Below are 114,053 nucleotides of genomic sequence, written 5' to 3'. Positions count from 1 at the left end.
TGAGCGGCATGCAGACGGCCCTGCTGGTCTTCGCCGGCATCGCCCTGTTCGTCGGCACCTTCATCATCGCCAACACCTTCACCATGCTGGTCGCCCAGCGCACCAAGGAGCTGGCGCTGATGCGGGCGGTCGGTGCCTCGCGCCGGCAGGTGACGCGGTCGGTGCTGATCGAGGCGTTCGTGGTCGGGGCGGTCGCCGCCGTGACCGGTCTGGTCGCGGGCATCGGCATCGGGGCCGGAATGCGCTCCCTGATGGGCTCGTTCGGCGCGACCGTGCCCGACGGCCCGCTGGTCATCGAGCCGGCCACGATCGCCGTCGCGTTCGCCGTCGGCATCCTGGTGACCATGCTGGCGGCATGGCTGCCGGGCCGCCGGGCCGCGAAGATCCCGCCGGTCGCGGCCATGAGCAGCGTCCACGCCACGGCCACGACCAAGTCGCTGGTGCTGCGCAACACCCTGGGCACCCTGTTCTCGGCCGCGGGCGTCGCGGTGGTCCTGATGGCCACGACCATGGACGGCTCGGACGGCCAGATGCCCATGGGCTTCGGCGCGGTGCTGCTGATCATCGGCGTGTTCATCCTGACCCCGCTGCTGTCCCGGCCGCTGATCGCCGCGGCGGCGCCGGTGCTGCGCGCCTTCGGTGTCTCCGGCAAGCTGGCCCGGCAGAACTCGGTGCGCAACCCGCGCCGTACGGCGGCCACCGCCTCGGCGCTGATGATCGGCCTGACCCTGATCACCGGTATGACGGTGACGGCGGGCAGCCTCCAGCAGGCCATCGACAAGATGGCGGCGTCCGCGATCAAGGCGGACTACGTGGTGTCCATGGCGAACGGCAACCCGCTCTCCCCGGACGTCGAGAAGAAGCTGCGGCAGACCGACGGCGTCACCGCCACGAGCGCGCTGACCAACGCGGTCGCCCGTGTCGACGGCAAGACCGACGAGTATCTGACCGGCGTCAACGGCGCCGCGATCGGCGAGCTGGCGGGCCCGAAGGTCGACGACGGTTCGTTCAAGGTGGGCGGTTCCCAGGTCGTCGTGGACACCACGACCGCCGAGGCGAACCACTGGAAGGCCGGTTCGAGCTTCAGCGTCGCCTTCGAGGACGGCAAGAAGCAGCGGTTCACCGTCGCCGGTACCTACGAGGGCAACGAGTACCTCAGCGGCATCCTGCTCGACCAGTCGGCGCTCGCGCCGCACACGTCCGACCCGTACGTCATGAAGGTCATGGCGAAGACCTCCGGCGGCCCGTCCGGCGCGGCGCAGGACAAGCTGGAGAAGGCCCTCGACAACAACCCGGCGATCAAGGTCCAGGACAAGCAGGACATCTCCAACGAGATCGCGAAGATGTTCACGCTGATGCTGAACATGCTCTACGGACTGCTCGCCATGGCCGTGATCGTGGCGGTCCTCGGGGTCATCAACACCCTGGCCATGTCGGTCTTCGAACGCTCCCAGGAGATCGGCATGCTCCGGGCGATCGGCCTGGACCGCAAGGGCATCAAGCGGATGGTCCGCATGGAGTCCCTGGTGATCTCGCTGTTCGGCGGGGTGCTGGGCATCGGCCTGGGCGTGTTCTTCGGCTGGGCGGCCGGTGAGCTGCTGGCCTCCAAGATGCCGACCTACGCGCTGGTCCTGCCCTGGGCGCGGATGGGTGTCTTCCTGCTGCTGGCCGCGACGGTGGGTGTCCTCGCGGCGCTGTGGCCGGCCCGGCGGGCGGCCCGGCTGAACATGCTGGAAGCGATCAAGGCGGAGTAGCGGGCACGGCGAAGGCCCGAAGGCCCCCTTTCCCACCGGTGGGAGAGGGGGCCTTCGCCGTGTCAGTTCCAGGTGCGGGCGCGCAGGGGCATGCCCGACTCCCCTGATGCGGGGGCCCGCACGGCCAGGACCTGGTTGACGCCGATGCGGTTGCGCTCGAAGGCGACCGCGCAGGCGGCCATGTACAGGCGCCAGACGCGGGCGCGGCCGGGCCCGGTGAGCCGGACGGCACGCGTCCAGTCGGCCTCCAGGCGGGTGACCCACCGGCGCAGCGTGAGGGCGTAGTGCTCGCGGATCGACTCGACGTCGCGCACCTCGAACCCGGCGCGCTCCAGCTGGGTGACGGTGACGCCGACGGGCTGGAGTTCACCGCCGGGGAAGACGTAGGAGTCGATGAACGCGTCGACCTCGTACGTCGTCTCGTCCCGCTGCGGGCGGCGGGCGATCTGGTGGTTCAGGAGCCGTCCGCCGGGCTTGAGCAGGTCGTACAGGCCGTCGGCGTACTCCAGGTACCGTTCGGCGCCGACGTGTTCGGCCATGCCGATGGAGGAGATCGCGTCGTACGGCCCGTCGCGGACGTCGCGGTAGTCCTGGACGCGGATCTCGATCCGGTCGGTGAGGCCCTCTTCCGCGACGCGCTTGCGGGCGTAGGCGGCCTGCTCCTGCGAGAGCGTGACGCCGACGACGCTCACGCCGTGCTCGCGGGCGGCGTGGATGGCCATGGAGCCCCAGCCGCAGCCGACGTCGAGCAGCCGCTGACCGGGTCTCAGGCCGAGCTTGCGGCAGACGAGTTCGAGCTTGTCCCGCTGGGCCTGTTCGAGGGTGGCGTCCGGGCTGTCGGGGCTGTCCCAGTAGGCGCAGGAGTACACCATGGACGGGCCGAGGACGATCTCGTAGAAGTCGTTGCCGACGTCGTAGTGGTGGCTGATGGCGCGTCTGTCGCTGCGCTTGGTGTGCAGGTGGCGGCGGGGGGCCCGGGCCTCCTCGGGAGGCGGGGCGGGCGGCAGCGGGGACCCGGCGAGCCTGACGAGGCCCCGGACCGCGGAGCGGACCTCGGGGTCGCGCAGGGCCTGGGTGAGGGTGCGGGCGTCCTCGCCGCGCTCCCAGATGTCACCGGCGAGCAGGTCGAGGGCGGTGTAGAGGTCGCCCTCGATGTCCAGGTCACCCGCCACCCAGGCGCGGGCCAGACCCAGTTCGCCCGGCTTCCACAGCAGGCGGCGCAGGGCGCGGCGGTGGTGTACGACCAGGGTGGGCGCGCCCGGCGGGCCCGCCTGCGAACCGTCCCAGGCGCGGATGCGCACCGGGGGCGGTGCTCCCAGCAACTGTGCGAAGAGGCCCTGCAGCCGCAGCGCGGCGTCTGCCATGGTGTACACCTCCGTGACGGGGAATCCCGGAATGTCCGACACCACGTAAACACCTGCGGGGCCCCACCGCAGTCCCCGGCACGCGTCATCTCTGAGCAAAGCCGCCACTTCGCCCACCCGGCGGGTGGGCTGCCGTACAACGCCGAAGGACCTCCCGCACCACGGATGGCGGGAGGTCCTTCGTCAGGCGGGTGACCGGGGGAGGGTCAGGAGGCCTTGGCCTTCTCCTCGGTCTTCTCCTTCGGCGCGGCGGCGACCGGGGCCGGCTTGGCGGCCTCGTAGAACTCCTCGCGCGGCGTCTCCATCGCACCGAGGGAGACGACCTCGCGCTTGAGGAACATCGCCAGGGTCCAGTCGGCGAAGACGCGGATCTTGCGGTTCCAGGTCGGCATCGCCAGACCGTGGTAGCCGCGGTGCATGTACCAGGCGAGACGGCCCTTGAGCTTGATCTTCATCTTGCCCATGACGATCATCGCGACGCCCTTGTGGAGGCCGAGACCGGCCACCGCGCCCTTGTTGGCGTGGGCGTAGTCCTTCTGCGGGAAGCCCCGCATGCCGGAGACCACGTTGTCGCCGAGGACCCGGGCCTGGCGCAGCGCGTGCTGGGCGTTCGGCGGGCACCAGGCGTTCTCGTTGCCCGCCTTGCGGCCGACGAGGTCCGGGACCTGGGCGTTGTCGCCGGCGGCCCAGATGTAGTCGGTGCCCTTGACCTGGAGCGTCGGCTCGCAGTCGACGTGACCGCGGGGGCCGAGCGGCAGGCCGTAGCGGGACAGGGCCGGGTTGGGCTTGACGCCGGCGGTCCAGACGATGGTGCTGGAGTCGACCTCGAGGCCGTTCTTCAGCACGACGTGGCCGTCGACGCAGGAGTCCATGGAGGTGGACAGGTAGACCTCGACGCCGCGGCCCTCGAGGTGCTCCTTGCCGTACTTGCCGAGCTTGGGACCGACCTCGGGGAGGATCTTGTCGGCGGCGTCGACCAGGATGAAGCGCATGTCCTCACGGGACACGTTCTTGTAGTACTTCGCGGCGTCGCGGGCCATGTCCTCGACCTCGCCGATGGTCTCCGCACCGGCGAAACCGCCGCCCACGAAGACGAAGGTGAGCGCCTTGCGGCGGATCTCCTCGTCGGTGGTGGAGTCGGCCTTGTCGAGCTGCTCGAGGACGTGGTTGCGCAGACCGATGGCCTCCTCGACGCCCTTCATGCCGATGCCCTGCTCGGCGAGGCCGGGGATCGGGAAGGTGCGGGAGACCGCGCCGAGCGCGATCACCAGGTAGTCGAAGGGCAGCTCGTAGGCCTCGCCGACCAGCGGGGAGACCGTGGCGACCTTGCGGTCCTGGTCGATGGTGGTGACCCGGCCGGTGAGAACCTCCGCCTTGGGCAGCACGCGTCGCAGCGGGACGACGACGTGGCGCGGGGAGATGTTGCCGGCGGCGGCTTCGGGGAGGAAGGGCTGGTAGGTCATGTACGACCGGGGGTCGACGACCGTGACGGTCGCCTCTCCGTAGCGCATCTTCTTCTGGATGCGCCGAGCTGCGTACAGGCCTACGTACCCACCGCCTACTACGAGGATCCTGGGACGCTCCGTGGTGCTCATGCCATCGAGTATCCACCCGCCTCAGGGGGGTGGCTCGTGCGCCCCTTCACAAGCTCTGGCAGGGGGGTGTGTTATCCTCCGCGGCTCGCGTGATCCATGTCATGGTGACAACCGGGATCCTTTGTGCACCCCGGACCGTTGTCAATGCCGCGTGAGCTGCCTCTCTGGGCGGAAAGGGCCTCCGTGAGGCCACCCCGGAGTCCCGCTCCGGGCTCCTTCCCCGGCATCTCCATACCATGCTTCTGAACACGTTCAAAGGCACCTGAGGGCCCCGGATGGGTCAACGGGGCCCTTCTTGTCGCCCTCGCGGGCCGAATTCCTTGTGAAGAACTTCACGAACTTTTCCGACGAGCCGTCGCCGGGGGGTTCACCAGAGCCCCCCGGACACGCTCAAACGTGATCCATGCCTGCTCAGAAGCGGCCTACGCGACCGACCACGCGATGCCGTCGAGGATGTCGTGCTCGCTCACGACGACCTCCTCGGCGCCGATCCGCTCCATGATCGACAGCAGTACGAGGGCCCCCGCCGCGATCACGTCGACCCGGCCCGGGTGCATGGACGGCACGGCCGCGCGCTCGGTGTGCGTGGAGCGCAGCAGCCACTCGGTGATCTCACGGACCCGGTCGTGGGAGACACGGGAGTGGTGGATGGCGGCCGGGTCGTACTCGGGCAGCTCCTGCGCGATCGCCGACACGGTCGTCACGGACCCGGCGAGGCCCACCAGCGTGCGGGCCTCGCGCAGCGGGACCGTCTCCTCGGCGAGGTCGAGGGCGGCCTCGATGTCCGCCCGCATCGCCGTGATCTGCTCCTCGGACGGCGGGTCGCTCACCACGCCGCCCCGGACCAGGTGACGCTCGGTCATCCGGACGCAGCCGATGTCCACCGAGCGCGCCGCCCGGACATGGTCGTCGCCGACGACGAACTCGGTCGAGCCGCCGCCGATGTCCACGACGAGGTAGGGCTCGGGCAGGTGGTCTCCCCCGGCGAGCTCCTTGGTGGCGCCGGTGAAGGAGAACTCGGCCTCCTGGTCCCCGGAGATCACCTCGGGCTCGACGCCCAGGATGTCCAGCACGCCGCGCACGAACTCGTCGCGGTTCTCGGCGTCCCGGGAGGCGGAGGTCGCCACGAACCGCAGCCGCTCCGCCCCGTGCTCCTTGATGATCCCGGCGTACTCGCGGCACGCCGCGAAGGTCCGCTGGAGCGCCTCGGGGGCGAGCCGGCCGGTGCGGTCGACGCCCTGCCCGAGCCGCACGATCGTCATCCGGCGGTCCAGGTCGACCAGCTCACCGGTGGCAGGGTCGGCGTCCGCGACCAGGAGCCGGATGGAGTTCGTACCGCAGTCCACGGCGGCGACACGGGTCACTGCGTGGCCTCCTCGGCGTTCGTCACGCACGGGCCCTTGCGCCACCACTCCGGCAGCATCTCGATGGCCTCGTCCCCGAGCGGGTTCACCCCGGGCCCGGCGGCCAGCGAGTGGCCCACGAGCACGTGCAGGCACTTCACCCGGTCCGGCATGCCGCCCGCGCTCGGGAAGTTCTTCAGCTCCTCGATCTCGTCGCGCCGCCGGATGTAGTCCTCGTGCGCCGCCCGGTACGCCGCCGCCAGCTCGGGGTCCGAGGCCAGCCGCTCGGTCATCTCCTTCATCACGCCGTTCGCCTCCAGCGTGCCGATGGCCGAGGCGGCGCGCGGGCACGTCAGGTAGTACAGCGTCGGGAACGGCGTCCCGTCCGGCAGCCGAGGTGCCGTCTCGACGACGTCGGGCTGCCCGCACGGGCACCGGTGCGCGATCGCGCGCAGACCGCGCGGGGGCCGACCGAGCTGCTGCTTGAAGGCCTCGACGTCCGCGTCGGTGGGCTCGGTGCGCGGGGTGGTCGGCGGGGGCGTTTCCATGACTGTCTTCAGGCTGTCTTTCTTTGAGTCAGATATCTGGCTGGGATCCGGGTTCACCGGTCGGAGGCGTCGGACTTGTCGACGCCGTCCCACACATTGGCGTACCAGGGGCGGTCGGCCGTCCCGAGCACGGCGTGCGACTGCCGCGCCACGTGCGGGTCGACGACGATGAATCCCGTCTCCCCCGGCATGACGTAGTGCAACCGCTGCCGGATCTGCTGTTCCGCGTACGCGTCGTCCTGCCAGCGCGCCTTCTGGTCGCGCAGCCGTTCGACGCGCTGCCGGGCCTGCTGCTGTTCGCGCTGGAGGTCGTCGATCTCGGCGCGCTGGGAGACGTACTCCCGCATCGGGTAGGCGAGCGCCACGATCAGCGTGCACATCACCAGGGCGAGCAGCGCGGCCCGGCCGGTCAGCCGGGAGCGGCGGGCCTGGCGCCGGGTCTGGGAACGGTAGACCCGGGCCGCGGTCTGCTCGCCGAGCAGCCGGATCCTGGTCGCGGTGGAGAAACGGTCCCGGTCCTTCACGGCCATGGTCTCCCCGCTCTCCCGCTCCACCGTCCGACGCGCGTACGTCCCCGGACACGGTACGGGACCGAGTACGGGGACGTACGTACGACTGGCTCAGGGTTGACCCTTAACGGGTCAGCCCGGTCAGCCCTTGAAGCGCGGGAAGGCGCTGCGGCCGGCGTAGACCGCCGCGTCGTCGAGGATCTCCTCGATGCGCAGGAGCTGGTTGTACTTGGCGACGCGCTCGGAGCGGGCCGGGGCGCCGGTCTTGATCTGGCCGCAGTTGGTGGCGACGGCCAGGTCGGCGATGGTGACGTCCTCGGTCTCGCCGGAGCGGTGGGACATCATGCACTTGAAGCCGTTGCGCTGGGCCAGCTCGACGGCGTCCAGGGTCTCGGTCAGCGAGCCGATCTGGTTGACCTTGACCAGCAGGGCGTTGGCGGCGTTCTCGTCGATGCCGCGGGCCAGGCGCTCGGGGTTGGTGACGAACAGGTCGTCGCCGACGAGCTGGACCTTGTCACCGAGCTTCTCGGTGATGGTCTTCCAGCCCTCCCAGTCGTCCTCGAACAGCGGGTCCTCGATGGAGACGAGCGGGTACGCGTCGACGAGCTCGGCGTAGTACTCGGTCATCTCGGCGGCGGAGCGGGTCTTGCCCTCGAAGGTGTAGGCGCCGTCCTTGTAGAACTCGGACGCGGCCACGTCGAGGGCGAGGGCGATCTGCTCGCCGGGGGTGTAGCCGGCCTCCTTGATCGCCTCGAGGATGAGGTCGAGGGCCTCGCGGTTGGAGCCGAGGTTCGGGGCGAAGCCGCCCTCGTCGCCGAGGCCGGTGGCCAGGCCCTTGCTCTTCAGGACCTTCTTCAGCGTGTGGTAGACCTCGGCGCCCCAGCGCAGGGCCTCGGAGAAGGACTCCGCGCCGATCGGGGCGATCATGAACTCCTGGATGTCCACGTTGGAGTCGGCGTGCGAGCCGCCGTTCAGGATGTTCATCATCGGAACGGGCAGCAGGTGCGCGTTCGGGCCGCCCAGGTAGCGGAACAGCGGCAGGTCGCTGGCCTCGGAGGCGGCGTGGGCGACGGCGAGGGAGACGCCGAGGATGGCGTTGGCGCCGAGGGAGCCCTTGTTGTCGGTGGCGTCCAGGTCGAACATGGCCTGGTCGATCAGGCGCTGCTCGGTGGCGTCGTAGCCGACGAGCTCCGGGCCGATCTGCTCGATGACCGCGAGGACGGCCTTCTCCACACCCTTGCCGAGGTAGCGGTTCGAGTCGCCGTCACGCAGCTCGATGGCCTCGAAGGCGCCCGTGGAGGCGCCGGACGGGACGGCGGCACGACCGGTGCTGCCGTCGTCGAGGCCGACCTCGACCTCGACCGTGGGGTTGCCTCGGGAGTCCAGGATTTCCCGGGCTACGACGACGTCGATGGACGGCACGAGCATCTCCTTCTTATGTGACGCGGGTACGCGGGTCACGTGGACCCGGCGAGGTGCGGGCCGTGGTGGCTCGCGACATGAGCCTAACCGGCTCGGGCCGATCGGCCACCGGGTCGCCCACCCCATGGACAGAACCGAGAGTAAATTGTTTCCGAACGGAACAAAGACGATCGTGGAAAAGACCGGCAGTGACGCCCGGCGGAAATGACCCCGCCCCGGCGCGTACGGGGGAACACGCGCCGGGGCGGGGAGCCCGTGGGGACGGGGAGGGCCGCTGCTTACTTCAGGTGCAGCTGCTGGCCCGGGTAGATGAGGTTGGCGTCCTCGACGATGTCCTTGTTCAGCTGGAACAGCTTCTCCCAGCCGCCCTCGACCTTCTTGTCGGCCGCGATCGAGCTCAGGGTGTCGCCCTTGACGACCTTGTACTCGCCGTCGCCCTTCTTGACCTTCTTGCCGGTCGGGGTGGTGACGGTCTTCTTCGCGGCCGGGCGCTCGTCGGAGCGGGAGGCCGGCTGCTGGGTGTCGCGGGACTCGGTGCTCTGCTGGCTCTGCTCGCTCTGCTGCGAGGAGCTGCCGGAGTCGTCCGAGGAGGAGGAGCCACCGCCACTGGCGTTCGACAGGCCCTTGCCGCAGACCGGCCAGGCACCCTTGCCCTGACCCGCGAGGACCTTCTCGCCGATCTCGATCTGCTGCTCCTTGGTGGCCTGGTCGGCGGTGGCGGCGTACTTGGTGCCGCCGTAGCCGGACCAGGTGGAGGCGGAGAACTGCAGACCGCCGTAGTAGCCGTTGCCGGTGTTGATGGACCAGTTGCCGCCGGCCTCGCACTGGGCGACGGCGTCCCACTCGGAGGCGGTGGCGGCGGAAGCGCCGCCGGCGGCCATCAGCGGGGCGGCGACAGCGGCGCCGGTGACACCGGCGACGGCGATGGCACGGCTGGCCTTGGACGGACGACGGTGCTTGCCCTTGCTGGAAAACAGCATGGAAGGATCCCCTCACCGACGCCTGCGAGGTGAGCTGTCGGGTTCGGGCCGGTTGAGTTGCCCGGCCGCGCCCCTCCCGGGACACGGCTTCACCCCAAGCCCTTCCGGCACAACCGGCCGGTCGGGCACCTACCTTGGGTCCCCCGCTCCTGCCTACGGCGCTTGACGCGACGACTGTTCCCGTACGGCCGCTGGCAGGATTCGGCGTTGCGGCAGCCGGGGCTCGTGGTGACGAGCGGTCCCGACCGTAGCCACGCGATCCGCCGAATTTCAAAGACGATCAGGGCTTCTGAGATCTATCTCTCACGGGCATCAAACGGGACATTAGCCGCGAAACATGACGCGAACTCGCGCTGTTTCGGGGCGACTTCCGCCCCCGTTTCCGCACTGCCCGAACCGCTACTTCTCGTCCGCTTCGCCCTCGACCGTGAGCTTCTGACCGGGGCGGATGAGGTCCGGGTCGGTACCGACGGCCTTCTTGTTGCCGTCGTAGAGCTCGTGCCATCCGCCGCTGATGTCAAGGGAGTCGGCGATGGACCAGAGGCTGTCGCCGATCCCCACGATGTAGGCACCCTCGGACGAGTCGCCGGAGCCCTCCTCGCCGCGGTCGTCGCGCGAGGCGTGACGCCCCGTGGAGTCGTCCGTACGACCCTCGGGCGCCTGGGTCTCGTCGGCACTGGGGCCGCGGTGGCGGCCGGAGCCGCTGTCGGTCGGCGCCGAGGAATCGTCGCTCTGCCGCGAGTTGTCGGACTTGTCACTCTCGCGCGTGGCGGACGGGGAGCTCTCGGGCTCCTGGTCCTGCGAGTCGGAGTCCTTGGAGTCGGGCGACTTGTCGGACTTGGAGGATTCGTCCTTCGAGTCCGACGACTCGTCAGAAGACGGCGAGCCGGACGGGGACGACGAAGGCGAGGACCCGAGGGAGTCGAGCAATCCGGATGAATCCGACGAACCGGATGAGTCGGATGAGCCGTCCGAGTCGGAGGACTTCTTGTCCTGCTCCAGACCGGACAGCAGCCCGCAGGTGCGCCAGGCACCGGCCCCCTGCTCGGCCAGGATTCTCTCGGCCACGGCTATCTGCTGGGAACGGCTGGCCAGGTCGGCGCTCGGGGCGTAGTCGAGGCCGCCGTGACCCTCCCAGTCCTCCTGCGACAACTGCAGGCCGCCGAAGTATCCGTTGCCGCTGTTCTGGCTCCAGGCGCCGCCGGTCTCGCAGTCCGCGACCCGGTCCCAGGTCGTGGCGTCGGCCGCGCTGGCGCCGGAGGCTCCGAGGAGCGGGATCGCGATGGCGGAGCCGGTCACTCCGGCCGCGAGGAGGAGAGCCGGAGCCTGGCGGGGGCGACGGTGCCGACCGTTCCCGGAGAGCATACGGAGACCTTTCGCGAAGACAGCAGTGACCGGCGCGAAGCCGGTTTTCCCGGGCCGCGCTGATGATGGGTGAACGTATAGGCAGACGATCACTTGTCACAAGTTAATGCCGCGTAGATCACGTGAAGATCACAGGACTGACGGCGTGTCACCTTTGCGCGGGCGTGGACCCCACCGGTGCGGGCGTGAACTCAACCGGCAGCGTCCGCAGCCCCCGCATGATCAGGCCGCCGCGCCACCTCAGCTCGGCCGGTTCGGCCGCGAGCCTCAGGTCCGGGAGGCGGGTGAGGAGCGTGGCGAGGGCGGTCTGGCCCTCCAGACGGGCGAGCGGGGCGCCGAGGCAGTAGTGGATGCCGTGGCCGTATCCGAGGTGCTGGTTGTCGCGGCGGGAGAGGTCGAGCACGTCCGGATCGGCGAACCGCTCCGGGTCCCGGTCCGCGGCGGCCAGGACGACGAGGACCGGGTCGCCGGCCTCGATGCGCTGCCCGCCGATGGTGAGCGGCTGCGTGGCGAAGCGCCAGGTGGCGAGCTCGACGGGGCCGTCGAAACGCAGGAGTTCCTCGACGCCCGTCTCCAGGAGGCCGGTCTCCCCCGCGGCGAGGGAGGCCTGGAGCCGGGTGCGCTGCTCGGGGTGGGTGAGCAGGGCGTAGGTGCCGTTTCCGATCAGGTTCACGGTTGTCTCGAAACCGGCGAACAGCAGGATGAAGGCCATGGCGGCGGCCTCGTTCTCGGTGAGGTGCTCGCCGTGGTCGGAGGCCCGGATGAGACCGGAGATGAGATCCTCGCCGGGGGCGGGTTCGGCGGGGAGCGCCTCCCGCTTACGGTGGATCAGGTCGGCGAGGTAGCCCCGCATCTTCTTCACCGACCGCGCCACGCCGCCCCGGGGGCCGCCCTGGTGACGGATCATCATGCCCGCCCAGTCCCGGAAGTCGTCCTGGTCCTCGCGGGGGACGCCGAGCAGGTCGCAGATGGCGTAGATGGGGAGCGGGAAGGCGAACTCGTGGATCAGGTCGGCGGACCCCTGCTGCGCGAACCCGTCGATGAGACCGTCGGTCAGCTCCTGCACCCGCTGCTCGAACTCGGCGACCCGGCGGGGTGTGAACGCCTTGGACACCAGCCGCCGCAGCCGGGTGTGGTCCGGCGGATCGATGTTGAGCAGATGCGTCATCAACTCGGCCTTGCGCTCACCCGGGATACCCGTCTTGCCCTTGGCGTGCGCGGGTTCGCGGTGATGCGCCGGGTTCTTGGAGAGCCGGTTGTCGGCGAGGGTCTGCTTGGCATCGGCGTACCGCGTGACCAGCCAGGCCTCGACGCCGCTGGGGAGCTTGGTCCGGTGCACGGGGGCGTGCTCACGGAGCCAGGCGTAGGCGGGGTAGGGGTCGGTGGCGAACTCCCACGAGAACAGTTCCGGCACCCCGGGCACTTCATGTCGCATGCCATGACCCTACGCAGCGATCGGAGCGCCTCACGGCCGCTGCCCTCAGCCCTCGCTCTCCCTGATCGCGTCCCGGTAGGCGCGGGCCGCCGCTCTCAGGGCCGCTTCCGGGTCCACGCCCTCCGACTCGGCGCGGACCGCCAGGGCGAGGAGGTCGTAGCCGATGCCTTCGACGGGTGGGAGGGGTATGTCCAGGTTCGCTGTGCGGGCCCGGGAGGCCAGCTTGGCGGCGAGGGCCAGGCCGGGCTGGCCGAGGGGGATGCCCTCGGTGACGGAGGTGCGCTGCTTCTCGACCGCCTTGGTGCGCAGCCAGTGCGCCTTGACCTCCTCGGGGGTGGTGGCCGTCTCGTCGCCGAAGACATGCGGGTGGCGGTGGATCAGCTTGGCGACGATGCCGCCGGCGACGTCGTCGATGGAGAAGGGGGACTCCAGGTCCTCTTCCGCGATGCGGGCGTGGAAGACCACCTGGAGGAGGACGTCGCCGAGCTCCTCGCGCAGTTCGTCGCGGTCGCCCTCCTCGATCGCCTCGACGAGTTCGTACGCCTCCTCGATGCCGTACTTGGCCAGGCCCTTGTGGGTCTGGCGGGACGACCAGGGGCACTCGGCGCGGATGCGGTCCATGACCTGGACGAGGTCGAGGAGGCGGGCGCCCGGCAGGTCGTAGGAGGCGGGGAGCAGCTCCAGCTCGGGCATGTCGACGCGGCCGGTGCCGGCCAGACGCGCCAGGCCGTCCGTGAGGACCGGCTCGCCCTCGCCGGTCGCCACGACGACCACCGTGCGGCCCCCGGCGCAGGCGTCGACCAGCTCCTGCGCGGCCGGGGACGCCTCGTCGACGGCTATCCCCGCCTCGCGCAGATAGGGCAGCTGCGGGTGGGCGCCGTCCGCGCACAGCACCTGGTCGGCCGCGTGCAGGGCCTGCCAGGCGGGCCAGGAGAGCAGGCCGGGGGCGACGCGGTGGCTGGTGGTGAGCAGGACGATGCGGCCGGTGGCGGCGTGCGCGGCGGGGGCGGCCTGCTCGGGTCGCGGGGTGGCTTCGGGGCTGTTGGCGTTCACGATTCGAAGCTATCCCACGTCGCCGACAGCCCCCGAAGTTATCCACAGGCCTCGCGGGCCCCGAGATTTCCACAGGCTCCGCGCCGCCGGAGTTGTCCACAGGCCCCGGCGGATGGGCGGGCCTACATGCTTTGCTGTGTCTGCGCCGCCGTCACGTCCCGCACCCACGGCGTCTTGGCGTCGGCGCGGCTGCTCTTCTGGACGTCCCAGGTGCCGTAGCGCGGGTTGAGGTCGACGTCCAGGTCCTTGGAGGCCTCGGACAGGGCCTTCCAGAACTCGGGGCGGCTGGTGTCGGTGTTGAGTTTCTCGGCGAGCTTCTGGGCCTCCAGCTGGAGGCGGAGGTTGTCGTCGAGGCGCTCCGGCGGGATGCCGTACTGCTGGAGCCAGGTCGTCTCCAGCGCCTGGGCTCCGCCGGCCTGCTCCTCCAGGCCGGACCGCATCTCCTGGACCTCCCTGCGGGTGACTCTCACCCCGGCGTCCTCGGCGGCGCGGTGCAGCACCCGGTCGAGGATCATGGTGTGCAGGGTGTCGCGAGTGAGGGTGCCGGTCCGGGCGATGGCCTGCTGGTACTGGGCGTCGTCGCGCACGGTCTCCCGCTGGGCCTCGCGGACCTCGCCGACCCGTTCCTCGAGCTGGGAGACGGTGATCCGCTGCCCGCCGACCACGGCCGCGGCGCCGGCATGCGCCTCGTTCCCGCAGGCGGTGAGGAGGGGCGCCGCGGCGGCGATCGCGGCGGTGAGGACGAGCGCGGTGCGACGGCGGCGGTGCAAGGGAACCTCCCGAGGAGATTGTGCGACGGTGCACAAGGTCTTGCGTTGATCGATGTTAGGCAGTGGGCGAGCTCTGGCCAACCCATTCGACCAACGATTCACCAGGACTTCCGGCACCGCCGCGCCGCCCCGAGCCGGGGTGAAGCGCGGGTCCTACCCGCGGACCTGCCCCAGCCACTGCAGCGTCCGGCGGATCTCCGTGCCCAGCGGGTGGCCGGGGCCGTGCGTGCGCTCCACGTCGTGCAGCAGCCGGGCGAGGGTGTCGTGGGCGGCGCCGCGGTCGCCGAGGGCGAGCAGGAGATGGCCGATGCGGCGGCGGACGTCGTGCGCGAGTTCGGGGCCGCCTGCGGCGACGTACTGGTTCTCGTAGTAGGGCAGCACCGCCCGGTACTCGGCGAGCGCGGCGGCCGGTTCGCCGAGCTGTTCGAGGCACTGGGCGGCCTCGTAGCGGAAGCGCAGGGACTGCGGGTCGGCCTGGCCGGCCTCGGCGGCGCGTTCGTCGGCGAGGCGGCGCAGCTCGGGCAGGGCGCGCCGGTACTGCCCGTCGTCCAGGAGCGTGGCCGCGTACTGCTTGCGCAGGGTGCGCACGACCGGGGAGTGCTCGCCGTGCTGTTCGGCGGCGGCGGGCAGGGTCGCGCCGAGGATGTCGACGGCCTGGGTGATGCGGCCCTCGCCGAGGAGCCGTTTGACCTCGTCGACGGCGCGGGCGATGTCCGTCTTCCCGGGCGTCTCGGTGACGGGCGTGGCGGGCGCGGGCTGGGGAGCGGGGGTACGCGCGCGGTCGGGCCAGGGGGCGTGCGGGCGCAGGAAAGGCCGGGTGGGGTCGAGGGGCGCTCCGGTGGGCGTCCCGCGCGCGGGCAGGAGCAGCTCCAGATGCTCGTAGACCTCCTGCGCGGAGGCGGGCCGGTGCTGCGGGTCCTTGGCGAGGAGGCGCAGGACGAGGGCCTCCAGGGCCTCGGGGACCTCGGGGCGGAGGCGGCGCACGGGCTGCGGGGGCTCGTAGAGGTGCCGGTGCAGTACGCCGAGGGCGGTGGAGCCGGAGAAGGGGACGTCGCCGCTGAGCAGTTCGTGCAGGACGACGCCGAGTGCGTAGAGGTCGGTGTAGGGGCCGACCGCGCCGCCCATGGCCTGCTCGGGGGCCATGTAGGCGGGCGAGCCTATGGGGGTGCCGGTGTGGGTGAGGCGGGTGGTGTCGGTGTCCATGACGGAGGCGATGCCGAGGTCGAGGACGGTGACCGTGCCGTCCTGCTTCACCATCACGTTGCGCGGCTTGAGGTCGCGGTGGACGATCGGCACAGCGTGCACGGCGCTGAGCACGGCGCACAGTTGCGCGGCGACGGCGACCGCCCACTGCCAGGGGTACGGGTCGTGCTCGGCGAGATGGCCGGCGAGGTCGGCGCCGTCGATGTACTGCATGACGAGGAACAGCTCCTCGCCCTCGCTGCCCGCGTCGTGCACCGTGACCAGGCCCGGGTGGTCGACCTGCGCGGTCACCCGGCACTCGCGCACGAAGCGGCGGCGCAGTTCCTCCGCGTCCTGCCCGGCCACCTTGTCGGGGTGCAGCAGCTTCACCGCCACGCGCCGGTCGAGCCGCTGGTCGTAGCCCGTCCAGACCTGGCCCATGCCGCCCTGGCCGAGGAGCGTGGACAGCTCGTAGCGGCCGGCGACGACACGTCCCGCCGCCGCGCTCATCTGCCGCCCTCGGAGGTGCCGTCCCGGTGGCCTTCGCCCTCGTGGCGGCGCAGGTAGTCGCTGAGTTCGTCGAGTTCGGCGCGTACCTGGTCGATCCGGGCGGGGGCGGGGCGCTGCGGCGACGGCGGCACCGGGCCGGGGGGCGGGGTGTCGCCGGCGACAGGGGTGTGCGGCGGCTGCTGCGGGACGGGCGTGGACGTGGGGGCGTAGGGCGGCGCGGGGTGCGGATAGCCGTACGGGGTGTGCGTCGCCGTCTGGGCGTGGGGCGACGGGTAGCCGGTGAACTGCTGTGGCCGGCTGTGGTGGCCGATGTCCACGATCAGGAACCAGATGGAGGCGCCCAGGCCGATCAGCAGCATCACGGCCAGCGCGATGTCGCTGCGGTAGTCGCCCTCCGGCAGGGTGCCGACCACCGCGAAGCACGCGATGGACAGCGGCAGACTCACCCAGGCCAGCGCCCAGTACAGGCCCCGTCCGCGCAGGACGGCCACCCGGAACAGCGGTACGCAGGCCAGCACGCCGCAGGTGAGGAAACCGGCGGCGGCGAACAGCACGCGCAGGGAGATGACCGTTGCCGCGCTGCGGGGAGGCGGCGCCGCGCCGTGGCCGTACATGACTGCTCCTGGACCGGTGAGCCGATGGGGACGGATGTGCGAGTGACAGAGCCCGGATGGGAGTCCGAGCGTATAGCCCGACAAGGACAACCCGTCACGGGTTGTACCGAACCGTTGTCGTGCTGATCACTTCGCGTCGCTCACCGCCGCTGCCGGACCCTCACAGGGGGTGCCGCATCCACACGTTGGGCTCGACGTACACCGCGTACCCGCGCGCGGGCTCGCAGCGCACCGGCACCAGGGCGCCGGGCACCTCGATGTCGCCCTCGGTGTCGAAGGGCAGTCCCGTCCAGCGGCGCCAGTGCGCCAGGGCGGCGGACACCGTCATGGACGCGGGTGCCACGGAGTCGATGGTGGCGCCGGCCCGGGCGTGGACGCGCAGCCAGGGGTCCTCGGGCAGGCCGTCGGGGCGGACGCGGTGGGCGTACTCCTCGATGGGGGTGTGCGGTTCCAGGTGCTTGGCGCTCGGGCGGACCGGGGCGACGACCTCGCGGAAGCCGCGGGCCCGGGCGTTGTCGCGCATGGCCGAGAGCATCACGGCGGACAGGCCCCGGCCCTGGGCGTGCGGGGCGACGGAGATCGAGATCGCGCTGACGGTGTCGGGGCGGACACCGCGGCGCAGGTCGGAGAAGGCCCAGACGAGGACGGTGTCCCAGCCGCGGGCGGGCAGTTCGCCGCGGCCCTCGGCGCCGAGGGCGAAGGGCACGCTGTAGCCGTTCGCCACGACCTCGCCCCGCTCGTCCTCGGCGAACAGGACGTACTCGGGGAGTTCGGCGGCGATCCGCGGGAAGTGCGCGGCGCCCACGAGGTCCTGGATCACGAACTCCGGCCAGCTGTCCGCCATTCCGACGACCCGCTCCAGCATGTCGGGGCGGTCGGCGAGGGTCGATATCTTCGGCTGCATGCGGTCACGCTAGGCGAGCGGGGGTCCACCCGGAATCGAATTACCAGGCGGGGCCCGGTCCGACGGCTGGGACTCCCCCCCTGCCGTGTTCGCGCTATCGCGTGCGGACGAACCGCGCCCGCTCGTCCGCCGGGAGCAGCTCGGTCGCACAGCGCACGGTGACGCGCGGCAGTTCGGTCTGGTGGCGTTCGAGGAATGCCACCAGCAGGGGCGCGTCGCGGCGGCCGATCTCGCGCAGCATCCAGCCGAGCGCCTTGTGGATCAGCGGTTCCGGATCCCGGCACAGCGCGCGCACCAGGTGGAGCGTCGGCTCGAAGCGGCCCTCGCGGATGAGCGCCAGCGTGGCGACCACGGCGATCCTGCGGTCCCACAGCCATGCCGAGGCGGCCAGCCGGTCCAGGATCTCCGGGGCGTTCGCCGGTCCGTCCACCAGCCAGGGCCCGAGCACGGTGTGCGCGGAGGCGTCCACGAGGTCCCAGTTGTCCACGGAGTCGGTGTGCGCCAGATAGAAGTCGACCAGCGTCGCGCGCTCCGCCCCGCGCGCCCTGCGCATCCGCTCGGCCAGGACGAGGAGCCCGGCGAGCCGTTCCTCGTGGACGCGGCCGCGCAGCAGCACCTCCACGTCCTCCAGGGCCAGGTCCCGGTGGGCCCGGGCCAGCCGGCGCAGCGCGGGGACGCGCACGCCGAGCAGTTCGTCGTCCTCCGGGGGACGGAGCACCCGCAGTTGCTGCACTCTGATCCCCGGCTCCGCCAGGCCCCGGAGTTCGGTCCGCATGGCGTCGAGCGAATCGGCCGTCATGACGAAGGACGCTAGCCCCTTCAGCCCCCGCACTGCCGCAGCATCATCTCCTTGTCGGGCGCCGTCACGGGCAGGTCGTACTTGAGGGACACCTGGGCGAAGCGCACCGAGTACGAGCAGCGGATCTTCTTGTTCGGCGGCAGCCAGGACGCCGGGCCCGAGTCGCCCTTGGAGCTGTTGGTCGGGCCGTCGACCGGGACGAGATTGAGCGGGTCGTTGGCGATGGACTCCCGCTTGTCCTTCGTCCAGCGCGAAGCGCCCATCTGCCAGTCGTACGACAGCGGCATGACGTGGTCGATCTGGACCGCGATCGCACGGGACTTGGTCCACTCGATGACCTTGCCGGTGTACGGGTCGTGCAGCGTCAGCGCCATGACGACGCAGTCCGAGCCCGAGCGGAAACGGAGGTCCTGCCCGTCGCGCTTCAAGAGGTCGTTCCGCGAGTCGCAGCCGTTGTGCGAGAAGGGGACGTCGCGGGGCGCCGAGTCCTTCCAGGCGTAGCCGAACTCGTCCCGTTCGTATCCCGTCCTGGGGCCGCGCCCCTTCGTCACCACCTTCTCGATCACGTCGCGGGCCCTCGCCCGGTCCTCGGTGGAGGTGATCGCCGCGAGCCCCGGCTTCGTGCCGTCCGGGTTGTCCAGCGGGTTCACCGCCCGGCCGTCGCCTCCCCCGTCGCCGTCGGCCGGGACACCGGAACCGGAGGGTCCGCCGCCGTCCGCGGGCGGGGCCAGTCCCTCACAGCCGACCAGCGTCGAACCGGCGAACACCATCGCGACAGCCAGTGCCGCCCCGCCCCTCAGACGCGTCACCGTGCGCCCCTCCCCTGTGCTTGTCCGTGCCTGGTCCCACGGTAGCGAGGGAGAGGTCCAGACCACATCGGACCTAAAGGGGCATTCCTAGCATGTCGCGCGTATCGTCGGTTCTGAGTCACCTCCTGAAGGAGTTCTGCATGGGCATCTTCGACAAGTTCAAGAGCCAGGCGCGGCACAAGGGCAAGCAAGGCTCGGACACCGCGGAACAGAAGGCCAACGAGAGGACCGGCGGCAAGTACGAGGACCAGGTCGAATCCGGGCAGCAGCGGATGGAGGGCTCGCTCGGCATGGACCAGGACCGCGACCGGCCCGACCAGAAGTAAGGCCTCTCAGCAGTAAGGCCTCTCCTCCCCCAGAGGCCGTCCGGGGAGACGTGTACGCACCTCCCACGGGCGGCTTCGGACGTTCCGTGCCGTGCGGACCGCCGCCGAGCGGCTCGCCGTGCTGGACGCGCGGATCGCCGCGCAGACGGCGGTGCGCGACCGGCTGGCGGCGGTCCTTCGCACGCGGGGTGTGGCGGCGGTCCTTCGCACGTGGGGCGTCAGGACCCCAGCACCGACGTCAGGAACTCCCCGACCCAGCCCAGCAACTCCCGCCCGACCAGCGGCTTTCCGCCGACCTTCGCGGTCTTCGGGCGCGGCACCAGCACCTGGTGCACCGCCGGCTTGATGACCGTCCCGGGATAGAGCCGCTTGAGCCGCAGTTCCTGCGACTCGCGCAACTCCACGGGGGCGAAGCGGATGTTGGTGCCCTGGAGCACGATCTCGCCGACCCCGCAGGCCCGCGCGAGCATCCGCAGACCGGAGACGAGCAGCAGGTTCTCCACCGGCTCGGGCAGCTTGCCGTAGCGGTCGACGAGTTCCTCGCGGACGGCCTTGACGTCCTCCTCCGTGTTGGCGGAGGCGATGGCGCGGTACGCCTGGAGACGGAGCCGCTCGCCCGGCGCGTAGTCGTGCGGGACGTGCGCGTCGACGGGCAGCTCGATCTTGACCTCGAGCGGCGGCTCCTCCTCGATCCCGCCGGTCTCCAGCTGACGCCGGTAGTCGGCGACGGCCTCGCCCACCATCCGCACGTACAGGTCGAAGCCGACGCCCGCGATGTGGCCGGACTGCTCGCCGCCGAGGAGGTTGCCCGCGCCGCGGATCTCCAGGTCCTTCATCGCCACGTACATACCGGCGCCCATCTCGGTGTGCTGCGCGATGGTCGCGAGCCGCTCGTGCGCGGTCTCGGTCAGCGGCTTCTCCGGCGGGTAGAGGAAGTAGGCGTACCCGCGCTCGCGGCCACGCCCCACCCGGCCGCGCAGCTGGTGCAGTTGGGACAGGCCGAAGTTGTCGCCGCGCTCCACGATCAGCGTGTTGGCGTTGGAGATGTCGATGCCGGACTCGACGATCGTCGTGGAGACGAGCACGTCGAACTTCTTCTCCCAGAAGTCGACGACGACCTGCTCCAGCGACTGCTCCGACATCTGGCCGTGGGCGGTGGCGATGCGCGCCTCGGGGACGATCTCGCGCAGCCGGGCCGCCGCCCGGTCGATCGACTCGACCCGGTTGTGGATGTAGAAGACCTGGCCCTCGCGCAGCAGTTCACGGCGGATGGCGGCGCCGATCTGCTTCTCCTCGTAGGGGCCCACGAAGGTCAGCACCGGGTGCCGCTCCTCGGGCGGGGTGGTGATCGTCGACATCTCCCGGATGCCGGTGACCGCCATCTCCAGGGTCCTGGGGATGGGGGTCGCGGACATCGTCAGGACGTCGACGTTCGCCCGGAGCTTCTTCAGCTGCTCCTTGTGCTCGACGCCGAAGCGCTGCTCCTCGTCGACGATGACCAGGCCGAGGTCCTTGAACTTCGTCTCCGACGAGAACAGCCGGTGCGTGCCGATGACGATGTCCACCGAGCCCTCGCGCAGGCCCTCCAGGACCGCCTTGGCCTCGGTGTCGGTCTGGAAGCGGGAGAGCGCCTTCACGCTGACCGGGAACTGCGCGTAGCGCTCGCTGAACGTCCCGAAGTGCTGCTGCACCAGCAGGGTCGTGGGCACCAGGACGGCCACCTGCTTGCCGTCCTGGACGGCCTTGAAGGCGGCCCGGACCGCGATCTCGGTCTTGCCGTAGCCGACGTCGCCGCAGATCAGCCGGTCCATCGGGACCGTCTTCTCCATGTCGTCCTTGACCTCGGCGATGGTGGTGAGCTGGTCGGGCGTCTCCGCGTAGGGGAAGGCGTCCTCCAGCTCGCGCTGCCAGGGGGTGTCGGCCCCGAAGGCATGCCCGGGGGCCGCCATGCGCGCGCTGTACAGCTTGATCAGGTCGGCCGCGATCTCCTTGACGGCCTTCTTCGCGCGGGCCTTGGTCTTCGTCCAGTCGGCGCCGCCCAGCCGGTGCAGCGTGGGGGCCTCGCCGCCGACGTACTTGGTGATCTGCTCCAGCTGGTCGGTGGGGATGTAGAGACGGTCGCCGGGCTGGCCGCGCTTGGCGGGCGCGTACTCCACGACCAGGTACTCACGGGTCGCGCCCTGCACGGTGCGCTGCACCATCTCGATGTAGCGGCCCACGCCGTGCTGCTCGTGGACGATGTAGTCGCCCGGCTCCAGGGTGAGCGGGTCGATGGTCTTGCGGCGGCGGGCCGGCATCCGGGCGCCCTCGCGGCCCGCGGCCCTCTGGCCGGTCAGGTCGGTCTCGGTGAGCACCGCGAGGCCGAGGGCCGTGTCGACGAAGCCGTGCTCGATCGAGCCGCACGCCACATGCACCAGGGACGGGGAGATCTCGGCGAGGTCGGCGTCGAGACGGGCCGCGATGCCCTCGCCGCCCAGCACCTCGACCGTACGGGCGGCCGGGCCGTGCCCCTCGGTCACGAACACCGTGCGCCAGCCGTCGGCGAGCCAGCCCTTGGTGTCGGCGAGGGCCTTGGCGGTGTCGCCCCGGTAGGTCTCCGGGGCGTGCATGCCGAGCTTGAGAGTGTCGGCGTCCAGCTCCTCGTCGGCGGCGAACGGCGACACCGACCACCACATCATGTCCAGCTCGCGGGCCCGCTCCCGGACGTCCGCGATGGACCACAGGGAGGCCGCGCCGACGTCGATGGGCGCCTCGCCGCCGCCGGCGGTGGCCGCCCAGGAGGCCTGGAGGAACTCCTGCGAGGTGGCCACCAGGTCCGACGCGCGCGTACGGACCCGCTCCGGGTCGCAGACGACGGCCATGGCGCCCTTGGGCAGTACGTCGAGCAGCAGCTCCATGTCGTCGACCAGGACCGGGGCGAGGGACTCCATGCCCTCGACCGCGATGCCCTCGGCGATCTTGCCGAGCAGCTCGCCCAGCTCGGGGTGCTGTTCGGCGAGGGCCCGCGCACGCTCGCGTACGTCCTCGGTGAGCAGCAGTTCACGGCACGGCGGCGCCCACAGGCCGTGCTCGGCGACTTCGAGGGAGCGCTGGTCGGCGACCTTGAAGTAGCGAATCTCCTCTACGTCGTCGCCCCAGAACTCGATGCGCAGGGGGTGTTCCTCGGTGGGCGGGAACACGTCGAGGATGCCGCCGCGCACGGCGAACTCGCCGCGCTTCTCCACCAGCTCCACGCGCGCGTACGCCGCGGCCCCGAGGGCGTCGACGATCTCCTCGAGGTCGACGCTCTGCCCCGGTCTCAGGGAGACCGGCTCCAGGTCGCCGAGGCCCTTGACCTGCGGCTGGAGCACGGACCTGACGGGCGCGACGACGACGGAGACCGGGCCGGTCTCGGGGTCGTCGGGGCGGGGGTGGGCCAGGCGGCGCAGCACGGCCAGACGGCGGCCGACGGTGTCGCTGCGGGGGCTGAGCCGCTCGTGCGGGAGGGTCTCCCAGGAGGGGTACTCCACCACTCCCTCCGGCGGGAGGAGGGAGCGCAGGGCCGCGGCCAGGTCCTCGGCCTCGCGGCCCGTCGCCGTCACGGCCAGCACCGGGCGGCCCGTGTCCCGGGCCAGGGCGGCGACCGCGAAGGGGCGGGCGGCCGGGGGGCCGACCAGGTCGACGTGCATGCGGTTGCCGTCTGCGGCCGCGCTGATCGCTTCCGCGAGGGCGGGGTCTCTGACTACGGCGTCGAGCAGACCGTGCAGGCTCATACGGGTCTTTTCCGTCCAGGGGTGGGCAACACGACTGGCCCGACGCGCGCCGCGGGCCGGGGGTCTCCAGCGTACGTCGCTGCGCGGCCGGGCGGCGGGGCCTGTGGACAACGCCCCGTGTCAGGTGCTCGGCATCGGTGTCCTGGCCTGCCAGGGGGCTCCGCCCCCTGGACCCCCGGGACCTGTGCCCACCCGCCGCCCGAAGCGGTCGGACAGGAAGCCGGGCTCGCGGGTCCGCAACAGCACCCGGCGCCGAGGAGTCCTGGACTCCTCGGCGCCGGGTCCCCCGCAACCCCCGTGTGCGGTGGTTCTCGGTGACGACTGCCGCGCTACTCCGTCGCGATCGCGTTCAGCACGTTCATCCGCCCCGCCCGGAACGCCGGGATCAGTGCCGCGAACAGGCCCACGAACGCCGAGCTGACGAAGACGCCGATGATCGTCGGCCAGGGGATCTCCAGGACCATCAGGCCCTCCAGCGCGAGGAGCTGCTGCGCGGTGGCGCCCCAGCCCATGCCCAGGCCGAGGCCGAGGAGGGCGCCGAAGAGGGCGATGACGACCGACTCCATGCGGATCATGCGGCGGAGCTGGCGGCGGGAGAGGCCGATCGCCCGCATCAGGCCGATCTCCCGGGTGCGCTCCACCACGGACAGGGCCAGGGTGTTCACCACGCCCAGGATGGCGACGATGATCGCCAGGGCCAGCAGGCCGTAGATCATCTTGAGCAGCTGGCCGATCTGGTCCTTCAGGGCTTCCTTGTAGTCGGTCTGGTCGCGCACGACGTACTGCGGGTAGTCGTGCATGACCGACTTCAGGGACTTGTACGCGGCCTCCTCCTGCCCCTCCTCGGCGCTGGCGAAGAGCAGCGTGTCCAGCGGCATCTTGTCGGCCGGGACGTACTTGGCCATCGTCGAGATGGACGTGTACATCGCGCCCGCGTCGATCACGGCGTCACTGCTGGTGATCGCCCGGACCGTCAGGTCGGCCGTGCGGCCGTCCTTGAAGGCGACGGAGATCTTGGAGCCGAGGCTGATGCCGTGGTCCTCGGCGAACTTCTCGTGCACGGACATCGAGTCGGGCTTGTAGGCGTCGGGGAGCTTGCCGGCGACCGTCTCGGTGCGCAGGTCGGTGGCGTACGTGGGGTCGGCGGCGGTGATCGCCGTGTCCTTGAGCGTCTTGCCGTCGGGGGTGGTGAAGTCGGCCTCGGTCCACTTGTACTCGGTGAACCGCTCCATGTCCGACGCGGACTTCGCGGCCTGCACCGCCTGCGGGGTGAGGAGCTGGCCCCTGTCGGACTGGATGATGAAGTCCGTGCCGACGGTCTTGTCGAGCTGGTCGGTGGCGGAGGCCACCATGGAGGAACCGACCACGGACAGGCACGCCACCAGGGCGAGGCCGATCATCAGGGCGGCGCCCGTCGCGCCGGTGCGGCGCGGGTTGCGCAGGGCGTTGCGCTCGGCCATGCGGCCCACGGGGCCGAACATGCGCAGCAGGACGGCGCCGAGGACCCGGACCACACCGCCGGCGAGCAGCGGGCCGATGACGACGAAGCCGATCAGCGACAGGACCACGCCGAGGCCGAGCCAGAGCGAGCCCTCCTTGGCCTGGTCGGCCGTCGCCGCCAGATACAGGCCGAGGGCGCCGACGCCGGTGAGGACGGTGCCGATCGCGGCGCGGATCCAGCCGGCCTTGGCGTCCGCGGGGGCACCCGCGTCGCGCAGCGCGGCCATCGGGGAGATCTTGCCGGCGCGCCGGGCGGGCAGGTAGGCGGCCAGGACGGTGACGATCACGCCGAGGAGCAGGCCGGCCACCGGGGTCGTCCAGGCCACCGTCAGGTCGTCGGTGGACAGCTCCATGCCCATCTGGCCCATGAGCTTCATCAGGCCGATCGCGAGGCCGACGCCCGCGGCCACACCGAGCACCGAGCCGACGACGCCGAGCAGCAGCGCCTCGATCAGCACCGAGCGGTTGACCTGCTTGCGGGAGGAGCCGATCGCCCGCATCAGGCCGATCTCCCGGGTGCGCTGGGCGACCAGCATGGAGAAGGTGTTGATGATCAGGAAGATGCCGACGAGGAAGGCGATCCCGGCGAAGCCGAGCATCGCGTACTTCATGACGTTCATGAAGCCCGCGACGTCCTTCTGGTTGGCGTCGGCGGTCTCCTTGGCGGTCTTCACCTGGAGGTCGCCGCCGAGCGCGGCCGTCACGTTCTTCTTCAGCTGCGCGTCGCTGACGCCGGCGGCCGCGGTGACGTTGACGTTGGTGTAGACGCCGCTCTCGCCGACCAGGGCCTGCTGGGCGGTCTTGGTGTCGAGGTAGAAGATCGCGGCACCGGGGTTGGTGACGGTGAAGTCGGCGATGCCGGAGATCTTCGCGGTGTGGGTGCCCATCGCGCTGATCACGCCGATCGGGTCGCCGAGCTTGAGGCCGTGCTTGTCGGCGGTGTCGGCGTCGACCATGATCTGGTCGGCGCTTTTGGGCGCCGCACCGGAGGTGACCTTCATGGTGCGGGCTTCGTTGCCGTTCCAGCCGCCGACGATGGTCGGGGCGCCGCTGGAGGGCGACAGGTTGTCCTTGTCGCCGTCGACGACGGTCACCGAGGTGGAGAACACCGCGCCCTCGGCGGACTTCACACCGTCGGCGCCCCGGACCTCGGCGAGCACGGAGGCCGGCATGACCGGCGGCTTGCCGTTGTCGGAGGTCGTCTCCCCGCTGTCGGAGGCGCCCTTGGGGCTCACCGTCACATCGGAGGAGGTGGCCGCGAAGAGCTTGTCGAACGTGGTCGACATGGTGTCCGTGAAGACGAGCGTCCCGCAGACGAAGGCCACCGACAGCAGGACGGCGATCGCCGACAGCGCCATACGGCCCTTGTGCGCGAGGAAGTTGCGCATCGAGGTCTTCATGACGGTCATGACGTACGCCCCCGGGCGTCGAAGTCCTTCATGCGGTCCAGGACGGCGTCCGCGGTCGGCTTGAACATCTCGTCGACGATCCGGCCGTCGGCGAGGTACAGGACCCGGTCCGCGTAACTGGCGGCGACGGGGTCGTGGGTGACCATCACGATGGTCTGGCCCAGCTCGTCGACGGAGCGGCGCAGGAAGCCCAGCACCTCGGCGCCGGCGCGCGAGTCGAGGTTTCCGGTCGGCTCGTCCCCGAAGATGATCTCGGGCCGGGCCGCCAAGGCCCGTGCCACGGCGACGCGCTGCTGCTGGCCGCCGGAGAGCTGGGTGGGCCGGTGCTTGAGACGGTCGGAGAGCCCGACGGTCTCCACGACCCGCCCGAGCCACTCCTTGTCCGGCTTGCGGCCGGCGATGTCCATGGGCAGCGTGATGTTCTCGATCGCGTTCAGCGTCGGCAGCAGGTTGAACGCCTGGAAGATGAACCCGATCCGGTCCCGGCGCAGTTGTGTGAGCTTCTTGTCCTTCAGACCGGTGATCTCGGTCTCGTCGAGGTGGATCTGCCCGCCGGTGACGGTGTCGAGCCCGGCGAGGCAGTGCATGAGCGTGGACTTGCCGGACCCCGAGGGGCCCATGATCGCGGTGAACTGGCCGCGTGCGATGTCCACGTCGACATGGTCGAGGGCGACGACCCGGGTCTCCCCGGATCCGTACGCCTTCACGACCTGCCGTGCCCGTGCGGCAACGGCCGTACGCCCGCCAGTACCCCCGTGCCTGGGAATGGTTACAGCCGATGTCACGGTATGTCTCCTATGTCGGTCAGTAGTGTCGATCAGCAGAAGGTGATGTGTCTCAAGTCTTTCGGTGGGGAGGGGTCACGCGCCCTGGTGTTGGGCGCCGTCTTCTTCCTGTGGAAAACCCCACCCCGCCGGTGTGGAACACCGCCCCCCGACGGCGTAAAGCCAGGTTAAGGACGGACCCCTCCGCGTCTCGTCCTCCGCCGGTACGAACCCTCCCCAGGTCGTAGTACGGAGGTACCCCTAGGGGCAGTCCACCGAAGGGTGGAGTCCTTCTCAGGGTCGGCTCCACCTCACGGCCCAGTCAGGCTCCACCCTCCCGTGACGTCAGGGTCAAGTGGGAAGCTGTCCTTCGGGTAAATAGGTGCAAGGGGCAGGCAGGCGCGAGGGGAAGGCACCCGGGGTGGGAAGCACCAGTTCCGCGGCACGTGAGGCGGCTCGTCCCGCGACGACCGGCCGGCGCGGGGCCGTCGTCGCCGCGCTGATGCTCTCGATGGCGCTGGCGGCGCTCGACTCCACCATCGTCTCGACGGCCGTGCCGCAGATCGTCGGGGACCTCGGCGGATTCTCCGTCTTCTCCTGGCTGTTCTCCGGCTATCTGCTGGCCGTGACCGTCACCCTGCCCGTCTACGGCAAGCTCTCCGACACCTTCGGCCGCAAACCGGTCCTCGTCGTGGGCTCGGTCGTCTTCCTCCTCGGCTCCCTGCTGTGCGCGCTGGCCTGGAACATGGAGGCGCTCATCGCCTTCCGCGTCGTGCAGGGCCTCGGCGGCGGCGCGCTCCAGGGCACGGTGCAGACGCTCGCCGCCGACCTGTACCCGCTGAAGGACCGCCCCAAGATCCAGTCGAAGCTCTCCACGGTGTGGGCGGTGTCCGCGGTCGCCGGCCCTGGTCTCGGCGGGGTGCTCGCCGCGTACGCGGACTGGCGGTGGATCTTCCTGGTCAACCTGCCGATCGGCGCGGTCGCGTTGTGGCTGATCGTGCGTCATCTGCACGAGCCGGAGCGGGAGACCGTCGCCCACGCGCGCGTGGACTGGGCCGGCGCGCTCGCGGTGTTCGCCTGCGGCGGCGTCCTGCTCGCGGCCCTGGTGCAGGGCGGAGTGGCCTGGCCGTGGCTGTCGGCGCCCTCGCTCGCCCTGTTCGGTACGGGACTCGCCCTGGTCGCGGTGGTGGTGCTGGTGGAGCGGCGGGCCGCGGAGCCGATCATCCCCGGCTGGGTGTGGCGGCGCCGCACGATCGCCGCGGTCAATCTCGCCCTGGGCGCGCTGGGCCTGCTGATGGTGGCGCCGACGGTGTTCCTGCCCACCTACGCCCAGGGCGTGCTGGGCCTGGCGCCGGTCGCCGCCGGATTCGTGCTCTCCGTATGGACGTTGAGCTGGCCCATATCGGCGGCCCTGAGCCAGCACGTGTACCGCAGGATCGGCTTCCGCAACACCGCGATGCTGGGCATCGGCGCCGCCGCCCTGATCCTGTTCGCGTTCCCCTTCCTCCCCTACCCGGGGCAGGCCTGGCAGCCGACGCTGCTGATGCTGCTGCTCGGCGCCGCGCTGGGCCTGTTCCAGTTGCCGCTCATCGTCGGGGTGCAGTCGACGGTGGGCTGGGCCGAGCGCGGTACGACGACCGCGTCGGTGCTGTTCTGCCGCCAGACCGGCCAGACGATCGGAGCGGCCCTCTTCGGCGCCGTCGCCAACGGGGTGCTGGCCGCGCGGCTCGGCGGGGCGAGCGACCTCGACTCGGTGACCCGGGCCCTGGACTCGGGCAGCGCGCCCGAGGCGACCCGGCGGGCGATCGCCGACGCGGTGCACGCCGTCTACCTGGGCGCCTCGTGCGCGGCGGCCCTGGCGTTCCTGGTGCTGCTGTTCCTCGCGCCCCGGAAATTCCCGGTGCTGGGGGACTGAGCGTCCGTATCCTCCCGCCCATGCCGACCCTGGAACCACTCCGAGCCGATCACGCGGACGCCCTGCTGGCCTTCGAGCAGGAGAACCGGGCGTACTTCGCCCGCACGGTCCCGGACCGCGGGGACGTCTTCTTCACACCGGCGGGCTTCGCCGAACGCCTCCGGTCGCTCCTGGCGGAACAGCACGCGCGCGCGTGCCGCTTCCATGTCGTCCTCGGGGAGGAGGGGAACCTGATCGGCCGGGTGAACCTGATCGACGTGGCGGACGGCAGCGCCGAACTCGGCTACCGCATCGGCGAACAGGCGGCGGGCCGGGGCGTGGCGACGGCGGCCGTCGCACAGGTGTGCCACCTGGCCGCCACCGACTACGGCCTGACGTCCCTCACCGCGGCCACGACCCTGGACAACCCGGCCTCCATGAGAGTCCTGGCCCGCAACGGTTTCACGCGGGTGGAGGAGGCGATCGTGGGCGGCCGCCCGGGAGTCCGCTTCCTACGCCGACCACTCCGTCAACGGGGGTAACACCCAAGGTCAAAAAGGCAAGCGCATACCGACCAATCAGTTTGGCGAAACCCTCGCGCTGCCCCGGTACTCCGAAGTAACGTGCGTGGCCGCCCGCCCCCCACCTCCCTGCGGCCCGCCGCACCGGATCCAACCCTCGCAAGGAGCACCGGGATGTCTTTCGACCCGCCGCCGTCCTACCCCTATCCCCCACCCGATTCCTCGCCCTCCTACGACACCTACCCCTGGCAGCCGCAGCAGCAGCCCGAACCGCCGGAGCGGCGCCCCCAACGCCACACCGCGCTCGGGCACCACAGCGACCTGCGGGTCCTGCGCAGCGCCTACCGCTGGCAGCGGCGCGTGGCCACGCTCACGGCGCTCGGCTACTTCACCCTGTTCCTGATCCTGTCGGCGTTCGCCCCGTCGTTCATGACGAGCACCGTCACCGACGGCCTGCCCACCGGCCTGCTCCTCGCGCTCATCCAGGTCCCCGTGACCTGGCTGGCCATCGCCCTGTACGAGCAGACGGCCCGGCGCCGCGTCGACCCGATCGCGGACCGGATACGCAAGCAGGCCGAACTGGACGCCAAGCGGGAGAGTGCACGGTGATCAGCGAGTTCAGCGGCAACGCCCAGGCGATGTCCCTGGTGGGCTTCACCTCGGTGGCCACCATCACCCTGCTGCTGTGTGTGATGACGGGCCCGGACCGGGACGACCTCGACGAGTTCTACACCGGGTACAGCTCCCTGTCCCCCATGCGCAACGGCCTGGCGATCGCCGGCGACTACATCTCCGCCGCGACCGTCCTCGGCACCGGCGGCGTGATCGCCCTCTTCGGCTACGACGGCACCGTACTGGCCCTGAGCACGGCCCTGTCGCTGATGCTGCTGATGTTCCTGCTGGCGGAACCGCTGCGCAACGCGGGCCGGTTCACCATGGGCGACGCGCTGACCCGCCGGATGCCGGGACGCGGTGTGCGGATCGCGGCCTGCGCGGTGACGCTGGCGGCGCTGCTGCCGCTGATGCTGGTGCAGTTGGCGGGCACCGGGCAGCTGATGGCGTTCATCCTCGGCTTCTCCGGCGAGTCGATGCAGACGGGCTGCATCATCGGCGTCGGCGCGCTGATGATCAGCTACGCGGCGATCGGCGGCATGAAGGGCACCGCCCTCATCCAGATCCTGAAGATCGTGATGCTGCTCGGTTCGGGCATGGTGGTCGCGCTGCTGATCCTGAACCGCTTCGACTGGGACCCGGGAGCCCTGTTCGGCGCGGCCGCCGCCAACAGCGGCGTCGGCTCGGCGTTCCTCTCGTCCGGCCTGCAGTTCGCGGGCGGCCCCAGCCCCGGCCTGGACATGATCACCGCGCATCTGACGGTGGTCCTCGGCGGCGGCGTCCTGCCGCACGTCACCATGCGCATGTACACCGCCTCCAGCGCCCGGCAGGTGCGGCGTTCGATGTCCTGGGCGGTGTCGGGCGTGGCCCTGTTCGTGCTAGTCATCACGGTCATCGGCTTCGGCGCGACCGCGCTGGTCGGCCGGGCGGCGATCGCGCAGGTCGACCCGCAGGGCAACACCGCGTATCTACTGGGTTCGCAGGCGGCGTTCGGCGCGGAGGTGTCGACGGCGGAGACGTTCCTGTTCACGACCGTCACCACGGCCGTCTTCCTCACGCTGCTCGCGTCCGTCGCCGGCATGATCCTCGCCTGCGCCAACTCCCTCGCGCACGACGTGTTCGCGGCCCGGGTGCAGGAGATGTCACCGCGCCGCGAGATGACACTGGCCCGGCTCTCGGCGCTGGGCGTGGGCATCCCGGCGATCCTGCTGGCCACGCTCGTCCAGCACCGCAGCCTGCAGCCCCTGGTGACGCTGTCGTTCTGCCTGGGCGCCTCGGCCATCGCGCCCGCGCTGGTCTACAGCCTCTTCTGGCGCCGCTACACCCGGACGGGCCTGCTCAGCACCCTCATCGGCGGCTCGCTGGCCGTCCTGCTGCTGATGCCGGGCACCAACCTGGTCTCCGGCTCGCCCGTGTCGGCCTTCCCCGACGCCGACTTCAACTGGTTGCCGTTCACCACGACGGGCCTGTTCTCCATACCCCTGGGCTTCGCCTGCGGCTGGCTGGGCACGGTGGCCTCCGGCCGCAGGAAGTCGGAGGAACAACGCCACCAGTACGAGGCGGTGGAGGGCTGGATCCTCGCCGGCGCGGTACGAAGGAGCCGCTGACCGGAACGGCACGGGTACGACGCCCCGGCCTCGCGAACGAGCGGCGGCCGGGGCGTCACCCACCCGCGACCGTGCCTCATGCAGGCCGGTGTCACTCCCCCGCGGGCCCCGGCGGCCCCGCCGGTCCCGCCCACGCCGCCAGGCTGGCGTGCACGCGGTCGATATGGGCCCGTACGTCCTCTCCCTGTTGCTCGTGCGCGCGCAGCAGCCGCTCCGTCTCCTCCTCGACGCGGTCCGCGTGCTCCCGGGCCTGGGCGACCAGCTCGGCGGCACGCTCCTGCGCCTCCTCCTGCCGGCTTCGGGCCGACTCCTCGGCGTCGGCGAGGGCCTGCTCCGCCTCGGACAGGGCCCGCTCGGCACGCTCCACCGCCTCGGTGTGCCGCGCGTCCAGCTCCTCCGCCCGGGCGGCCTCCTCGCGCTCCACCTCCGCCCACCGCTCGGCACGCTCCTTGTCCCGCTCGGCGAGCATCCCGGAGGAACGCTGCCGCATCTCCCGCAGCGCGGCCAGCGCCTCACCCCGCTGCTCCTTCGCCCCGCACCGGACCGAGACACGGATCTCGTCGGCCTCCGCACCCGCCACGAGCAGCCGCTGCCGGGCCCGTTCATCGGCGTCGGCCCGTACGGCGTCGGCATCCGCCTGAGCGGACTCGCCCACCTCGGCCGCGGAGGCCCGCGCCTCCTCCACGAGCCGACGCGCCTCCTCCCGCGCCCTGTCCCGGACGGCCGCGGCCTCCTCCTGGCCGAGCGCGAAGAGCCGCCGCGCCCCCGCCCCGAGGGACTCGTAGTCCTGCGGAGCCAGCCCCGCCACGGTCTCCCGCAGCAGCTCCAGCTCCGCCTCCATCTGCCGGGCGAGCACCGTCAGCCGGGCAGCCCGCTCCCAGGCCGCGTCACGATTCTGGGAGACGGCCTCGGCGTACCTGTCCACCTGCTCGGGACGGTAGCCACGCCCCCGCCCGGCCACGAAGCCGTGCGGCGACACCGACGCGCTGCTCATCCTGGAACCCCTCTCCACCTCACCGACGCGAAGCCACACAAGAAACGGGATGATTTCGCGCACATCTTGGTGGATCAGGCAGAAGGGTTCATAACGCGACACTCCGCACAGAGGTCACGGGCCCACGACCGGACCGTACGGCCGTCAGCCCCACGTGGTGCCGACGGGCTCCTGGATGGTCGTGTTGATGCGGTTGAACATGTTCGTGAGCGAGACGGTGAGGATCAGCCCGGAGAGCTCCTTCTCGTCGAAGTGATCGGCCACCTCGTCCCACAGCGCGTCGGGAACCGACTCCTCCGAGAGGTCCGCGAGCCGTGTCATGGCCTCCGTCAGCTTCAGCGCCGCCCGCTCGGCGTCCGAGAACAACGGGGCGTGACGCCAGGCCGCGACGGCACTGATCCGCTCCTCGCTCACCCCGGCCTTGCGGAGGTTGACGGTGTGCCCGTGCACACAGGCGCCACAGCCGTTGATCTGACTGGCGCGCAGCCCGACGATCTCCGCCAGCTCCTGCCCCAGACCGCCCTCCCCGATCGCCTGGAACAGGGTGCCGATGCCCTTCATCGCGCCGGGAAGGACATACGCCGGGTTCGTCATCCGTGCCTGCATGATCTCTGCCTCCTGGGTCGGCGGTGCGTGCGCTGCTGTCACTGCTCTGACGAAGCGGCACGAGGAGATGTGACAGCCGGCCCGGCACGAACGCGGCACGAGAAAGCCGGGCCCGGTCTCACGACCGGGCCCGGCTTGTCTCACCGCTGGTCAGCGGCGAGGAGGTGTCACAGCAGTCCGTCCCACATCTGCTCCAGCAGCACCGACCACCAGCTCTCCGGCGACCCCAGCGCCGCCGGGTCGAGCGCGGCGAGCTGCGCCTGGAAGTCGACGGTCCAGCGGCCCGCCTGCTCCTGGTTCAGCCCGAACCGCAGCCGCCACATCCGCCCGAGCAGCGCGAGGCAGCGCGCGAACTCCGGCAGCCCGGTGTTCACGAACTGCGGCGGTACGGGCGCCCCGCCCGGCCCCGCCTCCACCGGCACGGCGACGATGTTGGCCGTGCCGTACTGCACGCAGATCGCCTTGCCGAAGTCGCTGCCCATCACCAGATAGGAACCCGCGTCCGAGGCCGGCTGCACACCGCGCTCGGCCGCCAGCTCCGCCAGCGTCGGAACGGGCCGGCCCGGCTGCGCCTGCGCCCAGAAGAACGGGCCCATGTCCATCGGCAGACCGGCCGCCACCAGCGTGTGCGCCACGACCGGCGGCACCCCCTGACGGGACACCGCCGCCTGCTCGAACCGGAACACACCCGGCCCGAACGCGGCCGCCAGCTCCTGCGCGATGGCCTCCGGCGGAACCGGCGGCGCCGCCTGCACCGGCGGCAGCGGAGCACGCACCGGCGCCGGACGCGCCGGACCGTCCGCCACCTGGTGCAACTCGCCCTGATGGGCCAGCAGCTGCTGCATGCCCTGCTGCCGGCTCGCGTGGTCCGTACCGTACGGCGCGATGCTCGTGATCCGCGCCTGCGGCCACTGCTCCCGGATCATCCGCGCGCAGTACGCACCCGGCAGCTCGCACGACTCCAGCTCGGTGTGCAGCTCCAGCACCTGGTCCGGCGGCACGTTCATGGCCCGCAGCTCGTGGAAGATCTGCCACTCCGGGTGCGGCGTACCCGGCGCCGAACGCCGGATCAGCTGCTGCTCGGAACCGTCCTGCGCGCGGTAGCGCAGCACGGCCTGGTAGCCGGGACCGACCGTCGGCTGCCCGGCGGGCGGCTGCGGATAGCCGTACGCCTGCGGCGGCCCGGGGACGGGCTGACCGGGCGGCGGCACCGCACCGGGCGGCACCGCACCAGGCGGCATCGCGCCGGGCGGCATCGGCGGCGCGCCGGGGGGTGCGCCGGGAGCCTGCGGCGGCGGAGGCACACCCGGGCCACCCGCCGGGGGCGGCGCGGCCAGCATCGTCTCGGCGTGGTGCACGGGTCCGGCGCCGGGCGCGTTCGGAGCGCCCGGGGGCTGGGGGGCACCCGGCGCACCGGGAGCACCGGGCGGCCCCGGGGGCTGAGGCGGCTGCGGCACACCCGGCGCACCAGGCGGCCCAGGAGGCTGAGGCACGCCCGGGCCCGGCCGACCGGGATCGGCGAACATCGTGGCGGCATGGTGGACCCCACCCGGGGGCGTACCACCAGGGGCACCAGGAGGCTGCGGCGCACCAGGCGCACTCGGCGCACCAGGCGGCTGCTGCGGAGGCGGCGGCGCACCCGGGCCCTGCGGAACGGGACCGCCAGGCCCCTCAGGACCGAGCGCCGACACCATCTGCGTCGGCACATACCCACCCGCCGGAGTCCCCGGCGCACCGGGCCCCGACGGCGGAGGCGGAGGCGTATCCCCCGGCCGCGCACCCGGCGTACCCGGCGCGCCCGGCGGAGGCGGCGTGGTCGGACCCGTACCCCGGCCACGACCGGGCGGCGGAGTCGCCTTGCTGGTCGCGGCGTCGGCGATGTCCCCAGCGTTCGGCGCGAGCGGCCGCTCGGGCACACCCGGCCCGGCCGGCGGCTGCGGATAGCCGTACGGCTGCCCACTCGGAGCGGGCGGCGGCGTACTGCCCTGCGGCACACCGGCGGGCGGCGTACCCGGCACACCCTGCGGCGGCGTACCCGGCACACCGGGAGCGGCGCCCTGCGCGTCCACCCCGGGCCCAGGCCCGTCCACCGCCGGCGTGACCGCGGTCCGCGGAAGCTGGCTCCCGCCCGCGATCAGCGCCGTCTTGGCGTCGGACGCCGTCGCGGGCGGCGGCGTGTCGTCGTCGGCCTCGCTCAGCGGCGGCGCGAAGACCGTCGCGGGCAGCGGTACGGAACGGTCGTCACCGCCATCGCCGTTGGTGTCCGTACCGGCCCAGGGCGTCGCCCCCGCGGGCGCGGCCGGAGCCACCGGGCCGGCCGGAGCACCGGGAGCACCGGAGCCGTCCGAGTCGCTCCCCCCGGCGGCCGGCCACGACGCACCGCTCCCGGAAGCGGAATCAGCTGTGGAACCAGAAGGAGCGGCAGCCCCCCGCCGATCCGGAATCCCCAGCTTGTCCGCCGCGTCCTGCAACCACTCCGGCGGAGTCAGCAGGAAGGACGTCTGGTTCAGATCCACCCGCGCGGGCGGCGCCGGCGCCGGCTCGTCCACCGCGTCCGGACGGCCGTACTCCTCCTCGTACCGGCGGATCACCTCACCCACCGGCAGCCCGGGCCACAGCGTCGCCTCACCGCTGTCCCGCGCGATCACCAGCCGCTGCGCACCCCCGTCCGAACGGGGCCCGTCCGCACGGTCCTCGGCCCACACCACGAACCCGAGGTCGAACTCCCGCACCCGCACCTCACGATGCTGGTACGACGGCAGGTCGCCGTTGATCCACTCTTCCGCGCGCTCCTGCGCCCGAGCGAAGGTCACCATCGCCGAAGTCACTCCCCCACAGCCGAGGACGACACCGCACCCACCGGCACCACACGCGCGAACCCGCCGTCCACCATCAGGTTCGCCACCGTCTCCAACTCCGGCGGATTGCCCGCCAGCCGCGACAGGAAGACGTCGAAGTCGTCCCCGCACGGCAGCAGCAGCCGCTCCACCCGCTCCGCCGGCGGCGTCGAGGGATCCACGTCCCGCGCGTCGTCGTACGCGCAGAACCACACGGAGCCGATCCGCTCGCCCTTCACCTTCACGGCGAGCAGCCCGCCCTGGACGAAGGAGACGCCCAGGTAGTCCTTGGTCAGATGGTCCCGCAGGCACTTGTTGACGTACACCAGGTCATTGACCGCGGCCTCGTCCCGCACCGTGAAGAACGGCTGATCGACCAGCAGCCCCAGCTCCGCGTCGAGCGCGGCACCCACCGGCGCGCAACCGCCCGCCGCCTTCAGGAACGACCGGTACGCCCCCGGCAGCCGGTAGCCGAGGTCCTCCTCGACGCCCTGCACCTGCGACTCCGTCACGGCCACACCCGACTTCGGCAGCCCGAAGTGCGCCGGACGCGTCTCCTGCAGCGGCCGCGTGCCCCGCTTGGCATGGTCGACGCCCGACGTGGCCACACCGCCGTGATGCCGCAGCAGCGCCTTCACCTCGACCGGGACCAGCTCAAGCCGCCGCGAGGCGACCGCGTGATGCCAGGTCCAGCCGTGCGGCGTCGCCACCGCCGGCACCGTGTCCCACAGCTCGTGCCCGGACGCCGACAGCGCGCTGTTCGCCGACACATAGTCCGTCAGCCGCAACTCGTCGACGCCGAACCCCTCCGGCGGCTCCGCGATCTCCGCGACCGCGCGCGCGTAGGGCGAGAAGTCGGGGTAGCCACGCTCGTCGACCCGTACCCCTCTCGGGTGACGGGCCGCCCGGACCGGGTCCGGGAAATGCACGACCTGCCCGGCGTAGGCCGCGTTCGGCGGCGCGGCTTGCTGCCCGAGCCGACCTGTCGTCATGGCGGTTGCCCCCTGCGGCACTCTGTACGAACCGTATTGACCACTCTTGGCGCACTACGACCCGTATCGACTGTCACGTCTGTCTGTCTCGACTTCTCTGCACTTCCCTGCACGCGCCGACCCCGCGGATCACCCTCCGGTTCACTGCATCGATCTCCGAACGGATCACCGCATCGCCTGCGGTGCCGACAGCCTATGCGGTACGACGACACCGGTCACCGGCACCGGCCGGCGCCCGCTCCGCTTCCGTGACCAGCCGTCACCCCACCGTGACGGCACACCCCGGAACGGGCGTGTCGCCGCGCCCCAGCTTCCGCACCAGCCACGGCATTTGGCAGTCTGTGACCCCCGGGGGGATGCACGGAGGGGTAGACGATCATGAACGCGACGCAGACGGGACCACACACCGGCAGGTCCGCCGACCCACGAAACGGCGACCCCCGGCACGGCGACCCGCTCCACGGCGACCCACGCGGCACCGACCCCCGGGCCGGCGACCCGAGAGCCGTCGACCCCCGCGGCGGCGACCCCCGCATCGGCTGGAGCACCACCGAAGCGGCCCACGCCCCCGCCCTCCACCACCGCCGCGACGGCATCCTCCCCACCGTCGCCGCCGCCCTCTCCGTCCGCGGCGCCACCCTCACCGGCACCGCCGCCCGCGGCGACACACCCCCCGCCCTGCACCCCCTCGTCCAGGACTTCCTGGACACCCTCACCAGCGCCCAGCGCGACCGCTTCACCGGCCGCTGCGCCGAAACCATCCTCATCTCCCGGCACATCGCGGCCGCCGACACCGCCCGCAGCAAACGCGCCGCACGAAAACCCATGACCAACGGCGAGGCCCGCAAAGCCCTCAAGCAGGCCAAACTCACCGCCCGGCACATCCGCGAGGACGGCGACCCCCTCCACGGCACCTTCGCCACCCCCTGCCGCGCCTGCACCGCCCTCAGCGCCCACTTCGGGGTCCGCATAGTCGACCCGGCGTCCCAGAACGACTGACACCCACCCCGACACCCCCACGCCCACCATCCTCACGCCCGCCACGCCCACGGCCCCGACGAGACGAAGCGCAGATGCACACCGACCGCACCTCCTCCACCCGCTTCGCCGTACCCGTCGACGCGGCCCTGCGCGCCGCCGGCTGGCAACCCGGCCGCTGGGACATCAAGCAGGCCGAATACTGGGCCGACGCCCTGCGCGACCACGTCTCACCCGCCGGCCACCGGCACACCGTCTTCCCCGCCGCAGTCGAGGCCTGGGCCGAATTCGGCGGACTCCACATCGCCCCCACCGGCCCCGGCCGCCAGGTCGCCCCCGCCACCCTGCACCTCGACCCCCTGCACGGCCTCCACATGGCCCGCACCCTCGGCGACCTCGGCCGCGCCCTCGGCACCGAGGTCTGCCCCCTCGGCGCCGAGACCGACAGCCGCTCCCTCGTCGCCATCGACACCGACGGCCGCGTCTACACCCTCGACCACACCGGCGACTGGTACCTCGGCCAGGACATCGACCAGGCCCTCTCCACCCTCGTCGCCGGCACGGAACCCGTACGCCTCACAGCGAGCTGACGCCCACCCCCGCAACGACGGGCCCTACGACGCCGGAATCACCGCCGACACCCGGAAACCCCCCGCGTCCGTCGGCCCCGACACGAACACCCCGCCCAGCGCCGACACCCGCTCCTTCATCCCCACCAGCCCGTTCCCCCCGGACGGCAACCGCGCCGACGACGCCGCCGCCTCCGGCGGCTCGTTCTCCACCTGCATCGCGATCTCCGACACCCGATGCGCCAGCCGCACATACGTCTTCGCCCCGGCCGCGTGCTTGTGGACGTTCGTCAACGCCTCCTGCACCACCCGATACGCCGTCTGCTCCACCTCCGGCGCATACGGCCGCTCGTCCCCCTCCACGGACAGATCCACCACCATCCCCGCGGCAGCCGACTGCCCGACCAGCTCCTCGATCTCCGCCAGACACGGCCCCTCGTCATCGGCGGCCCGCGAAGCAGCCGCCGCCGCGGCCGCACCCACCGCCGCCAACGGCACCGACGCCGCCCGCTCACGCCGCTCGTCCCCACCACTGCGCAGCACCCCGAGCATCTCCCGCAACTCGGTCAACGCCTGCCGCCCCATGTCCCCCACCAGCGCGGCGTTCTTCACGGCCTTCTCGGGATCCTTCCGCGCCACCGCCTGCAACGCGGCGGCGTGCACGACCATCAGACTCACCCGGTGCGCGACCACGTCGTGCATCTCCCGCGCGATCCGGGTCCGCTCCTCGTTGCGGGCCCACTCGGCCCGCTCCTCCGCCCGCTCCGCGAGCAACTGCAACTCCCGCTCCAGATCGTCCGCACGCTCCCGCAGGCTCTCCATCAGCCGCCGCCGGGCACCCACATACAGCCCGAGCAGCACGGGAGGCGCCGTGAACCCCACCGACATCGTGATCGCGGCGAAGGGCACGAACCAGTCCCCGATGTCCAGGTCCCCCCGCGACATGTCCTGCCGCGTCTTCACGAACGTCACGATGAGCGTCCCCAGCAGCGACATCCCCGCCAGCGAGGCGAGGATCCGCCGCGGCAGCTCGCACGCGGCCAGCGTGTACAGGCCGACGATGCCCATCAGAAAGCCCATCTCGGCGGGCGTGATGGCAATGGAAACGAGCACGACGGCGATCGGCCACCGCCGCCGCACCAGCAGCACGGACCCGGCCAACAGCCCGAACACCACCCCCGCCGGCACCGGGATCCCCGCATCCCTGGCGAACGGAATGCCCTCGAACCCGCACTCCAGCGCGGACGCCACGGCCAGACTCACATCGAACACGGCGCTACGCCGCCTGGCCCACCACCACGGCCCTCCCCGGGCCGTCACATGGTCTTCCCCCGTCGCGGTCATGCCCTCCAGCCTAAAGGCGCCCACCGCCGGTTTTCCGGTGAGTTTCCCGGACTGGCCTACACCACACTCCGTGACCGTTCAGACGCAATACCACCCGATATCCCTCGAACTGCTGAATCGCACACCGTTCGACCCCGGAGTCTCCCATTCCGCCCGGACGGTATGCGTATGACACATGCACCCGGCAAATACGCCGACTTCGAGGGGTTGCGGGAGAGGGCGGTGGCGTTGCGACGCGCGGGCTGCAGCCTGCGCCAGATCCGCGACGAACTGAAGATCTTCAACAACGACATCCTCAACCAACTCGTGAAGGGCGAACCGCCCCCGGCATGGACGAAGCGCCCGAACGCGAAGGACGACCTCCGCGAACGGGCCAGGGAACTCCGATTCCAGGGCTGGACGTACGACCGGATCGAGGCGGAGCTGGGATGCTCGCGTAGCTCGGTGTCGCTCTGGGTGCGGGATCTGCCGAAGCCGGAGCCGCGCTACACGCCGGAGGAACAACGGGCGCTCATGCAGGCAGGCCTCACGCGCCTCCGCGCCACACAGGAGGAAGAACGCCGGAGCATCAGAGAGAGCGCAGCGCAGGAAGTCGGCGACCCCACTGACAGGGAGCTGTTCCTGACGGGAGTCGCGCTGTACTGGGCCGAGGGCTCCAAGAGCAAGCCGTACGACCGGCGCGAGCGAGCCATCTTCGTCAACAGCGACCCGGGCGTGATCCAGGTCTACCTCGCCTGGCTCGACCTGCTCGACGTGAGTCGGGAACGCCTGCGCTTCCGGGTACTCATCCACGAATCGGCGGACGTGGACGCGGCTCACCGATTCTGGGCGGAGCTGGCCGACATCGACCCCTCGGCCTTTGCCAAGCCGACGCTGAAGAAGCACAACCCGAAAACCGTCCGCAAGAACACCGGCGACGACTACCACGGCTGCCTCGTCGTCACGGTGACCCGAAGTGCCGAGCTGTACAACCGCATCGAAGGCTGGTGGAGCGGCATCGTTGCCCATGCCGAAGCACGTCTCCGGTAAGGTCTGAGGCGCTGTCCCCCGTGGTGTAACTGGCAGCACACTGGTTTTTGGTACCAGCAGGACAAGGTTCGAATCCTTGCGGGGGAGCCAGCGGCATTCAAGGCCGGAGTTCGGGTCCTGACCGATGTGTCCCTTGTCAGGCCCCACACCCACGCCCCCCACAAAACCCCCCGGTATCCTGCGGATGAAACCCCACCCCATCCACAGCCGAAGGGCATCCCGTGAGCGCCAACCGCCCGGCAGCCGTCGTCGTTCTCGCAGCGGGTGAGGGCACCCGTATGAAGTCGGCCACACCCAAGGTCCTGCACGAGCTCTGCGGTCGCAGTCTCGTCGGGCATGTGCTCGCCGCCGCGGGCGAGCTGCACCCCGAGAACCTGGTCGTCGTGGTCGGCCACGCCCGTGAGAAGGTCACCGCCCACCTGGGCGAGATCGCCCCCGCCGTCCGCACCGCGGTGCAGGCGGAGCAGAACGGCACCGGGCACGCCGTACGGATGGGACTCGAAGCGCTCGGCGGATCCGTCGACGGGACGGTTGTCGTCGTGTGCGGGGACACCCCCCTGCTCACCGGCGCCACCCTCGACGCCCTCGCCGCCACCCACTCCGCCGACGGCAACGCGGTGACCGTGCTGACCGCCGAGGTCCCGGACGCGACCGGCTACGGCCGCATCGTCCGCGACGACACCGGCGCCGTGACCGCGATCGTGGAGCACAAGGACGCCACCGACGCGCAGCGGTCGATCCGTGAGATCAACTCGGGTGTGTTCGCGTTCGACGGCCAGCTGCTCGCCGACGCGCTGAAGAAGGTGCGGACGGACAACAGCCAGGGCGAGGAGTACCTGACCGACGTGCTCGGGATCCTGCGCGAGGCCGGGCACCGGGTCGGGGCCTCCGTGGCCGGTGACCACCGGGAGATCGCCGGCATCAACAACCGCGTGCAGCTCTCCGAGGCCCGCCGCATCCTCAACGACCGGCTGCTGACCGAGGCCATGCTCGCGGGCGTCACGGTGATCGACCCGGCGACGACCTGGATCGACGTCACCGTCACCTTCGAGCAGGACGCCGTCGTCCACCCGGGCACGCAGCTGCACGGCGCGACCCACCTCGGCGAGGGCGCGGAGGTAGGGCCCAACACCCGGCTGACCGACACCCGGGTCGGCGCGGGTGCCCGCGTCGACAACACCGTGGCCGTGAGCGCCGAGGTGGGCCCGGCCGCGTCGGTGGGGCCGTATGCCTACCTGCGTCCCGGGACCCGGCTGGGTGCCAAGGGCAAGATCGGGACGTACGTCGAGACGAAGAACGCCACGATCGGGGAGGGGACGAAGGTGCCTCACCTCTCCTACGTGGGTGACGCGACGATCGGTGAGCAGTCGAACATCGGCGCCGCGAGCGTCTTCGTGAACTACGACGGGCAGGAGAAGCACCACACCAACATCGGCTCTCACTGCCGTACGGGCTCGGACAACATGTTTGTGGCGCCTGTCACGGTGGGGGACGGTGCGTACACCGCCGCCGGGTCGGTGATCACGAAGGATGTGCCGCCCGGTTCGCTGGCCGTGGCCCGTGGTCAGCAGCGGAATATCGAGGGTTGGGTGGCTCGGAAGCGTCCGGGGAGCGCGGCCGCGAAGGCGGCGGAGGCGGCTTCCCGGGAGTCGTCCGACGAGGGCTGACCGGAAACCGGTGCGTCAAACACGGCGTACGGTGATAAGTGCACACCCGCACCCCCACCAGTTGAGACGTCCTCTCGCGAGCCGGCGACGAGGTCTCTCGACCCGAGATCGAAACCCCAGCTGCGACACCTCTGAGGAGACAGTGCTGTGACCGGGATCAAGACGACCGGCGAGAAGAAGTTGATGTTCTTCTCCGGCCGCGCCCACCCCGAGCTTGCCGAGGAGGTCGCCCACCAGCTGGGTGTCGGGGTCGTCCCGACGAAGGCCTTCGATTTCGCCAACGGTGAGATCTACGTGCGTTACCAGGAGTCGGCGCGTGGCGCCGACTGCTTCCTGATCCAGAGCCACACGGCTCCGATCAACAAGTGGATCATGGAGCAGTTGATCATGATCGACGCGCTGAAGCGCGCGTCGGCCCGGTCCATCACGGTCATCGTGCCGTTCTACGGTTACGCGCGGCAGGACAAGAAGCACCGTGGACGTGAACCGATCTCGGCGCGTCTGATCGCGGACATGATGAAGACGGCGGGCGCGGACCGCATTCTCACCGTCGATCTGCACACGGACCAGATCCAGGGCTTCTTCGACGGTCCGGTGGACCACCTGTTCGCGCTGCCGCTGCTGGCGGACTACGTGGGCCGGAAGGTGGACCGGGAGAAGCTGACGGTCGTCTCGCCGGACGCGGGCCGGGTGCGGGTCGCGGACCGCTGGTGCGACCGGCTGGGCGCGCCGCTGGCGATCGTGCACAAGCGTCGGGACAAGGACGTCGCGAACCAGGTCACCGTCCACGAGGTCGTGGGTGAGGTGAAGGGTCGCGTGTGTGTCCTGGTGGACGACATGATCGACACCGGTGGGACGATCTGTGCCGCTGCCGACGCGCTGTTCGCGCACGGTGCGGAGGATGTGATCGTGACGGCGACGCACGGTGTGCTGTCGGGTCCGGCCGCTGACCGGCTGAAGAACTCGCGGGTGAGCGAGTTCGTGTTCACGAACACCCTGCCGACGCCGGGTGAGCTGAGCGGGGACCTGGACAAGATCTCGGTGCTGTCGATCGCGCCGACGATCGCGAGCGCGGTGCGTGAGGTGTTCGAGGACGGTTCGGTGACGAGCCTGTTCGACGAGCAGTGAGGGCTCTCCCGGAGCTCCTGTAGATCGTTTTGGGTGCGGCCTCCCTGGCCGAGTAGACTGCTGCAGTTGCTCGGCGAGGGAGGCCGTTTCCCGTTGTGGGATCGGTGGTCCGTTATCGACGCGCTCTTCGTAGCAGGCCGTTCGTGGCCGGGTGACCACGTCCGTTTCTGACTTCGAGGAGTGATTATGTCCGAGGTGAAGATCTCCGCCGCGACGCGCACCGAGTTCGGCAAGGGTGCCGCGCGCCGTATCCGTCGTGAAGACAAGGTTCCGGGTGTCCTGTACGGGCACGGTTCGGACCCGCTGCACGTGACCCTGCCGGGCCACGACCTGCTGATGGCGCTGCGTACGCCGAACGTCCTGATCGCGCTGGACATCGACGGCAAGACCAAGGAGCTGGCGATTCCGAAGGCCGTGCAGCGTGATCCGCTGAAGGGCTTCCTGGAGCACGTCGACCTGCTGCTGGTGAAGCGTGGCGAGCAGGTCAACGTCGACATCTACGTCCAGACCGAGGGTGAGCTGGCCCCGGGTGGCTTCCTGCTCGAGCACGTGCTGAACGCGCTGCCGGTCCAGGCCGAGGCGACGCACATCCCCGAGTCCGTGACCGTCTCCATCGAGGGTCTGTCCGCCGGCGACTCGATCCTCGCCAAGGACATCACGCTGCCGAAGGGCACGACGCTGGCCGTCGAGGAGGACACCGTCGTCCTTCAGGTCCTGGCCGCGCAGGCCGAGGAGGCCCCGGAGGGTGAAGAGGCCGAGGGCGAAGAGGCCGCTGAGGCCTGATCCTCTTCGTCGTCGTTTCGTCGGCCGCTGTTCCCGTGCGGAGCAGCGGCCGACGCGTATGAAGGAGACATGGACGTGACGACCGATGCCGCTGCTCCCTGGCTGATCGTGGGGCTGGGCAATCCGGGGCCGGAGTATGCGGGCAACCGGCACAACGTGGGTTTCATGGTGGCCGATCTGCTGGCGGATCGTGTCGGGGGGAGGTTCAAGCGGGCGGGGAAGGCGCAGGCGCAGGTGATCGAGGGGCGGATCGGGCCTCCTGGGCCGTTGAACCGTCGGGTGATCCTGGCGAAGCCGATGTCGTACATGAATCTGTCGGGCGGGCCGGTGAACGCGCTGCGGGACTTCTACAAGGTGCCGGTGGCGCATGTGGTGGCGATTCATGATGAGTTGGACATCGATTACGGGACGTTGCGGCTGAAGCTGGGCGGCGGGGACAACGGCCACAACGGGTTGAAGTCGATGACGAAGGCGTTCTCGGCGGATTATCACCGGGTGCGGTTCGGGATCGGGCGGCCGCCGGGGCGGATGCCGGTGGCGGACTTCGTGCTGAAGGACTTCTCCTCCGCGGAGCGCAAGGAGCTGGACTACTTCGTGGACCGGGCGGCGGACGCGGTGGAGTGTCTGGTGATCGAGGGGCTGGAGCGGGCGCAAGGTACGTACAACTCCTGACTTGTCACCCCGGGAGTTGACCGGCCGTGCGGGTATGGCCAATGATCCCGGCCATGCCCCCCACTGCCACCGCCCCTCGCCGGAGCTCTCGTGCCGTGCTGCGGTTCGGTCGGTTCGCGGCGATGGGTACGGTCGCCGCGCTGATCCTGATCGCGGGTGTGTGGGCGTCGTGGGGTACGGCGCAGCATGTGATGCTGACGAAGGGCCGGGAGCGCGGGACGGTCGATGTGACGCGGTGCGGGCCGGACTTGTGCACGGGTTCGTTCACGCCGCTGTCGGAGGGTGCGCAGCCGCGGCCGAAGGTGGAGCTGGAGAAGTCGGTCGCCGTGGAGCGGGGCCGGACCTACACGGTGGTCCTGAAGCCCGGCGGTGATCACGCGGTCCGTTCGGGCCCGGCGGGGATTCTGTACGCGTGGATTCCGCTGGGCGGTGCGCTGTTGCTGGCGTCGGTCGTGGTGGCGGGCGGGTTGTTGCGGACGCGGGTGGCGTGGGTGCTGGCGTTGTCGGGGTTCGGGTTGCTGACGGCGGCGTTCTTCGCCGTGTGAGGTCTGTCGGGCATACGAGAGGTGCCCCCGGGTTCGTACGGATACGAACCCGGGGGCACCTTCGTCGTGTTGTGGCTCAGCCGGTGTTGCGCAGGCCGGCTGCCACGCCGTTGACGGTGAGGAGCAGGGCGCGGGCGAGCAGCGGGTCGGGCTGTTCGGCGGCGCCGACGGCGTCGCGCTGCCGCTTGAGCAGGGCGACCTGGAGGTAGGAGATCGGGTCGAGGTAGGCGTCGCGGATGGCGAAGGTCTGCTTGAGGACGGGCGCGGCGTCGAGGAGTTCCGCTTCGCCGGTCACGCGCAGTACCTCACGCACGGTCAGTTCGTGCTCGGCCTTGATGGTGTCGAAGACGTGCTTGAGCTCGTCGGGGACGAGGGTGTCGACGTAGTGCTGGGCGATCCGCAGGTCGGTCTTGGCCAGGGTCATCTCGACGTTGGAGATGAAGTTGCGGAAGAAGTGCCACTGGCCGTGCATCTCGTCGAGGACGGTGTCGAGGCCTGCCTCGCGCAGTGCCTTGAGGCCGGAGCCGACGCCGAACCAGCCGGGGACGATCTGCCGGGACTGGGTCCAGCCGAAGACCCACGGGATGGCCCGGAGCCCGTCGAGGCCGGCGCCGGTGTCGGGGCGGCGTGAGGGGCGGGAGCCGAGGTGGAGGTCGGCGAGCTGGTCGACGGGGGTGGAGGCGAAGAAGTACGCCGGGAGGTCGGGGTCCTCGACGAGCCTGCGGTAGGCGCCCTCGGCGGCCTCGGAGACGACGTCCATCGCGGCGTCCCAGCGGGCCAGGGCCTCGTCCGACTGGCGGGGGGCGGTGTGCAGGGCGGATGCCTGCAGGGTGGCCGCGACGCTCAGTTCCAGGTTCTCCCTGGCCAGGGCCGGGATGAGGTACTTGTCGGAGATGACCTCGCCCTGCTCGGTCACCTTGATCTCGCCCTCCAGGGTGCCCCAGGGCTGGGCGAGGATGGCGTCGTGGGTGGGGCCGCCGCCGCGGCCGACGGTGCCGCCGCGGCCGTGGAAGAGCCGGAGGCGGACGCCGTAGCGGTGGGCGACGTCGCGCAGGCGGCGCTGGGCGCGGTGGATCTCCCACTGGCTGGTGGTGATGCCGCCGAACTTGGAGGAGTCGGAGTAGCCGAGCATGACCTCCTGGACGTCGCCCCGCAGCGCCACGAGCCTGCGGTACGACGGGTCGGAGAGCATCTCCTCCAGGATGGTGTCGGCGGCCTTGAGCTCGTCGGTCGTCTCCAGCAGCGGCACGATGCCGATCTTGGCCCAGCTGGCGTGCAGGTCGATGAGTCCGGCCTCGCGGGCGAGGACGGCGGCGGCGAAGACGTCGTCGGCGCCCTGGCACATGGAGATGATGTACGACTCGATGACCTCGGGTCCGAAGACCTCCAGGGCCTTCTTCACGGTCTGGAAGACGCCGAGGGTCTTCTCGCCGGGCGCGTCCACGGGCGCCGGGGTGGGCGCGAGGGGGCGGCGGGAGCGGAGCTCCTTGGCGAGCAGCCGGGCGCGGTAGTCGCGGGGCATGTCCGCGTACCGCCAGGATTCCTCGCCGAGCCGGTCGAAGAGCTGGCCGAGGGCGTGGTGGTGGGCGTCGGCGTGTTCGCGGACGTCCATGGTGGCGAGCTGAAGGCCGAAGGCGGCCAGGGTGCGGATGGTGCGGGCGAGGCGGCCGTCGGCGAAGAGGCCGCCGCGGTGCTCGCGCAGGGAGCTCTGGATGATCCGCAGGTCGTCCAGGAGCTGGCTGGTGCCGAGGTAGTCGCGGCCCGGGACGTGCGCGGTGCCCTTGGCGAGGCGCTTCTTGGTGTTCTCCAGCTTCTGCCGGATGCAGGTGGCCTTGAGCCGGTAGGGCTCCTCGGCGTTGAGGCGCTTGTAGCGGGGGCTGATCTCGGGGAGGTTGTCCAGGTCGGTCTGGAGGGAGGTCAGCAGTTCCTCGGTGGCGCCGGCGTAGCGGATGGAGTTGGACAGGAAGCCGCGCAGCTCGTCGATCGTCTCGAGGGCGTCGTTGATGCCGTGCTCATGCTGGAGGATGAGGACGTCCCAGGTCACCTGGGGGGTGACGTTGGGGTTGCCGTCGCGGTCGCCGCCGATCCAGGTGCCGAAGGTGAGGGGGCGGGTGTCGTCGGGGAGCTTGACCCCGGCGCGCTCCAGCTCGGCGGTGAGGTCCTCCAGGACGTCGCCGACGGCGTTGGCGTGCAGTTCGTCCAGGTAGTAGATGGCGTTGCGGGCCTCGTCGGCGGGCTCGGGGCGGACGACGCGCAGTTCGTCGGTCTGCCAGACGAGGTCGATGTTCTCGGCGAGCCGGATGTCGAGGCGGCGACGGTCGGACTCGATGACGGGGGTGTCGAGGAGTGCGGCGACGCGCCGGAGCTTGTTCAGGACCGACCGGCGCGCTGCCTCGGTCGGGTGGGCCGTGAACACGGGACGAATATTGAGATTCCGAACCGTCTCGCGCAGGTGTTCGGGATCGGCGTCCTTGAGCCGGTCGGCCGTACGGGCGAGCAGTCCGCCCTCGGCGGCGCGCCGGGCGCGCAGCTCGCGGCCTCGGTGGACCTGCTCGGTGACATTGGCCAGGTGGAAATAGGTGGAGAACGCGCGGACCAGCTTGGCCGCGGTCTCGAGTTCCGTGCCGCGTAGCAGCTCGGCGGCGGCCTCGCCGTCCTCACGGGTGAGGCGGCGGACCTTCTCGACGAGGTCCAGGAGCTCGGGGCCCTCCTGCCGGACAAGGGTCTCTCCTAGGAGGTCACCCAGTCGGCGGATGTCGGCACGCAGCTCACTGCTCGTCGTCGTGGTCTGGTCGTCGGCACTGCTCACAGGTGCGGCTCCTTGCAGTGTTGAAGCTCGTCTGGGAGGGGCACCCGGACGGCGTCTCGCGCGGCGTGCGCCGCATACGGGCCGGACATCCGGGAAGAAATCAGAGCGGACCGCGCTGTCCGACCGACTCCAGGATAGGTGTCGGCGGGGACGCGCAGGCTCTCGGGCTCTTGCCGCCGGGCGGCGCACTGCCATACTTACGATGCCGTAGGTTACGGAACCGTAGGAAGCGCTGCGGAGTTCCCGTGATCCGGCACCTCCTTCACCCTCCTCATACCCCCCAGGGGACGCGTATGACCAGTAGTTCCGACGTGATCGAGGACGCCCACGAGGCACCCGGTCAGGCCACCGACTCCGCAGCCCCCTCCGCCACGCTGGGCGGCGAGCAGAAGCGGTCCATCGAGCAGATCACTCTCCTCCTCTTCATCGCCGTCCCGTTCCTCGCGCTGCTGGCGGCGGTGCCGCTGGCCTGGGGCTGGGGGGTGAGCTGGCTGGACATCGGTCTGCTGGTGTTCTTCTACTACCTGGGGTGCCACGGCATCACGATCGGCTTCCACCGCCACTTCACGCACGGTTCCTTCAAGGCCAAGCGGCCTTTGAAGATCGCGCTGGCCATCGCGGGCTCGATGGCGGTCGAGGGTCCCCTGGTCCGCTGGGTGGCCGATCACCGCAAGCACCACAAGTTCTCCGACGCGGAGGGTGACCCGCACTCGCCGTGGCGTTTCGGCGAGACCGTCCCGGCCCTGATGAAGGGCCTGTGGTGGGCGCACATCGGATGGATGTTCGACGAGGAGCAGACGCCGCAGGACAAGTACGCCCCGGACCTGATCAAGGACAAGACGCTCCGCGCGATCTCCCGCCAGTTCATCTTCTGGACGGCCCTGTCCCTGGCGCTCCCGCCGCTGATCGGCGGCCTGGTCACGATGTCCTGGTGGGGCGCCTTCACGGCGTTCTTCTGGGGTTCGCTCGTCCGGGTGGCCCTGTTGCACCATGTGACCTGGTCGATCAACTCGATCTGCCACGCGGTCGGCAAGCGCCCCTTCAAGTCGCGCGACCGTTCGGGCAACGTGTGGTGGCTGGCGGTGCTGTCCTGCGGCGAGTCCTGGCACAACCTGCACCACGCCGACCCCACCTCGGCGCGGCACGGGGTGATGCGCGGCCAGCTGGATTCCTCCGCGCGGCTGATCCGCTGGTTCGAGATGGCCGGCTGGGCGTACGACGTGCGCTGGCCGTCACGCTCGCGTATCGATTCGCGCCGTAACGACGGGGAAGGCGGCTCCCGGCGCGGGAAGGAGCCCGTCGAGGCGGCATGATGGTCGCTGTGGCGACCGACTCGAGCAGCACCCCCAGCAATGACAAGCCGCGGCGAGCGCGTCGCACGCGGATGACCGGTGCCGAGCGCCGCCAACAGCTGCTGGAGATCGGTCGCACGCTCTTCGCGGCGAAGGGGTTCGAGGGCACGTCGGTGGAGGAGATCGCGGCGAAGGCCGGGGTCTCCAAGCCGGTGGTGTACGAGCACTTCGGCGGCAAGGAGGGGCTGTACGCGGTGGTCGTGGACCGCGAGATGCGGTGTCTGCTGGACATGGTGACGAGTTCCCTCACGGCCGGTCACCCCCGCGAACTGTGCGAGCAGGCGGCCTTCGCCCTCCTCGACTACATCGAGGAGTACACGGACGGCTTCCGCATCCTGGTCCGGGACTCCCCCATCCCCCAGTCGACGGGCTCCTTCGCCTCCCTGATCTCGGACATCGCCACCCAGGTCGAGGACATCCTCGGCAAGGAGTTCAAGAGCCGCGGCTTCGATTCCAAGCTGGCCCCGCTGTACGCCCAGGCCCTGGTCGGCATGGTCGCCCTGACCGGCCAGTGGTGGCTGGACGTCCGCAAGCCGAAGAAGGCCGAGGTGGCCGCGCACCTGGTGAATCTGGCCTGGCACGGCCTGGACGGGCTGGAGCCGAAGCCGCACTTGATAGGGCGCCGCAAGAGCTGAGACAAGCACCCGCACCACTGATCTTGCGCCATCATGTGCGCATGACTGAGATCACGATCAGCTCCGCCCGGTCCCAGCTCGGCGACCTGGTCCGGCGCGCGGCCCTCAGCCGCGAGACCATCGCCATCACCGACCACGGCCATGTGGCCGCGCTGCTCGTGTCTCCCCAGGTGATCGAGGATCTCGAAGACGCTCTCGCCGTCGCCGACTACCAGCGGCGCAGGGCGGAGGGGACGCTCGGTCCGGGCATCCCCATGGACGAGGTCCGCAAGCTGCTGGGGCTCGACAAGAAGTGACCTACGAGATGATCTTCGAGCCGGCCGCACGCCCTCGACGCTGCGGCGCGGTTCCTCAAGAAAAATCCTCGCGGCCTCGCCGTCATCCTGGACAGGATCGACCAGTTCGCCCATGACCCTCGTCCGGCGGGCACGGTCCCTTACGGGTCACCCACCTCGGCCGCACCACCTGAACCGCCGCTTCACCCCCGTTTCCGTGCCACCGCGAAAACCCGGCGGAACGGAAACGGGGTGCCGTGCGGCCCCTCCGGATAGGCCTCGCGCAGGGCGGCACGGTACTCGGTGACGAAGCCTTCCCGCCCCTCGGGATCATCGCCGAGAGCCGTGAGCACGGGCCGCAGGCCGGTCCCCTTCACCCAGTCCAGCACCGGGTCCTCGCCCTGGAGCAGATGGACGTACGTCGTCTCCCACACGTCGGCGGTGCAGCCGAGGGTGGTGAGGTGCTCCAGGTAGGCCTCGGGGGTGAGCACGGCGTCGGCGTGGCGCAGGGTGTCGGAGAGACGGTCGCGCCAGCGCGGGGAGTCGGCGAGTTCGCGCATGAGCCGGTGGCTGGGGGCGTCGAAGTTCCCAGGCACCTGGAAGGCGAAGGTGCCGGACGGTTTCAGCCCGGCCACCCAGTCGGCGAACCGCTCGACATGCCCCGGCACCCACTGCAGCGTCGCGTTGCTGACGATCAGGTCGTACGGCTCGGCCGGCGCCCAGGTGCGCACGTCGGCGTGCGCGAAGTCGAGGCGCCCCCCGCCCTCGGTGGGGCCCTGGTGATCGACGTGGGCCTTGTCGAGCATCTCGGGCGAGTTGTCGTAGCCGGTGATCCGGGCGGTGGGCCAGCGATCGGCCAGGAACCGCGTGACGTTGCCGGGGCCGCAGCCGAGGTCGGCGATACGGGGTGCGCCGCCGGGCAGCTCGGGGACACGGGCGAGGAGATCGGCGAAGGGGCGGGCGCGGTGGCCGGCGTGACGGAGGTACTGGGCGGGGTCCCAGGTGGGGACGGCAGCGGGCATGAACTCCTCCGGATGTCCTGGTGGGTGACGGACGGGTGAGTGGTGGGTGACCGTCGGGGATGCGGGATGCACACCCACCGTGACAGCCTAAATATCTCGACGTCAAGAAAATGGACGTCAAGAGACTCTACGTCGACACAACCACTACACTGATCGCCATGGAGGACGAGGTCGACCGGCTGGTCGCAGCATGGCGCCGGGAGCGCCCGGACCTCGACGTGGAACCGCTCGAGGTGCTCAGCCGTGTGAGCAGACTGGCCCGGCATCTGGACCGGGCGCGTCGACTGGCCTTCTCGGAGCACGGACTGGAGCCGTGGGAGTTCGACGTCCTGACAGCCCTGCGCCGCGCGGGCACGCCGTATCAGCTCTCGCCGGGGCAGCTCCTCACCCAGACCCTGGTCACATCGGGCACGATGACGAACCGCATCGACCGCCTGGCCAAGAAGGACCTGGTGGAACGCCTCCCCGACCCCAGCGACCGCCGCGGCGTCCTGGTCCGGCTGACGGACGAGGGCAGGGACCGCGCGGACCAGGCCCTGGCGGGACTGCTGGACCAGGAGCGCGCGATCCTCGCGGAGCTCTCCCGGGCCCAGCGCGGCGAACTGGCGGGGCTGCTACGCCAGCTGACCGCCCCGTTCGACAACATCCCCGGCTAGGTCGACGGGCCCGACCCCGGCCCGCCGGGCCAGGGCGACGGCGGCGAGCGTGGAGTGCACGCCCAGCTTGCCCAGCACGTTCTGCATATGGGTCCGCACGGTGTGCGGCGACAGATACAGCCGCTCGGCGACGGCCTTCCGGCCCAGCCCGGCGACCATGCACCGCAGCACTTCCCGCTCCCGCGGCGTCAGCGACTCGACCAGCCGCTCGCTCTCGGTGCGGTGCTTGCGGGCGGCGGTCAGCTCCCGCAGTACGCCGGTCAGCAGGGCGGGCGGCAGATGCGTCTCGTCGCGCAGCACCCCGCGGATGACGGTCAGCAGCCGGGACAGCGAACAGTCCTTGGCCACCCACCCGGAGGCCCCGGCCTGCAGCGCCAGGGCGGCCCGCCGCGGATCGTCCTTCTCGGCGAGCACGACGATCCGTACGTTCGGCTGCGCGGAGCGTACGCCCGTGACGAGGGAGATCCCGTCGACGAGCCCGTCCTCGTTGCCCTCCTGCACCGGCACGGCCGACCGTATGCCCGGCACCATGCCGCCCAGGTCGGCGTCCACGAGCAGCACGTCGAAGCGCCGGCCCTCGGCCACCGCCCGCTCCAGGCTGCGCAGCGCGGCGGGACCGCTGCCGGCCGCGGAGACGTCGACATCGGGCTCGGCGGCCAGGGCCGCGGCGAGCGACTCGGCGAAGATGCGATGGTCGTCGACGACCAGGACTCGGATGCGAACCACGTAACCCCCTCCCCCAGGCTCCGAAGAGCAGGGGATTCCCCATCGTCGGAACACGACACCGCACGGGTACGACGCCGGAGTGCCCAGCCGCTGCGTCCGTTCGTCCGTCTCGCAGCAGCCCGACCGGGTCGCCGCAGCCGCACGGCCGCCGCCGTGCAGAAACCGCTACCCCCACTCCGGGCGTCGTACCCGGCTGTCTCGCCCCCTGATCGGCACCGGCCCCCACCGGTGCTGTTCATCAGGGTACGGGCGGGGGCCGGGAGCGGAAGGTTATTTGCAGAACTGACTGTCCAGCGCGTTTATGGTGTGCCGCATGTTCCGTCTTGAGACAGAAGTCGACAAGGCCCGACGTGATCTGCTCCGCACGCGCCTGCGGGAAGCGAACACAAACGCCTCTCCGATCCTGCGAGCCCTGCACGGAACCCCGGACGAAAGGGACGTCCCGTTGCACGTGTGGGCTGTGAACGACTCCGACGACACCCTCGCCGGCGGCCTCGTCGGCTACACCTGGGCGACCTGGCTCCACGTCAACTACCTCTGGGTCGACGCACCCCACCGCGGCACGGGCCTCGGCGCGGCCCTGCTCCGAGAGGCGGAACGCATCGCCGCCCAGGACCGCGGCTGCGTCTCCTCCCGCCTGGAGACCTGGGACTTCCAGGCCCCGCGCTTCTACGAGAAGCAGGGGTACGAGGCGGTGTGCGTGATCCCCGACTATCCGCCGGGGATCACGGAGTACTTGCTGACGAAGAGGCTGGGCTGACGACCTGGTTGCCGTCGCGGTCCGGCCCCTCGATAGCGTGGGTGCGCTTGAGTTGTCCCCCCACATCAACATCAACGGGAGCACCAGTGAACCGCCCCGCTCGGCTTGTGACGGCCGCGCTCACCGCATCCGCGGCCTTGCTGCTGACCGCCTGTGGCTCGGGGGGAGGTGACGAGTCGTCCTCGGACAAGATCGCGGGAGCGGACTCGGCTGGGAAGTCGTCTGCTTCGCCGTCGGTGTCCGCGTCGGCGGACGGGATCGATCGACCGGAGATCAAGCTGCCCTCGGACATGAAGCTGGAATTCGAGGGGCGGCAGACCGGGGATGCCGCGAAGGACGCGATTCTGGCGGACAACGAGCGGGCTGTCAGCACCGTATGGCAGGCAGTGGCCTCCGGTGATCTGAAGAAGTCGGGTATGGCCTTCTACTACACGGACACCGCGCTGAGGGCCGTCTACGACTACGCGAAGAACAACAACGCCAACAAGACGAGCTGGGCCGGCACCCTCCGCTACTTCGACCGCCAGGTAACGGTGTTCGACAAGACGTCTGCAGCGGTGACGTACTGCACGGACGAGAGCAACGCGAACGTCAAGGACCTCAAGACCGACAAGGTGAACGTGGTCGAGACCTCGCCCGAGAGCTACGTCTACTACAACACCGGCGTCAAGAAGAACAAGGACGGCGTCTGGCAGATCTGGCAGCTCCACGAGGACCGCGGTTCCAAGAGGTGCCAGCCGTGATGCGAGGCCTGGGACTCGCGGCGCTGACCACCGCAGCACTCTGCCTCGGGGTGGGCACGGCTGTCGCCGGAGGGATCGGCAGCAATGGAGCCCAGAAACCGAAGACGTCCGGCGACTCCTCGGGACGACTGCTGCAGTCACGTATCAGCTTCAACGTGAAAGGCCAAGCCCCCTCCAAGGACGGCGGCCCCATCGCGTCCACTGCCGTGGACTGGGAACCACCGGCCTGCTGGTACGAGCCTTACTGGAAGGCCAAGGACTTCAAGACCTACACCGAGGCCAACTGGTCGATCTACGAGTCCGCCGGTGGTGCGCCCAAGGGCATCGCGGACGACAAGGCTCGCTACAAGGGGGGCCATCCCTACGAAGACTTCAACGTCGACAAGAACGACAAGGGCATGTGGTGGGTGGCCGTCACCAACCCGAAGATGAAGGATGCCCCTGGCGCCAACGACTGCAGGCGCAAGCCCTTCTGGGTGGACAACGGCAAGAACCCCGGCGTCCCCCAGGCCATCGACACCGAGACGCTCGCCGGGCTCGCGCATCAGCGGACCGTCGTACCTCCGACCAAGGTCTCGCTGGCCCCGCAAGGCAAGTCGACGGTGAACGCGCCCACCTGGATCTGGCTGGACAAGGGCGCCTTCAAGCCGGTCTCCGTGACGGCGAGTCTGCCCGGTACGGGGCTGTGGGCGACCACGACCGCCAAGCCGGTGAGTCTGCACATCGATCCGGGGACGGAGGACGCGGAGAGTCTGCCGGCGTCCGGGGAGTGCGGGATCAACGACGACGGTTCGATCGGTGAGCCGTACGCCAGGGGCAAGGCGGAGCTGACGCCTCCGTGCGGCGTGCGGTACCTGCGGTCGTCCGGAGACGGCTCCTACCCCCTTGAGGCGACGCTCACCTGGGAGATCTCCTGGGAAGGCTCGGGCGGCACGGGCGGCGATCTGCCCAACGGCACATTCGCCACGACCACCCAGGTGCCGGTCCAGGAGTACCAGGCCGTCAACCGCTGAAGTCCCGAAAGAGAACGAGTCGGGCGCCCTTCCTCGCTGAGGTAAGGGCGCCCGATCTTCGTGAAGAGGTCAGCGCAGGCGGCGGGCGCCTGCCGATGGGACCGCTTCGAAGACGCGTGGTGTCGTGAAGCCCGCCGCGGCGAACGCTTCCGTCACCGCCTTGGTGATGGCGTCGACGTCCGTCTCCTCCGTGAGGACGATCGCCGAGCCGCCGAAGCCGCCGCCGGTCATGCGGGCGCCCAGGGCGCCGGAGGCGAGGGCCGTGTCGACGACCAGGTCGAGTTCGGGGCAGGAGATGCGGAAGTCGTCGCGGAGGGAGGCGTGGCCCTCGACCAGGATCGGGGCGATGGCGCGGGTGTCGTCGCCCGATTCCAGCAGCGACACCACCCGTTCGACGCGCTCGTTCTCCGTGACGATGTGGCGGACCAGGCGCCGGACCTCCTCCTCGTCGCCGAGGCGGGACAGCGCCGCGTCCAGATCGCCGTAAGGGACGTCCCGGAGCGCGTTCACGCCCAGCAGCGCCGCGCCCTTCTCGCAGCCCGCGCGGCGCTTGCCGTACTCGCCCTCGCTGTGGGAGTGCTTGACCTGCGTGTCGACGACGAGGAGGCGCAGGCCCTCGGCCGCCAGGTCGAAGGGGATCTGCTTCTGGGAGAGGTCGCGGGTGTCGAGGAACAGGGCGTGGCCGGCCTCGCAGCAGGCGGATGCCGTCTGGTCCATGATGCCGACCGGGGCACCGACGTAGACGTTCTCCGCGCGCTGGCACAGGCGGGCCAGTTGCCAGCCGCGCAGGCCGAGCGAGAAGAGGTCGTTCAGGGCCAGGGCCACCACGACCTCCAGGGCCGCGGAGGAGGAGAGGCCCGCGCCCGAGGGGACCGTCGAGGAGAGGTGGATGTCCGCGCCCGAGACCGCGTGGCCGGCCTCGCGCAGGGCCCAGACCACGCCCGCCGGGTACGCCGTCCAGTTCTTGTCCGACTCCGGGGACAGGTCGTCCAGACGGAGTTCGGCGACCCCGCCCTCGACGTCCGCCGAGTGCAGGCGCAGGACGCCGTCCTCGCGGCGTGACACCGCCGCCACCGCGATGTGCGGCAGGGCGAACGGCATGACGAAGCCGTCGTTGTAGTCGGTGTGCTCGCCGATGAGGTTGACGCGGCCCGGTGCCGCCCATACCCCGTGCGGCTCCGCGCCGTACAGCTCGCCGAACCGTGCGGCCACCGTCTCCGCCACAGCCTCGCTCATGCCTGACCCCTGACCCTTCCGTACCTTCGGTCCTGCCGGACCTGCTAGTTGCCGCGCCGCTGCGCGAAGTCCCACGCGTCCGCGACGATTCCCGCGAGGTCCGCGCGGGACGGGTTCCAGCCCAGCTTCTCGCGGGCCGTGGCGGCCGAGGCCACCAGGACCGCCGGGTCGCCGCCCCGGCGGGGGGCGACCACTTCGGGGATCGGGTGGCCGGTGACGGTGCGGACCGTCTCGATGACCTCGCGGACCGAGAAGCCGTTGCCGTTGCCGAGGTTGCAGATGAGGTGCTCGCCGGGGGTGGCGGACCGCAACGCCAGCAGGTGGGCCTCCGCGAGGTCCGCGACGTGGATGTAGTCGCGTACGCAGGTGCCGTCCGGCGTCGGGTAGTCGTCGCCGAAGACGGAGATCGCCTCGCGCCGGCCCTGCGCGACCTGGAGGACGAGCGGGATCAGGTGGGACTCGGGGTCATGGCGCTCGCCGTGCTCGCCGTAGGCGCCCGCGACGTTGAAGTAGCGCAGCGAGACCGCGCCCAGGCCGTGTGCCGCGGCCTCGCCGGTGATCATGTGGTCGACGGCCAGCTTCGAGGCGCCGTAGGGGTTGGTCGGGGAGGTGGGGGCGGACTCGACGATCGGGACCTGCTCCGGCTCGCCGTACGTCGCCGCCGTGGAGGAGAAGACGAGCCTGGTCACGCCCGCCTCGCGCATCGCGGCGAGCAGGGCCATGGTGCCGCCGACGTTGTTGTCCCAGTACTTCTCGGGCTTCACGACCGACTCGCCGACCTGGGAGAAGGCGGCGAAGTGCAGGACACCGTCGTACGAGGAGTCCAGCCATTTGGCGGCGTCGCGGATGTCGCCCTCGACGAAGGTCGCGCCCGCCGGGACGCCCTCACGGAAGCCCGTGGAGAGGTTGTCGAGGACGACGACCTCGTGGCCGGCCTCCAGCAGGTGCTGGGCGACCACGCTGCCGACATAGCCCGCGCCGCCTGTCACCAGGTACTTCCCGCTCATGAACTCGCTACCTCTCGCAGTCGCTCGGCCGCGCGCTCCGGCGGCACGTCGTTGATGAACACGTTCATGCCGGACTCGGAACCCGCGAGGAACTTCAGCTTGCCGGAAGTGCGGCGGATGGTGAAAAGCTCGAGGTGGAGTGCGAAGTCCTCACGCACGACCCCGTCGAACTCCTCCAGCGCACCGAAAGGTGCCTGGTGCCAGGCCGCGATATACGGCGTCGGAGGCTCGCCCTCACCGAAGATCCGGTCGAAGCGCCTCAAGAGTTCCAGATAAATCTTGGGGAACTCTGTGCGCGCGGCCTCGTCCAGGCCGAGCAGGTCGGGCACCCGGCGCTTGGGGTAGAGGTGCACCTCGTACGGCCAGTGCGCCGCATAGGGCACGAATGCCACCCAGTGTTCACCCTCCAGGATGACTCGCTCGTCGGCGAGTTCACGCTCCAGGATCGCGTCGAAGAGGTTCTCCCCGCCCGTCATCTCCTTGTGGGTCGCGACGGAGCGGAGCATCAGGGCGGTGCGCGGGGTGGTGAAGGGGTAGGCGTAGATCTGCCCGTGCGGGTGCTGGAGGGTCACGCCGATCTCGGCACCGCGGTTCTCGAAGCAGAAGACCTGCTCGACGGAGGGGAGATGGGACAGCTCCGACGTACGGTCCGTCCACGCCTCCAGCACCAGGCCCGCCTGCTCCTCGGTGAGGCCGGCGAAGGAGACGTCGTGGTCGGAGGTGAAGCAGACGACCTCGCAGCGGCCCGAGTCCCCGGCCAGCGAGGGGAAGCGGTTCTCGAACACCACGACGTCGTACGACGAGTCCGGGATCTCGCTCAGCCGCTCGCCCTCGGAGGGGCACAGGGGGCATTCGTCGGCCGGCGGGTGGTAGGTGCGGCCCTGGCGGTGCGAGGCGATGGCGACGGAGTCGCCGAGCAGGGGGTCGCGGCGGACCTCGGACGTCGTGACGGTGCGGTCCAGCGGGCGGCGGTCGGCCGCGTCGCGCACGGCGTCGTCGCGCAGGTCGTAGTAGATGAGCTCGCGACCGTCGGCCAGCCGGGTCGAGGTCTTCTTCACGCCGGACTCCTCATCCTTCAAACATAACCAAACATATCAAAACACAACTCACCACGACCGTCAACATCGCAATCAAACAAAGAGCGTCACTCGGCGTGTTCAATTGCTGAACGCGGAGGCGTAGATTCCGCGAGGTATCGGTTCGCGCAACGAAGCGAGGGCTAGTGCAAACCCCCACATATCTGTCAGCCGAGCTGCGACTCCCCACGAACTGGCTCGACTACACGCTCCTCGGCATCTACTTCGTCGTCGTCCTCGGCATCGGCTTCGCCGCCCGCCGTTCGGTGAAGACGAGTCTCGACTTCTTCCTCTCCGGCCGCTCCCTGCCCGCCTGGGTCACCGGTCTGGCGTTCATCGCCGCCAACCTGGGCGCCACCGAGATCCTGGGCATGGCCGCCAACAGCGCGCAGTACGGCGTCTACACCACGCACTGGTACTGGATCGGCGCCATCCCGGCCATGGTCTTCCTGGGCCTGGTGATGATGCCCTTCTACTACGGCTCCAAGGTCCGCTCGGTCCCCGAGTTCCTGCTGCTGCGCTTCGACAGGCCGGCGCATCTGCTCAGCTCGATCCTGTTCGCCTTCGCCGCGATCCTCATCGCCGGCGTCAACCTCTACGCCCTGGCCATCGTCGTCGAGGCGCTGCTGGGCTGGCCGGAGTGGGTGGCGATCGTCGTCGCCGGCTTCTTCGTCCTCGCGTACATCACCCTCGGCGGCCTGTCCTCGGCGATCTACAACGAGGTCCTGCAGTTCTTCGTCATCCTCGCCGCGCTCATCCCGATCGCGGTCCTCGGCCTGAAGAAGGTGGGCGGCTGGGACGGCCTGTCCGACTCCCTCACCGCCTCCCGCGGCGCCGACTTCATGACGTCGTGGGGCGGTACGGGCATCGGCAGCGAGAACCCGCTGGGAGCGAACTGGCTGACGATCGTCCTCGGCCTCGGCTTCGTCCTCTCCTTCGGCTACTGGACGACGAACTTCGCCGAGGTACAGCGCGCCCTCTCCGCCAAGAACCTCTCGGCGGCGCAGCGCACCCCGCTCATCGCCGCGTTCCCGAAGATCTTCATCGTGTTCCTGGTGATGATCCCGGGCCTGGTGGCCGCCGTGCTGGTCCCCAAGATCGGCACGTCCGGCTCGGACCTCCAGTACAACGACGCGATCCCCTACCTCATGGCGCAGCTCCTGCCGAACGGCGTGCTGGGCATCGCCGTCACCGGTCTCCTCGCGGCGTTCATGGCGGGCATGGCGGCGAACGTGTCGTCGTTCAACACGGTGTTCACCACCGACATCTGGGCGAAGTACGTCGTCCGGGGCCGCGAGGACGAGTACTACGTACGCTTCGGCCGCCTCATCACCGCGATCGGCGTCCTGGCCTCCATCGGCACGGCGTTCCTGGCGAGGTCCTTCTCGAACATCATGGCCTACCTGCAGACCCTCTTCTCCTTCTTCAACGTGCCGATGTTCGTCGTCTTCATCATCGGCATGTTCTGGAAGCGGGCCTCGATGAAGTCGGGCTTCTGGGGGCTGCTCGTGGGCACCACCGCCGCGATGGTCAACTACTTCGTCCTCTACAAGCAGGACATCGTCGACATCCCCACCGACCAGGGCGCCAACTTCGTCTCGGCGATCGCCGGGTTCGTCGCGGGCGCGATCGTCATGGTGGCGGTGTCGCTCTTCACCGCGCCGAAGCCGTCCGAGGAACTCCAGGGGCTGGTCTACGGCACGACCTCACCCGGCATGGCCGAGCCGCCGGCACCCGGGGACGAGGCCTGGTACCGCAAGCCGGCGCTGCTCGGCTGGGGCGCGATCGTGCTGGCCGCGGCCTGCTACATCCCGTTCTCGTTCTGACCGAGGGAGGATTGAAGACATGTCTGAGTTCTACTCCGACAAGGACGTACAGCGGGAAGTCACCGAGCTGCAAGGCAAGTCGGCGACGGCCGCTCGGCTGTTCGACATCCGGCGCATCATCGGTGGGTTGTTCGTGCTGTACGGCGTGATCGTGATGATCGCGGGGTTCACGGCGTCCGACGCCGACATCGACAAGGCGGAGGGCGTCAACATCAACCTGTGGACCGGGCTCGGCATGCTGCTGCTCGGCCTGTTCTTCCTGGCCTGGCTGAAGCTGAGGCCTGCGGCGCCTCCGCCGCCGAGGGAAGAGGAGACAGTGGAGTAACCCGGCGATGTCGGGTGCTCGGCGCCGGCGCGGGTGCCGGTGCCGGGTGGGTCCGCAACCCGGCGGAGCGGGGTACCGCTGCGCCCACCCGTGCCGCCCCGAGCGGCACGCATGCCCGCAGCTAGGGCGGCGAGTGCGGGCCCGCGCGGCGGCCTGCGGCGGCCAGGGCGGATGCGGCGCCCGCGGCTGGCGGCTGGCGGCTGGCGGCTGGCGGCTGGCGGCTGGCGGCTGGCGGCTGGCGGCTGGCGGCTGGCGGCTGGCGGCTGGCGGCTGGCGGCTGGCGGCTGGCGGCTGGCGGCTGGCGGGAGCGGAACGACGCGCTCGCATCCGCGTACGGCGAGAAGGGGACGTGTCGGGGGGTGTCCGCCCGCAGCGGTTGGCGCGTCAACGGACAGTCAGTCGGTGTGGCACCCCATCGCGCCGTTCCGAGGACGGACACCCCCCGGCGCGGCCCCGACCCACCACCGGCGACCAGGCGCGGACGCGCACCCCCACCGCACTCACGGCTCCCGCGGCACCGGTCCCGCCCTGTCCAGCAGTCCCGTTCGTGCTGCCAACGCCGCTGCCTCCAGGCGGGAGCCCACGCCCAGTTTCATCAGGACTCGTTGGACGTGGGTGCGGGCGGTGGAGGGGGCAATGCCCATGCCTGCGGCGATGAGGCGGGTGTCCTCGCCCTCGGCCACGCGCAGGAGGACCTCGACCTCGCGGGGTGTGAGCATCTGGAGCAACCGCTGGCCCTCGTCGTCGGGTTGGGCCACCGGGTTCAGCAGTTCGCTGAAGGCGCCCTGGAGCAGTTGCGGGGCCACCGCCGCCTCTCCGGCCCGGGCCTTCATGATCGCCCGTTCGACGCCCTCTATGCGCTCGTCATGCCGGACGTACCCGGCCGCCCCCGCCGCGAACGCCGCCGCGATCCCGCGCGGACTCGGCACCGGCCCCAGCACCAGCACCGCCACCTGCGGCCGCTCCCGCTTGATCCGTACCACCGGATCGAAGATCCCCGGCTCCGCCGGTGTCGCCGTCCCCAGCAGGCACACCTCCGGCGCGCGTGTGATCACCAGCTCCGCCGCCCCCGCGGCCGGCGCCGCCGCGGCAAGCACCCGGTGCCCCCGCAGCTTCAGCGCAGAGGCCAGCGCCTCGGCCAGCAATCGGTGGTCGTCGACCACCATGAGCCGCACTCCCATCGAGCAACCCCCCAGTCACCCCAGTCCCCCCAATGGAAGCCCCCCGGCTCCCCCGCCTTCATGCCCCCGGAAGCTACACGCTTGTTCGACGTTGCGCTCCCCTACCCGCGAGAATCGCCCCGGATCGCCGAAATTCCTCTCATTCGAGGTTGACTGAGCCAAACGCGAACGGTCCCGCCCCTGAACAGGGACGGGACCGAAAGCAACCTCAGTCGATCACCAGATGATCATCGGACGATCAGCTCGTACCGAACCCGACCGCCAGGTACTCCTTGTCACCCGAGGAAGAGCGCTTGCTCGCGTACACCTTGGACATGAACAGATGCCCGTCGGCGTACAGGAGCTCCGAGTAGTCCGGCGACATACTGGCCTCCACGTCGCGCACCTGCTCCGACGCGGGGTTCTCCAGCAGCTTCGTCTCCTTGAAGCTGCCCCCGTCGATGCTCACGATCTGCCCGCCCTTGTCGTACGGCGGCCGCTTGTAGGCGATCAGGTTGCCGCCGTCCATGCGCAGCGGCGAGATCGTGTAGCCGTCGCCCGCGTCGGCCCGCTGCCCGGTCTGCTTGCCGGTGGCGAGATTGAAGGCGACGATCTCGTTGGTCTGGCTGTACTCGCCCTTGCCGTCGTGCTCCTCGGTCGGGATGTACAGCCGGTCGTTGCCGACGGCGAGCTGATTGCAGTACTCGATGCGCGTGATGCCCTCGCAGCGCGCCGCGAACTGCTCGCCCGGCGCCGAGATGCGCGTGCGCAGCTTGCCGGTCCTGTTGTCGATGGAGAAGAAGTCCGAGATGCCGCTGCCGTCGCCCGCGGAGTCGCCGACGTCGGCGGCCACCACCAGCGGGTTGGTCGACACGACGCTGGCGTACTCGATGCCCTCGGCCATCTTGTACTCCGAGATCACCTTCCCCGACTTCGGGTCGATGGTCTGGATGTGCAGCTGCCGCTGCTCGTACGAACCGCACTTGCGCACCGCGACCAGCTTCTCGCCGCCGCCGTACCCGGCGTCGTAGCAGGAGTCGCTCGGCTTAGGGCTCCACAGCGGCTTGCCGGAGATGTCGAAGGCGGCGCCGCCGCTGCTGCTGCCGACGGCGACCGTCTTGCCGCCGATCGTGACGTTGTCGAAACTGATCAGCTGGTCACCGGTCTTGGCCGTCTTCGTCCACAGCTTCTTGCCCGCGTCGAGATCGATCAGGGCGACCTGGCTGCACCCGTGCGAGGGGTCGTCCTTGGTCGGCATCGCGGGCTGGTAGAGGATCGCCGTCTTGTTGTCGTCGGTGACATGACGGCTGGCCTGGCAGACGGGGCCCTCCAGCGGGATCGTCCACTGCTTGCCGCCCGTGTCGCGGTCGTAGCCGACGATCTTGGCGATGCCGCTCTTGGCGTACGTCTTGTCGGTGAGCCACGAGCCGGAGACGACGACCGTGCTGTCGTTCTTCACCTCGGGCGCCGGGACCTGGAAGAGGACCTTGGCGCCGGGGTCGGACGGGGCCTTCTCCTTGCCGGAGGTGGTGCCGCCGTTGTCGTCGTCCGAGCCGCCGGTGCTGCCGCCGGAGCTGGCGGTGTCGTCCTTCCCCCCGTCGTCCTTGGACGAGGAGTACCAGACGCCGCCGCCGATGATCAGGGCGATCGCCACGACCGCGGCGACGATGATCGCCAGCTGCGCGTTGAACTTCTTGCCGCCGCCGGGCTGTCCCGGATGCCCCGGCTGTCCCGGGTGCCCGGGCTGCGGCTGGAGCGGCATGGTCCCCTGCGGATAGCCGTAACCGGGCTGCCCGTATCCAGGCTGACCGTAGCCCGGCTGGCCATAAGGCGCCTGCGGTGGCTGGCCCGGCTGCCCATAAGGCGCCTGCGGCGGCTGCCCGTACGCCCCCGGCTGCTGGGCGGGATAGCCGTAGCCGGGCGGCGGCGACGGCGGCTGCGGCGGCCCCTGCGGAGCGCCCTGCGGCGGCTGCGGTGGCGTCTGGGGAGCCTGCGGATAGCCGTACCCCGGCTGCGGCGGCTGGTCCTGGGGCGGTCCGAAGCCTCCGCCGGACGGCGGCTGCTGGGGCGGCGGAGGCGGCGGCTGGGTCATGACGTGAGCACCTCGGGGAGGGGGAGGGTAGACGACGAAGAGGGGACGGAGAAGGGAAGAAGAGTCACTTGCCGTAGGCGAGCATCAACTTCTCCTTCGTCTCGTCGTTTCCGCTCAGTCGGGTGTTCGAGATGTAGAAGCGCCCGCCGGCCCAGTCGATGTCCCTGGAGAAGAAGCCGTTCTCGATGTCCGCGGCGCCCTGCGGGTTCTGCAGCAGCTTGACCGGCTTGTGGCTGCTGCCGCCGGTCGGGATGGACACGATCTGGCCGCCCGAGTCGTACGAGGGCTCGACGTAGGCGATGAGCTTGCCGCCCTCGACCTTCATCGGCAGCATCGACTCGTCGGCGGGGGACTTCACCCGCCACTTCTCCTTGCCGTTCGCGAGGTCGACCGCGACGATCTCGTTGGCGCCGGTGGTCGCCTCGGTCGGCAGGTAGAGCGTGGAGTCGTCGACGGCGACGCCCTGGCAGCCCTGGAGGTCACGCTCGAGGATGGCCCAGCCGCACTCGGGCGCGAAGTCCTCGTCGAAGCCCACCTGCGAGCGGAACTTTCCGCCGGCGGTGAAGGCGGAGATGTTCCAGGACTTCTTCTCCTCGTTGGTGCTGTAGACGACCAGCGGACTCACGGAGTAGACGCGTGCGACGCGCCAGCCCTTGTCGAACTTCTGGGTCCAGTCGACCTTGCCGGTGCGCGGGTTGAGCTGCTGCACCTCGTCGTGCTCGTTGTCGCCGCCCGCGCCGCAGGAGGAGACGGAGATCAGCTTCTCGCCGCCCGCGAACGCGGCGGGGAAGCAGGCCTGGCCGTAGCGCTTCTTGTCGAAGAGCTTGTCGCCGTTGGTGACGTCGTACGCCGTGCCCGACTGGGAGCGGCCCACCATCAGCGTGGTGCCGGTGACGGACAGTTCGACGGAGAGCGTGGAGTCGAACAGGGCGCCGTCGGCGACCTCCTGCTTCCAGCCCTTCTCGCCGCTGTCGAGGTCGATCTCCTGGAGCTGGTTGCACTTGGCGCGGTCGCTGCTGCCGCTCATGTACGCGACGACGATCTTGTTCTCGGCCGTCTTCTCCGGAGTGGTCGCGCAGATCTTCTGCGGGAACGTGATCGTGTCCCACGTCGGCTTGCCGTCGCCGACGTTGTACGAGAAGAGCTGCTTGTACGCCGCCTTCACCGCGGTCTTGTCGGTGATCCACATGCCGTCGGCGTCGGCGCCGGAACGGGGCGCGTCGGGCGCCTCCTTGTACCAGAGGACCTTGGCCTCGCCGGCCTGGCGGCCCTCGTTGAGGTTCTCCGGGTCGTCGCCGCCGTCGCCCTTGCCGTCACCGGGGTTGACCGGGTCGGAGGCGCCGGACTTGCCGTTGCTCTGCTGGGCGACCGGCTTCTTCTTGCCCTTGCCGTCGTCGCCCGAGGTGACCGCCCACATGGTGCCGCCGACCACGAGCAGCGCGGCGACCGCGGCGCCGATGATCAGGGCCGGCTTGCCCTTGAAGGGGTTGCCCGAGCCGCCCCCGGGCGGGGTGCCGGGCGCACCGGGGTACTGCGGCTGCGGCGGGTAGCCGTAGCCGGGCTGGCCGTAGGGGCCCGGCTGCTGGGGCTGGCCGTACGGTCCCGGCTGCTGCGGCTGGCCGTAGGGGCCGGAGTTGTACGGGCCCGGCCGGCCGTACGGCCCGGGCTGTCCGGGCTGCTGCGGGTAGCCGTACCCCGGCTGCGGAGGCGGGCCCTGCGGAGGCGGCGTCGACGGCGGGCCCTGCGGGGGCGGCGGCGTCTGGGGCGGGCCCTGGGGTGGTGGCGGGGTCTGCGGTGCCCCGTAGCCACCGCCCTGTGGCGGCTGGTCCTGCGGTGCGCCGAAGCCACCGTGCGGCGGCTGACTGGGCGGCTGCGTCATCAGCGGTTCCCCCGTTCGATCACTGATTTTTAGCCACGCCCTGAGGTACGCGATGAGCTCAGAGTCGTTTCATAAAGTTCTAAGACGGCTCTTTCTATCACCCCGTTCCCACAGCGGACCGGGCCGTATCGCCCCCTGTTCCCAAGGGAGGACCGGCCCGTGATGCCGCCGTTATGCGTCTTCACGCACCCTTCACGCGTCCTCGGCGAGTTCCAGCCAGCGCAGCTCCAGTTCCTCGCGCTGACCCGCCAACTCGCGCAGTTCGGCGTCCAGTTCAGCCACCTTCGCGAAGTCCGTGGCGTTTTCGGCGATTTGGGTGTGGAGCTTGGCCTCCTTCTCGGAGACCTTGTCGAGCTGCCGCTCGATCTTCTGCAGTTCCTTCTTGGCGGCGCGCTGGTCGGCGGCGCTCTTCTCCGGGGCGGCGCTCTGCTGCACGGCGGCGGGGGCCGAGGCGGCCGCGGCCTCCTCCATGCGCCGGCGCCGCTCCAGGTACTCGTCGATGCCGCGCGGCAGCATCCGCAGGGCGCCGTCGCCGAGCAGGGCGAACACCCGGTCGGTGGTGCGCTCGATGAAGAACCGGTCGTGGGAGATGACGATCATCGAGCCGGGCCAGCCGTCGAGCACGTCCTCGAGCTGCGTCAGCGTCTCGATGTCGAGGTCGTTGGTGGGCTCGTCGAGGAAGAGGACGTTGGGCTCGTCCATGAGGAGGCGCAGCAGTTGCAGCCTGCGGCGCTCACCGCCGGACAGGTCGCCGACCGGCGTCCACTGCTTCTCCTTGGTGAAGCCGAACGTCTCGCACAGCTGCCCGGCGGTCATCTCGCGCCCCTTGCCGAGGTCGACGCGCTCGCGCACCTGCTGCACGGCCTCCAGCACCCGCGTGCTCGGCTCGAGTTCGGCGACCTCCTGGGAGAGGTAGGCGAGCTTGACGGTCTTGCCGACCTTGACCTGCCCGCCCACGGGCTGCGCCTCGCCGTCGGTCCGGGACGCCTCGGCCATGGCCCGCAGCAGGGAGGTCTTCCCGGCGCCGTTGACTCCGACGAGACCGATCCGGTCGCCGGGGCCGAGCTGCCAGGTGACGTGCTTGAGGAGGACCTTGGGGCCGGCCTGGACGGTGACGTCCTCCAGGTCGAACACGGTCTTGCCGAGCCGGGTGGACGCGAACTTCATCAGCTCGCTGCTGTCGCGGGGCGGCGGTACGTCCTTGATGAGCTCGTTGGCGGCCTCGACCCGGAAGCGCGGCTTGGACGTACGGGCGGGCGCCCCGCGCCGCAGCCAGGCCAGCTCCTTGCGGACGAGGTTCTGCCGCTTGACCTCCTCGGTGGCGGCGATGCGCTCGCGCTCGGCCCGGGCGAAGACGTAGTCGGAGTAGCCGCCCTCGTACTCGTAGACCGCGCCGCGCTGGACGTCCCACATGCGGGTGCAGACCTGGTCGAGGAACCAGCGGTCGTGGGTGACGCACACGAGGGCGGACCGGCGGACCTGGAGGTGGCGGGCCAGCCAGGAGATGCCCTCGACGTCGAGGTGGTTGGTGGGCTCGTCGAGGACGAGCAGGTCCTGCTCCTCGATGAGCAGCTTGGCCAGCGCGATACGGCGCCGCTCACCGCCGGACAGCGGTCCGATGACGGTGTCCAGGCCCGCGGGGAACCCGGGCAGGTCGAGCCCGCCGAACAGGCCGGTCAGCACGTCCCTGACCTTGGCGTCGCCCGCCCACTCGTGGTCGGCCATGTCGCCGATGACCTCGTGGCGGACGGTCGCCTCGGGGTCGAGCGAGTCGTGCTGCGTGAGCACGCCGCTGCGCAGTCCGCCGGAGTGCGTGACGCGCCCGGTGTCGGCATCCTCCTGCTTGGCGAGCATCCGGATCAGGGTGGTCTTGCCGTCGCCGTTGCGGCCGACGACACCGATGCGGTCCCCTTCGGAGACGCCGAGGGAGACGCCGTCGAGCAGGGCGCGGGTGCCGTACACCTTGCTGACGTTCTCGACATTGACCAGGTTGACGGCCATTACTCTCCTGACAAGGGGGATGGATCGACCCTCCAGGGTAGTCGGGCGCGGGGGTGCTCCGGCCGGGGCGGTCAGCGGCCGTCGGCGGCTTCCCGGCGGCGCTGGTAGCGCCACACGTCCATCAGCCTCTCGTCGAACGGCGGCTCCGGATCGACGGGGCCGATCCTGTGCTCGACCTCCACGCAGCGCGGATCGTCGCGGTACGCCAGCCCGGACACGGCACAGATGCGGATCGACTGCCGTGTGCTCCCCCGTTTTCGACAACCGGGGGAGCTTAAGCGGCCGGGAACGGCCCGGGCAGGCGATTAGAGCCCGGCGAGCGTCGCCCCGGGGGTCGGGCCCGAGGCCGTTCGGACGGTTCGGCAGGTGCCGGAGGAGACCAGGGCCTGCGCCACCGCGGCCGCGGACTCCGGGTCGCGGACGAGGAACGCGGTGGTCGGGCCGGAGCCGGAGACCAGGGCGGCGAGGGCGCCCGCGGCGCGGCCGGTGGCGAGGGTGTCGGCGAGGTCCGGGTAGAGGGACAGGGCGGCGGGCTGGAGGTCGTTGGAGACGGCCGCGGCGAGCGCGTCCGGGTCGCCCTTCGCCAGGGCCGCGAGGAGTTCCTGGGAGGCGACGGGCTCGGGGATGTCCGTGCCCTCGCCGAGCCGGTCGAACTCGCGGAACACGGCCGGGGTGGACAGGCCCCGCTCGGCCATCGCGAACACCCAGTGGAAGGCGCCGCCGACCTCCAGGGGGGTCAGCTGTTCGCCCCGCCCGACGCCGAGGGCGGCCCCGCCGACCAGGCTGAACGGCACGTCGCTGCCCAGCTCGGCGCAGATGTCGAGCAGTTCGTCCCGGGAGGCGCCCGTCTCCCACAGCGCGTCGCAGGCGACCAGCGCGGCGGCGCCGTCCGCGCTGCCGCCCGCCATGCCGCCGGCGACGGGGATGTCCTTGGCGATGTGGAGGTGGACGTCGGGGCTGCGGCCGTAGCGGGCCGCGAGCGCCTCGGCCGCCCGCGCGGCCAGGTTCGTACGGTCCAGGGGGACCAGGTCCGCGTCCGGGCCCTCGCAGGTGACGCGGAGTTCCTCGGCCGGGGTCACGGTGACCTCGTCGTACAGGCTGACGGCGAGGAAGACGTTGGCCAGGGGGTGGAAGCCGTCGGGGCGGGCTGGGCCCACCGCCAGCTGGACGTTGACCTTGGCGGGGACACGGACCGTGACGCTCACACGGGCTCCTTCTCCTGGTGCTGGTTCACCTTGTGCTCGGCGATACGCGCGAACTCTTCCACGGTCAGCGACTCGCCCCGGGCCTGCGGGGAGACCCCGGCGGCGACGAGGGCCGCCTCGGCCGCGGCGGCGGAACCGGCCCAGCCGGCCAGCGCGGCCCGCAGCGTCTTGCGGCGCTGGGCGAACGCCGCGTCGACGACGGCGAACACCTCCTTCTTGGAGGCCGTCGTCTTGATCGGCTCGGTCCGGCGGACCAGGGCGACCAGACCGCTGTCGACGTTGGGCGCCGGCCAGAAGACGTTCCGCCCGATGGCACCGGCCCGCTTGACCTCGGCGTACCAGTTGGCCTTCACGGAGGGGACGCCGTACACCTTCGAGCCGGGGTCGGCGGCGAGGCGGTCGGCGACCTCCGACTGGACCATGACGAGGGTGCGGTCGATGGTCGGGAAGGTGGCGAGCATGTGCAGCAGGACCGGGACGGCCACGTTGTAGGGCAGGTTGGCGACCAGCGCGGTCGGGGCGGGGCCCGGCAGCTCCGTGACGTGCATCGCGTCGGAGTGGACGAGCGCGAACCGGTCGGCGCGCTCCGGCATACGGGCCGTGATGGTCGCGGGCAGCGCGGCGGCGAGGACGTCGTCGATCTCGACGGCCGTGACGTGGTCGGCGGCCTCCAGCAGCGCGAGGGTGAGGGAACCGAGGCCCGGGCCCACCTCTACGACCACGTCCTCGGGGGTCACCTGTGCGGTGCGGACGATACGGCGGACGGTGTTCGCGTCGATCACGAAGTTCTGGCCGCGTTGCTTGGTGGGGCGTACGCCGAGGGCGGTCGCGAGTTCGCGGATGTCGGCGGGGCCGAGGAGGGCGTCGGGGGCGGGGCTGGTCACGGGGACAAGGGTACGGGGGGTTCGAACGCGGCCACGCCGGGCGGCCGCCGGGCGACCGTCTCTACCCGTGCAGCCGCCCCCCGCAGTGCGGCCAAGGACTGGCCCCCCGCCTCACATACAGCTTCTTCGCGCGATACGTCTGTTCCGCCGCCGGGGCGTCCTGGGGGCGGCCGGTGCCGCCGAGGGACTGCCAGGTGTGGGTGTCGAACTGGTAGAGGCCGCCGTAGGTGCCCGAGGAGTCGACCGCGTCGGGGCGGCCGCCGGACTCGCAGGCCGCGAGGCCCTGCCAGTTCAGATGGTCGGCGCCCGCTACGGACGTCGGCCGGGGCTTCGTGCCGACCTTCACCTCCTGCGTGCGCGGCTCGCGCACCACCTCGGCCTTGACCCGGCGCGGCTTCTGCTTGACGCCGTTGACCGTGCGCAGGGCGTACGTGACCCGGCGCAGGCCCGCCTCGCCCGCGCGCTCCACGACCTCCGTGCCCTGGAACAGGGTCGGATCCTCGCTGCGCCGGGTCTGGAAGGGGATCGCCTCCTCGCGGACCTCCTTGCCGCCGGTGATCCGCAGCACGGTGACGGTCTGACCGTCGCGCGGGAAGCTCCCCTGCGGGACGGACGTGGTGTCCTGGCCGCGCAGGGTGATCCCGGCCTCGTCCACGGCCTCCCGCACGGTCGCCGCGTTGGTGCGGACGGTGCGGGCCCGGCCGTCGGCCATGACCGTGACCGTGCGCTCGGTCCGCACGTCCAGCGCGAGCCCCTCGCGGCCGATCTGCCGGGAGCGCGAGGTCGACAGATACGCGCCCTCCTGCCGTACGCCCAGCTCTCGGAGCGCCCCCGCCACGGTGTGTGCCGTCGTCCACACCTCGCGCCGGTGCCCGTCGAGGGTGAGCCGCACGGGACGGGCGTAGTGCACGGCGACCTCGTCGCCGCTGGCGATCTCCGTGCCGGGCCCGGGCGCCACCACGTCGTGGGCGCCGACCTCGACGCCCTCCTCTGACAGCAGCTCGGTGACGTCATCGGCGAAGGTGTGCAGGGTGCGGGCCTTGCCGTCGACGTTCAGCTCGATCGCCTTGTCCTTGGCGACGAAGGCCGTGGTGCCGCCCGCCAGGAAGGCGACGACCAGGGCCTGGGGGAGCAGCCGCCGCATGGAGCCGTCCGGGCGTTCGTCGTGGCGCGCCTTGCGTCGGCGTGCGGAGCGGCGATGCGAGCCGGTGCGCGCCGCGGCGCGGGCTTCCGCGCGGGCTTCGGCGCGTGTCGGGCGTACGACGGACGCCGGTGCGTCCACCGGGGCGACCTGCCGGGGCGGCGGCACCTCATAGGCGGGCCGGTAGGTGTCCTCGTGGACACCGTCGAAACCGCCGTAATCCGGCTCGGCACAGGCCGGACCGTACGACTCGTACTGCGAGTTGCTCACGCCGACACGCTCCAGGGGCCGGAGGGGGTCCAGAGGGGTCCGGATCGGGCCCCCAGAACCTAGCGGAGCGTTCGTCACTCTCCAAAGCGACGCGACTACGCACAGTCGTGCGGTGAGGTCGGTGGTGTCGGTCAGTAACCGAAGGCGCGTGCCGTGTTCGCGGCGAGTGCGGTGGCCAGCGTGTCCTCGTCGACGCCGCGCACCTCGGCCATGGCCCGCACCGTGATCGGCACGAGGTAGGGCGCGTTGGGCCGCCCGCGGTACGGCGCTGGGGTGAGGAAGGGCGCGTCGGTCTCCACCAGCAGCAGCTCCGGCGGGGCCACCGCCACCGCGTCCCTCAGGTTCTGGGCGTTCTTGAAGGTGACGTTGCCGGCGAAGGACATGAAGTAGCCCGCGCTCGCGCAGATCCGCGCCATCTCGGCGTCGCCGGAGTAGCAGTGGAAGACGGTCCGCTCGGGGGCGCCCTCCTCCTTCAGCACGCGCAGAACGTCGGCGTGGGCCTCGCGGTCGTGGATGACGAGGGCCTTGCCGTGCCGCTTGGCGATCTCGATGTGGGCGCGGAAGGACCGCTCCTGCGCGTCCTTGCCCTCGGGCCCGGTGCGGAAGTAGTCGAGGCCCGTCTCACCGACGCCCTTGACCTGCTCCAGCGCGGCCAGCCGGTCGATCTCGGCGAGCGCCTCGTCCAGGGCCGCCTGCCCGCCGGGCTCGCGGGCGCCCTGCCTCGACCAGCCGTCGGGGTCGCCGTGGACGATCCGGGGCGCCTCGTTGGGATGCAGGGCGACCGTCGCGTGGACGGCGTCGTACGCGGCTGCCGTGTCGGCGGCCCACCGCGAGCCCTTGAGGTCGCAGCCGACCTGCACGACTGTCGTCACTCCGACCGAGGCCGCCTTCGCCAGCGCCTCCTCGACCGTGCCGGACTGCATGTCCAGGTGGGTGTGGGAGTCGGCGACCGGCACCCGGAGGGGGTCCGGGAGCGGGGGCGCGGCGTGCTTGCCGGAGTCGTTCGAAGGCATGCCCCGATCCTACGAAAGGGGTACGCCCTCCCCGATGGGGGAGGACCGGGGAGGGCGTCGGACAAGGGGAGCCGGACGGGTCAGCTCGCCTTGCGCTGGAAGGGGTGGAGCAGATCGGCCAGATGCCAGTGGTGGTGCTCGGGCTTTTCCGGCCCGTCCGCTCCACTGCCCTCAGCGTCCGGTGCCGGGGCCTCCGCCGGCCCGCCGGGCGGCGGCACGCGCCGGGGCCTGCGCGCCGCGTTGCGCGCCGACTCGACCCGCCCGGCCCGCATGATCCGTACGACGTGCCCGTCGCAGTTCTGGCACGTGGGCTTGGACAGGGGTGAGGGCACGACCTTGCCGTCCGCGACGTAGAGGACGAACTCGTGCCCGGCGGCATCCGTGTGGTGCTCTATCTCGTACGACTGCTCCCAGCCGTGCCCGCAGCGCATGCAGGCGAAGGAGTACGACTCGTTGACGACGGCGGTCGCACCGGCGCGGAGCCCGGTCCGCCCTGCGATCTCAGTCATGCCAGCTCCTGTTGTCCGCTGTGGCGTGAGGACGATTCCGTCCCCGCAACCCAGTGGACTCCTCCGCCGGACCGAAGGCACCAGACCTGTCGACTATTGGCGCCGATTTGGGCGTTCCTTGCCCCAGCGCCCTTGCTGCTTTGCCCACCCATGGGGCGCACGCTCAAACGACATGCGCCCTGCTCAGAGGGTGTCCCGCACCACCGTCACCCGGAGTTCTTCGCGGCGACAACGGCATCAAAGACCACGCGCTTGGGCACCCCGGCCTCCACCGCGACCGCGGCGATCGCCTCCTTGCGCCGCTCCCCCGCCTCCTCCCGCACCCGGACCCGCCGCACCAGCTCCTCGGGCCCGACATCCTCCGCCCCCGGCGCCGGCGCGCCCTCCACCACCACGGTGATCTCCCCGCGCACCCCCTCGGCGGCCCAGGCGGCCAGCTCCCCCAGCCCGCCCCGCCGGACCTCCTCGTAGGTCTTGGTCAGCTCCCGGCACACCGCGGCCCGGCGCTCCGCGCCGAACACCTCGGCCATCGCCGCCAGCGTGTCGTCGAGCCGGTGCGGAGCCTCGAAGTAGACGAGGGTGCGCCGCTCCCCGGCCACCTCCCGCAGCCGCCCGAGCCGCTCCCCCGCCTTGCGCGGCAGGAAGCCCTCGAAGCAGAACCGGTCGACGGGCAGCCCCGACAGCGCGAGCGCGGTGAGCACGGCGGAGGGCCCGGGCACGGCGGTGACCCGTATGTCCTGCTCGACGGCGGCGGCGACCAGCCGGTACCCGGGGTCCGACACCGACGGCATCCCCGCGTCCGTGACCAACAGCACCCGCGCCCCGCCCGCCAGCTCCTCGACCAGCTCGGGCGTCCGCGCCGCCTCGTTGCCCTCGAAGTAGGACACGACCCGCCCCTTGGGCGTGACCCCCAGGGCCTGGGTCAGCCGCCGCAGCCGCCGCGTGTCCTCGGCGGCGACGACATCGGCTCCGGCCAATTCGTCGGCGAGCCGGGGCGGGGCGTCCGCGATGTCGCCGATGGGGGTACCTGCGAGTACGAGGATTCCAGTCACCTCACCATCCTCCCAGGGGCGGAGGATGCGGACGCATACCGGCCATGCACGGGACTCACACAGAACGGTTCCCTACGATGGCGCGGTGACCAGTACCGCGTCCTCCACGGACACCCGGCAGGGCCAGGCGCCCCACGAGCAGCGGCCGTCCTGGCAGCAGCGGCTGCGCCGCTTCGGCTACCAGGGGCAGGCCAGAAGCGACGCCCGCGACGTCCGGGACCGCCTGGTGCCGCCGTACACCGAGCCGAGCCCGCGCCTGTGGGCGGCGCTCGGCGTCCCGCACACCCTGGCGGTACGGCTGGTGCGCTGGTCGGCGTGGATCGGCCCGCTGCTCGTCACGCTGCTGGCGGGCGTGCTGCGGTTCTGGAACCTGGGCCACCCCAAGGCGGTGATATTCGACGAGACGTACTACGCCAAGGACGCGTGGGGTCTGGTCCACCGCGGTTTCGAGGTCAACTGGGACAAGAACGCCAACGATCTGATCCTGTCGGGCGGGCACGTCACGATCCCGGGGGACGCGGCGTACGTCGTGCACCCGCCGGTCGGCAAGTACGTCATCGGGATCGGCGAGCTGCTGTTCGGCTTCGACCCCTTCGGCTGGCGCTTCATGACGGCGCTGCTCGGCACGCTGTCCGTGCTGATGCTGTGCCGGATCGGCCGCCGGCTGTTCCGCTCCACCTTCCTGGGCTGTCTGGCGGGCGCGCTGATGGCGGTGGACGGCCTGCACTTCGTGATGAGCCGCACGGCGCTGCTCGACGGCGTGCTGATGTTCTTCGTGCTGGCGGCGTTCGGCTGTCTGCTCGTCGACCGTGACAAGGCCCGCGCGAGACTGGCCGCGGCGCTGCCGGTGGACGCCGACGGCCGGGTCCGGCCCGACCGGCACACGGCCGAGACGACCCGGCTGGGATGGCGCCCCTGGCGCTGGGCGGCGGGTCTGATGCTGGGCCTGGCCATCGGCACGAAGTGGAACGGCCTCTACATCCTGGCCGCGTTCTGCCTGATGGCGGTCCTGTGGGACGTCGCCTCGCGCCGGGTGGCCGGCGCCCGGCACCCCTACGCGGTGGTCCTCAAGCGCGACACTCCGCTGGCGTTCCTCGCCACGGTCCCGGTCGCCGTCGTCACCTACGTCCTGGCCTGGACGGGCTGGATCTTCTCCGCGACCGACGGCTCCGGCGGCTACTACCGCAACTGGGCCGCGACCAGCGGCAAGGGCGGCAGCTGGACCTTCCTGCCCGACTGGCTGCGCAGCCTGTGGCACTACGAGCACCAGGTGTACGAGTTCCACGTCGGCCTGTCCTCGCCGCACACCTACCAGTCCAACCCGTGGAGCTGGCTCGTCCTCGGCCGCCCGGTGTCGTACTTCTACGAGTCCCCGGCGCCCGGCAAGGGCGGCTGCCCGTCGGACGCGGGCGAGAAGTGCGCCAGCGAGGTGCTCGCCCTCGGCACTCCGCTGCTGTGGTGGGTGGGCTGCCTCGCGGTCCTCTACGTCCTGTGGCGCTGGCTGTTCCGGCGCGACTGGCGCGCGGGCGCCATCGCCTGCGGCATCGCGGCCGGCTATCTGCCCTGGTTCATGTACCAGGAGCGCACGATCTTCTTCTTCTACGCCGTCGTCTTCCTGCCCTTCCTGTGCCTGGCGGTGGCGATGCTCCTCGGCGCGATCATCGGCCCACCCCGCTCCTCCGACACCCGCCGCGTCGCGGGCGCCACGGGCGCGGGCGTCCTGGTCCTGCTGATCGCCTGGAACTTCATCTATTTCTGGCCCCTGTACACCGGCACCGCCATCCCCATAGACGACTGGCGGGCCAGGATGTGGCTGGATACCTGGGTCTGACCTACGTTTCGGTCAAGAATCGCCACACCCGTCGCTGTGGTAACCGCTTCCCCCTAGAGTGCTCCCGGGATCGAGCTTTCTGAACGCGTTCAAAGGAGCGTGTGGAGGCTCAACGGGGAGGGGACGGCCTGATGGCCAAGGGGGTCAAGGTCGCTGTCATAGGCGGCGTGTTCGCGGTGATGGTGGGTGGGGCCGGGTACGGCGCCTTCAACATCGTGAGCGCGCTGACCGGCGACGGCGGGACCAGTGGGGTGTCCGCGGAGAAGAAGTCGGGGCCGCCGGACAAGGACGAGGTCGAGGAGACCACGGCCAAGTTCTTCGCGGCCTGGCAGACGGCGGCGGCCGGGACGGCAGCGTCGTACACCAACAACGACGCCGCCGCCGAGCGGCTGCTGACGGCGTTCACCGACGACGCGCACATCACCGACGTGAAGATCACGCCGGGGGCGGCCAGGGGCACCACCGTGCCGTTCACGGTGAAGGCGAAGGTGGCCTACGACGGGAAGTCCGAGCCGCTGAGCTACCGGAGCGAGCTGAAGGTCGTGCGCGGCGTGACCACGGGCCGCGCGCTCGTCGACTGGCGGCCGTCCGTCGTGCACCCCGAGCTGAAGAAGGAGCAGGACACCCTCGTCACCGAGCAGTCGGCCGCCCCTCCCATCGAGGCCGTGGGCCGCGACGGCTCGGTGCTGACGAAGGAGAAGTACCCCTCCCTCGGCCCGGTCCTGGACGCCCTTCGCGACAAGTACGGCGAGAAGGCCGGCGGCACCCCCGGCATCGAGTTGGTCGTCCGGCACCCCTCCGACGGCGCTCCCGACACCCCGCTGCTCACCCTCGCCAAGGGCAAGGCCGGCAAGCTCGAGACGACCATCAGCCCGAGCGCACAGGAGGCGGCCGAGAAGGCCGTCAAGCGGTTCGCCCAGTCGTCGGTGGTGGCCGTCAAGCCCAGCAGCGGCGAGGTCCTGGCGGTGGCCAACAACCGTGAGGACGGCTTCAACGCGGCCTTCGCGGGGCAGGCCGCGCCCGGCTCCACCATGAAGATCATGACGGCCGCGATGCTCATCGACAACGGCGTGACCTCGATGAACGGCCCGGCGCCCTGTCCGGACACCGCCGTGTGGCAGGGGCAGACCTTCAAGAACCTCACCGGCATGAAGCCCGACGAGGACGCCACGCTCGCGGGCAGCTTCATGCGGTCCTGCAACACCGCCTTCATCAAGCTCATCGACGAGAAGCCCCTCACCGACGCCTCGCTGACACAGGAGGCCGAGCGGCGCTTCGGGCTCGGGCAGGACAACTGGAAGACCGGCATCGCCTCCTTCGACGGCAGGGTCCCCGCCGTCGACGGACCGGACCGGGCGGCCGGCGCGATCGGGCAGGGCCAGATCCAGATGAGCCCGCTGAACATGGCGTCGGTGACCGCGACCGCGATCACCGGCAGCTTCCGCCAGCCCTACCTGGTCTCGCCGGAGCTGGACGACCGGCAGCTCGCGCGGGCCGAGGGCCTGCGGGCGAGCACCGCGTCCCAGCTCAAGCAGATGATGCGGCTCACCGCCACCCAGGGCACCGCCGCCGAGGCCATGCGGGGACTGGGCGGCGACATCGGCGCCAAGACCGGTTCCGCCGAGGTCGACGGCAACGCCAAGTCCAACAGCTGGTTCACCGGATTCCGGGGCGATGTCGCGGCGGCGGCCATGACCGAGGAGGGCGGGCACGGCGGCGACGCGGCCGGTCCGATTGTCGCAGCCGTGCTACGAACGGGTGGCTGAACTCACCCGGGCAGGACGGGACCCTAGGGTGGTGGGCGTCGTTGGGACAGCTGAGGGCAACGGGGACCCTGGGGATTCGCGGAGGAACGGACAGCAGTGGGCAACAGAAGGCGCGTCGCCGAGCGACGGAAGACCAGACCCGCCGTGATCGGCGGGGTGATCGCCGTGGTCGTCGGTGGCGCCGGGTTCGGCGCCTACGCGCTGTTCGGCGGCGGCGCGGCCGCCGACGACGGGAGCCGGACGGCATCGGACGGGAAGCCCGAGGTGAAGACCGGCCCGCTGTCGGCCACCGAGGTCACCACCACCGCCCGTGCCTTCCTCACCGCCTGGCAGTCCGGCAAGGTCCCGCGGGCCGCCGCGGCCACCGACGAGGCGGCCGCGGCGACGGCCCTGCTCACCGGCTACACCAAGGACGCCCGCATCAAGGACGTCACCCTCACCCCGGGCAAGCCCACCGGTGACAAGGTGCCGTTCTCCGTCAAGGGCACGGTGGCGTACAAGAACACCGAGAAGCCGCTGGCGTACGAGAGCGCGCTGACCGTCGTGCGCCGCAGCAGTGACGGAAAGCCGCTGGTGGACTGGCACTCGGCGGTCGTCCACCCGGATCTGAAGGACGGCGACAAGCTGGTCACCGGCGAGGCGGGCACGCCCCCGGTCAAGGCGCTCGACCGGGACGGCGGCGAGCTGACCAAGCAGAAGTACGCCTCCCTCGGCCCGATCCTGGACGGCCTGCGCGAGAAGTACGGCAAGGAGGCGGGCGGCAAGGCCGGTATCGAGCTGCGGGTCGTGCGCGGGAAGTCCGCCAAGTCGGACGACCTCTCCGACAAGACCCTGCTGGAGCTGAGCAAGGGCACGCCCGGCACGGTGAAGACCACCCTGGACCCTGCCCTCCAGGCGGCGGCCGAGAAGCAGGTCGCGAAGAAGGCCAAGTCGTCGGTGGCCGTCATGCGGGCCTCGACCGGCGAGATCCTGGCCGCCGCCAACGCCTCGCCCGGCTTCAACACCGCCTTCCAGGGCTCCCTCGCGCCCGGCTCCACGATGAAGGTCATCACCGCCTCGCTGCTGCTGGACAAGGGCCTGGCCTCGGCGGACAAGAAGCACCCGTGCCCGAAGTACTTCACGTACGGGCACTGGAAGTTCCAGAACGACGACAAGTTCGAGATCAAGAACGGCACGTTCAAGGCGAGCTTCGCCCGCTCCTGCAACACGGCCTTCATCAGCCAGGCGCCCAAGCTCAAGGACGACGACCTGACCAAGCAGGCCCAGCAGGTCTTCGGCCTGGGGCTGAACGACTGGGCCATCGGAGTGCCGTCCTTCGACGGCGCCGTGCCCGTGCAGTCGGCGGCCCAGATGGGCGCCTCGCTGATCGGGCAGGGCGGGGTCCGGATGAACCCGCTGAACATGGCGTCGGTGTCGGCGACGGTCAAGGCCGGCACCTTCCACCAGCCGTATCTGGTCTCCCCGGACGTGGACGACCGCAAGCTCGCCAAGGCCTCGCGCACCATGTCGGCGGGCACGCTGTCGCAGCTGCGTGAGCTCATGTCGTACACGGCCGCGTACGGCACGGCCGCGGAGGCGATGTCCGGGGTGAGCGGCGATGTCGGCGCCAAGACCGGGTCGGCCGAGGTCGACAACCAGAAGAAGCCGAACGGCTGGTTCACCGCCTACCGGGGCGACCTCGCGGCCGCGGGCGTGGTCCAGCAGGGCGGGCACGGCGGCGAGACGGCCGGGCCGATCGTGGCGGCGCTGCTGAAGGCGGGGAGCTGACCCGGAAGGTCAGTGGATGACCGGTTCCGCGGCGGCCATGTAGGTCCGCCGCAGGAACCGCAGCAGCGCCTGCCGTTCGAACTGCACCACCAGCACGCCCTGCGGGGAGTGGAACTCGACGACGGCCTGCACCCGGCCGCAGGGCCACACCCGCACCTCACCGCTGCCCGTGGGGGCCCGCAGCCCCTCCTCCAGGAGTTCCCGGCGGAAGGTCCACTCGCGCGCCCCGGGCCCGGGCAGCCTGATGCCCACCACACGGGGGTCACGGTCGGGGTCGTACCGCAGAGTGACCGGAACCGCCTCCAGCTCATCGATCAACGGGACGGCCTCATCCGTGACGATATGGGCTCGCGCGTACTGCTCGACTACGGACATCGGACGGCCCCTTCACCGTGGGCTACCTGTGCGGAAACTGTGCGTCCACTTCCTCTCCAATGTCGCATATTTTCCGTATTGCGCCCTCATGGGCCGGACATATCACGGGTGAGATAAGACGAGCGTCACGCTCTTGCAAACCGTTCGCATCAAGCCACATCATCGAAGCGTGCATGTACCTGACGGATTCATCGACGTCCCCACGTCCGCCGCCACCGGTGTGATCGCCGCGGGCGCCGTCGCCGTGAGCCTGCGCGGCGCGCGGCGCGAACTCGACGAGCGCACCGCCCCGCTGGCCGGCCTCGTGGCGGCGTTCATCTTCGCGGTGCAGATGCTCAACTTCCCCGTGGCGGCCGGGACCAGCGGCCATCTGCTCGGGGGCGCGCTCGCCGCGATCCTCGTGGGCCCCTACACAGGGGTGCTGTGCGTCTCCGTCGTCCTGCTGATGCAGGGGCTGCTCTTCGCTGACGGCGGTCTGACCGCGCTCGGCGTGAACATCACCAACATGGCGATCGTCACGACGGTCGTCGCCTACGCCCTCTTCCGGGGCCTGGTGAAGGTGCTCCCGCGCTCCCGCCGGTCGATCACCGCGGCCTCCTTCGTCGCCGCCCTCGTCTCCGTCCCGGCCGCCGCGCTGGCCTTCACGCTCATGTACGCCATCGGCGGCACCACCGACGTGTCGATCGGCAAGGTCGCCACCGCCATGATCGGCGTCCACCTGCTGATCGGCATCGGTGAGGCCGCGATCACCGCGCTGACCGTCGGCGCGGTCCTCGCCGTCCGCCCCGACCTGGTCCACGGCGCCCGGGGCCTCACCCCGAAGCTCAAGCTGCGGGTGAACGGCGAACTGGTCGACGCGCCCGACGCCGAGCCCGAGCCCGCCCCCGTGGCCGCCCGCACCTCGCACCGCCGTGTCTGGGCCGCGGGCCTGGTCGCCTCCCTGCTGCTGGCCGGATTCGTCAGCTTCTACGCCTCCGCCAACCCGGACGGCCTGGAGAAGGTCGCCACCGACCACGGCATCGACGAGAAGGCCGAGGAGCACGCCGCGGCCGACTCCCCCCTCGCCGACTACGGCGTCAAGGATGTCGATGACGCCCGCCTGTCCGGGGGTCTGGCGGGCGTCATCGGCGTGGGTGTCACGGTCGTCGCGGGCAGCGCGGTCTTCTGGGCCGTACGCCGGCGCGGCTCGGACGACACGTCCCCGTCGAACACGTCGAACACGTCGGACTCGACGAACGCGACGAGCCCGGGCGCCTGACATGGGTGCGGGGCACGCGCACAAGCTCTACCGGCACGGGCACTCGCCCGTGCACGCGCTGCCGCCGCACACCAAGCTCGCCGCGGTGTTCGCCTTCGTGCTGGTCGTGGTGTCGACACCGCGCGAGGCGATGTGGGCGTTCGGGGCGTACGCGGTGCTGCTGGGCGTCGTCGCGGGCGTCGCCCGGGTGCCCGCCGGGTTTGTGCTCCGGCGGCTGCTGATCGAGGTGCCGTTCGTCGCTTTCGCGGTGCTCATGCCGTTCGTCGCGGAGGGCGAGCGCGTCGACGTCCTGGGGATGTCCCTGAGCGTCAACGGCCTGTGGGGCGCCTGGAACGTGCTCGCCAAGGGCACGCTCGGCGTCACCGCCTCCGTCCTGCTGGCCGCCACCACCGACCTGCGCGAACTGCTCCTCGGCCTGCAGCGCCTCAAGCTGCCGCCGCTGCTCGTGCAGATCGCGTCCTTCATGATCCGCTACGGCGATGTCATCGCGGACGAGATGCGGCGCATGCGGATCGCCCGGGAGTCCCGGGGCTTCGAGGCGAAGGGTGTCCGGCACTGGGGCGTGCTCGCCAAGTCCGCCGGGGCGCTGTTCATCCGCTCCTACGAACGCGGCGAGCGCGTCCATCTGGCCATGGTCAGCCGGGGCTACGCCGGTGCCATGCCGGTCATCGACGAGGTGACCGCGTCCCGGGCGCAGTGGTCGTACGCCCTGACCCTCCCGGGCGCGGCCCTGGTCGTCTGTCTGCTGGGATGGTCGCTGTGACTGATGTGACACCCTCGCTCGACGTGGCCGGACTGGCCTTCGCCTACCCCGACGGGCATCAGGCCCTCTTCGGCGTCGACCTCTCGGTGGCGCGCGGTGAGCGGGTCGCGCTGCTCGGGCCGAACGGCGCCGGCAAGACGACCCTCGTGCTGCATCTCAACGGCATCCTGACCGGCGGCGCCGGCACGGTGAGGGTGGCCGGGCTGCCCGTGGACAAGCGGCACATGGCCGAGATCCGGCGCCGGGTCGGCATCGTCTTCCAGGACCCGGACGACCAGCTCTTCATGCCGACCGTCCGGGAGGACGTGGCGTTCGGGCCGGCGGCGGCCGGGCTGAAGGGGCCGGAGCTGGAGGAGCGCGTGGACCGGGCTTTGGAGCGGGTCGGCATGGCGGAGTTCAAGGACCGCCCGCCGCATCACCTCTCCTTCGGGCAGCGCCGCCGGGTGGCCGTCGCGACCGTCCTCGCCATGGAGCCGGAGATCCTCGTCCTCGACGAGCCCTCCTCCAACCTCGACCCCGCCTCCCGCCGTGAACTGGCCGACATCCTGCGCTCGCTGGACGTGACGGTCCTGATGGTCACGCACGACCTGCCCTACGCGCTGGAGCTGTGCCCGCGCTCCCTGATCCTCAGCGAGGGCGTCATCGCCGCGGACGGCCCGACGGGCGAGCTGCTCTCCGACGAGGAGCTGATGCGCGCCCACCGGCTGGAGCTGCCGTTCGGCTTCGATCCGCGTTCCGTGCCGGCCGCCCCGGCCCGTCCGTGACAATGAGCGCGTGACGAACGAGGAGACCACGAGCGGGGAAGGCTCGCTGCTGCTGGACGAGCAGCTGTGCTTCGCGCTGTACGCCGCCCAGCGCGCGGTGACGGCCGCGTACCGCCCGCTCCTCGACGACCTCGGCCTCACCTATCCCCAGTACCTCGTGCTGCTCGTCCTCTGGGAGCGCGGCGAGACCACGGTCAAGGAGCTGGCCGGGGCCCTGCGCCTCGACTACGGCACGGTCTCGCCCCTGCTGAAGCGGCTGGAGACGGCGGGTCTGCTGCGGCGTGAACGGTCGGCGCGGGACGAGCGGTCGGTGCTCGTGGCCCTGACCGGGCGCGGGGAGGAACTCCGGGAGCGCGCGATGTGCGTCCCCGGCGCGCTGCTCACGGCGACGGGCCTGGACGGCACGGAGATCGCGCGGCTCCGCGAGGAGCTGTGGCACCTGGCCGAGAAGGCGGAGTCGGCGGCCGACCGGGCCCGCTGACCGCGGGTTGCCCCGGATTGCCACCCCCTGCTGGCGAGGACCGGTTACCGGCCAGTACCTTGTGCACGATGTGTTTGTGCACACTTGGTTCCGGGGGAGGACAGCATGACTGACGGCCCCGCCGTCGACACCCGCCCGACGAAGATCATGTACGTCGCGGAGGCCACCGCCCACGGCGGCCGTGCGGGCTATGTGACCAGCCAGGACGGCCAGATCGAGCTCAAGGTCGCGATGCCCCCGCAGCTCGGCGGCGACGGCAACGGCACCAACCCGGAACAGCTCTTCGCGGCCGGTTACAGCTCCTGCTTCCACAACGCCCTGATCCTGGTCGGCAACCGCGAGGGCTACGACCTGGCCGGCTCCACGGTCGCCGCGAAGGTCGGCATCGGCCCCAACACCCAGCAGGGCTACGGCCTCGCGGTCGCCCTCAGCGTCTCCCTGCCGGTCGTCGACCCCGACCTCGCGACCAAGCTGGTGGACGCGGCCCACGCGATCTGCCCGTACTCGAACGCGACCCGCGGGAACATCGACGTGACGATCCTGCTTGGCTAAGGGGGAAGACCGCAGCACCGCAGCACGACGAGGAGTACGGACGTGGACGTGAACGGCACAGTCGCCGAGGGCTTCGAGCCGGTCAGGGAAGCGTTCGCAGCGAACTTCGAGGCGCTCGGGGAGCGGGGCGCGGCGGTCGCCGTCTACCGGGACGGGCAGCGGGTCGTCGACCTGTGGGCCGGCACGAAGGACGTCGACGGCACGAGCCCCTGGGAGCACGGCACCGCCCAGATCGTGCGCTCGGCGACCAAGGGCGTGGCCGCCGCCGTACTCCTGCTGCTGCACCAGCGCGGACAGCTCGACCTGGACGCGCCCGTGGGCCACTACTGGCCGGAGTTCAAGGCGCGGGGCAAGGAGCGAGTGCTGGTCCGGCACGTCCTGAACCACCGGGCCGGACTGCCGGTCCTCGACCACCCCCTCACCCCCGAGCAGGCCCTCGACCCGCTGCGGGGCCCCGCGGCGGTCGCCGCCCAGGCACCCGTGTGGGAGCCCGGCACCGACCACGGCTACCACGCGCTCACCTACGGCTGGATGCTCGACGAACTGGTGCGGCGCGTGACCGGGCAGGGCGCGGGCGAGTGGCTCGCGGCGCAGATCACCGGCCCGCTGGGCCTGGACCTCTGGCTCGGTCTGCCCGAGTCGGAGGCCCACCGGGTGGGACGCGCGGGCCGCGTCGAGGGCCCCGAGCCGACCGGGGGTCTGCGCGCCCGGCCGAAGCGCTCGGTCACCGAGGCCTACGAGGACCCGGCCTCCCTCACCCGCCGGGCGTTCGCGGCGATCACCCCGTTCCCGGACCAGAACGACCCCGCCTACCGCGCGGCGGCCCTGCCCGCGACGAACGCCGTCGCGACGGCGGACGGACTGGCCCGCTTCTACGCGACGCTGATCGGTGACACGGCCGGTGCCTCACGCCTCTTCACGCCGGAGACGGTCGAACTGGCCCGGGCCGAGGAGTCGGCGGGCCCCGACCGTGTCCTGGTGGTCGGCACCCGCTTCGGCCTCGGCTACATGCTGCACGGCAGCGCCTCGCCCTTCCTGGCCCCGGGCTCCTTCGGTCACCCGGGCCGCGGCGGCGCCCTCGGCTTCGCGGACCCGGGGTCCCGAATCGCCTTCGGCTACGTCACGAACGGCCTCCGCAAGACGGTGACGGCGGATCCGCGGGCGCAGGGGCTGGTACGGGCGATACGGCAGGCCCTAGGCCTCTGAGACTCCCGGCCGCCGCTAGACGTGGATCGGGTGGGAGATCCGCCCGGACGCCTGGTCGATCTCCTCGTGGGCTTTGGTCAGCAACTGCATGGCGAGTTCGTTGAGCGCCCGGGCCCCGGCGATCTCCTCTCCGACCCTGGGCTGATTGACGTCGGACCGGTGCCGGTTGGCCGCCCCGTGCGCCCGTACCTCGCTGCCGTCGGGCAGCCGCAGCATCGCGACCGCCCGCGTGTGCTGGTCGTCCTCCATGAACTCCATCTCGACGTGCCATCCCGCTCGGGTGTGCATCATGACGATCACCTCCGGAAGACCTAGTTCCAGGGTGCTCCTCAGGTGCGGCAAGTGCACCCGCCTTGCCTACCCGGCGTGCAGCATCAGCCCGATCCCGACGACCAGCAGCCCGGCCGCCGCGATTCTCGGGGCGCCGAATCGCTCCTTGAAGAACACGGCCCCGATGGCCGCGCCGACGATGATCGACGACTCGCGCAGGGCGGCGATGGGGGCGAGCTCGGCCTTGGTCTGGGCCCACAGGACGAGGGCGTAGGCGGCGACGGAGAGCGCGGCCCCGATGAGGCCGGTCACGGCGAAGGGCCGCAGCAGGGCGACGGTCCGCCCGCGCCAGCGGCTCACGGCGTACGCGGGGATGACGATCCCCTGCACGGCCATCAGCCAGGCGATGTACCCGAGCGAGGAGCCCGACGCCCGCACGCCCAGCCCGTCCACGACGGTGTACACGGCGATCGTCAGCCCCGTGGCCAGGGCCGCCCCGATCGCCGCCCAGTCGGGCCGCCGCCCGCGCAGCCCCCACAGGGCGACGCCGGTCAGCCCCGCGCACGACAGGGCGATGCCGGCGGCGGCCCACCCGTCGGGCACCTCGTGGGCGAAGAGCGCGGCGAGCAGGGTCACGACGAGGGGCGCGGTGCCGCGCGCGATGGGATAGGCCTGCCCGAAGTCGCCCAGCCGGAAGGACTTCATCAGCAGGGCGTAGTAGGCGATGTGGATGGCGGCGGAGAAGAGGAGGTAGGGCCACGCCCCGGCCGCCGGGAATGCCGCGAACGGCGCGATCGCCAGCCCGATGACCAGCCCGCCGCCCGAGATCAGCGTGAACCCGGCGAGCTTGTCCGTGATCTTGTGCGCGATGGCGTTCCAGCTGGCGTGGGTCACGGCGGCGAGCAGCACGGCGCCCGTGACCACCGGCGTCACGAGGAGCTCTCGCGCACGTCCGCCACGATGGCCCCGGAGTGGGCGACGAGGTCGCCGGGCGCCATGGGGAACATGGTGTACGGCGTCCCGGCGGCCGCCCACACGGTCTCGTGGTCGAACAGGGAGCGGTCGGCGAGCACACGCGTCGTCGTCCGGTGTCCGAAGGGCGGCACACCGCCGATGGCATAGCCGGTCGTCTCCCGCACGACATCGACCTTGGCCCGGGTGACCTTCTCCGCGCCGAGTTCCCCCCGCACCAGGTCGAGATCGACCCGGGAGGCCCCGTCCATGAGGACCAGCACGGGCACCCCGTCGGCCGCGAAGATCAGCGACTTGCAGATCTGGCTCAGGTCGCATCCGAGGGCGGCGGCGGCCTCGGCGGCGGTACGGGTGGCTTCCGGGAAGCGCCTCACGAGCGGAACGACCTCGTCGAGCCCGCGCTCCCGCAGGGCCTGGGCGAAGAGGGGGTGTGCTCCGGAGTCCTCGGCGTCAGTGGCGGCTGTCGTCGTCATGCAGGGCACGCTAGCGGTACGTGTATCGGACACGCGAGGGGGGTTCAGCGGGCGTCGTCCCCCTGCGCGACATCCGCGAACTCCCACCACGCGAGCGGCAGCCAGTCTCCGTCGACGAATCCGTCGACGGAGCCTCCGGTGCCCCGGATGGCCACACGGGTGCCCACCGGGTAGGTCGTGCCGGACAGGCCGGAGACCGAGACGAGCAGTGTTCCGATACGTCGTGACAAGGCCGTTGATCCTTTCTCCTCCAAGCGCCTCAAGCGCCTTCTCTTGGTGCAAATCGTCCCATCATGCACCAGCCTGGTATATGAGCCAGAACACAGATGGAGGTGCTGACGATGAGGGCTGTCGTGTACAAGGGCCCCTTCGAGGTGGCGGTGGAGAAAGTGGAGGATCCCCGGATCCAGCACCCGAACGATGTGATCGTGCGGGTGACGTCGACGGCCATCTGCGGCTCGGACCTGCACATGTACGAGGGCCGCACCGCGGCCGAGCCGGGCATCGTGTTCGGCCACGAGAACCTCGGGGTCATCGAGGAGACGGGAGAGGGAGTCACCTCGCTCAGCCGCGGCGACCGGGTGGTCATGCCGTTCAATGTGGCCTGCGGCTTCTGCAGAAACTGTTCGGCCGGCTTCACGGGCTTCTGCCTGACGGTGAACCCGGGCTTCGCCGGCGGCGCCTACGGCTATGTCGCGATGGGGCCCTACACCGGGGGTCAGGCGGAGTACGTACGGGTTCCGTACGCCGACTTCAACTGCCTGAAGCTCCCCGAGGGCACCGAGAAGGAGACGGACTTCGTCCTTCTCGCGGACATCTTCCCGACCGGCTACCACGGCAACGAGCTGGCCGATGTGCGTCCCGGCGAGAGCGTCGCCGTGTACGGCGGCGGTCCGGTCGGGCTGATGGCCGCCTACTCGGCGATGCTGCGCGGCGCGAGCAAGGTGTTCGTGGTCGACCGGGTGGCGGAGCGGTTGCAGAAGGCGCGGGAGATCGGCGCGGTGCCGATCGACTTCACCCAGGGCGATCCGGCCCGGCAGATCAAGGACCAGACCGCGGGCCAGGGCACGGACAAGGGTGTCGACGCGGTCGGCTACCAGGCCCAGGCGCAGGGCGAGGACCGTGAGGAACCGGCGGTCGTACTGAACTCGCTCGTCGAGACGGTCCGGCCGACGGGTGCTCTCGGGGTGCCGGGCCTGTATGTGCCGCGCGACCCGGGCGGTCCGGACGAGCAGGCCAAGCAGGGCATGCTGATGGTCGCCATCGGACGCCTCTTCGAGAAGGGGCTGCGCATGGGCACCGGGCAGTGCAACGTCAAGCGGTACAACCGGCACCTGCGCGACATGATCATCGAGGACCGCGCGAAGCCGAGCTTCGTCGTCTCGCACGAACTGCCGCTCGACCAGGCGCCGTCGGCGTACGACAAGTTCGACAAGCGCGTGGAGGGCTACACCAAGGTCGTCCTGCACCCGCACGCCTGAGCCGGGACGACCGCAGGGGCGGCGGCATCGACTCCCGTCGGCCCCTTGGCCCCTTACGCCTTCGTACGGAGGATCTCGCGGGCCTGTTCCGCCGCGCGGGCCGTGCTCTCGCTGACGAAGTCGAGGAAGCGGGCGATGTTCTCGAGCCGGGCGGCGACCGGGGTGCCGGGGCCGAGGACGCCGACGCCCTCGCGGGCGATCTCGACGAGCTGGGCGATGGACCGGGCGCTGGCCATCATCGACCGGTACCAGATGTCGTCGTCGACGATGTAGCGCTCGCGGCGGCGCTCGTCGCGCTCCCGGCGGACGAGGCCCTGGCTGTCCAGGAAGGCGACCGCCTTGGAGATGGACGCCGGGCTGACCTGGAGGCGCTGGACGAGTTCGGACGCGGTGAGGCTGCCGCTGTCGGTCAGGGTGAGGGAGGCCATCACCCTGGCCGGCATCGTCGTCATGCCCGAGGCCATCAGGACGGTGGTGAACACCTCCTCGTACTCCCGCACGGCCTCGGCGTCGCGCCCATGGGCCTGCGGGGGTGCCTCCGCCGCCCGGGGCGCGGTCTGCCGGCGCCGGTGGGCGCGGCGTTCGGTGGCGCGGTGGGCCAGGTCGGCGCGGTAGGCGGTGGGGCCGCCGTTGCGCATGACCTCGCGCGTGATGGTCGAGGTGGGGCGGTCGACGCGCCGGGCGATCTCGGCGTAGGCGAGGCCGTCGGCCAGTCCCAGCGCGATCTGCTGACGTTCCTGCTGGGTGAGCCTGCCTCCCGGCATCGCGGTCTCCTTCGTTCTCCTCGGGTGCCGTCAGCTTAGCGTTCACCTTCATTCCATTGCAACGAAAGGTGGGTCCCCGTTGCGTTAAATCAGGAACCATTGCAACGAAATTCCTACATCTAACTGCACTTACGTCGATTCAACGCAACGAATGCGTTGCCAGATCTATGAACGCAACGTAGCGTTTCCTTCATCGGAAACAACCAGCTGAAGGAGAGCACGATGCAGAAGTTCACCACCACCGCCCCGGTCTCCGCCGTCGTCGACATCCCCGCCGGACGTATCCAGTTCATCGCCGCCGACCGGGACGACACCACCGTCGAGGTCCGGCCCGCGGACAAGTCGAACAGCCGCGATGTGAAGGCGGCGGAGCGGGTCGGCGTCGAGTTCGGCGACGGTGTGCTGCGGATCGAGGCCGCACCGGCGAAGAACCGGGTCCTCGGCAACTCCGGTTCCGTCGAGGTGACCGTCCAGCTGCCCGCCGGCTCCCGTGTCGAGGCGAAGGCGGCCAGCTCCGAGTTCCGGGGCGTCGGACGGCTCGGCGATGTCGCCTTCGAGGGCGCGCACGGCTCGGTCAAGCTCGACGAGACCGAGGGCGCCCGTCTCACCCTCCTCGCCGGCGACGTCTCGGTCGGGCGGCTGGGCGGTTCCGCGGAGATCCGCACCCAGAAGGGCGACATCCGGGTCGCCGAGGCCACGGGCGGCTCGGTCGAGCTGCGCACCGAGCACGGCGAGATCTCGATCGCCGCCGGCCGCGGCGTCTCCGCCTCCCTGGACGCCGGCACCGGCTTCGGCCGGATCCAGAACACGCTGATGAACGCCGACGGCGCCGCCGCCGGCCTCGTCATCCGCGCGACCACCGCCTACGGCGACATCACCGCCCGCAGCCTGTAGGCGGGATGAGCACGGAAAAGCCGGTGAGGGCACCCGTCCCCACGGAGCCCTCACCGGCCGGTCTCACCGGAAGCGGTGGAACGTCAGGCGCGTACCAGCTCCCGGTCCGTGTCCCCGCGGCCGGAGTCCGGGCGCAGGCCCTCGCCCTCGACGTCCACGTTGGGCAGCGCCCGGTCCAGCCACTTGGGCAGCCACCAGGCCTTGCGGCCGAGGAGGGCCAGGACGGCCGGGACGATGGCCATCCGGACGATGAACGCGTCGAAGAAGACCGCGATCGCGAGGCCGAAGCCGATCATCTTGACCATCGACTCGGACGAGCCGATGAAGCCGGCGAAGACCGCCATCATGATGACCGCCGCGGCCGTCACCACCCGGGCGCCGTGCCGGAAGCCCGTCACGATCGCCTGGCTCGGCTTCTCGCCGTGGACGTAGGCCTCCCGCATCCGGGTCACCAGGAACACCTCGTAGTCCATCGCCAGGCCGAAGACCACGCCGACCATGAAGATCGGCATCATCGACATGACCGGGCCCGTCTGCTCCACGCCCATCAGGCCCGACAGCCAGCCCCACTGGAAGACCGCGACCACCGCGCCGAGGGCCGCCATCACCGACAGCAGGAAGCCGAGGGCCGCCTTCAGCGGGACCAGGATCGAGCGGAACACCACGATCAGCAGCAGGAAGGCCAGGCCGACCACCAGCACCAGGTAGGGGACCAGCGCGTCGTTGAGCTTCTCGCTGACGTCGATGTTCATCGCCGTGCTGCCGGTGACCAGGACACTCGCGTCGGTGTCGGCCTTGATGCCCGCGCCGGCGTCGCGGATGCCGTGCACCAGGTTCTCCGTCGTCACGGAGGACGGCTGGGAGCCCGGGATCACGGTGATGGTGGCCGTGTCACCGGCCTTGTTGGGCGCCGGCGGCGTCACCGTGACGACGTCCTTGAGGCCCTTGATCTCATCGCCGACCGTCGAGAAGGCGGCCTTCGGGTCGTCGCTGTCCTTCGCGTCGACGACGACCATCAGCGGGCCGTTGAAGCCGGGGCCGAAGCCCTCCGACAGCAGGTCGTAGGCGCGGCGCTGGGTCGTGGAGGTGGGCTGGGAGCCGTCGTCCGGCAGGCCCAGTTCCAGGCTCGACGCCGGGACGGCCGCCGCGCCGAGGCCGATGACCCCGAGCAGCAGGACGGCGATCGGGCGGCGGACGACGAAACTCGCCCAGCGGGTGCCCAGGTTGGGGCGCTCGGGCTGCTTCGGCGCCCGGCCGAACCGCTTGCCCTTCTCCCCCATGGGCTTCACCTTCCGGCCCGCGTATCCGAGCAGCGCCGGGATCATGGTCAGGGCGATCAGCACCGCGATGGCCACCGTGCCCGCCGCCGCGACGCCCATCTTGGTCAGCATCGGGATGTTGACGACCGACAGACCCACCAGCGCGATCACCACCGTCAGGCCCGCGAAGACCACCGCCGAGCCCGCCGTGCCGGTGGCCCGGCCCGCCGCCTCCTCGCGGTCGCGGCCCTCGGCCAGTTCGGCGCGGTAGCGGGAGACGATGAACAGGGCGTAGTCGATGCCGACCGCCAGGCCGATCATCATCGCCAGGGTGGAGGTCGTGGAGCCCAGGTCCAGCGCGCTGGCCAGGGCCGTGATCGTGGAGACGCCGATGCCCACGCCGATCAGCGCCGTCAGCAGCGGCAGACCGGCCGCGACCAGGGAGCCGAAGGTGATGACGAGGACGACGGCGGCGACCGCGATGCCGATGATCTCGCTGGAGCCGGTGTGCGGGACGGTCTGGAGCGCGTCACCGCCGATCTCGACGGTCAGCCCGCTCTCGCGCGCGTCCCGCGCACTGTCCTGAAGGGCGTCGCGGGAGGAGTCCTCCAGTTCCATGCCGGAGACCTTGTACGACACCTGCGCGTAGGCGATCGTGCCGTCCTTGCTGACGGCCTTCGCCTGGTACGGGTCGGTGACGCGGGCGACCTCGGAGCCGTCGGCCAGTTCCTCGACGGTCTCCCGGACCGCCGCCTTGTTGCCGGGGTCGGTCATCTTCTCGCCGCTCGGCGCCTTGAAGACGACGCGTGCGGTGGCGCCGTCGGCGCTCACGCCGGGGAAGCGCTGTTCCAGCAGGTCGAAGGCCTTCTGGGCCTCCGTGCCGGGGATGGAGAACGAGCTGTTGCCCGCGGCGGGGGCGCTGGCCGCGCCGACCCCGGCGAGGGTCAGCAGGGCCACCCAGATCAGGGCGACGAAGTGCCGCCGCCGGTACGAGAGCCGGCCGAGCTTGTAGAGGAAAGTGGCCACGAGGGCGTACTCCCGGTCAGGTCGTGGGGTGTTTCAGGGCAGGGGAGATCAGCCCGACGACGTGAGCGGTGATCGCGTCAGGTGCTGCGGTTTCTCAAGGGAGGGGGATTGATCGGGTGAGGGGGATTGCTCAGCCGGTGGGGATGCCGAGGGCGGGGAGGACCACGGCGTCGATGTACGAGAGGAGGAAGGCCTGCGTCGGCGGCTGGTCGTCGATCAGCGTGCGGGTGGCGAAGGCGCCCACCAGCATGTGCACGATGTACTCCAGGGCCGGACAGTCGGCGCGGATCTCGCCGCGGTCGACCGCCTTGCGCACGACCCGGTGGAACTCCTCCATCTCCGGCTCGATCAGCAGTTCCCTGAACGCCTGGAGAAGATCCGGGTTGGCGTGCACCGCCATGAACAGGCCCCGCATCAGCGCGGCGTTCTGCTGCATGGCGCAGTCGTCCTCACGCGAGGCGAGGGCGTGGAGGTCGCCGCGCAGAGTTCCGGTGTCGACGTCGGCGATGTTGCCCGGCTTGTTGTGCCGGACCGCCTTCGCCACCAGCTCGGGCTTGCCGCCCCACTGGCGGTAGAGCGTCGCCTTGCTGGACCGGGTGCGCGCCGCCACGGCGTCCATGGTGAGGGCGTCGTAGCCGACTTCCCGGAGCAGGTCGAGCACGGCCGCGTACAGCTCGGCCTCCCGCTCGGGGGTGATCCGACTGCGACGCGGGGTGGCGACCTCAGTCATCTCCTGCACCTTCCTTCTCCGGCACGCTCCGGCACAGGAGGAATCTAGCGCAGAGCCTAGAGAAACGAAACCGTTTCGTACGTGTGCTGCGTCACGGAGGCCTGTTTGTCATAACTTGCTGCGTTTCGCCCCGAGGCAAAGCATGGGGAGGTGAGCTATCTGCGTCTGCCGCATCTCCATGACGACCTGCTGTGCTTCGTGGCCGAGGACGACCTCTGGCTCGCCCCGCTCGACGCCCCCGGCCGGGCCTGGCGGCTCACCGTCGACCGCGCCAAACTGGGCCACCCCCGCTTCTCGCCCGACGGCCGGCACCTCGCGTACACGAGCTGGCGCACCCTGGTGCCCGAGGTCCATCTCGCGGAGGTGGACGGCGGCCCGGGCCGCCGGCTGACCCACTGGGGCAGCGCCGACACCCGGGTCTGCGGCTGGACCCCGGAGGGCGAGATCCTGGCCGTGGCCTCGCACGGCGAGCCCTTCTCCTTCTTCACCTGGGGCTACAAGGTCCCCCTCGACGGCGCCCCGGGCCGCAAACTGCCCTGGGGACCGGTCTCCGACATCCAGGCCGCCGACCTGGACGGGGAGCGCAGGACCCTGCTCCTCACCGGCACCCCGCCGCACGAACCGGCCTCCTGGAAGCGCTACCGGGGCGGGGCCACCGGCAGGCTGTGGCTGCACGGCGAACGGCTGCTGGCCGGACTCGACGGCCATCTGCACTCCCCCATGTTCGTCGGCGGCCGGATCGCCTTCCTCTCCGACCACGAGGGCGTCGGCAACCTCTACTCCTGCGCCTGTGACGGCTCCGATCTGCGCCGTCACACCGACCACGACGCCTTCTACGCCCGGCATGCCTCCAGCGACGGGACCCGGGTGGTGTACCAGTGCGCGGGCGATCTCTGGCTGGTCGACGACCTGTCGCCGGACTCCGCGCCACGGAGGCTGGACGTAGAGATGGGCGGGCCGCGCGCGGGGCGGCGCCCGTACCAGGTGGCGGCGGCCCAGCACCTCGACGGGATCTCGGTCGACGAGACCGGCCGGGCCAGCGCGGTCGTCGTACGCGGCAGCCTGTACTGGCTCACCCACCGCGACGGGCCCGCCCGCACCCTCACCGACACCCCGGGCGTCCGGGTGCGGATGCCGGAGATGCTCGGCGCGAGCGGGCGGGTGGCGTATGTGACGGACGCGGAGGGCGAGGACGCGATCGAGATCGCCTCGCTGCCCCGGGCCTCCGGCGCCCGAGAGCCGCGACGGCTGGCCCCGGGCGCCCTGGGCCGGGTGCGCGAGCTGGTCTCGGACCCGGAGGGCGAGCGCCTCGCCGTCGCCTCGCACGACGGGCGACTGCTGCTGATCGACGTCACCGAGGACTCCGGCGGCGAGGTCACCGAGCTGATCCGGTCGATCAACGGGCCCGTGCGCGACCTCGCGTTCTCCCCGGACGGGGCGTGGCTGACCTGGTCGCACCCGGGCATCGGGCGGACCCTGCGGCAGATCAAGATGGCCAGGGTCGAGGAGGGCGTCGTCATCGACGTCACCAACGGCCGCTTCGAGGACGAGAACCCGGTGTTCACGCGCGACGGCCGCTACCTCGCCTTCCTGTCCTGGCGCGGCTTCGACCCCGTCTACGACGTGCACACCGGCGACCTGTCCTTCCCGCTGGGCTGCCGCCCCTACCTCGTGCCGCTGTCCTCCGCGACGCCCTCCCCGTTCGCGGTGAACCCGGAGGGCCGTCCGGCCGCCGGGGGCCTGGACCCGGTGGAGGACGACGACAACGGCGACAGCGGGACGGTGACCGTCGAGGCCGAGGGCCTGGAGAGCCGGGTCACGCCCTTCCCGGTGGCCGCCTCCAAGTACTCGGCGCTGCACCCGGTCGCGGGCGGCGGGCTGGTGTGGCTGCGCTGGCCGATCTCGGGCGCGCTGGGCGAGACGTTCGCCAACCCGGACGACACCAGCGGCCGGCCGACCCTGGAGCACTTCGGCATCACCAAGGCCAAGCGGACCGAACTCGTCGACCATCTCGACTGGTTCGCGGTGAGCGGCGACGGCAGCAGACTGGTCGTGGTCGACGAGGGCGAGCTGCGCGCGGTGCCGGCCGTCGAATCGGGCGACGCCGACTCGACGGTGTGGATCGACGCGCGCCGCATCCTGCACGTGGTCGACCCGGCGGCGGAGTGGCGGCAGGCGTACGAGGAGGCCGGGCGGCTGATCCGGGCCTACTTCTGGGAGCCGGGCATGTGCGGCATCGACTGGGCCGGGGTGCTGGACCAGTACCGTCCGCTGGTCGAACGGGTCGCCTCCCCGGACGAGTTCGCGGACCTGCTGCGCGAGGTGCTGGGCGAACTGGGCACCTCCCACGCGTATGTCACCGCCGCCCGGCGCAACGAGGGCCCGCCCCACTACCAGCGCCGCCAGGGCCTGCTGGGCGCCAACTTCGTACGCCGGGACGGCGGCTGGACGGTGCTGCGGATCCTGGCCGGTGACTCCTCCGACTCCAAGGCCCGCTCCCCGCTGGCCGGCACCGGCATCCGGGAGGGCGCGGTCCTCACCCATGTCGACGGCCGCCCGGTGGATCCGGCCGCGGGCCCGTATCCGCTGCTGGCGGGCGCGGGCGGCACGACGGTGGAGCTGACCTTCACCCCGGCCGAGAGCGCGGGCCCGCCCCGGCGGGTCGCCGTCGTCCCGCTGGTGGACGAGCGGCCGTTGCGCTACCAGGACTGGGTGGCGAAACGCCGGGCGGTGGTACGGGAGTTGAGCGGCGGGCGCTGCGGCTATCTGCACATCCCGGACATGGGCGGTTCGGGCTGGGCGCAGTTCAACCGGGATCTGCGCATGGAGGTGTCCCGGCCGGCGCTGATCGTGGATGTGCGCGGCAACGCGGGCGGCCACATCAGCGAGCTGGTCATCGAGACGCTGAGCCGCACGATCCTGGGCTGGGACCTGACCCGCGACGCCCAGCCCGTGTCGTACACCTCCAACGCGCCGAGAGGCCCGGTGGTGGCGCTGGCGGACGAGGCGACCTCCTCCGACGGCGACATGATCACCGCCGCCTTCAAACTGCTGAAGCTGGGCCCGGTGGTGGGGCAGCGCACCTGGGGCGGTGTCGTCGGCATGACCGGCCGCCACGAGCTGGGGGACGGCACGGTGATCACGGTGCCGATGAACGCGGCCTGGTTCGACGCCTACGGCTGGTCGGTGGAGAACAGGGGCGTCGCCCCCGACATCGACGTCCTGCGCACCCCGCTGGACTGGGCGGAGGGCCGCCACGCCCAGCTGACCGACGCGGTGGAGCTGGCGCTCGGGCTGCTGGAGAGCAATCCCGCGGCGGTGCCGCCGACGTACAGCGACGTACCGGACCACTCCCGGCCGAAGCTGCCGCCGCGTCCGTGAGGCGCGAGCGGACGTGCGGAAGGGGTGCCCCGCGCGAGGCACCCCTTCCTTTCAGCACGCGTCGTCAGGCGTCGTAGTCCTGGTCGAAGCGGTCCTCGTGCTCGCGCTCCCGCTCACGGTCACGCTGCGGGTGCTGCGGCGACTCCATGTCCTCGTCGCGCCGGCGACCGCGGCCCTGCACCTGCTCACGAGCCTGGTCGGCCTTCTGACGGGCCTGGTTCTGCCACTGCTCGGACTTCTCCTGGAACTGGTCCTTCATACCCATGTGGGTTCACTCCCGTTGGGGGTGAGGGGATCTGGCTCGATCAGATTCACACGGGTCGTGACCCTGCGCATGTCGATCACTTACGGAGCGTAGCCCGCTGCTGCTCATCGGCCGCGCCGCCTGCCCCGACGAGGCCCGAGCGCATGCCCGTCAGCCGGTCCGCGAACCTCCGCATCTCGCGCTGCCCCACGGTCCCGATGACCCCGGGCAGGTAGCCGCGCACGCCCTGCATGCCGCGCAGCCACCACTGCCCGTACACATGGCTCGACCGGCTCTCGATCCCGGCCACCAGCCGGTCCACGGCCGGGCCCAGCGGATAGGTCTTGTTGGACGGCCAGGGCAGCCGCTGCCTCAACTCCCGCATGACGTCGTCCTGGTCGGCCCCGCGCACCATGTCGGTGTCGGTCCACGACAGATACCCGACGCCGACCTTCACGCCCCGGTGCCCGACCTCGGCGCGCAGGCTGTGCGCGTACGCCTCCACACCGGACTTGGAGGCGCAGTACGCGGTCATCATCGGGGCCGGGGTGATCGCGGCGAGGGACGCGATCTGGAGCAGATACCCCCGGCTCTCCAGCAGCATCGGCAGGAAGGCGCGGCCGGTCACCGCCGAGCCGATCAGGTTGACCTCGATCACCCGCCGCCAGGACTCCGGGTCGGAGTCGGCGAAGGGACCGCCGGTGGCGACACCGGCGTTGGCGACGACGATGTCGACCCTGCCGAAGCGCTCCTTCACCTCGCTCGCGACCCGGGCCATCGCCTCGTGGTCGGTGACATCGGCGTGCCAGTGGTCGCTGTCGCTGTGCAGCCGCCCGGAGACCTCCTTGAGCGCGTCCGGCTCCAGTCCGACCAGCGCGACCTTCACGCCGCGCGCGGAGAGCTTGCGGGCCAGCAACTCCCCGACGCCGCGCGCCGCCCCGGTCACCACGGCGACCTTCCCCTCGAGGCTGACCCTGCTCATGCGCTCTCCTCGGATACGACGGATTCGGCCTGGATGTGTGCGTGGACGAGTTCCCGTATGCGTTCGCCGACCAGCCCCGGCGCCTCGACGGGCGTCATGTGGCCGACGCCGGGCAGCTCGGTGAGCCCGGCGCACTGCGGCAGCGCGGCGGCCAGGGCCCGGGCCTGCACGGGCGGGGTCAGCCGGTCCGCCGTACCGACGACGACGGCCGTGGGCACCCGCAGCTCACGCACGCCGTGGTCGAGGTCGAGCAGATCCAGCACCTGCGACCAGGAGTGGCGGACCTTGCGGGAGCAGGCGTGCACGATGCGGGCGCAGGCCTCGACCATGTGCGGGGCCGAACCGGCGCCCATCGTCGCGTACTTGAGGATCCGGCGGGCCAGCGGCGTGACGGGCCCGAGCGGCGCCCGGGAGCCGAGGATCCGCCGGGTCAGCCAGGTGCGCGGCCGACCGGCCCGGATCGGTACGACGGTGGAGGCGGCGACCAGCTGCGAACTGCCCGTGCTGCACAGCAGGACGGCGGCCGCGTGCGCCCGGAAACCGGCCCGCTCGGCGGCCGCCATCACGGTCATGCCGCCCATCGAGTGCCCGGCGATCACGGCCTGTTCGCCGGGCGCCAGGGTGGCCTCCAGTACGGCCTCCAGGTCGTCGGCGAGCGCCTCGGCACTGCACGCCGGGCTCGCCGGGCTGCGCCCGTGGCCACGCTGGTCATAGGCGATGACCCGGCGGTCGGTGGCCAGTTCGCGGATCTGCGCCGCCCAGAAGGCGGTGGAGCAGGTCCAGCCGTGGGCGAGGACGACGGCCGGGGCACCGTCGGGGCCGTGGATCTCGACGTGCAGCCGGGCCCCGTCGGCGGACACGGCGGTCAGCTCCCGGGCAGGGGCGGGCGGGGCATAGGGCCCGGAGTCGACGTGCAGCAGCCGGCTCACGCGTCCACCCCGGCCTTCTCGGCTTCCTTCCGCACGGGGACGCGCAGGACGTCGTACTCCGCGAGGTCGACCCGTCGCGTCGCCCTCCGGAACTCGCCTGTGGTGCCGGGCCAGATGGTGGTGTTGCGGCCGCTCGCGTCGAGGTACCAGCTGGTGCAGCCGCCGGTGTTCCACACCGTGCGCTTCATGCGCTCCTGCACCTGGTGGTTCCAGGCGCGTACGGCATCCGGGCGGGCGTCGAGGGCGACCCGGCCGCCGAGGACGTCGAGCTGGCGGACGTAGTCGGCCAGGTAGTTGAGCTGGGACTCGATCATCAGGATCATCGAGGAGTTCCCGAGGCCGGTGTTGGGCCCGATGATCGTCATCCAGTTGGGGAACCCGGCGGCGGAGGCACCGCGCAGGGCCTCCATGCCGCCCTTCCAGGTCTCCGCGAGGGTCCGTCCGTCGGCGCCCACGACCCGGTCGGCGATGGGCATGTCGGTGACGTGGAACCCGGTGCCGAAGACGATCGCGTCGGCCTCGGCCTCTTGGCCGTCGGCGGCGACCAACGTCGATCCGCGCACCTCGGCCAGCCCGCTCGCGACCACGTCCACATTGGGCTGCGCGAGCGCCGGGTAGTAGTCGCTGGACAGCAGGATCCGCTTGCAGCCGATGCGGTAGTCCGGGGTGAGCTTCGCCCGCAGCTCCGGGTCCTTGATGGAGCGGGCCATGTTGCGCCGGGCCATCTCCTCGACGAGACCGAGCTGGCGCGGATGCTTGGTGAACGCCTGCACCTGCAACTCCCGGATGCCCCACAGCAGTCCGCGCCGCAGCTGCGAGGTGAAGGGCAACTGCCGGTGCAGCCACCGCTCGCCGTCGCTGATGTTCCGGTCGATGCGGGGCATGACCCAGGGCGCGGTCCGCTGGAACAGCGTCAGGTGCGAGACGTCGGGCTGGACGGCCGGCACGATCTGGGCGGCCGAGGCCCCGGTCCCCACCATCGCGACGCGCTTGCCGCGCAGGTCGTAGTCGTGGTCCCAGCGGGCCGAGTGGAAGACCTTGCCGGGGAAGGACTCCAGCCCCGGGATCTCCGGCACCTTCGGATCGGACAACGGCCCGGTCGCCGACACCACCAGGTCCGCCGACAGATTCCCACTGGCGGTCTCGATGTCCCAGCACAGCCGCTCGGCGTTCCAGGTCATCCGCTTCACCTCCGAGTCGAAGCGGAGGTGCGGCCGCAGCCGGAACACGTCCGTGACGTGCTCCAGATACGCGCGGATGTGCTCCTGCCCGGAGAAGGTGCGCGGCCAGTCGGGGTTGGGCGCGAAGGAGAACGAGTACAGATGCGAGGGCACATCGCACCGGCACCCCGGGTAGCTGTTGTCCCGCCAGGTGCCGCCGACACTGCTCGCCCGCTCCAGGACGACGAAGTCGGTGACGCCCTCACGGCGCAGCCGCACGGCGGCCCCCAGCCCGCCGAACCCGGACCCGACCACCGCGACCCGTACATGCTCGCGTTCGTGTTCGCGCTCGCCCATGCCGACACCTCCACACACACCACGAGAACCATGCCAGTGAACACTGGCGCAATGGGAGCGTAGGGCAGCGGCGTACTGATGGGTAGGGGGCGGAACGAGGAAGTTACCCGTGGTACGCCTTAAGGTGCCCAGGTGGCCGAGAAGCGTGAATACCGCATGGAAGAGCTGGCCCGCCTGGCCGGGATCACGGTGCGCACCCTGCGTTTCTACCGCGAACGCAAACTGATCCCGCCACCCCGCCGGGAAGGCCGCATCGCCTGGTACGACGACCACCACCTGGCCCGGCTGCGCACCATCACGGCCCTGCTGGAACGCGGCCACACCCTCAGCGGCATCGCGGAACTCGCGGAAGCCTTCGACAACGGCCGGGACGTCGGCGACCTGCTCGGCGTCGGAGGCGCCCCCACCGAAGAAGAGCCGGTCCACCTCACCCCGGAGGAACTCGCCGACCACTTCGGCGGCGAGACCACACCCGAGAACCTCGCCGCCGCGCTGGAACTCGGCTACCTCGCCACCGACGGCGACGAGATCGTCCACATCAGCCGCCGCCTCCTCGACGTCTCCTCGGCCCTGGTCCACGAGGGCATCCCCCTCGCCGACGTCCTCGCCGCAGCCAAACAGGTCCGCACCCACGCCGACGCCCTGGCCGAACTCTTCACGACCCTGGTCCTCCGCCACGCCTCCGCCCAGGACCTGCCCCGCCTGCGCCCGCTGGCGCGGAGCGTGGTGGAGGCGGAACTCTCCTTGGCGCTGGACCGGCGGATGCGCAGGCCCTGAGCCCTACCTCTCGTACACCACGGTCACGGGCGCGTGGTCGGACCACCGCTCCTCGTGCGTGGCGGCCCGCTCCACGAACCCCTTGACGGCCCGCCCGGCGAGCCCGGGCGTGGCGACGTGGTAGTCGATCCTCCATCCCGTGTCGTTGTCGAAGGCCCGCCCCCGATACGACCACCACGAGTACGGCCCCTCGGTGTCCGGGTGCAGCTCCCGCACGACATCGACGTACCCCCCGTCCGCCTCCTGGAAGACCTGGGTGAGCCACTCCCGCTCCTCGGGCAGGAACCCGGAGTTCTTGCGGTTGCCGCGCCAGTTCTTGAGGTCGGCCTCCTGGTGGGCGATGTTCCAGTCGCCGCAGACCAGGACCTCGCGGCCCTCGGCGGCGGCGCGCTCCCTGAGGCCCTTCAGATAGGGGAGGAACTCGCCCATGAAGCGCGTCTTCTCGTCCTGCCGCTCGGTGCCGACCTCGCCGGAGGGCAGATAGAGGGAGGCGACGGTGACGCCCGGCAGGTCGGCCTCCACGTACCGCCCGCTGCCGTCGAACTCCTCCGACCCGAATCCGACCTGGACCCGGTCGGGCTCGCGGCGGCTGTAGAGGGACACCCCGGCCCGCCCCTTGGCGGCGGCCGGCGCGTGTGTCACATGCCACCCCTCGGGCGCCCGCACGGACTCGGGCAGCTGCCCCGGCTCGGCCCGCACCTCCTGCAGGCACAGCACATCGGCGTCAGTCGCCGCCAGCCACTCCACGAAGCCCTTCTTCGCGGCGGCCCGCAGCCCGTTCACATTCACAGAGGTCACAGTCAGCACCCCGGCACGATACCGGCACACTGGACGAGGTCCAGTTCCGGATCGAACACACTCCCGCCCCCTCATGAGCTGACATACGGTACACAGCATGCATATACGCCGGGTCCCCTTCGACCACCCCGACGCCACGAAGCTCAACGACCAGGTCCAGGCCGAATACCACGTCCGCTACGGCGACGGAGGCGACGCCACGACCATGGCCGCCTCGGACTTCGCACCGCCGAACGGCACCTACCTGATCGCGTACGACGAGCACGACTCCCCCATCGCCTCCGGCGGCTGGCGCACCCAGGACGCCAACGACGAGGGCAACCTGGACGGCGACGCCGAGATCAAGCGCATGTACGTGGTCGACGGCATGCGCGGCCGGGGCCTGGCGCGCCGCATCCTGGCCGCCCTGGAGGAGGACGCCCGCGCGGCGGGCCGCACCCGCATGGTCCTGGAGACCGGCACGAAGCAGCCGGAGGCCATAGCCCTCTACACGTCCAGCGGTTACGAGCCGTGCGGGAAGTTCGGCTACTACCGTCACTACGAGTCGAGCCGCTGCTTCGCCAAGAGCCTCTGAAAGCGCCGTGGGCCGACCGGGACCGCACCGCGCGAGCACCTGAAGGCCGCTCTCATGGGGGCGGACCTGTACCGGGGCCCGCGCGGTAGGCGACACGCGCGATCGCCAGTGCGTCAGCCAGGCGGGCGGGGTCGGCCAAGGGGGCGTTCCGGACACCGTACTGCGCGACCTCACCGGCAGAATCTCCGACGATGAGGGCACGCGGAACACGGTAGGGCCAGGGGCGGCCGTACAAGCCGTCGTCGCTGACGACCCATTCCTCGTTGGCCAGTTCGATGACGGCTCCCAGATCTCGTCCGTCGCCGGTGTGCGAAGTGACGGCGAGGCGAAGCAGCGTCACCAGTTCCTCGAAGGGGAGATGCTGCATCCCGGGGCCTCCCGCACCCAGCCCGACGGCGAGGGCGTTGAGCCGTCGGCACAGCCGTCGCGCGTTCTCCCCCGGCCTCCATGGCTCCCAGGCGGACGTCACCGTCGCTCCACTCACCTCGGCCTCCACCCGTACGACGACGGCGTCCCGCGGATCGCGCGCCGGCCGGAAACGTAATCGGGCATCATCGAGACCCGCTGGGCGCACCCGCACTCCGTCAGAGGAGACCGCGCCCGTCTCATGGGCCTGTTCCAAAGCCCGCCGGATCGACGGCTGGTCCCGTCGGCCGGCTGCCGCGGCCAGCGCGGCCTCACGCTCACTGAAGCCCCCGTCGACCGACGCCTGCCCCAGTCGCTGCACTTCCTCCGCCGTCCGGCGTACCTGCTGGTCGACACGGCGCAGCCCTTCGTTGAGCTCGCGAGTCTGCCGCTCCGTCTGTCGCAGCCGTTGCTCGAGCAGGGCGATCGGTACGAGCAGGAGCAAGGTGACGCCGATCTCCAGCAGAAAGCCCGGCACATAGGCCAGACCGTCCATCAGCCAACCGCCGGCCACCATGCCCGCGCCCAGACCTGTGGCCAGCCAGATCATCCAGTGCTGATGGCGCATGTTCCCCCCGCGCTCCCCCAACTCCCCGATCCCTACCTATGCTGACAGTGTGGGGTGGGTCACAGTAGCCCTCCGCCTGCGGGGGAGGCAGGATGTCGCGACCGAACGGCTCCAGCCGTCCCAGGGTGGCTCGCATGCTGAACGAGCGCCCGGCATTCGGCATCCACTCGTTCAAGGACCGAACGGGCGAATTGCAGCGCATTCGTGCGTTGTTCGCCGACCCCCCGGTCCGGATCATCAGCGTGCTGGGACGGCGCGGCATCGGCAAGAGCCTGCTGGCCGTGCGCGCCGCGCGAAGCCTTGCCGAGGGCGCGTGGCCCGGCGGGGAGCGGACTGAACCACCAGACGCGGTCGTCTTCTTCGGCGAGCGGACCACGGGTATCACCTTCGAGCAGATCTTCTTCGACTGTCTGCGTCTGCTCGATCAGCAGGAGGCCGAACGGCTGCACCGCATGTGGGGAAGCCGACGGCGGCCGGCCGACAAGGCATGCGAGCTCTTCGACGCGATGACTCATCTGCAAGTCCTTTTCCTCCTGGACAACTTGGAGGAACTGCTGGACGACGAAGACACCTTCCGGGAGCCGGACCTGACGGAGATGGTGCAAGCACTGCTCAGTCACGAGAGTGCACCCCGTCTGCTGATCACCAGCCAGGTGCCGCTCGCCCTCCCGGCCCGATACTCCCGCGCCGAGCGGCGCATCGTCCTGGACGACGGACTGCCACGTCCCGACTCGATCGCGCTGCTGCGGGAACTGGACGGCGACGGCCTGAGCGGCATCCGGGACGCCGACGACGAACTGCTGGCGGAGACAGCCGGGCGGGTCTACGGCGTACCCAGGGGACTGGAACTCATCGCCGGAGCCCTCCAGGACGACGCCGGTATGCGCTCGCTGCGCGAATGGCTGGGGGACACCGCGGCCATCTCCGGCGTGGTGGACGAACTGGCACAGCGCCGCTACCGCGACCTCAACGAGCACCACAAACTGGTCATGGACGTGCTGGCGGTCTTCGGCACGCCGGTCCCGCTCGCGGCTGTGGAGTGGGCACTCAAGCCCCTGGCGCCCGGAATCCAGGTGGACAGCGCACTTCGGCGGCTGACTCGAGGCTTCCTGGCCAGGGCGAACCGCGAGGACCGCACGTACTCCCTGCTTCCCATGGACACCGATATCGCACGCGCCGACCTCATCAGGCGGGCCCCCCTACTGGCCCGGCGTCTTCACCGTCGCGCCGCGGACTGGCACGCCCGGTCCGCCAAACCCCGGGAGGAGTGGCGGACTCCGCAGGATGTGTCTCCGCAGCGACGGGAGCTGACGCACCGCATGCTGGCCGAGGACTACGACGAGGCGGCTCTGCTCCTCGACCGGTTCGCCGACTTCCTGGTCTGGCAGGGCTCGGCCAGCGCCGTACTGTCGATCTGCACCGGCCTGGCAGGGCAACTGACGCGGCGGCAGGCACGGCTGGCGTATCTGGTCGCTCGAGGGCATGCCCAGTTCGCGATCGGACCGCTGAGCGATTCGATCCAACTGCTCGACGAGGCCGCGTCACTGGCCCGGGCGCCGCAAGACGCGGCCTGCCTGCAACGCATCCTGTTCCTGCTCGGGGACATGGACCGCTTCGAGGGACGCTCCGCGGACGCCGCGCAGCGGCTCAGGCGCTCTGCCGACATCGCCTCCGAACTGGGCATGGTGGAGGAACACGCGCACGCCCTGCTCTGCCTGAGCCTGGCGCACAGTTACGCCGATCGGCCGGATCTCGGCTTGGCGGTAGCTGCGGAATTATCCGAACTGGCCGGCAGAGCGGGCCTGCCCATCGTCCGGGCCCGTGAGGCCAACGCACTGGCCTGCGCCTACGCCACGACGCATGACTGGCCGCTCGTAGCACGCGCGGCCGAAGATTCGATTGCCGCGTATGACGAGTCCGGGATTCCCGAAGCCCTCGGGTTCTCCTGGAACACCCTTGGCATCGCCAGATTGGGCACGGGAGACCTCGTGCCGGCATTGAGCGCGTTCGACACAGGCGTGCAGTGCAGCGCGGAAGTCGGCTGGTCCCTGCCCGAAGCAGTGTGCACCTTCAATCAGGCTTGGGCCCTGTGGCATCTGGGCCGAGCGGCGGAAGCCGAGAGCTCTGCCCGCAGGGCCCTCGCCGCCTACCGGCGCTGTGGTTCCAAGGACGAGGACGCGGCGGCGACCCTGTGTGAGGCCGCGGCAGCCCTCCGGGCCGACAACCCGGCACGCATCGTCCGCGCTCTGGAGCGCCTGGCCGTTCTGGTCGCCGGAAACCCCGATCTGTGTCCGGCGGACTGGTTCCTGGCCGAGGCGGACAGGATGCGAGCCCCCTGAGGCTTCCTCCCTGTGACGATGGGCGGAGACGGCCGAGTCCCTCTTGCGGGTGATGGCAGGTCGACGAGTTTCGAAGTAGTTTCAAAGTCATGCCCACCGAGAACACCGCAGTGAACTTTTCCGAGCTGGTGAACAAGAACAAGCAGACGCTCGCTCGGCTCAAGGAGTCGCCCCGGCTGCTGCTGCACCGCCGGGACGGAGAGGATCTTGTCCTCACCACGGCGGCCCGGGCCGAGCAGGACCAGACGGTGGTGTCCGCCGCCACCCGCATGCTGGCCGCGATGGCAAGACGGGAGCCCGGAAGCATGGAGTTGCTCCTGGACATACTGCCGGACGCCTTCCCCTGGGTTCGTTTCCTGCCCGAGCCAGACGTCCACGCCTTCGCGGTCGAACTGGTCGACACCATGCGCGCCGCCGACTCCGTCGGCAACAACGCGTCCGTCGCACAGATGCTCATCGCCTGGCAGCACACGGCGGAGGCTCACTCGGATCCCGAACTGCTGGCCGCGCTGACCGCGGACCGCTCCGAGGACCACGGTCCGGTGCCGGATCCGCGGGATGTCGCGTGAGCGCGGGTCGCGGCGACCGCGCGGCGCCTCCGGCACCCGATGGCCACTGGGAGGTGCGGTTCGCGGACGCTGCCGCCGCCAAAGGATGGGACTGCCTTGCCCAGCAGGCACGCGAGAACACCTATCGCGCCTGGATCGCGATGCGCACAGACCCCGGACCGGCTGTGGAAACGCCCCGCCATCATCGACTGAAAGGCAGCCTGGCGCACGGCATCCACCGGGGACAGACCTGCGAACAGTGGCAGATCGAGGTGACCGGTGGAGGACGGATCTGGTACCTCCTGGACGCCTTACGGAACACCTGCTGGATCACCTTCGCAGGCACAGGGCACCCACGAGCAACCGACCACCGTTGATCCGAGCGCACTGCGGGGCTTCGACTGGGCGGGCGACTCACTCGCTGTCGAGACGTCAACTCGCTCTGAACTGCCGTACAACACGTCAGAGCCCCGGTCGGGAATCCCGACCGGGGCTCTGAGCTGCGTGGACCTGTGGGGATTTGAACCCCAGACCCCCTCGATGCGAACGAGGTGCGCTACCGGACTGCGCCACAGGCCCTTGCAACGAGTGAAACTCTAGCACCCAGATCGGCCTGCTTGGAAATCCGTTCCCGAGGGACGGTCACCTGCGGGTTCGGGGGCTACTCGTTGGCGGCCCGGGGCCGGTCCCCGTCCTCGTACTGGTCGAACAGCGGCGTGCGGCCGCGCTCCCGGGCCCGCCGTGCGGAGGCCGCGCGGCGGGCGTCGGTGCGCCCGTCGTCGTCGCCCCGCTCCTCGGCGTGGGGCTCCGGCTCGCCGGCGAGGTCGGCGTCGTCCTCGAGGTCCGGGGTGACGGCGCTGGAGCGTGCCGAGCTCCAGGTGTCGGGGGCCCCGAGATCCACGTCACTGGTGGCCCGGGGGGCGACCGGTGCGGTGACGTAGGTCGGCAGGGGCACCGGGACCGGGTCCCAGCTGTCGCCCTGCCCGGGGCGCCGCTGCCGCTCGCGCTGCTGGTCGACCCACTCGGCGTGGTCGGTCTGCTCGACGAGGGCGCGCCGGTCGGCCGCGAGGGCGGACAGGCCGGGGTCGGTCACCGGCTCGGGTCCGTCCTCCGGTTCGTCGGACTCCTCGTCGGCGACGCGCCGGCCGGGCTGGCGCTGCCGCTCCCGCAGCCGCTGGGCCGCGAGCTCGGCCCGGCGGCGGTCCATCTGGTACGTGAAGCGGCGGCGCTCCTGGGTGCGCAGGTACGCGATGTACACGCTGAGCATGACCGCGGGCACGCCGGGCGCCCACAGGAACGCGAGGCCTCCGACCGCGGCGACGATCGCGCCGAGGGTGAAGGCGAGGAACAGCATGGTGGTGGTGCGCCGTCGGCGCGCGAGCACCTTCGAGCGCCGGGCCCGCGCTGCGGCCGCCTGCGCCTGCGGCGAGGGGCGGCGCCGGGCGGCGGGCACACGGCCCTCCCCGCGGGCCGCGGACGCCGCGTTCGATCCGGGTGCCGGGCGGGCCGGCTGCTCCGATCGCGCCGGCTGTTCCTGGGCGGGCGACGGTACGGGTGCCTGGGTCTGGGGACGCGTTTTGGACACGGCGAAGGCCCGGACGTCCACCGAGTCGGTGACGGCATCCGGTTCGTCGGCGCCCTGCTCCCCCTCCTCGGTGGAGCGCGCCCGCAGGTCCTTGGCGTATCGGCGCTCCATCCCCGCCCGGCCGGAAAGCAGCCGGATGGCGGTGCTGAAGCGTTCCGTCGGACGGGCCTCGTTCAGCTCGTCCTGCCTACGGAGCCACATCGGCACCAAGTAGGCGGCCCAGGCCCCGACAATGACTGCGTAGATGAGGCCGCTGCTGCTCACGTCTCACACCGTAGAGGGGTTTGCGTGAGGCCATCTGCCAATTGAGCCGGTGTGTCGCACGATCTGGCTGATATTTCGAACTTTTTTTGTGACCGATGCGATCAGCAGACCGCCCAGGCCGGGAATTCATTGCCCTGAGACGGTCACTGGCCGATCATTTTCGAACACATATTCAATTTCCGGGGTGGTGCCGGATTCCCGGATTACTCTGCGATCGTGCCCGGTGCCAGCGCCGCAGCAACCCGTCCGGCACCTCTTCCGCGGTGAGGGCGAACACGAGGTGGTCGCGCCAGCCCCCGTCGATGTGGAGATAACGGGGCCTGAGCCCCTCCTCCCGGAATCCGAGTTTCTCCACGACCCGGCGGCTGGGCCCGTTCTCGGGGCGAATGCAGACCTCGATGCGGTGCAGTCCGACAGCGCGGAAACAGTGGTCCACGACGAGCGCCACCGCCGTCGGCATCACCCCGCGCCCCGCCACCGACTCGTCCACCCAGTAGCCGATGTGGCCCGAGCACATCGAGCCCCAGGTGATCCCGGCGACCGTCAACTGCCCCACCAGCCGCCCCTGGTACTCGATGACGAAGGGCAGCATCCGGCCCGCGTTCGCCTCCGACCTCAGGTGCCGCACCATCTGGCGGAAGGTCGGGCGGTGCGCGAGCGGCCCGCCGGGCGCGGGCGGCGGAATGGTCGCCTCCCAGGGGCGCAGCCAGTCGCGGTTGCGCCGGTTGACCTCGCGCCATGCCCGCTGGTCGCGCAGCTTTATCGGCCGGAGGACGATGTCGCCGTCCACCAGCTCGACGGGCCAGGATGCGCCGTTCAGCTCGCACCCCCCGTGCCGGGTCTGGGGTGGTCGCCGCCCCGGAGCTGCTCGACGGCGTGGACCAGCAGCGGCTCCAGGACGGCCAGTCCGTCCTTCACACCACCGCTGGAGCCGGGCAGATTGACGATCAGCGTCGCGCCGGCCACTCCGGCCAGGCCCCGGGAGAGCGCCGCGGTCGGCACCTTCTCCCGGCCGTACGCCCGGATGGCCTCGGCGATGCCCGGTACCTCGTGGTCGATCACCCGGCGGGTCGCCTCGGGGGTGCGGTCGGTGGGCGAGATGCCGGTGCCGCCGGTGGTGACGATGACGTCGTAGCCGGTCTCGACACCGGCGCGCAGGGCCGCCTCGACGGGGTCGCCGTCGGGGACGACCTGGGGGCCGTCGACCTCGAAGCCGAAGCCCTTCAGGCCTGCCGAGATCAGCGGGCCGCCCTTGTCCTCGTAGATCCCGGCGGCGGCCCGGTTGGAGGCGGTGACGACGAGGGCGCGATACGTCATGCCCGGCTCCAGTCGCCCGACTTGCCGCCCGTCTTGTCCTCCACCCGTACGTCCGTGATGACCGCTCCCTTGTCGACCGCCTTGACCATGTCGATCACGGTGAGCGCGGCGACGGAGACGGCGGTGAGGGCCTCCATCTCGACCCCGGTGCGGTCCGTGGTCTTCACGGTGGCCAGGATCTCCACGGCGTCGTCCGCGACCGACAGGTCCAGTTTCACACCGGAGACCGCCAAGGGGTGGCAGAGCGGGATCAGGTCGGGGGTGCGTTTGGCGCCCATGATCCCGGCGATCCGCGCGGTCGCGAGGGCGTCGCCCTTGGGGACGCCCTCGCCGCGCAGCAGTTCGATCACGCGGGGCGAGACGAGGACGCGTCCGCTGGCGCGGGCGGTGCGCGCGGTCACGTCCTTCTCCGAGACGTCGACCATGCGGGCGGCGCCGGCGTCGTCGATGTGCGTCAGTCGGTCCTGCGGAGAGGAATCCTGCGTTGGGGGATCCTGCGTGCTCATGCTGTGTGGCGCTCCCGGTCCGGGCCTGCTGTGCGCGACACGGTACCCCCAACCAGCGGCTCTCAGCCGAGCAGGACCACCTCGACCTCGGCGTCCGGCTCGACGGACTCGGTGTCCTCGGGGACGACGATCAGCGCGTCCGCGTGGGCGAGGGCCGCGACCAGATGGGATCCGGCGCCGCCGACCGGGGTGGCCCGGCCGTCGGCGCAGGTGGCCCGCAGGAACTGACGGCGTCCCTTCGGCGAGGTCAGCGCCTTGTCGGTGGCCAGGGTGGCCCGGGTCGTCGCCCGGTGGACGTCCGGCAGGCCCATGAGGGCGCGGATCGCGGGGCGGACGAAGAGTTCGAAGGAGACGTACGACGACACCGGGTTGCCGGGCAGGGCCAGCAGCGGGGTGTGGTCGGGGCCGATGGAGCCGAAGCCCTGGGGCTTGCCGGGCTGCATGGCGAGCTTGCGGAACTCGATGCCGCTGCCCGCCTCGTCCTCGTCGGCCACGTGGGACAGGGCTTCCTTGACGACGTCGTAGGCCCCGACGCTGACACCGCCCGTGGTGACCATCAGGTCAGCGCGCACCAACTGGTCCTCGATGGTGGAGCGCAGGGTCTCGGCGTCGTCGGCGACGGCGCCCACGCGGTAGGCGATGGCTCCGGCGTCCCGGGCGGCGGCGGTGAGGGCGAAGCTGTTGGAGTCGTAGATCTGACCGGTGCGCAGCCTCTCGTCGGGCTGGACGAGTTCGCTGCCGGTGGAGAGCACCACCACGCGCGGGCGCGGGCGGACGCGGACGGTGCCGCGGCCGATCGCGGCGAGCAGGCCGATCTGGGGCGGGCCGAGGATCGTGCCGGCCCGCAGGGCGCGGTCGCCGGCCCTCACGTCGCTGCCCTGTGCGCGCACATGCGCGCGTGCCTCGGCCGGCCGGTACACCCGCACATGGCCCGAGGCACCCTCGGGGCCGAGGCTGCGGGCGCGCATCCCGTGCACCGGGCCCTCGCCGAGCCCTCCGTCGGTCCACTCGACGGGCACGACCGTCTCGGCGCCGGGCGGCAGGGGGGCGCCGGTCATGATGCGGGCGGCCTGGCCGGGGCCCACCTGGAGCAGCTCGGCCTGGCCCGCCGCCACGTCCCCGACGACCTCCAGGGCCGCCGGGAACTTCTCGCTCGCGCCCGCCACGTCCGCGACCCGGACCGCGTAGCCGTCCATGGAGCTGTTGTCGAACGGCGGCAGGGACACCGGCACCGTGATGTCCTCGACCAGGACGCAGCCCTGGGCGTCGAGCAGCTGCAGCTCGATGGGTTCCAGGGGGCGGACGGTGGTGAGGATGTCCTCCAGGTGCTCGTCCACCGACCACAGGTGGTCGGGGCCCGAGTGGTCCTGGACCGGTGTGCGGGGCGCGGCGCTGCTCAACGTGTTACATCTCCTCGGCTACGTAACTGCGAAGCCAGGTCCGGAAGTCCGGGCCCAGGTCTTCACGTTCGCATGCGAGTCGGACAATGGCACGCAGGTAGTCGCCGCGGTCGCCGGTGTCATAGCGGCGGCCCTTGAAGACGACGCCGTGCACCGGGCCGCCGATCTTCTCGTCGGCGGCGAGCTGCTGGAGGGCGTCCGTGAGCTGGATCTCGCCGCCGCGGCCGGGCTCGGTCCGGCGCAGTATGTCGAAGATGTGCGGGTCGAGGACGTAGCGGCCGATGACCGCGTAGTTCGACGGGGCGTCGGACGGGTCGGGCTTCTCGACGAGGCCGCCGACCTTGACGACGTCGCTGTCCTCGGTGGTCTCCACGGCCGCGCAGCCGTAGAGGTGGATCTGCTCGGGGGCGACCTCCATGAGCGCGATGACGCTGCCGCCGCGCTGCTCCTGGACCTCGACCATGCGCTGGAGCAGGGGGTCGCGGGGGTCGATGAGGTCGTCACCGAGGAGGACGGCGAAGGGCTCCTCGCCGACGTGCGGGGCGGCGCACAGGACGGCGTGTCCGAGGCCCTTGGGGTCGCCCTGGCGGACGTAGTGCATGGTCGCGAGGTCGCTGGACTCCTGGACCTTGGCGAGACGGCCGGCGTCGCCCTTCTTCTGAAGCGCCGACTCGAGTTCGTAGTTGCGGTCGAAGTGGTCCTCGAGGGGGCGCTTGTTGCGGCCCGTCACCATGAGGACGTCGTCGAGACCCGCGCCGACGGCCTCCTCGACCACGTACTGGATCGCCGGCTTGTCGACGACCGGCAGCATCTCCTTGGGAGTGGCTTTGGTGGCCGGCAGGAACCGGGTGCCGAGGCCTGCTGCGGGAATGACAGCCTTGCTGATCCGAGGGTGTGCCTGAGTCATGTCCGCCACCATATCCGGTGCCTTTGGGCGGAATCTGCGGCTCCGGTTCATGGACGCTCATATGAGCGTATTAGAACGATACGGGAGCAACCATTGAGTCACATCGGGCGTCCGGGCGAGCCTGACAAGCGGAGTTTGCGGCGAGGGCTCCTCTCGGTGAGGAACAGGTTGACGGCGGATGACCTGCGGGAAACCTCGGCCGCACTGGCCGCGCGGGCGCTGGAGCTGCCGGAGTTGGCGCGGGCCGGCACGGTCGCGGCGTACGTCTCCGTGGGGAGTGAACCGGGGACGCTCGCGCTCCTCGACACGCTGCGCGCCCGGGGCGTGCGCGTCCTTCTTCCGGCCCTGCTGGCCGACAACGATCTGGACTGGGGCGTCTACGAAGGCGAGAGCTCGCTCGCGCGTGTCCGGCACGGCGGCGGCCGGATGGAGCTCTTCGAGCCCTCCGGCGAACGCCTCGGACCGGACGCCGTGACCGCCGCCGACGCCGTCCTGCTGCCGGGCCTCGCGGTCGACACGCGCGGGATGCGGCTCGGGCGTGGCGGCGGCTCGTACGACCGGGTCCTGGCGCGCCTGGAGCGGGCGAGTGCCCGGTCCTCCCTGGTGGTGCTGTTGTACGACTCCGAGGTGATCGAGCACGTCCCGGAGGAGGCGCACGACCGGCCGGTGCACGCGGTGGTGACGCCCTCGGGGGTGCGGCGGTTCAGCCGGCCCGCCGACTGATACCGGCGACGAGAACGGCCCTCCACGCGTGCGTGGAGGGCCGTTCTCGTGGTGCGGGCGTCAGCGGCTCACGGCTTGAGCACCAGCTTGTCGGTCGTGCTGCCCTCGACCGCCTTGTCCGAGAAGGACCACGGCAGCAGCTCGCCCTCGGCCCACTTGTCCGTCTGGTCGACGTAGTGGGCGCTGTAGGCGTGCCCCGACGCGCCGGAGAGGTTGATCCACTTCGACTTGTCGAGGTCGCCGAGGTTCACGACCATCCGCATGGACGGCACCCAGACGACGTTGTAGCCACCGGCGGCGTTCCAGCCGGTCGCGTTGACCGTCGCCTCGCCGCCGCCGAGCTCCCACGGGCCGCGGTTGAGGGCGTACTGGAGGAAACCGGGGCCCTCGGTGCCGAGGGTCTGGTTGTCCAGGAACAGGCGGTGCAGCCGGCCCCAGCTCCAGCTGTCGATGTCCTTGCCGAGCTTGGCGGTCAGCTCCCAGCGGGCGTCGATCATGGCCCGCCTGAACAGCTGGTCGCGGTTGACGGCCTCGGGGCGGGTGCCCGCCTCGGGCGTCTTCCACCAGTCGCTCTTGGGCTGCTCCATCAGCCCCCGGACCACCTCGAACCAGCGGTCGCCGCCGTCGGGCTGCGCCTGGTCGGGGTCGCGCTGGCCGCACTCGCGGACCTCGTCGGCCTCGTCGGCGGGCCCGGTGGTGTTGACCGGCTTGACCCACAGGCACTGGCCCTTGGGCCGCAGCTCCTTGGGCAGCTTGTTGCCGAAGGCGAGCTTGAGGATGTTGCGCCAGACCGCGTTGAAGTAGGCCGCGGCGGCCGAGTCGGCGTCCTGGGTGTAGTCCCAGCCCTCGAGGAGCTTCTGCGCCTCGCGGACGTCCTTGTTCTCGGGGTCGATCTTCAGCAGCGTGGGCACCAGCAGCCGGGCGATCTCGCTGCTGTTGTCGAGCTGCATCTGGCGCATGTCGTCCGTGGAGACCTTGCCGCCGTTCTTGATCTTCGACTCGATCAGGTCGCTTATGCGCTGGCTGCGCGTGCCGTAGCCCCAGTCCTTGGTGAGCGTGTACGGGTACTTGTCCGGGTCGATCGCGGCCTGGTTGGCGGTGACGATGTAGCCGCGCTTGGGCTTGTACTCGTAGGGCAGGGCGTCCTGCTCGATGTAGCCCGTCCAGCGGTACTCGGGGTCCCAGCCGGGCGCGGGGATGGAGCCGTCGTCGCCCTCCGCGCGCGTGGGGATCTTCCCCGGGAGGGTGTAGCCGATGTTGTTCTGGGTGTCGGCGTAGATCAGGTTCTGCGAGGGCACCTCGAACTGCGCGGCGGCCTCGCGGAAGTCGTTCCAGTCCTTCGCCTTGTCCATGGCGAAGACGGCGTCCATGGTGGTGCCCGGCTGGAGCGCGGTCCAGCGCAGCGCGACGCCGTAGCCGTCGCCTCTGTCGGGGGCGGCGGTGTTGACGCCGGCCTTCTTGCCGACCTTCACCAGCTCTTCGTCGCGGTCGGACAGCAGGGGCCC

102 protein-coding genes, 2 tRNA genes, 1 pseudogene and 1 riboswitch (2 of these 106 running past the window's edge) are annotated in these 114,053 nt (G+C 70.9%); of the genes and pseudogenes, 42 read left to right on the top strand and 63 right to left on the bottom strand.

Annotated features, from left to right (window positions below; all coding sequences use genetic code 11):
* Positions 1-1,754, top strand: partial view of an ABC transporter permease gene (locus tag NNW99_RS22580; RefSeq protein WP_215120960.1) — the 3' portion only. 778 nt of this gene lie to the left of the window's left edge; only the last 1,754 of its 2,532 coding nucleotides appear in the window; the start codon falls outside the window, past its left edge; it ends in the stop codon at positions 1,752-1,754.
* 62 nt (positions 1,755-1,816) lie between these two features.
* Here NNW99_RS22580 and NNW99_RS22575 read toward each other — a convergent pair whose 3' ends face one another.
* The 16 genes from NNW99_RS22575 to NNW99_RS22500 all read right to left on the bottom strand — a co-directional run bounded on the left by NNW99_RS22575 (position 1,817) and on the right by NNW99_RS22500 (position 18,956).
* A complete protein-coding gene (locus tag NNW99_RS22575; protein WP_215120959.1) occupies positions 1,817-3,118 on the bottom strand; it encodes a cyclopropane-fatty-acyl-phospholipid synthase family protein in 1,302 nt (433 codons plus the stop codon).
* Positions 3,119-3,324: 206 nt separating this feature from the next.
* On the bottom strand, positions 3,325-4,713 hold the full coding sequence (locus NNW99_RS22570) for an NAD(P)/FAD-dependent oxidoreductase (protein ID WP_184598197.1): 1,389 nt from the start codon (positions 4,711-4,713) through the stop codon (positions 3,325-3,327).
* Positions 4,714-5,135: 422 nt separating this feature from the next.
* The gene (locus NNW99_RS22565; protein ID WP_215120958.1) at positions 5,136-6,077 is read right to left on the bottom strand and encodes a Ppx/GppA phosphatase family protein; all 942 of its coding nucleotides are present in this window, start codon (positions 6,075-6,077) and stop codon (positions 5,136-5,138) included.
* The gene (locus tag NNW99_RS22560) at positions 6,074-6,604 is read right to left on the bottom strand and encodes a DUF501 domain-containing protein (protein WP_215120957.1); all 531 of its coding nucleotides are present in this window, start codon (positions 6,602-6,604) and stop codon (positions 6,074-6,076) included. The genes NNW99_RS22565 and NNW99_RS22560 overlap by 4 nt, the downstream gene beginning before the upstream one ends.
* 53 nt (positions 6,605-6,657) lie before the next feature.
* A complete protein-coding gene (locus tag NNW99_RS22555) occupies positions 6,658-7,134 on the bottom strand; it encodes a septum formation initiator family protein (protein WP_215120956.1) in 477 nt (158 codons plus the stop codon).
* Between the two features lie 120 nt (positions 7,135-7,254).
* Positions 7,255-8,535, bottom strand: a complete 1,281-nt coding sequence (gene eno / locus NNW99_RS22550; protein ID WP_215120955.1) for a phosphopyruvate hydratase — start codon at positions 8,533-8,535, stop codon at positions 7,255-7,257.
* 278 nt (positions 8,536-8,813) lie between these two features.
* Positions 8,814-9,515 carry a transglycosylase family protein gene (locus NNW99_RS22545; protein ID WP_215120954.1) on the bottom strand — a complete coding sequence of 234 codons (702 nt, stop codon included), beginning with the start codon at positions 9,513-9,515 and terminating at the stop codon, positions 8,814-8,816.
* A 4-nt stretch (positions 9,516-9,519) separates the two neighbouring features.
* Positions 9,520-9,686, bottom strand: a riboswitch (cyclic di-AMP (ydaO/yuaA leader).
* A gap of 228 nt (positions 9,687-9,914) precedes the next feature.
* A complete protein-coding gene (locus tag NNW99_RS22540; RefSeq protein ID WP_215120953.1) occupies positions 9,915-10,880 on the bottom strand; it encodes a transglycosylase family protein in 966 nt (321 codons plus the stop codon).
* 148 nt (positions 10,881-11,028) lie between these two features.
* Positions 11,029-12,315 (bottom strand): cytochrome P450, encoded by a 1,287-nt coding sequence (locus tag NNW99_RS22535; RefSeq protein WP_215120952.1) that lies wholly within the window; start codon positions 12,313-12,315, stop codon positions 11,029-11,031.
* 45 nt (positions 12,316-12,360) lie between these two features.
* A complete protein-coding gene (locus tag NNW99_RS22530) occupies positions 12,361-13,368 on the bottom strand; it encodes a nucleoside triphosphate pyrophosphohydrolase (protein ID WP_215120951.1) in 1,008 nt (335 codons plus the stop codon).
* 122 nt (positions 13,369-13,490) lie between these two features.
* On the bottom strand, positions 13,491-14,138 hold the full coding sequence (locus NNW99_RS22525) for a SurA N-terminal domain-containing protein (protein WP_215120950.1): 648 nt from the start codon (positions 14,136-14,138) through the stop codon (positions 13,491-13,493).
* A gap of 153 nt (positions 14,139-14,291) precedes the next feature.
* The gene (locus NNW99_RS22520) at positions 14,292-15,830 is read right to left on the bottom strand and encodes a serine/threonine-protein kinase (RefSeq protein ID WP_215120949.1); all 1,539 of its coding nucleotides are present in this window, start codon (positions 15,828-15,830) and stop codon (positions 14,292-14,294) included.
* The gene (locus NNW99_RS22515; RefSeq protein WP_215120948.1) at positions 15,827-16,444 is read right to left on the bottom strand and encodes a hypothetical protein; all 618 of its coding nucleotides are present in this window, start codon (positions 16,442-16,444) and stop codon (positions 15,827-15,829) included. Before NNW99_RS22515 ends, NNW99_RS22520 begins: the two co-directional genes overlap by 4 nt.
* 160 nt (positions 16,445-16,604) lie before the next feature.
* Positions 16,605-17,348: an N-acetyltransferase gene (locus tag NNW99_RS22510; RefSeq protein WP_215120947.1), complete on the bottom strand. Its 744-nt coding sequence runs from the start codon at positions 17,346-17,348 to the stop codon at positions 16,605-16,607.
* A gap of 94 nt (positions 17,349-17,442) precedes the next feature.
* The gene (locus NNW99_RS22505) at positions 17,443-18,147 is read right to left on the bottom strand and encodes a DNA alkylation repair protein (protein WP_215120946.1); all 705 of its coding nucleotides are present in this window, start codon (positions 18,145-18,147) and stop codon (positions 17,443-17,445) included.
* A gap of 20 nt (positions 18,148-18,167) precedes the next feature.
* Complete coding sequence (locus NNW99_RS22500; protein ID WP_251057906.1) at positions 18,168-18,956, bottom strand: HNH endonuclease family protein; 789 nt, start codon at positions 18,954-18,956, stop codon at positions 18,168-18,170.
* A 140-nt stretch (positions 18,957-19,096) separates the two neighbouring features.
* Here NNW99_RS22500 and NNW99_RS22495 point away from each other — a divergent pair, with 140 nt between their 5' ends.
* Both NNW99_RS22495 and NNW99_RS22490 read left to right on the top strand, forming a co-directional pair.
* Positions 19,097-19,282 carry an Rv0909 family putative TA system antitoxin gene (locus tag NNW99_RS22495; protein WP_215120945.1) on the top strand — a complete coding sequence of 62 codons (186 nt, stop codon included), beginning with the start codon at positions 19,097-19,099 and terminating at the stop codon, positions 19,280-19,282.
* 88 nt (positions 19,283-19,370) lie between these two features.
* A pseudogene (locus NNW99_RS22490) lies at positions 19,371-19,463 on the top strand (MerR family transcriptional regulator); the annotation flags it as partial.
* Between the two features lie 37 nt (positions 19,464-19,500).
* Here NNW99_RS22490 and mfd read toward each other — a convergent pair.
* The 3 genes from mfd to NNW99_RS22475 form a co-directional block, all read right to left on the bottom strand.
* Positions 19,501-23,034, bottom strand: coding sequence for a transcription-repair coupling factor (gene mfd / locus NNW99_RS22485; RefSeq protein WP_215120944.1), 3,534 nt, complete (start codon positions 23,032-23,034; stop codon positions 19,501-19,503).
* Between the two features lie 329 nt (positions 23,035-23,363).
* Positions 23,364-25,943: an ABC transporter permease gene (locus NNW99_RS22480; protein WP_215120943.1), complete on the bottom strand. Its 2,580-nt coding sequence runs from the start codon at positions 25,941-25,943 to the stop codon at positions 23,364-23,366.
* On the bottom strand, positions 25,940-26,728 hold the full coding sequence (locus NNW99_RS22475; protein WP_215120942.1) for an ABC transporter ATP-binding protein: 789 nt from the start codon (positions 26,726-26,728) through the stop codon (positions 25,940-25,942). The genes NNW99_RS22480 and NNW99_RS22475 overlap by 4 nt, the downstream gene beginning before the upstream one ends.
* A 400-nt stretch (positions 26,729-27,128) precedes the next feature.
* On the opposite strand from NNW99_RS22475, the gene NNW99_RS22470 reads away from it, so the two are divergent.
* The 4 genes from NNW99_RS22470 to NNW99_RS22455 all read left to right on the top strand — a co-directional run bounded on the left by NNW99_RS22470 (position 27,129) and on the right by NNW99_RS22455 (position 31,341).
* On the top strand, positions 27,129-28,622 hold the full coding sequence (locus NNW99_RS22470) for an MFS transporter (protein ID WP_215120941.1): 1,494 nt from the start codon (positions 27,129-27,131) through the stop codon (positions 28,620-28,622).
* 20 nt (positions 28,623-28,642) lie between these two features.
* Positions 28,643-29,143, top strand: coding sequence for a GNAT family N-acetyltransferase (locus NNW99_RS22465; protein WP_215120940.1), 501 nt, complete (start codon positions 28,643-28,645; stop codon positions 29,141-29,143).
* Positions 29,144-29,296: 153 nt separating this feature from the next.
* Positions 29,297-29,731, top strand: a complete 435-nt coding sequence (locus tag NNW99_RS22460; protein ID WP_215120939.1) for a DUF485 domain-containing protein — start codon at positions 29,297-29,299, stop codon at positions 29,729-29,731.
* Between the two features lie 29 nt (positions 29,732-29,760).
* Positions 29,761-31,341 (top strand): cation acetate symporter, encoded by a 1,581-nt coding sequence (locus NNW99_RS22455; protein ID WP_370869207.1) that lies wholly within the window; start codon positions 29,761-29,763, stop codon positions 31,339-31,341.
* A gap of 91 nt (positions 31,342-31,432) precedes the next feature.
* On the opposite strand, the gene NNW99_RS22450 is transcribed toward NNW99_RS22455, so the two are convergent.
* The 4 genes from NNW99_RS22450 to NNW99_RS22435 form a co-directional block, all read right to left on the bottom strand.
* Positions 31,433-32,335 carry a cellulose-binding protein gene (locus NNW99_RS22450; RefSeq protein ID WP_215120937.1) on the bottom strand — a complete coding sequence of 301 codons (903 nt, stop codon included), beginning with the start codon at positions 32,333-32,335 and terminating at the stop codon, positions 31,433-31,435.
* A 144-nt stretch (positions 32,336-32,479) separates the two neighbouring features.
* The gene (locus tag NNW99_RS22445; protein ID WP_215120936.1) at positions 32,480-32,941 is read right to left on the bottom strand and encodes a carboxymuconolactone decarboxylase family protein; all 462 of its coding nucleotides are present in this window, start codon (positions 32,939-32,941) and stop codon (positions 32,480-32,482) included.
* Between the two features lie 167 nt (positions 32,942-33,108).
* A complete protein-coding gene (locus tag NNW99_RS22440; protein ID WP_215120935.1) occupies positions 33,109-35,757 on the bottom strand; it encodes an SUKH-4 family immunity protein in 2,649 nt (882 codons plus the stop codon).
* A gap of 8 nt (positions 35,758-35,765) precedes the next feature.
* Positions 35,766-36,770, bottom strand: a complete 1,005-nt coding sequence (locus NNW99_RS22435) for an SMI1/KNR4 family protein (RefSeq protein WP_215120934.1) — start codon at positions 36,768-36,770, stop codon at positions 35,766-35,768.
* A gap of 378 nt (positions 36,771-37,148) precedes the next feature.
* On the opposite strand from NNW99_RS22435, the gene NNW99_RS22430 reads away from it, so the two are divergent.
* Together NNW99_RS22430 and NNW99_RS22425 are read left to right on the top strand one after the other, a co-directional pair.
* A complete protein-coding gene (locus NNW99_RS22430) occupies positions 37,149-37,769 on the top strand; it encodes a YwqJ-related putative deaminase (RefSeq protein ID WP_215120933.1) in 621 nt (206 codons plus the stop codon).
* 74 nt (positions 37,770-37,843) lie between these two features.
* Complete coding sequence (locus NNW99_RS22425) at positions 37,844-38,338, top strand: SUKH-3 domain-containing protein (RefSeq protein ID WP_215120932.1); 495 nt, start codon at positions 37,844-37,846, stop codon at positions 38,336-38,338.
* A 24-nt stretch (positions 38,339-38,362) separates the two neighbouring features.
* Here NNW99_RS22425 and NNW99_RS22420 read toward each other — a convergent pair whose 3' ends face one another.
* Positions 38,363-39,661, bottom strand: a complete 1,299-nt coding sequence (locus tag NNW99_RS22420) for a sensor histidine kinase (protein WP_215120931.1) — start codon at positions 39,659-39,661, stop codon at positions 38,363-38,365.
* Between the two features lie 168 nt (positions 39,662-39,829).
* Here NNW99_RS22420 and NNW99_RS22415 point away from each other — a divergent pair, with 168 nt between their 5' ends.
* The 7 genes from NNW99_RS22415 (at position 39,830) to NNW99_RS22385 (ending at position 45,485) form a co-directional block, all read left to right on the top strand.
* Entirely contained in the window at positions 39,830-40,690 is an 861-nt protein-coding gene (locus tag NNW99_RS22415) for a hypothetical protein (RefSeq protein ID WP_215120930.1), read from the top strand.
* Positions 40,691-40,704: 14 nt separating this feature from the next.
* Positions 40,705-40,780, top strand: a tRNA-Gln gene (locus tag NNW99_RS22410).
* A 131-nt stretch (positions 40,781-40,911) separates the two neighbouring features.
* Entirely contained in the window at positions 40,912-42,357 is a 1,446-nt protein-coding gene (gene glmU / locus NNW99_RS22405; protein ID WP_215120929.1) for a bifunctional UDP-N-acetylglucosamine diphosphorylase/glucosamine-1-phosphate N-acetyltransferase GlmU, read from the top strand.
* Positions 42,358-42,504: 147 nt separating this feature from the next.
* Positions 42,505-43,485: a ribose-phosphate diphosphokinase gene (locus tag NNW99_RS22400; protein WP_215120928.1), complete on the top strand. Its 981-nt coding sequence runs from the start codon at positions 42,505-42,507 to the stop codon at positions 43,483-43,485.
* Positions 43,486-43,671: 186 nt separating this feature from the next.
* The gene (locus NNW99_RS22395) at positions 43,672-44,268 is read left to right on the top strand and encodes a 50S ribosomal protein L25/general stress protein Ctc (RefSeq protein WP_215120927.1); all 597 of its coding nucleotides are present in this window, start codon (positions 43,672-43,674) and stop codon (positions 44,266-44,268) included.
* 69 nt (positions 44,269-44,337) lie between these two features.
* Positions 44,338-44,940 (top strand): aminoacyl-tRNA hydrolase, encoded by a 603-nt coding sequence (gene pth / locus NNW99_RS22390; protein ID WP_215120926.1) that lies wholly within the window; start codon positions 44,338-44,340, stop codon positions 44,938-44,940.
* A 41-nt stretch (positions 44,941-44,981) separates the two neighbouring features.
* A complete protein-coding gene (locus NNW99_RS22385; RefSeq protein WP_215124406.1) occupies positions 44,982-45,485 on the top strand; it encodes a hypothetical protein in 504 nt (167 codons plus the stop codon).
* Positions 45,486-45,561: 76 nt separating this feature from the next.
* Here the strand turns inward: NNW99_RS22385 and ppc are convergent, their stop codons facing one another.
* Positions 45,562-48,294: a phosphoenolpyruvate carboxylase gene (ppc, locus tag NNW99_RS22380; RefSeq protein ID WP_215120925.1), complete on the bottom strand. Its 2,733-nt coding sequence runs from the start codon at positions 48,292-48,294 to the stop codon at positions 45,562-45,564.
* A 293-nt stretch (positions 48,295-48,587) separates the two neighbouring features.
* Between ppc and NNW99_RS22375 the strand changes: the two genes are divergently transcribed.
* Genes NNW99_RS22375 through NNW99_RS22365 form a run of 3 tightly spaced genes read left to right on the top strand, consistent with a single transcriptional unit; the run spans position 48,588 to position 50,577 of the window.
* Positions 48,588-49,607, top strand: coding sequence for a fatty acid desaturase (locus NNW99_RS22375; RefSeq protein ID WP_215120924.1), 1,020 nt, complete (start codon positions 48,588-48,590; stop codon positions 49,605-49,607).
* Positions 49,604-50,281: a TetR/AcrR family transcriptional regulator gene (locus NNW99_RS22370; protein ID WP_215120923.1), complete on the top strand. Its 678-nt coding sequence runs from the start codon at positions 49,604-49,606 to the stop codon at positions 50,279-50,281. The genes NNW99_RS22375 and NNW99_RS22370 overlap by 4 nt, the downstream gene beginning before the upstream one ends.
* 41 nt (positions 50,282-50,322) lie before the next feature.
* A complete protein-coding gene (locus NNW99_RS22365; RefSeq protein ID WP_215120922.1) occupies positions 50,323-50,577 on the top strand; it encodes a type II toxin-antitoxin system Phd/YefM family antitoxin in 255 nt (84 codons plus the stop codon).
* Positions 50,578-50,759: 182 nt separating this feature from the next.
* Here NNW99_RS22365 and NNW99_RS22360 read toward each other — a convergent pair whose 3' ends face one another.
* Positions 50,760-51,578 (bottom strand): trans-aconitate 2-methyltransferase, encoded by an 819-nt coding sequence (locus NNW99_RS22360; protein ID WP_215120921.1) that lies wholly within the window; start codon positions 51,576-51,578, stop codon positions 50,760-50,762.
* A gap of 158 nt (positions 51,579-51,736) precedes the next feature.
* On the opposite strand from NNW99_RS22360, the gene tamR reads away from it, so the two are divergent.
* Positions 51,737-52,234, top strand: coding sequence for a MarR family transcriptional regulator TamR (tamR, locus tag NNW99_RS22355; protein ID WP_215120920.1), 498 nt, complete (start codon positions 51,737-51,739; stop codon positions 52,232-52,234).
* On the opposite strand, the gene NNW99_RS22350 is transcribed toward tamR, so the two are convergent.
* Positions 52,193-52,960, bottom strand: coding sequence for a response regulator transcription factor (locus NNW99_RS22350; protein WP_215120919.1), 768 nt, complete (start codon positions 52,958-52,960; stop codon positions 52,193-52,195). The two genes, tamR and NNW99_RS22350, sit on opposite strands and share 42 nt — an antisense overlap.
* Before the next feature lie 301 nt (positions 52,961-53,261).
* On the opposite strand from NNW99_RS22350, the gene NNW99_RS22345 reads away from it, so the two are divergent.
* From NNW99_RS22345 to NNW99_RS22335, 3 genes are all read left to right on the top strand, one after another.
* Positions 53,262-53,720, top strand: coding sequence for an N-acetyltransferase (locus tag NNW99_RS22345; RefSeq protein WP_215120918.1), 459 nt, complete (start codon positions 53,262-53,264; stop codon positions 53,718-53,720).
* A gap of 290 nt (positions 53,721-54,010) precedes the next feature.
* Positions 54,011-54,463, top strand: coding sequence for a hypothetical protein (locus NNW99_RS22340; protein ID WP_251057905.1), 453 nt, complete (start codon positions 54,011-54,013; stop codon positions 54,461-54,463).
* A complete protein-coding gene (locus tag NNW99_RS22335) occupies positions 54,463-55,476 on the top strand; it encodes a hypothetical protein (protein WP_251058124.1) in 1,014 nt (337 codons plus the stop codon). The genes NNW99_RS22340 and NNW99_RS22335 overlap by 1 nt, the downstream gene beginning before the upstream one ends.
* A gap of 69 nt (positions 55,477-55,545) precedes the next feature.
* Here the strand turns inward: NNW99_RS22335 and galK are convergent, their stop codons facing one another.
* The 3 genes from galK to galT are packed head-to-tail and all read right to left on the bottom strand — an operon-like array spanning position 55,546 to position 58,777.
* A complete protein-coding gene (gene galK, locus NNW99_RS22330) occupies positions 55,546-56,712 on the bottom strand; it encodes a galactokinase (protein WP_215120916.1) in 1,167 nt (388 codons plus the stop codon).
* Positions 56,713-56,756: 44 nt separating this feature from the next.
* Positions 56,757-57,719, bottom strand: coding sequence for a UDP-glucose 4-epimerase GalE (galE, locus tag NNW99_RS22325; protein WP_215120915.1), 963 nt, complete (start codon positions 57,717-57,719; stop codon positions 56,757-56,759).
* Complete coding sequence (gene galT / locus NNW99_RS22320) at positions 57,716-58,777, bottom strand: galactose-1-phosphate uridylyltransferase (protein WP_215120914.1); 1,062 nt, start codon at positions 58,775-58,777, stop codon at positions 57,716-57,718. Before galT ends, galE begins: the two co-directional genes overlap by 4 nt.
* Before the next feature lie 164 nt (positions 58,778-58,941).
* On the opposite strand from galT, the gene NNW99_RS22315 reads away from it, so the two are divergent.
* Both NNW99_RS22315 and NNW99_RS22310 read left to right on the top strand, forming a co-directional pair.
* Positions 58,942-60,621, top strand: coding sequence for a sodium:solute symporter family protein (locus NNW99_RS22315; RefSeq protein ID WP_215120913.1), 1,680 nt, complete (start codon positions 58,942-58,944; stop codon positions 60,619-60,621).
* 19 nt (positions 60,622-60,640) lie between these two features.
* Positions 60,641-60,946 (top strand): hypothetical protein, encoded by a 306-nt coding sequence (locus NNW99_RS22310; protein ID WP_215120912.1) that lies wholly within the window; start codon positions 60,641-60,643, stop codon positions 60,944-60,946.
* 500 nt (positions 60,947-61,446) lie between these two features.
* On the opposite strand, the gene NNW99_RS22305 is transcribed toward NNW99_RS22310, so the two are convergent.
* The 11 genes from NNW99_RS22305 to rsmI all read right to left on the bottom strand — a co-directional run bounded on the left by NNW99_RS22305 (position 61,447) and on the right by rsmI (position 74,152).
* Positions 61,447-62,127 (bottom strand): LuxR C-terminal-related transcriptional regulator, encoded by a 681-nt coding sequence (locus NNW99_RS22305; protein ID WP_215120911.1) that lies wholly within the window; start codon positions 62,125-62,127, stop codon positions 61,447-61,449.
* Positions 62,128-62,365: 238 nt separating this feature from the next.
* A complete protein-coding gene (locus tag NNW99_RS22300) occupies positions 62,366-64,198 on the bottom strand; it encodes a PQQ-binding-like beta-propeller repeat protein (protein ID WP_215120910.1) in 1,833 nt (610 codons plus the stop codon).
* A gap of 64 nt (positions 64,199-64,262) precedes the next feature.
* Positions 64,263-66,077 carry a PQQ-binding-like beta-propeller repeat protein gene (locus NNW99_RS22295; protein WP_215120909.1) on the bottom strand — a complete coding sequence of 605 codons (1,815 nt, stop codon included), beginning with the start codon at positions 66,075-66,077 and terminating at the stop codon, positions 64,263-64,265.
* 192 nt (positions 66,078-66,269) lie between these two features.
* Positions 66,270-68,078 (bottom strand): ABC-F family ATP-binding cassette domain-containing protein, encoded by a 1,809-nt coding sequence (locus NNW99_RS22290; RefSeq protein WP_215120908.1) that lies wholly within the window; start codon positions 68,076-68,078, stop codon positions 66,270-66,272.
* Positions 68,079-68,149: 71 nt separating this feature from the next.
* Positions 68,150-68,296 carry a hypothetical protein gene (locus NNW99_RS22285; protein WP_215120907.1) on the bottom strand — a complete coding sequence of 49 codons (147 nt, stop codon included), beginning with the start codon at positions 68,294-68,296 and terminating at the stop codon, positions 68,150-68,152.
* An 87-nt stretch (positions 68,297-68,383) separates the two neighbouring features.
* Positions 68,384-69,283, bottom strand: coding sequence for a 4-(cytidine 5'-diphospho)-2-C-methyl-D-erythritol kinase (locus tag NNW99_RS22280; protein ID WP_215120906.1), 900 nt, complete (start codon positions 69,281-69,283; stop codon positions 68,384-68,386).
* Entirely contained in the window at positions 69,280-70,167 is an 888-nt protein-coding gene (gene rsmA / locus NNW99_RS22275) for a 16S rRNA (adenine(1518)-N(6)/adenine(1519)-N(6))-dimethyltransferase RsmA (protein ID WP_215120905.1), read from the bottom strand. The genes NNW99_RS22280 and rsmA overlap by 4 nt, the downstream gene beginning before the upstream one ends.
* A 61-nt stretch (positions 70,168-70,228) precedes the next feature.
* Entirely contained in the window at positions 70,229-71,578 is a 1,350-nt protein-coding gene (locus NNW99_RS22270) for a resuscitation-promoting factor (RefSeq protein WP_215120904.1), read from the bottom strand.
* Positions 71,579-71,709: 131 nt separating this feature from the next.
* The gene (locus NNW99_RS22265; RefSeq protein WP_215120903.1) at positions 71,710-72,591 is read right to left on the bottom strand and encodes a TatD family hydrolase; all 882 of its coding nucleotides are present in this window, start codon (positions 72,589-72,591) and stop codon (positions 71,710-71,712) included.
* 80 nt (positions 72,592-72,671) lie between these two features.
* On the bottom strand, positions 72,672-73,100 hold the full coding sequence (locus NNW99_RS22260; protein ID WP_215120902.1) for a hypothetical protein: 429 nt from the start codon (positions 73,098-73,100) through the stop codon (positions 72,672-72,674).
* A 206-nt stretch (positions 73,101-73,306) separates the two neighbouring features.
* A complete protein-coding gene (gene rsmI / locus NNW99_RS22255; protein ID WP_215120901.1) occupies positions 73,307-74,152 on the bottom strand; it encodes a 16S rRNA (cytidine(1402)-2'-O)-methyltransferase in 846 nt (281 codons plus the stop codon).
* An 85-nt stretch (positions 74,153-74,237) separates the two neighbouring features.
* Between rsmI and NNW99_RS22250 the strand changes: the two genes are divergently transcribed.
* The 3 genes from NNW99_RS22250 (at position 74,238) to NNW99_RS22240 (ending at position 79,516) form a co-directional block, all read left to right on the top strand.
* Positions 74,238-75,983 carry a dolichyl-phosphate-mannose--protein mannosyltransferase gene (locus NNW99_RS22250; protein ID WP_215120900.1) on the top strand — a complete coding sequence of 582 codons (1,746 nt, stop codon included), beginning with the start codon at positions 74,238-74,240 and terminating at the stop codon, positions 75,981-75,983.
* A 131-nt stretch (positions 75,984-76,114) separates the two neighbouring features.
* Positions 76,115-77,749 carry a penicillin-binding transpeptidase domain-containing protein gene (locus NNW99_RS22245; protein ID WP_215120899.1) on the top strand — a complete coding sequence of 545 codons (1,635 nt, stop codon included), beginning with the start codon at positions 76,115-76,117 and terminating at the stop codon, positions 77,747-77,749.
* A gap of 96 nt (positions 77,750-77,845) precedes the next feature.
* On the top strand, positions 77,846-79,516 hold the full coding sequence (locus NNW99_RS22240; protein ID WP_215120898.1) for a penicillin-binding transpeptidase domain-containing protein: 1,671 nt from the start codon (positions 77,846-77,848) through the stop codon (positions 79,514-79,516).
* Between the two features lie 9 nt (positions 79,517-79,525).
* Here the strand turns inward: NNW99_RS22240 and NNW99_RS22235 are convergent, their stop codons facing one another.
* On the bottom strand, positions 79,526-79,891 hold the full coding sequence (locus NNW99_RS22235) for an SsgA family sporulation/cell division regulator (protein WP_215120897.1): 366 nt from the start codon (positions 79,889-79,891) through the stop codon (positions 79,526-79,528).
* A gap of 169 nt (positions 79,892-80,060) precedes the next feature.
* Between NNW99_RS22235 and NNW99_RS22230 the strand changes: the two genes are divergently transcribed.
* The 6 genes from NNW99_RS22230 (at position 80,061) to NNW99_RS22205 (ending at position 84,915) form a co-directional block, all read left to right on the top strand.
* Entirely contained in the window at positions 80,061-81,149 is a 1,089-nt protein-coding gene (locus NNW99_RS22230; RefSeq protein WP_215120896.1) for an energy-coupling factor ABC transporter permease, read from the top strand.
* 1 nt (position 81,150) lies between these two features.
* On the top strand, positions 81,151-81,912 hold the full coding sequence (gene cbiQ / locus NNW99_RS22225; protein WP_215120895.1) for a cobalt ECF transporter T component CbiQ: 762 nt from the start codon (positions 81,151-81,153) through the stop codon (positions 81,910-81,912).
* The gene (locus tag NNW99_RS22220) at positions 81,900-82,676 is read left to right on the top strand and encodes an energy-coupling factor ABC transporter ATP-binding protein (RefSeq protein ID WP_215120894.1); all 777 of its coding nucleotides are present in this window, start codon (positions 81,900-81,902) and stop codon (positions 82,674-82,676) included. Before cbiQ ends, NNW99_RS22220 begins: the two co-directional genes overlap by 13 nt.
* A gap of 10 nt (positions 82,677-82,686) precedes the next feature.
* Positions 82,687-83,157 (top strand): MarR family winged helix-turn-helix transcriptional regulator, encoded by a 471-nt coding sequence (locus tag NNW99_RS22215; RefSeq protein ID WP_215120893.1) that lies wholly within the window; start codon positions 82,687-82,689, stop codon positions 83,155-83,157.
* Between the two features lie 105 nt (positions 83,158-83,262).
* On the top strand, positions 83,263-83,709 hold the full coding sequence (locus NNW99_RS22210) for an organic hydroperoxide resistance protein (RefSeq protein ID WP_215120892.1): 447 nt from the start codon (positions 83,263-83,265) through the stop codon (positions 83,707-83,709).
* A 42-nt stretch (positions 83,710-83,751) separates the two neighbouring features.
* On the top strand, positions 83,752-84,915 hold the full coding sequence (locus tag NNW99_RS22205) for a serine hydrolase domain-containing protein (protein WP_215120891.1): 1,164 nt from the start codon (positions 83,752-83,754) through the stop codon (positions 84,913-84,915).
* A gap of 15 nt (positions 84,916-84,930) precedes the next feature.
* Here the strand turns inward: NNW99_RS22205 and NNW99_RS22200 are convergent, their stop codons facing one another.
* The 4 genes from NNW99_RS22200 to NNW99_RS22185 form a co-directional block, all read right to left on the bottom strand.
* Positions 84,931-85,206: a DUF1876 domain-containing protein gene (locus NNW99_RS22200; protein WP_215120890.1), complete on the bottom strand. Its 276-nt coding sequence runs from the start codon at positions 85,204-85,206 to the stop codon at positions 84,931-84,933.
* 66 nt (positions 85,207-85,272) lie between these two features.
* Positions 85,273-86,118: a DMT family transporter gene (locus NNW99_RS22195; protein WP_215120889.1), complete on the bottom strand. Its 846-nt coding sequence runs from the start codon at positions 86,116-86,118 to the stop codon at positions 85,273-85,275.
* The gene (locus tag NNW99_RS22190) at positions 86,115-86,630 is read right to left on the bottom strand and encodes a YbaK/EbsC family protein (protein WP_215120888.1); all 516 of its coding nucleotides are present in this window, start codon (positions 86,628-86,630) and stop codon (positions 86,115-86,117) included. Before NNW99_RS22190 ends, NNW99_RS22195 begins: the two co-directional genes overlap by 4 nt.
* Positions 86,631-86,674: 44 nt before the next feature.
* Positions 86,675-86,860: a hypothetical protein gene (locus NNW99_RS22185; RefSeq protein ID WP_215120887.1), complete on the bottom strand. Its 186-nt coding sequence runs from the start codon at positions 86,858-86,860 to the stop codon at positions 86,675-86,677.
* Positions 86,861-86,971: 111 nt separating this feature from the next.
* Here NNW99_RS22185 and NNW99_RS22180 point away from each other — a divergent pair, with 111 nt between their 5' ends.
* The gene (locus NNW99_RS22180) at positions 86,972-88,111 is read left to right on the top strand and encodes a glutathione-independent formaldehyde dehydrogenase (protein ID WP_215120886.1); all 1,140 of its coding nucleotides are present in this window, start codon (positions 86,972-86,974) and stop codon (positions 88,109-88,111) included.
* A gap of 53 nt (positions 88,112-88,164) precedes the next feature.
* Here NNW99_RS22180 and NNW99_RS22175 read toward each other — a convergent pair whose 3' ends face one another.
* A complete protein-coding gene (locus NNW99_RS22175; protein ID WP_215120885.1) occupies positions 88,165-88,875 on the bottom strand; it encodes a helix-turn-helix domain-containing protein in 711 nt (236 codons plus the stop codon).
* Positions 88,876-89,097: 222 nt separating this feature from the next.
* On the opposite strand from NNW99_RS22175, the gene NNW99_RS22170 reads away from it, so the two are divergent.
* Positions 89,098-89,769 carry a DUF4097 family beta strand repeat-containing protein gene (locus tag NNW99_RS22170; RefSeq protein ID WP_215120884.1) on the top strand — a complete coding sequence of 224 codons (672 nt, stop codon included), beginning with the start codon at positions 89,098-89,100 and terminating at the stop codon, positions 89,767-89,769.
* A gap of 83 nt (positions 89,770-89,852) precedes the next feature.
* Here the strand turns inward: NNW99_RS22170 and NNW99_RS22165 are convergent, their stop codons facing one another.
* Together NNW99_RS22165 and NNW99_RS22160 are read right to left on the bottom strand one after the other, a co-directional pair.
* Positions 89,853-92,054, bottom strand: a complete 2,202-nt coding sequence (locus NNW99_RS22165; RefSeq protein ID WP_215120883.1) for an MMPL family transporter — start codon at positions 92,052-92,054, stop codon at positions 89,853-89,855.
* Positions 92,055-92,184: 130 nt separating this feature from the next.
* Complete coding sequence (locus NNW99_RS22160) at positions 92,185-92,784, bottom strand: TetR/AcrR family transcriptional regulator (RefSeq protein ID WP_215120882.1); 600 nt, start codon at positions 92,782-92,784, stop codon at positions 92,185-92,187.
* 150 nt (positions 92,785-92,934) lie between these two features.
* On the opposite strand from NNW99_RS22160, the gene NNW99_RS22155 reads away from it, so the two are divergent.
* Positions 92,935-96,165, top strand: a complete 3,231-nt coding sequence (locus NNW99_RS22155) for a S41 family peptidase (RefSeq protein WP_215120881.1) — start codon at positions 92,935-92,937, stop codon at positions 96,163-96,165.
* A gap of 64 nt (positions 96,166-96,229) precedes the next feature.
* Here NNW99_RS22155 and NNW99_RS22150 read toward each other — a convergent pair whose 3' ends face one another.
* The 4 genes from NNW99_RS22150 to NNW99_RS22135 form a co-directional block, all read right to left on the bottom strand.
* Entirely contained in the window at positions 96,230-96,430 is a 201-nt protein-coding gene (locus NNW99_RS22150) for a hypothetical protein (RefSeq protein ID WP_215120880.1), read from the bottom strand.
* Between the two features lie 76 nt (positions 96,431-96,506).
* A complete protein-coding gene (locus tag NNW99_RS22145) occupies positions 96,507-97,391 on the bottom strand; it encodes an SDR family oxidoreductase (RefSeq protein ID WP_215120879.1) in 885 nt (294 codons plus the stop codon).
* On the bottom strand, positions 97,388-98,320 hold the full coding sequence (locus NNW99_RS22140; RefSeq protein ID WP_215120878.1) for an alpha/beta fold hydrolase: 933 nt from the start codon (positions 98,318-98,320) through the stop codon (positions 97,388-97,390). Before NNW99_RS22140 ends, NNW99_RS22145 begins: the two co-directional genes overlap by 4 nt.
* Positions 98,317-99,837 (bottom strand): NAD(P)/FAD-dependent oxidoreductase, encoded by a 1,521-nt coding sequence (locus tag NNW99_RS22135; protein WP_215120877.1) that lies wholly within the window; start codon positions 99,835-99,837, stop codon positions 98,317-98,319. The genes NNW99_RS22140 and NNW99_RS22135 overlap by 4 nt, the downstream gene beginning before the upstream one ends.
* Positions 99,838-99,969: 132 nt before the next feature.
* Here NNW99_RS22135 and NNW99_RS22130 point away from each other — a divergent pair, with 132 nt between their 5' ends.
* Positions 99,970-100,614: a MerR family transcriptional regulator gene (locus NNW99_RS22130; RefSeq protein ID WP_215120876.1), complete on the top strand. Its 645-nt coding sequence runs from the start codon at positions 99,970-99,972 to the stop codon at positions 100,612-100,614.
* A gap of 3 nt (positions 100,615-100,617) precedes the next feature.
* Here the strand turns inward: NNW99_RS22130 and NNW99_RS22125 are convergent, their stop codons facing one another.
* A complete protein-coding gene (locus tag NNW99_RS22125; RefSeq protein WP_251057904.1) occupies positions 100,618-101,412 on the bottom strand; it encodes an exodeoxyribonuclease III in 795 nt (264 codons plus the stop codon).
* A gap of 97 nt (positions 101,413-101,509) precedes the next feature.
* Between NNW99_RS22125 and NNW99_RS22120 the strand changes: the two genes are divergently transcribed.
* Positions 101,510-101,986, top strand: a complete 477-nt coding sequence (locus NNW99_RS22120) for a GNAT family N-acetyltransferase (RefSeq protein ID WP_215120874.1) — start codon at positions 101,510-101,512, stop codon at positions 101,984-101,986.
* Positions 101,987-102,038: 52 nt separating this feature from the next.
* On the opposite strand, the gene NNW99_RS22115 is transcribed toward NNW99_RS22120, so the two are convergent.
* On the bottom strand, positions 102,039-102,959 hold the full coding sequence (locus tag NNW99_RS22115) for a hypothetical protein (protein ID WP_215120873.1): 921 nt from the start codon (positions 102,957-102,959) through the stop codon (positions 102,039-102,041).
* Between the two features lie 134 nt (positions 102,960-103,093).
* On the opposite strand from NNW99_RS22115, the gene NNW99_RS22110 reads away from it, so the two are divergent.
* Positions 103,094-105,298, top strand: a complete 2,205-nt coding sequence (locus NNW99_RS22110; RefSeq protein ID WP_215120872.1) for a hypothetical protein — start codon at positions 103,094-103,096, stop codon at positions 105,296-105,298.
* 89 nt (positions 105,299-105,387) lie between these two features.
* A complete protein-coding gene (locus tag NNW99_RS22105) occupies positions 105,388-105,867 on the top strand; it encodes a hypothetical protein (protein ID WP_215120871.1) in 480 nt (159 codons plus the stop codon).
* Positions 105,868-106,351: 484 nt separating this feature from the next.
* Here the strand turns inward: NNW99_RS22105 and NNW99_RS22095 are convergent.
* The 7 genes from NNW99_RS22095 to galU all read right to left on the bottom strand — a co-directional run bounded on the left by NNW99_RS22095 (position 106,352) and on the right by galU (position 111,825).
* Positions 106,352-106,425: transfer RNA gene (locus NNW99_RS22095), tRNA-Ala, on the bottom strand.
* Positions 106,426-106,507: 82 nt separating this feature from the next.
* Complete coding sequence (gene glpR, locus NNW99_RS22090; protein ID WP_215120870.1) at positions 106,508-107,695, bottom strand: gephyrin-like molybdotransferase receptor GlpR; 1,188 nt, start codon at positions 107,693-107,695, stop codon at positions 106,508-106,510.
* A gap of 172 nt (positions 107,696-107,867) precedes the next feature.
* Complete coding sequence (locus tag NNW99_RS22085) at positions 107,868-108,488, bottom strand: GNAT family N-acetyltransferase (protein ID WP_251058123.1); 621 nt, start codon at positions 108,486-108,488, stop codon at positions 107,868-107,870.
* Between the two features lie 23 nt (positions 108,489-108,511).
* A complete protein-coding gene (locus NNW99_RS22080; RefSeq protein WP_215120869.1) occupies positions 108,512-109,012 on the bottom strand; it encodes a molybdenum cofactor biosynthesis protein B in 501 nt (166 codons plus the stop codon).
* On the bottom strand, positions 109,009-109,518 hold the full coding sequence (moaC, locus tag NNW99_RS22075) for a cyclic pyranopterin monophosphate synthase MoaC (RefSeq protein ID WP_215120868.1): 510 nt from the start codon (positions 109,516-109,518) through the stop codon (positions 109,009-109,011). The genes NNW99_RS22080 and moaC overlap by 4 nt, the downstream gene beginning before the upstream one ends.
* A gap of 62 nt (positions 109,519-109,580) precedes the next feature.
* Complete coding sequence (gene glp / locus NNW99_RS22070) at positions 109,581-110,918, bottom strand: gephyrin-like molybdotransferase Glp (protein ID WP_215120867.1); 1,338 nt, start codon at positions 110,916-110,918, stop codon at positions 109,581-109,583.
* A 4-nt stretch (positions 110,919-110,922) separates the two neighbouring features.
* The gene (gene galU / locus NNW99_RS22065) at positions 110,923-111,825 is read right to left on the bottom strand and encodes a UTP--glucose-1-phosphate uridylyltransferase GalU (protein ID WP_215120866.1); all 903 of its coding nucleotides are present in this window, start codon (positions 111,823-111,825) and stop codon (positions 110,923-110,925) included.
* A gap of 93 nt (positions 111,826-111,918) precedes the next feature.
* Between galU and NNW99_RS22060 the strand changes: the two genes are divergently transcribed.
* Complete coding sequence (locus tag NNW99_RS22060; RefSeq protein WP_215120865.1) at positions 111,919-112,548, top strand: 5-formyltetrahydrofolate cyclo-ligase; 630 nt, start codon at positions 111,919-111,921, stop codon at positions 112,546-112,548.
* Positions 112,549-112,616: 68 nt separating this feature from the next.
* Here NNW99_RS22060 and NNW99_RS22055 read toward each other — a convergent pair whose 3' ends face one another.
* A protein-coding gene (locus tag NNW99_RS22055; RefSeq protein WP_215120864.1) for a penicillin acylase family protein crosses the window boundary here: on the bottom strand, positions 112,617-114,053 show its 3' portion. It continues 1,383 nt past the right edge of the window; the window shows 1,437 of its 2,820 coding nt (coding positions 1,384-2,820); its start codon lies beyond the right edge, outside the window; the stop codon is at positions 112,617-112,619.

The sequence above is a fragment of the Streptomyces sp. CRCS-T-1 genome, from assembly GCF_024442335.1.
Lineage (GTDB): Bacteria > Actinomycetota > Actinomycetes > Streptomycetales > Streptomycetaceae > Streptomyces > Streptomyces koelreuteriae.
The sequence above is the reverse complement of the archived record's forward strand: the minus strand, read 5'-3'. Positions and strand labels throughout refer to the sequence as shown.

Excerpts from the sequence above, each read along its gene's own strand:
- pth (WP_215120926.1), top strand. The coding sequence starts at position 44,338 with ATGGACGTGACGACCGATGCCGCTGCTCCCTGGCTGATCGTGGGGCTG.
- NNW99_RS22455 (WP_370869207.1), top strand. The coding sequence starts at position 29,761 with ATGTCCCTGGTGGGCTTCACCTCGGTGGCCACCATCACCCTGCTGCTG.
- NNW99_RS22290 (WP_215120908.1), bottom strand. The coding sequence starts at position 68,078 with ATGGCCGTCAACCTGGTCAATGTCGAGAACGTCAGCAAGGTGTACGGC.
- NNW99_RS22430 (WP_215120933.1), top strand. The coding sequence starts at position 37,149 with ATGAACGCGACGCAGACGGGACCACACACCGGCAGGTCCGCCGACCCA.
- galK (WP_215120916.1), bottom strand. The coding sequence starts at position 56,712 with ATGAGCGAGGCTGTGGCGGAGACGGTGGCCGCACGGTTCGGCGAGCTG.
- NNW99_RS22180 (WP_215120886.1), top strand. The coding sequence starts at position 86,972 with ATGAGGGCTGTCGTGTACAAGGGCCCCTTCGAGGTGGCGGTGGAGAAA.
- NNW99_RS22145 (WP_215120879.1), bottom strand. The coding sequence starts at position 97,391 with ATGAGCAGGGTCAGCCTCGAGGGGAAGGTCGCCGTGGTGACCGGGGCG.
- NNW99_RS22305 (WP_215120911.1), bottom strand. The coding sequence starts at position 62,127 with ATGGGAGTGCGGCTCATGGTGGTCGACGACCACCGATTGCTGGCCGAG.
- NNW99_RS22135 (WP_215120877.1), bottom strand. The coding sequence starts at position 99,837 with ATGGGCGAGCGCGAACACGAACGCGAGCATGTACGGGTCGCGGTGGTC.
- NNW99_RS22505 (WP_215120946.1), bottom strand. The coding sequence starts at position 18,147 with ATGACGGCCGATTCGCTCGACGCCATGCGGACCGAACTCCGGGGCCTG.
- NNW99_RS22515 (WP_215120948.1), bottom strand. The coding sequence starts at position 16,444 with ATGTACGGCCACGGCGCGGCGCCGCCTCCCCGCAGCGCGGCAACGGTC.
- NNW99_RS22345 (WP_215120918.1), top strand. The coding sequence starts at position 53,262 with ATGGTGTGCCGCATGTTCCGTCTTGAGACAGAAGTCGACAAGGCCCGA.
- NNW99_RS22440 (WP_215120935.1), bottom strand. The coding sequence starts at position 35,757 with ATGGTGACCTTCGCTCGGGCGCAGGAGCGCGCGGAAGAGTGGATCAAC.
- NNW99_RS22495 (WP_215120945.1), top strand. The coding sequence starts at position 19,097 with ATGGGCATCTTCGACAAGTTCAAGAGCCAGGCGCGGCACAAGGGCAAG.
- NNW99_RS22520 (WP_215120949.1), bottom strand. The coding sequence starts at position 15,830 with ATGAGCGCGGCGGCGGGACGTGTCGTCGCCGGCCGCTACGAGCTGTCC.
- NNW99_RS22220 (WP_215120894.1), top strand. The coding sequence starts at position 81,900 with ATGGTCGCTGTGACTGATGTGACACCCTCGCTCGACGTGGCCGGACTG.
- NNW99_RS22370 (WP_215120923.1), top strand. The coding sequence starts at position 49,604 with ATGATGGTCGCTGTGGCGACCGACTCGAGCAGCACCCCCAGCAATGAC.
- NNW99_RS22170 (WP_215120884.1), top strand. The coding sequence starts at position 89,098 with ATGCAGAAGTTCACCACCACCGCCCCGGTCTCCGCCGTCGTCGACATC.
- NNW99_RS22110 (WP_215120872.1), top strand. The coding sequence starts at position 103,094 with ATGCTGAACGAGCGCCCGGCATTCGGCATCCACTCGTTCAAGGACCGA.
- NNW99_RS22560 (WP_215120957.1), bottom strand. The coding sequence starts at position 6,604 with ATGGAAACGCCCCCGCCGACCACCCCGCGCACCGAGCCCACCGACGCG.
- mfd (WP_215120944.1), bottom strand. The coding sequence starts at position 23,034 with ATGAGCCTGCACGGTCTGCTCGACGCCGTAGTCAGAGACCCCGCCCTC.
- NNW99_RS22310 (WP_215120912.1), top strand. The coding sequence starts at position 60,641 with ATGTCTGAGTTCTACTCCGACAAGGACGTACAGCGGGAAGTCACCGAG.
- NNW99_RS22375 (WP_215120924.1), top strand. The coding sequence starts at position 48,588 with ATGACCAGTAGTTCCGACGTGATCGAGGACGCCCACGAGGCACCCGGT.
- NNW99_RS22545 (WP_215120954.1), bottom strand. The coding sequence starts at position 9,515 with ATGCTGTTTTCCAGCAAGGGCAAGCACCGTCGTCCGTCCAAGGCCAGC.
- NNW99_RS22415 (WP_215120930.1), top strand. The coding sequence starts at position 39,830 with ATGACACATGCACCCGGCAAATACGCCGACTTCGAGGGGTTGCGGGAG.
- NNW99_RS22535 (WP_215120952.1), bottom strand. The coding sequence starts at position 12,315 with ATGCGACATGAAGTGCCCGGGGTGCCGGAACTGTTCTCGTGGGAGTTC.
- galE (WP_215120915.1), bottom strand. The coding sequence starts at position 57,719 with ATGAGCGGGAAGTACCTGGTGACAGGCGGCGCGGGCTATGTCGGCAGC.
- NNW99_RS22335 (WP_251058124.1), top strand. The coding sequence starts at position 54,463 with ATGCGAGGCCTGGGACTCGCGGCGCTGACCACCGCAGCACTCTGCCTC.
- NNW99_RS22480 (WP_215120943.1), bottom strand. The coding sequence starts at position 25,943 with ATGACCGTCATGAAGACCTCGATGCGCAACTTCCTCGCGCACAAGGGC.
- NNW99_RS22105 (WP_215120871.1), top strand. The coding sequence starts at position 105,388 with ATGCCCACCGAGAACACCGCAGTGAACTTTTCCGAGCTGGTGAACAAG.
- NNW99_RS22245 (WP_215120899.1), top strand. The coding sequence starts at position 76,115 with ATGGCCAAGGGGGTCAAGGTCGCTGTCATAGGCGGCGTGTTCGCGGTG.
- NNW99_RS22450 (WP_215120937.1), bottom strand. The coding sequence starts at position 32,335 with ATGAGCAGCGCGTCGGTGTCGCCGCACGGCTTCGTGGCCGGGCGGGGG.
- NNW99_RS22555 (WP_215120956.1), bottom strand. The coding sequence starts at position 7,134 with ATGGCCGTGAAGGACCGGGACCGTTTCTCCACCGCGACCAGGATCCGG.
- NNW99_RS22425 (WP_215120932.1), top strand. The coding sequence starts at position 37,844 with ATGCACACCGACCGCACCTCCTCCACCCGCTTCGCCGTACCCGTCGAC.
- NNW99_RS22210 (WP_215120892.1), top strand. The coding sequence starts at position 83,263 with ATGACTGACGGCCCCGCCGTCGACACCCGCCCGACGAAGATCATGTAC.
- NNW99_RS22260 (WP_215120902.1), bottom strand. The coding sequence starts at position 73,100 with ATGACTGAGATCGCAGGGCGGACCGGGCTCCGCGCCGGTGCGACCGCC.
- NNW99_RS22120 (WP_215120874.1), top strand. The coding sequence starts at position 101,510 with ATGCATATACGCCGGGTCCCCTTCGACCACCCCGACGCCACGAAGCTC.
- NNW99_RS22420 (WP_215120931.1), bottom strand. The coding sequence starts at position 39,661 with ATGACCGCGACGGGGGAAGACCATGTGACGGCCCGGGGAGGGCCGTGG.
- NNW99_RS22445 (WP_215120936.1), bottom strand. The coding sequence starts at position 32,941 with ATGCAGGCACGGATGACGAACCCGGCGTATGTCCTTCCCGGCGCGATG.
- NNW99_RS22510 (WP_215120947.1), bottom strand. The coding sequence starts at position 17,348 with ATGCAGCCGAAGATATCGACCCTCGCCGACCGCCCCGACATGCTGGAG.
- NNW99_RS22235 (WP_215120897.1), bottom strand. The coding sequence starts at position 79,891 with ATGTCCGTAGTCGAGCAGTACGCGCGAGCCCATATCGTCACGGATGAG.
- NNW99_RS22360 (WP_215120921.1), bottom strand. The coding sequence starts at position 51,578 with ATGCCCGCTGCCGTCCCCACCTGGGACCCCGCCCAGTACCTCCGTCAC.
- moaC (WP_215120868.1), bottom strand. The coding sequence starts at position 109,518 with ATGAGCACGCAGGATCCCCCAACGCAGGATTCCTCTCCGCAGGACCGA.
- NNW99_RS22160 (WP_215120882.1), bottom strand. The coding sequence starts at position 92,784 with ATGACTGAGGTCGCCACCCCGCGTCGCAGTCGGATCACCCCCGAGCGG.
- NNW99_RS22080 (WP_215120869.1), bottom strand. The coding sequence starts at position 109,012 with ATGACGTATCGCGCCCTCGTCGTCACCGCCTCCAACCGGGCCGCCGCC.
- NNW99_RS22340 (WP_251057905.1), top strand. The coding sequence starts at position 54,011 with ATGAAGCTGGAATTCGAGGGGCGGCAGACCGGGGATGCCGCGAAGGAC.
- NNW99_RS22300 (WP_215120910.1), bottom strand. The coding sequence starts at position 64,198 with ATGACCCAGCCGCCGCCTCCGCCGCCCCAGCAGCCGCCGTCCGGCGGA.
- NNW99_RS22150 (WP_215120880.1), bottom strand. The coding sequence starts at position 96,430 with ATGGGTATGAAGGACCAGTTCCAGGAGAAGTCCGAGCAGTGGCAGAAC.
- NNW99_RS22540 (WP_215120953.1), bottom strand. The coding sequence starts at position 10,880 with ATGCTCTCCGGGAACGGTCGGCACCGTCGCCCCCGCCAGGCTCCGGCT.
- NNW99_RS22175 (WP_215120885.1), bottom strand. The coding sequence starts at position 88,875 with ATGCCGGGAGGCAGGCTCACCCAGCAGGAACGTCAGCAGATCGCGCTG.
- NNW99_RS22435 (WP_215120934.1), bottom strand. The coding sequence starts at position 36,770 with ATGACGACAGGTCGGCTCGGGCAGCAAGCCGCGCCGCCGAACGCGGCC.
- NNW99_RS22395 (WP_215120927.1), top strand. The coding sequence starts at position 43,672 with ATGTCCGAGGTGAAGATCTCCGCCGCGACGCGCACCGAGTTCGGCAAG.
- NNW99_RS22115 (WP_215120873.1), bottom strand. The coding sequence starts at position 102,959 with ATGCGCCATCAGCACTGGATGATCTGGCTGGCCACAGGTCTGGGCGCG.
- NNW99_RS22465 (WP_215120940.1), top strand. The coding sequence starts at position 28,643 with ATGCCGACCCTGGAACCACTCCGAGCCGATCACGCGGACGCCCTGCTG.
- cbiQ (WP_215120895.1), top strand. The coding sequence starts at position 81,151 with ATGGGTGCGGGGCACGCGCACAAGCTCTACCGGCACGGGCACTCGCCC.
- NNW99_RS22190 (WP_215120888.1), bottom strand. The coding sequence starts at position 86,630 with ATGACGACGACAGCCGCCACTGACGCCGAGGACTCCGGAGCACACCCC.
- NNW99_RS22385 (WP_215124406.1), top strand. The coding sequence starts at position 44,982 with ATGATCCCGGCCATGCCCCCCACTGCCACCGCCCCTCGCCGGAGCTCT.
- NNW99_RS22575 (WP_215120959.1), bottom strand. The coding sequence starts at position 3,118 with ATGGCAGACGCCGCGCTGCGGCTGCAGGGCCTCTTCGCACAGTTGCTG.
- tamR (WP_215120920.1), top strand. The coding sequence starts at position 51,737 with ATGGAGGACGAGGTCGACCGGCTGGTCGCAGCATGGCGCCGGGAGCGC.
- galU (WP_215120866.1), bottom strand. The coding sequence starts at position 111,825 with ATGACTCAGGCACACCCTCGGATCAGCAAGGCTGTCATTCCCGCAGCA.
- NNW99_RS22200 (WP_215120890.1), bottom strand. The coding sequence starts at position 85,206 with ATGATGCACACCCGAGCGGGATGGCACGTCGAGATGGAGTTCATGGAG.
- NNW99_RS22265 (WP_215120903.1), bottom strand. The coding sequence starts at position 72,591 with ATGCCTTCGAACGACTCCGGCAAGCACGCCGCGCCCCCGCTCCCGGAC.
- NNW99_RS22365 (WP_215120922.1), top strand. The coding sequence starts at position 50,323 with ATGACTGAGATCACGATCAGCTCCGCCCGGTCCCAGCTCGGCGACCTG.
- NNW99_RS22570 (WP_184598197.1), bottom strand. The coding sequence starts at position 4,713 with ATGAGCACCACGGAGCGTCCCAGGATCCTCGTAGTAGGCGGTGGGTAC.
- NNW99_RS22460 (WP_215120939.1), top strand. The coding sequence starts at position 29,297 with ATGTCTTTCGACCCGCCGCCGTCCTACCCCTATCCCCCACCCGATTCC.
- NNW99_RS22295 (WP_215120909.1), bottom strand. The coding sequence starts at position 66,077 with ATGACGCAGCCGCCCAGTCAGCCGCCGCACGGTGGCTTCGGCGCACCG.